Consider the following 115343-nt stretch of genomic DNA (forward strand, 5'->3'; position numbering starts at 1 on the left):
CAGCGACCCGATAAGCTAAGCGCAGGCGTTGGGTGCAGGGGCTTTCGCCGAAAAGCCCTTGCCGGTCGCGTTCGGCAATGCTGATATATTCCACTTCATTGATAAGCGACCGAACCTGCACAGTAATCATATAAATCAGCAACCAATATAATTGCAGGTATGTTTCTGCCGCAGAAACGAAAAAAGCGCCACAAGGGCGCTTTATTCTGAATTAGTGGTGGGTCGTGCGGGATTCGAACCTGCGACCAATTGATTAAAAGTCAACTGCTCTACCGACTGAGCTAACGACCCACGAATGTGGCATTTTTGCTTCTTAACAAACTGCGTTGAGTTTGTCTTACATTAGTGGTGGGTCGTGCGGGATTCGAACCTGCGACCAATTGATTAAAAGTCAACTGCTCTACCAACTGAGCTAACGACCCACTAATGTAATATTTTTACTTCTTTGCAAACCGCTACTCGGTTTGTACTAAACAGTGGTGGGTCGTGCGGGATTGACTCGTCTTCTAGACTCGCCCTCCGGGCAACGCTATGCGTTGTCGTCTCGCTTCGCTCGACTCGAACCTGCTGCAGGTTCTCATCAGTACGAATTAACTTTCCAACTATTCTGAAGCAGTGGTGGGTCGTGCGGGATTCGAACCTGCGACCAATTGATTAAAAGTCAACTGCTCTACCGACTGAGCTAACGACCCACTGTTTCTGCTTAAAACTCTCGTTGCTTTAACCGCTTACAAGTTGTCTGGGCAACGGCGGCATATATTACTGATATATGATCTGAGTGCAACCAATATCTTCCAATAGTTATCCAACTGCTTGTTCTTCACGCATTCAAGCCCGAAAAATGTGCAAATTAGCTATTTTCGGGCTGAATAACAAACTAGTGCGCAGCTAAACGTTTTTGAGCCAGTTTCGCTGATTCTGTATTCGGGTAGAGTTTTACTACCTGCTGGAAGACGGCTTTAGCTTTATCGCTGTCGCCTTTTTCCTGCATGATCACCCCAACCTTAAACATCGCATCAGAACTTTTCGGCGATTTAGGGTAATTCTTCACAACTACTGCGTAATAATATGTCGCGTCATCTTTTTTACCCTTGTTGTAATACAACTGGCCTAACCAATAATTGGCATTAGGCAGGTAATTAGATTTTGGATATTGCTTGATGAAAGCTTGGAAAGCAGAAATAGCTTGATCGTACTGTTTCTTTTCCAAAGCTAACGCAACTGCCGCATTGTAGTCAGTGTTTTCGTCACCAGTTTTTGCCGGAGCCGCTGCCTGTGCATCTGCTGCATTAGCATTGGCATCACCACCGCTGGCTGCTGCTGTTCCTGCTGCGGCGTTAGCAGCACCAGAGCCTTGGCTCATGCTGTCTAACTGCTGGAAAAGTTGCTTTTGGCGATCGGTAATTTGACTCAGCTGATATTGGCTCTCCTGGATTTGTCCCCGGAGTGTATCAATATCGTTCTGATTATCTGACAGTTGTTGCTGGATTTGATTTAAAAGCTGACCTTGACCGTTAGAAATACGTTCAAGTGAAGTGACTCGATCTTCTATCGAGCCTGAGCCGACATTACTGATTGGCGCTTGGGCAGTAGCGGCCCATGGGACCGCTACGCCAACCAGTAACGACAGACTCAACAGGTGATGTCTGAAGTTACTGTTCATGCGACTCTCTTAGTATACCAGTACGGCACGACGGTTTTTAGCGTAAGCCGCTTCGTCATGGCCCAGTACAGCTGGTTTTTCTTTACCGTAAGAAACGATAGAGATTTGGTCAGCAGAAACGCCTTTGCCTTGCAGGTACATTTTAACTGCGTTAGCACGACGCTCACCCAAAGCGATGTTGTATTCTGGCGTGCCACGTTCGTCGGCGTTACCTTCAACAGTCACTTTGTAAGATGGGTTGCTACGCAGGAATGCAGCGTGCGCATCCAGCATTTGAGCATATTCAGAAGACACATCGTACTTGTCCAGACCGAAGTAAACGATGTTGTTCTTTTGCAGCTCTTGCATCTGAAGACGCGCTTGCTCTTCAGAAGACATGTTGCCACTTTCTGCACCAGTGCTTGCGCCGATACCAGATTGGCCGTTGTCGGCGCTTTTGTGAGAACTACAAGCAGCGATTGCCATTACAGGCACAGCCAGCAGAAGCCCTTTCAGCACTTTGTTAAGTTGCATCTATTTGATCCTTTTATAATTTTGCCATACATAGTCATTCATGCATCACAGGTACGGCGACCAGGCAGGGAATGATACCTGTCCATCGGTAGCCGGAAGACGCGCTTTGAAACGCCCATCAATCGAGACCAAATCTAATACGGTTCCTAGCCCTTGAGAAGAGCTGTAGATCACCATAGTGCCATTCGGCGCGATACTAGGCGTTTCATCTAGGAACGTGTCCGTTAATACTTGAACGGCTCCCGTTTCCAGATCTTGTTTAGCGATGTGCTGGCTACCACCATTGGAACCGACCATAACCAGGGTTTTACCATCAGAGCTTACGTCTGAGTCCTGATTCTGGGAGCCTTCCCATGTTAGACGTTGCGGCGCACCGCCATTAATATTCACTTTATAAACCTGAGGGCGACCGCCCTGATCCGAGGTGAAAGCCAGGTTCTGGCTATCTGGGAACCAAGCAGGTTCAGTACTGTTACTACGGCCATTGGTCACTGGAGTAATTTGACCAGAAGCCAGATTCATTACATACAGATTCAGGCTGCCTGATTTAGACAAGGCCATTGCCAGTTTAGTACCATCTGGAGAAAACGCTGGTGCACCGTTGTGACGTGGGAAATCAGCAACTTGACGGATAGCACCGTTAGCAAGTGTCTGAATAACCAGCGCAGAACGACCACTTTCAAAGCTTACATAAGCCAGTTTGCTGCCATCTGGAGACCAGGCTGGAGACATCAGGGGCTCTGGTGAACGATGCACAACGAATTGGTTATAACCATCGTAATCCGACACGCGCAACTCATACGGGAATTTACCACCGTTGGTTTTGACAATGTAGGCAATACGAGTGCGGAACGCACCTTTAATACCGGTCAGTTTCTGGAATACTTCATCACTTGCGGTGTGAGCGGCGTAACGCAACCACTGTTTAGTGATTTTGTATTGGTTCTGCGCCAGTACACTTCCAGCGGCACCAGAAGTATCAACTAACTGATAAGAAACTAAGTAGCTGCCGTCAGCGCCAGGCTGAACCTGACCAACAACAACCGCATCAATCCCCAATGCAGTCCAGGCAGCCGGGGTTACCTCTGCAGCGCTGGTTGGCTGCTGCGGCATACGCGCTGGATCAATAGGGTTAAACTTACCACTGTTACGTAAGTCTGCAGCCACAATGCTGCCGATATCTTCAGGAGGTGTACCTGGACCTGCCCATTTAAATGGCACAACTGCGATTGGACGCGCAGTATCCACACCTTGAGTGATTTCGATACGAACTTCTGCATGCAACACAGATGCCCAAAGTATCAAAAGGCCAAACGCTACTCGAAATGCCTGTTTCATTGTATCTCCATTATCTGGACTAAGAGCCTGAACAAAATTTATAAAGCTTAGTTAGCAAGCGTATTAATAACCGGTATAACTATGAAATAACGTAGTATTTCTGCCGTACCACCCTTAAAACCCTTGTCGTTAACTGTGCAATTAATCCTATTGAACAGGCATCTATCTTCCCGCGATAAACTAGCAGAAGTTTAACAAACTGATGCACACAAAACTACAAACTCACCATATATACCATCGTAAAAGTCTCAAATATGACAATTATCGTCTGTTATTATGGCTTAAAGTCTAATGCTGCGTTTTTAAAGACCTCATACACATCTTGAGTAGGTGGTTTAGGTATTCTAGCCTGCCTTGCCGCCGCAACAGCTGCCTGGCAAAGCGCCGGATCACCACCTTCAGCTTTGATATCAATCAGCATGCCATCTGGCGCTAATTTTATACGCAGTGCGCAAGTTTTGCCTGCATAAGACTGCGCATCGTAAAACTTACTTTCAATAGCGGCCTTAACCTGTCCAACATAGTTAGCAATATCAGCACCTGACGCACCGCTCTTCTTATTGCTCCCCTTCCCTGCTGGCGCACCGCCACCACCTTTCGGTGCGTTTTTAGAAGACGCAAGGCCACCGAACAAATCATCAACGTCTGTTGCTTGCTTCGCTGCAGCAGCGGCTTTCTTCTTAGCCTCACCAGCTGCTTTCGCGGCAGCCGCTTTGGCTTCGCCAGCTGCCTTAGCAGCAGCGGCTTTGGCTTCTGCTTTAGCTTCAGCGGCAGCTTCGGCTTTGGCTGCGGCGGCAGCTTTAGCAGCTTCTGCCTTAGCCTCAGCTTTTGCTTGAGCAGCGGCCGCTTTTTTCTCAGCATCGGCAGCAGCTTTCTCTTTAGCTGCTTCCGCAGCCTCTGCGGCTTTTTGAGCCTCTGCTGCTGCTTTTTTAGCTTCAGCATCAGCTTGCTTCTTCGCGTCTGCCTGAGCTTGTTTCTTCGCGGCGGCAGCCGCAGCAGCAGCGGCTTCGGCTTCAGCTTGTTTCTTAGCTTCTGCCTGGGCTTTCTTCTGCGCGTCCGCTTGCTGTTTAGCGACTTTATCAGCCTCAGCTTTCGCTTTCGCTGCAGCGTCAGCGGCCTCTTTTTGCTGTTCTTTCACTTTAGCTGCCGCTGCGGCTGCTTCAGCGGCCTCAGCAGCTTGTTTTTGTTGCTCAGCAGCTTTTTTCTGCTGCTGTGCCGCTTTCTGTTGCTGCTCAGCCGCTTCCTTCTGCTCTTCAGCTTGCTTTTGCTCTTCAGCCTGTTTCTGTTGCTCAGCTGCTTGCTTTTGTTCTTCGGCCTGCTTTTGTTGTTCAGCCGCTTCTTTTTGCTGCTCTTCAGCCTGCTTTTTCTGCTCTGCGGCTTCTTTTTGTTGTTCGGCAGCTTCTTTCTGTTCTTCTGCCTGCTGCTCAGCTTTTTTCTGACGAGATTGCTGAGCCTGCTTTGAAGCTGATTCCTGTTGGCGATTGTACTGATCAACAATAGCGCCTGGATCAACCATCACAGCAGAGATATCGCTGCCACCGCCGCCGCCACTCATGCTGGTATCTTCTTGCGTCGAACCCCAGATCAATAGGGCTACCAAGATAATATGCAGAATGACCGAAACAATAACGGCGCGTTTGAGCTTATCGTTTTGTTCAGTTACCGTTGCCTTTACCAAAATAGATTTCCCAACACAAGATTGCTAAAAACCGGCATGTCCTGGCGATGAACCCAAGGTTAACTGAGTACCATCAAACCAAGACAAACCAGGCTTTAAATAAATGTCACTGACTTGTCAGATAGGTTGTGTCATCAGACCGACAGACTTAACACCCGCCTGATGCAGCATGTTCAATGCCTTAATAATTTCATTATAAGGCACTTCTTTTGCTCCACCGATCAGGAACACCGTTTTAGGGTTAGCCTGAAGAAGACTACCCGCTTCGGCGATCACCTGCTGTTCTGGCAGCTGTTCCATTCTTTCGCGGTTAACAACCATGGTGTATTGACCTACACCAGATACTTCAACGATCACCGGCGGGTTATCATCGGTCGACACCGTTTTAGAATCTGTCGCATCTGGAAGATCAACTTCCACGCTTTGAGTAATAATCGGAGCGGTTGCCATGAAGATCAGCAACAGCACCAATAATACGTCAAGCAATGGAACGATGTTTATCTCAGACTTTTGTTCGCGACGACGACGTCCTCGTACTCGAGCCATGCTGTCCTCCCTTAATTGCTGCTTTCGCGAGCGAAAGCCTGACGGTGCAGGATAGCAGTGAACTCTTCCATGAAGTTGTCGTAATTTTGCTCAAGTTTACTTACGCGCTGGTTAAGGCGGTTATAAGCCATAACAGCAGGAATTGCTGCAAATAAACCGATAGCAGTGGCGATCAGGGCTTCAGCGATACCAGGCGCAACCATTTGCAAGGTCGCCTGTTTGACCGAACCCAAACCAATGAAGGCATGCATAATTCCCCAAACAGTACCAAATAAGCCGATATATGGACTAATTGAACCAACGGTACCAAGGAAAGGAATATGGGTTTCTAGCGACTCAAGTTCGCGGTTAAACGAAATACGCATCGCACGGGTTGAGCCTTCAATCACCGACTCAGGCGCGTGGCTATTAGCACGATGCAAACGCGCAAACTCTTTAAAACCAGAGTGGAAGATCTGCTCAGCACCGGTCAAGCTTTCACGGCGCCCTTGGCTTTCTTGATACAGTCGGGAAAGCTCGATTCCAGACCAAAATTTATCTTCAAACGCTTCTGCTTCACGCGTAGCAGCATTCAGCACTTTCGTTCTCTGAATGATAACTGCCCAAGATGCGATAGAAAAGCACACCAAGATAAGCATGATCAGCTTAACCAAGATGCTGGCCTTTAAAAATAAATCAAAAATGTTCATGTCAGTCACTGCTTAAACTCCGCGACAATAGACTTAGGAAGCGCACGTGGCTTCATTAGGTGTGGATCTATGCATGCAATCAACACTTCTGCTGTACTCAGAAGGTTTCCCTGCGAATTTAAAATTCGCTGTGCAAAGGTAAGTGAAGCCCCGCGAATGTCTGTGATCTCACTTTGAACATCCAGCAAATCATCTAAACGCGCTGGAGCCAAGTATTCGACCGTCATACGGCGGACAGCAAAAGCGGCGTGTTCACCCAACAACTGCTGTTGGTGAACATTGTGTTCGCGCAACATCTCTGTGCGAGCCCTTTCAAAAAAGGCGACGTAACGAGCATGATAGACCACACCACCTGCATCCGTATCTTCAAAATAGACACGAACCGGCCATCGGAACAACGTATTACTCACTCTACATCCCGTAATGCAATTTGACGGCACTACTATACGCAAGAGATTTCAGCTTTGGAATGGGTTGCAAGTCTGGAATGAAAATAATTATGGGCCAGAACGGCCCATTGATGGAACTTTGTCAACTATCTGTAAATTACGTAAAAAAATAGACCAAGCCTGCGAATAAAATAACCATGGCAGGTAGCGGTGCAAACACCGCCTTCCAACGTGAACGTTGGGGGCGAAACCCAAATCCATGAATCAATCCACTGCATACAGCCCAAATCAATACTATGCCATGCCAAACGGCTAAATCACTCGTCTGCGAAGCAAATTTGGCCGGTTGCCAAAAGACACACCCAGCCAATAGTAATGACATAATTAGGGAAAGGACCCGCAATGGGCCCTTGTCCGTTACAGCATAGAATTTATCAGCTAGCAGAGTCATTATTTGCCGCTTTTGCTGCTTTGCTCGATTCTACGTTTTCTACCGCCAGCGCAGTGATAATACCAAATGCGCAAGCCAGAAGCGTTCCAAGTATCCAGGCAAAATACCACATGGTTTAAGCTCCAGTTATGTTAACTCGTTAATACAAAGAGTGTTTGTTGTCTTCGATAAAGTTTTTATCTATACGTCCAAACATCTTGTAGTAAGCCCAGCAGGTGTATAGCAATACAATTGGCACAAAAATACAGGCTACAACTGTCATTACACGCAACGTTAACAAGCTTGATGTTGCATCCCACATTGTCAGGCTGACATCTGGCGTAGTGCTTGAAGGCATAACAAATGGGAACATGGTGATCCCAAACGTCAAGATGACACAAGCGATAGTCAGCGAAGATGAGACAAAGGCCAGCGCGCCTCTATTGAGTTTAGAGAAAAGAATCGTCAATAAAGGTAAAACAACGCCCAGGGCAGGGAATGCCCACAGTACAGGTGCTTTATTGAAGTTCAACAGCCAAGCCCCCGCCTGATGAGCTACCGTTTTGCGCAAAGGGTTCGACTCAGCAGCAGGATCCAATGCTGATGTCAGGACATAACCATCGATTCCTTTAATCAGCCAAATACCTGCAACCAGGAAGCAGACCATCATGACTAATGCTGAAATCTGCGACGCAGCACGAGTACGCAGACGGAGCTCACCGGTAGTACGCATCTGCAGGTAAGTTGCGCCTTGGGTGATTAGCATGGTTAAACTGACAATCCCGGCCAACAAACCAAATGGGTTTAGCAACTGCAACAAGCTGCCGGTGTAATACAGGCGTAAATAATCATCAATATGGAAAGGAACACCTAACAACAAGTTACCGAACGCGACACCAAAGACCAGTGCCGGTACAAAACTGCCGATAAAAATGCCCCAGTCCCACATACCGCGCCAACGGCTGCTTTCTAACTTGGAACGGTAGTCAAATCCAATTGGGCGGAAGAATAGCGCACAGAGCACTAATATCATCGCGCCATAAAACCCGGAGAAGGCTGCCGCATAGACCATTGGCCAAGCGGCAAACAATGCTCCACCCGCGGTAATCAACCATACCTGGTTGCCGTCCCAGTGGGGAGCTATAGCGTTGATCATAATGCGGCGATCGGTGTCTGTTTTACCGATAATACGAGCGAGGATCCCTACGCCCATATCAAAACCATCGGTCACAGCGAAACCAATACACAGCACGCCAATCAGCACCCACCAAATGAATCTTAGAGACTCATAATCAAACAAGTTTTCACCAAACATATGTGGACTCCCTTTTACCGTGCTTGCTCAATGGGCGCAGAAGTTTGCTCAAAATGATAGCGGCCAGTTTTCAGGCTGCTAGGCCCCAAACGGGCAAATTTGAACATCAAGAACATTTCAGCGACAAGGAACAGGGTATAAAGGCCGCAAATCAGACTCATCGACAACAGAACATCCGTTGTGGTGAGTGATGAGTTAGCGACGGCGGTAGGCAAGATTTCACCAATTGCCCACGGTTGACGGCCATACTCGGCAACAAACCACCCTGCTTCCACTGCGATCCACGGTAATGGTAAGCCGTAAAGTGCAGCGCGCAGTAACCAACGCTTCTGGCCAATTTTACCTCGTAGAACAGAGATGAACGACAGTCCGATAATCACCAACATCAATATGCCGCAAGCGACCATGATACGGAAAGCGAAGTAAAGAGGCAGAACGCGAGGAATAGAATCCTTCGTCGCTTTTTGGATCTGGTCTTCAGTCGCATCAGTCACATTCTGCGTATAGCGTTTGAGCAACAAGCCGTATCCAAGATCTTTTTTGGTTTTCTCAAAATCGCTGCGGACGGCAGGATCAGTACTCCCAGCGCGCAACTCTTCTAATAATTGATAAGCTTTCATCCCATTGCGAATACGCACTTGGTGTTCTGCCATTAAATCGTTGATACCCGTGACAGGCGTATCGACTGAGCGAGTAGCAATGATCCCGAGCAAATAAGGGATTTTAATGGAGTAACTGTTCTCCATTTTGTCCTGATTTGGCAGGCCAATCAGTGTGAAGTCAGCAGGAGCGGGTTGGGTATGCCATTCGGCTTCAATCGCCGCAAGTTTGGTTTTCTGCACATCCCCCATTTCGTAGCCAGACTCATCACCTAATACGATCACTGATAATGTCGCCGCCAGGCCAAAACTTGCAGCAATGGCAAATGAACGCTTAGCAAATGCGGTATCACGACCTTTTAGCAGATAGTAAGAACTGATCCCTAGGATAAACATCGCCCCAGTGACATAACCGGCCGCCACGGTGTGAACAAATTTCACCTGAGCTACTGGATTAAGTACTAACTGAGAGAAACTCACCATCTCCATACGCATGGTTTCATAGTTGAAATCGGAAGCAATCGGGTTTTGCATCCAACCATTAGCAACGAGAATCCACAGTGCAGAAAGGTTTGACCCCAGTGCAACAAACCAAGTCACCGTCATATGTTGAACTTTGGACAGTCGATCCCAGCCAAAGAAGAACAAACCAACGAGCGTTGACTCAAGGAAGAATGCCATTAAACCTTCGATGGCCAATGGCGCACCGAAGATATCACCGACATAGTGAGAGAAATATGACCAGTTAGTACCGAATTGGAATTCCATAGTCAAACCGGTAGCAACCCCTAGCGCAAAGTTAACTGCAAATAACTTGCCCCAGAACTTAGTCATATCTTTATAGATTTGTTTGCCGGTAAGAACATATACCGTTTCCATAATTGCTAATAAAAACGCCATACCCAGCGTTAATGGAACAAATAGGAAATGGTACATGGCTGTTAAAGCAAACTGTAAACGCGACAGCTCAACGATATCAAACATCTTGACCCCTTGCTCCTCAGAGGAAGACTCGAAATTACAGTATATGGCGCTGGATTATCCTGTACGCCTCATGATTACTGCTGTGTATTACACTATTTTCTGGTGTGTAGTCCCCGGAAATTAAAGTAAATAACAAATGGCTAACATAAAGTATTTCATCCTGCTTTAAAGGCTACGCACCTATAAATAAGATGATAAGGCTTCCCCTTGCGGGAGATGGCCTGACAGTATGGTCGCCAGATTGCACCGCCTGATATTACGCTACTAATCTCAGACATCAAATAGCTTTTTCTTTTTGGCAAAGTACTTTCACACATCTAGATCAAATAATTAAGTTTTTATCAGCTTTAGCCAATATTGTTTTAAAGCAATTTTTCTATTTTATCTTTATATTCACTGAGATAGTGATCATTAAGAAAATTAAAATATCAATCTATGTCCACAATAGGTTTAATGTTGCCACATGGTTAAATAAGTGTGAATCGCATGGGAAATATAGTTATTATTAATTTAAACATCATTTTTATGATTTATTTTTAATTTTATATTTATTGATTTAGATCATTAAAATATCACTAACCTTTTAGAATAGACTACTTTTGAACATTAGGAAAAAAACTAGAGACATTATTTGTCGCTGCTCACAATAAATTATTGCTGTAAGAACGTAGCGTTTCCCCCCTGCCGCAGAGCCCCCTTTCTATGATGAAAAACAATCACCACCTCCCGAAGAGGGTGTTTAAAGCTGGCAATGAAAAAGGGCCATCCGAAGATGACCCTTTAGACAGCATAGAGCTAAAGACAATTAGCGAGGCAATACGGCTTTCACTGCGTCACCAATATCTGCCAGGCTACGTACAGTTTTCACGCCAGCAGCTTCAAGAGCAGCAAATTTATCGTCTGCAGTACCTTTACCGCCAGCAATGATCGCACCAGCGTGGCCCATACGCTTACCTTTAGGTGCAGTAACACCGGCAATGTAGCCTACTACTGGCTTAGTCACGTGCTCTTTGATGTAAGCAGCAGCTTCTTCTTCTGCGTTACCACCGATCTCACCGATCATGACGATAACTTCAGTCTGTGGATCTTCCTGGAACAGTTTCAGGATGTCGATGAAGTTAGAACCAGGGATTGGGTCACCACCGATACCAACACAAGTAGACTGACCAAAACCGCCGTCTGTGGTTTGCTTAACGGCTTCATAAGTCAGCGTACCTGAACGGGAAACGATCCCTACTTTACCTGGCTGATGAATGTGACCAGGCATGATACCGATCTTACATTCGCCTGGGGTGATGACACCTGGGCAGTTCGGGCCGATCATACGCGCGTCGGTTTGTTCCAGCTTAGCTTTGACCACCAGCATATCCAGCGTTGGGATACCTTCAGTGATACAGATAACCAGCTTAATGCCAGCATCCAGCGCTTCCAGGATAGAATCTTTGCAGAATGGCGCTGGTACGTAGATAACAGAAGCCGTTGCACCGGTTTTTTCTACCGCTTCACGCACAGTGTTAAATACTGGCAGGCCCAAATGCTCGGTGCCGCCTTTGCCTGGCGTGACACCGCCAACCATTTTCGTACCGTAAGCAATCGCTTGTTCAGAGTGGAAAGTCCCTTGGCTACCGGTGAAGCCTTGGCAAATGACTTTGGTATCTTTATTGATTAAAATCGACATTATTTACCCTCCACTGCAGCAACAACTTGCTGAGCCGCATTGGTCAGACTGGTTGCAGCAATGATGTTCAATCCACTATCTGCCAGTTTCTTGGCACCCAGCTCTGCATTGTTACCTTCCAGACGTACAACAACAGGTACGCTAACGCCAACTTCGCCCACTGCACCGATGATGCCGTCTGCAATCAGGTCACAGCGTACGATACCGCCGAAGATGTTAACGAATACCGCTTTGACTTTTTCGTCTGACAGGATAATTTTGAATGCTTCAGTTACACGTTCTTTGGTCGCGCCACCGCCAACGTCCAAGAAGTTAGCAGGTTCGCCGCCGTGCAATTTAACGATGTCCATCGTACCCATTGCCAGGCCAGCACCGTTAACCATGCAACCGATGTTGCCATCAAGCGCAACATAGTTCAGTTCCCATTGTGCCGCTTGAGATTCGCGCGCATCTTCCTGGCTCAGGTCACGCATTTCACGCAGCTCAGGCTGGCGGAACAATGCGTTACCATCGGCACCTAATTTGCCATCGAGGCAGATCAGATCACCCGTTTTGGTGATAACCAATGGGTTGATTTCGATCAGCGCCAGATCACGCTCAAGGAAGATGTTAGCCAGACCCATAAAGATCTTGGTGAATTGCGCAACTTGCTTACCTTGCAGGCCAAGCTTAAACGCCAATTCACGGCCTTGGTATGGCTGAGGACCCGTTAATGGATCCAGCGCAGTTTTGTGGATCAGGTGCGGAGTTTCTTCTGCAACCTTCTCAATTTCAACGCCGCCTTCGGTAGAAGCCATGAAGACTACACGACGTGAGCTACGGTCAACAACTGCGCCCAAATACAGCTCTTTATCGATATCAGTCGCCGCTTCAACCAGAATCTGGTTAACCGGTTGGCCATGTGCATCAGTCTGATAAGTTACCAGACGCTTACCTAACCAATTTTCAGCAAAAGTACGGATCTCTTCTTTGCTGTTAACAAGTTTTACACCACCAGCTTTACCACGGCCACCAGCGTGAACCTGGCATTTTACAACCCATGGGCCAGCACCGATTTTTGATGCAGCTTCTTCAGCTTCACGCGGCGTGGAACAAGCAAAACCAGAAGGTGCAGGAAGGCCGTAGCGCAGGAAAAGCTGCTTAGCCTGATACTCATGTAAATTCATGATGTTCTATCCATTCTATTTCAGTAGGTAGGTATCTTGCAGGGCACACCGCAGCGTACCCTGATTATGAATGCGAGTTAAAACAGAAAACTAGACGTCCAACAGCAAACGAGCTGGGTCTTCTAGCATTTCTTTAATAGTCACCAAGAAGCCAACAGATTCGCGACCATCAACCAGACGGTGATCGTAAGACAGCGCCAGATACATCATTGGCTGAATTACAACCTGTCCATTTACCGCCATTGGGCGATCTTTAATGGCATGCATGCCCAAGATTGCGCTTTGTGGTGGGTTGATGATTGGCGTAGACATCAGAGAACCGAATACACCACCGTTGGTAACGGTAAAGTTACCACCGGTCAGTTCTTCAACTTTCAGTTTGCCATCACGGCCTTTAACTGCCAGCTCTTTGATGTTCTTCTCAATATCCGCCATACCCAAGGTATCGACATCACGCAGAACTGGAGTGACTAAGCCACGTGGAGTAGAAACAGCGATGCTTACGTCGAAGTAGTTGTGGTAAACCACATCTTCGCCATCAATAGAGGCGTTAACTTCTGGGTAGCGTTTCAGCGCTTCAACAACCGCTTTCAGATAGAAGGACATAAAGCCCAGACGCACGCCATGACGCTTCTCGAAAGCATCGCCATATTGTTTGCGCAAGTCCATGATTGGCTTCATGTTGATTTCATTGAAAGTCGTCAACATAGCCGTGCTGTTTTTCGCTTCCAACAGACGCTCAGCAACACGCTTACGCAGACGAGTCATAGGAACACGTTTTTCAGTACGTGAACCCAGCGCTGGTGCAGCTTGCTCTTGAGGTGCTTGAGCTGCTGGCTTAGCATCTTTTGACTTAGCGATGTACTGCTCAACATCTTCACGGGTCAGACGGCCACCAACACCGCTGCCTTTGATTGCGCTAGCATCCAAAGAATGCTCGGCGATCAGGCGACGAATTGCTGGGCTCAGCGCATCATTGCTTTCTTCTTCCAGAGCTGCAGTGTGACGTTGTGCTGGAGTTGATTCTTGCTCAGCATTTTTCTCCTGGCTTGGTTTGCCAGTGCTGTTGCCTGGACGCAGACGCGCCAGAATCTGGCGAGAAGTCACTGTCGCGCCTTCTTCTTCCAGAATGCTGTCTAAGATCCCAGCTTCACTTGCTGGTACTTCCAGAACCACTTTATCGGTTTCGATTTCAACCAGAACTTCATCACGCTCAACGCTATCGCCCGGTTTTTTGTGCCAGGTTGCTACAGTCGCATCAGCAACGGATTCAGGGAGATCTGGAACCAGAATATCTACGCTACTCATTAATCAATCCTTATGTGCTTTCACTATGCAATGACTATACCCGTCTTAGTTGAAGTGACATCAGCGTAGTTGCCGCCTTGATGTCACTTCGGTTATTCAGGGCATATTGTGATAATTAGAGTTATTCAACATTCAGCGCGTCATTAACCAGATCTTGCTGTTGCTTCTGGTGAACGGACATGTAGCCTACCGCAGGCGAAGCTGAGGCTGGGCGACCGGCGTAACGTAAAGATGCACCGAAAGGTACGACTTCACGGAAGTTATGTTGACTGCAATACCAAGCGCCCTGATTGAGCGGCTCTTCCTGACACCAGACGAAGTCATGTACGTGGGCATATTGCTCAATCGCTGCCTGTACCGCTTTGTGAGGGAAAGGATAAAGCTGTTCGATACGGATGATGGCAACGTCTTTTTGGTCGTTTTTACGACGCTGTTCCAGCAAGTCATAATAAACTTTACCGGAGCACATCACGACGCGTTTAACCTGCTTAGGATCCAACTCATCGATTTCGCCAATCGCCGGCTGGAAGGTACCTTCCGCCAGTTCATCGAGCGTCGATACCGCCAGTGGGTGACGCAGTAACGATTTCGGTGACATCACCACTAACGGACGACGCATACCGCGCAACGCCTGACGACGTAACATGTGGTAGACCTGAGCCGGTGTTGATGGAATGCACACTTGCATGTTCTGCTCTGCACACAGTTGCAGGTAGCGCTCCAGACGCGCTGAGGAGTGCTCAGGGCCTTGGCCTTCATAACCGTGCGGCAACAGCATAACCAGACCGCACATACGGCCCCATTTCTGCTCGCCAGAACTGATGAATTGGTCGATAACAACCTGAGCACCGTTAGCGAAGTCACCGAACTGCGCTTCCCAAATGGTCAGCGTACGTGGTTCAGCAGTAGCGTAGCCGTATTCAAATGCCAAGACCGCTTCTTCAGAGAGTACGGAATCCCAAACGTTAAATTCGCCCTGACCATTGTGAATATTGGATAACGGCACATAGACCGATCCATTTTTCTGGTTGTGGATCACAGCATGACGATGGAAGAAGGTACCACGTCCCATATCTTCGCCAGACAGGCGAATAGGAATACCTTCGTCAACCAAGGAAGCATAGGCCAGGTTTTCAGCTGCACCCCAGTCAAACGCCTTCTTGCCTTCAGCCATATCCGCACGATCGGCATAAATTTTAGCGACGCGAGATTGCATTTCGATGGCTTCAGGTACGTAACAAACGCGGCGAGCCAAATCCTGCAAACGCTTAGGTTCCAGACGACTTGGATACTCTTCATCCCACTCATGGTTCAGATACGGTGACCATGCCAGAGTGTGAGTGTCATTTGGACGCCACTCATCAACCACACAATCCCCTGCATCCAATGCATCACGGTAAAGATTAACCATTTCGGTTGCATCTTCTGCCGTAGCAACTTTCTGCTCAGTCAGGATATCAGCGTAGATTTTACGTGGAGTAGGATGCTTTTTGATTTTGCTATACATCAACGGCTGAGTTGCACTTGGCTCATCAGCTTCGTTATGACCATGGCGGCGATAACACACCAAGTCGATCATTACGTCACGTTTGAAGGTATTGCGGAAATCCAACGCCAGGCGAGTCACGAAAGCAACGGCTTCCGGATCATCCGCATTAACGTGGAAAATCGGTGCCTGCACCATTTTCGCAATATCAGTACAATAATCCGTTGAACGGGCATCTTTCGGGTTAGACGTAGTGAAACCAACTTGGTTGTTGATAACAATACGCACGGTGCCGCCTACTTCATAGCCACGAGCCTGAGACATGTTCAGGGTTTCCTGAACGACGCCCTGACCGGTAATCGCCGCATCACCGTGAATAGTGATTGGCAGAACCATGTTGCTACGCGCTTCATCAAGACGGTCGCGACGAGCACGCACAGAACCGATAACAACCGGGCTGACGATTTCCAGATGCGATGGGTTGAACGCTAGTGCTAAGTGGACCATACCGCCCGCAGTTTCCACATCAGATGAGTAACCCATGTGATATTTCACATCGCCGGTACCCAAATGCTCTTTGTGTTTGCCTGAGAATTCGTCAAACAAGTCTTGCGGTTTTTTACCCAGAACGTTGATTAGCACGTTAAGGCGACCGCGGTGGGCCATACCCAACACAACTTCACGCGTACCATTCTTACCCGCGTGACGAATCATGTCTTTCAACATTGGCACTAACGCATCACCACCTTCGAGTGAGAAGCGTTTTGCCCCTGGGAATTTCGCGCCTAGGTAACGTTCCAAACCTTCAGCAGCGGTCAGCTCTTTAAGGAAAGTACGTTTTTCATCATTGCTAAATGCAGGACGTCCAACGACAGACTCGATGCGTTGTTGGATCCAACGCTTCTCGTCGGTGTTGGTGATGTGCATATATTCTGCACCCACTGAACCGCAATAAGTCTGTTTCAGCGCCGCATACAGCTCGCCGAGTTGCATGGTTTCTTTGCCGATAGCAAAAGAACCCACGTTGAAGGTTTCCTGGAAATCAGCTTCCGTCAGGTTATGGAAAGCAGGATCTAGATCAGGAACAGCATCCAGTTTCCATAATCCAAGAGGATCAAGATTCGCATTCTGATGACCACGGAAGCGGAAGGCGTTGATCAACTGCAGCACCTTGACTTGCTTGGCATCGGTTTGTGGATCGCTGATTGCGGTATTGTAACGCGAAGCATCTTTCGCCAGACGGCGGAAGTAGTCACGTGTTTGAGAATGGAGTTGCTCTGGTTTTACTCCTACCGCCGGAAGCTGTTTGAAAATTGAACGCCAGCTATCGTCAACGGAACTTGGATCGGTTAAGTAATCTTCATAGAGTTGCTCTATGTAAGACTGGTTCGCGCCCGCCAGATAGGAGGAATCCAGCCAGGCCTTCATTGCGCCGTTCTGCATCGTGATCCCTTAAGCTTTGAAGCTTTAGTTTTCGCCGTGGTTAATAAAATCACCGTAATACATCCGTAAAACGGTTTTCCATACAACAGTTCGCTCGACGTATTAACATTTGGCCATTCCCGAAACTAAACCCGTCATACTTGACGCTGCATCTGCGTTGGCTGCGCTCACTCACCCAAATCACTTACACAAGTAAGCTCATCAGGACTTTCTCACTTGCCGTCTTGATGCAACCCCAATTATTTAGGGTATTAACCATTCCTAAAACAACAAATTTCTAAAACAATAAATAGGTCATTTTGTCACAGTACTTAAGTTTCTTGAGCCTATTGCTCTATCAAGGAACCTCCAAAAACCAACGCACTTAAGGAGAGGTGAGAACATCCTGCCCTCAATGTACCTAACCAGGTACAAATCACAACGCTGCTGGCTTTTGGAGCCACCCTGTAAAAGGGTCATTCAACTTCCAGGTAATATTTTCAATTTCCGTTTATCAACTTCAACTGCCAGGTAAATTTTTCTACGTACCGATACTATATCGCAAAAGTTTGCATTATTGGTGTTAGTTTGTTGCAAATTTGTTGATTTGATCTCTATTACTTCAACGGGAACCTAAGTTCCCGTTGAAGTTGCTTATTTATCAATCAGGCATTACGTTGCAGCAGCATCGACTTAATGTGTCCAATTGCCTTAGTCGGGTTCAGCCCTTTAGGACAAACACTGACACAGTTCATGATGCTGTGGCAGCGGAATACGCTGAAAGCATCATCCAGATTATCCAGACGCGATTGGGTTTCAGTATCGCGAGTATCAATCAGGAAACGATAAGCCGCTAACAAACCTGCCGGCCCAATAAACTTATCTGGGTTCCACCAGAATGATGGGCAGGAGGTCGAGCAACATGCACAGAGAATACATTCGTACAATCCGTCCAGTTTCTCGCGCTCATCCGGCATCTGCAAGTGTTCACGAGCAGGAGGATTTTTCCCATCATTGAGCAGGTAAGGTTTGATCTTCTCGTATTGCTTGTAGAATTGTCCCATATCTACCACCAGGTCACGCACAACAGGCAAACCTGGCAGAGGACGGATAACAATCTTCTTATTACCATTACGCAAAGCAGAGACTGGCGTAACACAAGCCAGACCATTTTTACCGTTCATGTTAACGCCGTCAGATCCGCAAACACCTTCGCGGCAGGAGCGGCGGAAAGACAAGGTTGGATCTTGTTCTTTCAACTGAATCAGCGCGTCAAGCAACATCATGTCGCGCCCTTCTTGCGCTTCCAGTACATAGTCTTTCATGTATGGCGCGTCATCAACATCCGGGTTATAGCGATAAATCGAAAATTCGAGTTTCATAATCTGTCTCCGCTCTGCCCTAGTAAGTACGTGCTTTTGGCGGGAAGGCCGCACGAAGCTTAGGCTGCATGTTCACCTCACGGCGGGTCATACTTTCGGTTTCCGGCTGATACAGCGTATGGCATAACCATTGCGCATCATCACGATCCGGGAAGTCGAAACGGCTATGAGCGCCGCGGCTTTCAGTACGGTAGTTAGCTGAAACAGCAGTAGAGAAAGCAGTTTCCATCAAGTTATCCAACTCCAGGCACTCAATGCGCTGGGTGTTAAACTCGGTAGAGGTGTCATCCAAACGAGCATTTTTAAGACGTTCGCGAATAACTTTAAGCTCTGCCAGACCTTTTGCCATCGCATCACCTTCACGGAATACCGAGAAGTTGTGCTGCATACAGGTTTGCAGATCTTTACGGATTTGCACTGGATCTTCACCAGAACGGGTATTGTTCCAGCGGTTAACGCGCTCAAGCGATACATCAATGTCAGATTGGCTAGCCTCGCGGCTCGCACCTTGTTCATTGATAGATTCTTGCAAATGCAGACCTGCTGCACGACCGAATACTACCAGGTCAAGCAACGAGTTACCGCCCAAACGGTTGGCACCGTGAACCGATACGCAGGCAATTTCACCCACGGCGAACAGGCCCGGGATCACCACATCTTCGCCCTTCTCGTTCACACGCAATGCCTGACCCGTTACTTTGGTCGGAATACCGCCCATCATGTAGTGACAGGTTGGAATAACCGGGATAGGTTCTTTAATAGGGTCAACGTGAGCAAAGGTACGAGACAGCTCAAGGATACCAGGCAGGCGTGATTCAAGTACGTCTTTACCCAGATGGTCAAGTTTCAGCTTAGCATGCGGCCCCCACGGACCATCGCAGCCACGACCTTCACGGATTTCGATCATGATTGAACGAGCAACCACGTCACGACCGGCCAAGTCTTTAGCATTCGGCGCATAGCGCTCCATGAAACGCTCACCATCTTTATTGAGCAGGTAACCACCTTCACCACGGCAACCTTCGGTAACCAGAACACCGGCACCGGCGATACCCGTTGGGTGGAATTGCCACATTTCCATATCTTGCACCGGTACGCCAGCACGTAATGCCATGCCAACACCGTCGCCAGTATTAATGTGTGCGTTGGTAGTAGATTGATAAATACGGCCAGCACCACCGGTTGCCAATACTGTTGCTTTGGCTTTGAAATAGACCATTTCGCCTGTTTCAATACAGATAGCGGTACAACCAACAATCGCACCATCCTGATTTTTCACCAGATCGAGTGAATACCACTCAGAAAAAATCGTCGTGCCATTTTTCAGGTTTTGCTGATAAAGCGTGTGCAATAGCGCATGGCCGGTACGGTCAGCTGCAGCTGCAGTACGTGCCGCTTGTTCGCCACCGAAATTCTTCGATTGACCACCAAACGGACGCTGATAAATTTTGCCGTTATCAAGACGGGAGAAAGGTAATCCCATGTGCTCAAGCTCAAGAATCGCTTCCGGGCCAGTTTTACACATATATTCAATGGCATCTTGGTCACCGATATAGTCGGAACCTTTGACGGTGTCATACATATGCCATTCCCAATCATCGTCATGGGTGTTACCTAGCGCAACGGTAATACCGCCCTGCGCTGACACCGTATGAGATCGGGTTGGGAAAACTTTAGAAATCAGGGCACAAGATAAGCCTGACTGTGAAATTTGCAATGCTGCCCGCATACCTGCGCCACCTGCGCCGATTACAACAGCATCAAACTCTCTGACTGGCAGATTCATTTACGCTCCCCACACAACAATTGTTCCATAAAGTAGATAGACGACTAACACGACGACGACGGCCAATTGCAGCACCAGTCTTACAGCCACCGGTTTGACATAGTCAGTTAGCACCTGCCACAGGCCGATCCATGCGTGAATCAAAATCGACAGCAAAGTCAGCAAGGTGAATACTTTGGTAATGGAGGAGGAGAAGAAGTCATGCCAGACTTCAAAATTGATTTCCTGAGCCATAACAACAAAGCCGAGGATATAGAGGATATAAAGGGTGATAATGATTGCCGAAGCACGAACTAATAACCAATCGTGTACGCCATTACGTCCCAATGCCGATACATTGTTTACCATACAAACACTCCAGCCAGAATGGACAGCACAACGGTAAGAACAATCGCAACTTGTGCAGATAGTCTACCGGCAGCCAAACTCTCTTCGACATAGCCAAAATCCATCAGCAAATGGCGAATGCCACCGCAAACGTGATAAGCCAGAGCCGTCAGTATTCCCCAGAAAATGAACTTAACGAAAAAACTGTTCATAATCGAAGCAGCATGTGCAAATCCTTCCGGGGAGGAAAGAGAAATGCCAAGCAGCCAGAGGAGGATACCAACAGCAACGAAGGTAATTACGCCAGAGACACGGTGTAAGATGGACGCTATCGCAGTAACGGGAAACTGGATCGTTTTCAGATCTAGATTGACAGGTCTTTGTTTTTTCACGGGTTTGCCCACACAGCTCTTATTATTTTCCTTCCTCCGGCCTGGGCGGGGATCAGACAGCGTTATAGGTAAGGCCCTATAGGTCACGCTCTCAAACACCACATCCACTGTGCTTAAGGCGCGTTATAAGCTAACGCTGGGTGCTCCTACTTCAGGGTGTTCCGGAGACCTGCACGAATTATAGGGTGATCACATTCCTTTTACAATTGTCCTACAAACGCTTTGATCACATTTCTGCGAAACAGTGATTTAGCTCGCATTTCTGACATTAAAAACAAAATAAATTATGTGGTTTGACATTTGAACAACATTTCAATTACAAATATGACACTCATACTGGCGTATAATCATCTCTACTGAACGCACATGCCGTTTCGGTTTCGCAGAACGAACATCGTCGTCTTGCTGAACGCACATATAGTTCTATGTGAGCACTTCCCTGCTGGCGTAAGTTATGCAAAAGTAACTGCCGTGCATATCCTCATAGTTCTAGCGGGCTATAGTTTATCGTAAGTAGATGGTTTTACAGCAGGTAAATAAGCAACAAAATATAATGGTCTATCGGATCTTTAATCACGGTGAAACACCGCTTATCCGTCGAGATGTTGCCTTATAGACAGCATTTGGTTTGGCTCTTCGCATCTTTTTTAATCGATAGCACGAGTTCACACCGACACAATTAATAACGACGGTTTACTAAAAGTCGCGTGCGAGATTTCCGTAGTTAAAGATTTTTAAATGAGGCGCTAAGGAGACTGTAAAATGGCTGATAAGAAAGCGACACTTACCCTACAAGATCACGATGCAATTGAACTCGCCGTGCTATCTGGCACCCAAGGCCCAGATGTTATCGATGTGCGAGCTCTTGGATCAAAAGGCTTGTTCACCTTCGATCCTGGCTTTACTTCTACCGCATCCTGCGAATCCAAAATTACTTACATTGATGGCGACGAAGGCATATTACTGCACCGCGGTTTCCCTATCGATCAGCTAGCTCAAAACTCGAACTATCTGGAAGTCAGCTATCTGTTGCTCTACGGTGAAGCGCCAACCCAGGAACAATACGAAGAGTTCAAAACTACCGTTACCCGCCACAGCATGATCCATGAACAGATTACTCGTCTGTTCCACGGTTTCCGTCGTGACTCGCATCCAATGGCAGTACTGTGCGGCGTAACGGGTGCACTTGCAGCGTTCTATCACGATTCAATCGATGTTGAGAACGAACGTCACCGCGAGATTGCAGCTTATCGCCTGCTGTCTAAAATGCCGACCGTTGCAGCAATGTGTTACAAATATTCTATCGGCCAACCTTTTGTTTATCCGCAGAATAATCTCTCTTATGCGGGTAACTTCCTGCATATGATGTTCGCGACTCCTTGTGAAGAATACAAAGTAAATCCAGTGCTGGAAAAAGCTATGGACCGTATTCTGATCCTGCACGCTGACCACGAACAAAATGCCTCAACTTCAACCGTGCGTACTGCGGGCTCTTCGGGCGCGAATCCATTTGCCTGTATCGCGGCAGGGATCGCCTCACTGTGGGGACCTGCTCACGGTGGCGCAAACGAAGCCTGCCTGAAAATGCTCGAAGAGATTAATACTGTTGAGCACATCCCTGAGTTTATTCGTCGTGCTAAAGATAAAAATGACTCGTTCCGCCTCATGGGCTTTGGTCACCGTGTTTACAAAAACTACGACCCACGCGCCACCGTGATGCGCGAAACCTGTCATGAAGTGCTCGAAGAATTGAATATGAAAGACGACCTGTTGGAAGTGGCGATGGAGCTTGAACACATTGCGCTGAACGACCCGTACTTCATTGAACGTAAACTCTACCCTAACGTTGATTTCTATTCAGGTATCATCCTGAAAGCAATGGGTATTCCGTCTTCCATGTTCACTGTTATCTTTGCGATGGCACGTACCATTGGCTGGATTGCTCACTGGAACGAAATGCACCAAGACGGCATCAAAATCGCTCGTCCACGCCAGCTTTACACTGGCTATGACAAACGTGATTTCAAATCTGACGTTAAGAAAAGATAAGAAATTTATCGTTTTCTTAGAAAAGCACCTTCGGGTGCTTTTCTGCATTTAGGAGATGAATCTTGCTGTTAAAAACATAACTTTACGGCTAAAAGCTTTGTTAAAAGAAATAGAGCTAAAGTTAGATTTGACAGCCGGGACAATAAAAAAATGGCCGGGATGACTGCATCGTTTTCACGACTACTTGCCCACACCGCTCACAATTTTTCCCTTCACGAGCAAAAACCTTAAAGCGAAATAGCGCGCCATGATGATAGTTCTCATCAACCTGGCCACGCGTAGCATACGAAAGACGAGCAATGCTTAAACAGGCGTCGGATAACGCATCAAGCTGGGTCTCATCGAGGTTTTGCGGCTTATGATGAGGTAATAATCGTGCCTGCCAAAGTATTTCCGCCCGCAGATAATTACCCAATCCAGCGAGAAACCCTTGGTCGAGTAACATTGCGCCTAATTGGCGGCGGCAAAACCCCTCAGAAAGTAGACGCGCCTTCACCTGCTCAATCTGCAAACTGCTATCAAGCACATCAGGCCCAATGCGCTGCAAGAACGGATGCTGGCTTATTTCTTGTGTGGGCCAGATTTCAATATCAGATGCGCTGTAGAGCAGAATTGCACTGTCTGTCGTTGCTAGCTTAACTCGTAGCGAACGCTTAGTATCTTCCAGACTCTCGCCTTGATGTTGTACGCGCCATACGCCATACAATTGATTATGCGTGTATAGCGTCAAGCCATTGGAGAAGTGAGTTAACAGCGCCTTGCCACGCGTTTCAATCGCGGTAACACGATGGCCTATCAGAGTGGATTGATAAGGGACTAAATGCGCAAAGGCAAACCAGACATCAGTTAAAGGTTTGTTCAATACCGCTTGTTCTAATAAATCCGCAGCACGGCGAATCTCAGGGCCTTCAGGCATAAGTCTAGCTCCCTTTAGTTAATGATAACCCTTCCCTATATTAAAAATAAAAATAGAGAAATACCGTTCTAAAACCCGATATTCCCCTATTTTCGTCATGCTTAGCTAGCTTGAACGTTGATGCCTTTCTCAGCGAAGGTAGCCCGTAAACTGCGGGCGAAGGCTAAAGCATGTTCACCATCACCATGTAAGCAAACGGTATCTGCCTGTACTGGAACCGCAATACCATCACGGCTGATCACTTGCTTTTGCAATATCATGCTCAGCGTCTGATCTAGCGCCTGCTGGTCTGTTTCAATCAACGCATCAGGCTGACTACGTGATACCAGATTGCCATTGCTTTGATAGCGTCTGTCGGCAAACACTTCTTGCCGGGTTGTCAGCCCCAATCGCTCACCAGCACGAATTAACTCACTTCCAGCTAATCCGACCAAACGTAACGAAGGATCAACCGCTTTCACCGCACGAGCAATGGCATCAGCCAACTCAGGTTCAACCGCAGCTTGGTTATAGAGCATGCCATGAGGCTTGACATGCACCATTTTTCCACCTTCGGCATGAGTAATAGCAGTCAGTGCACCAAGTTGATATACCACTTGTGCATAGATGGTTTCTGCTGGCAATTGCATTGCTGTGCGACCGAAATTTTCCCGATCGGGGAAACTAGGGTGTGCGCCAATCGCCACGCCGAACTCCAACGCCCAACGTACAGATTGGCGCATGGTTTGTGCGTCTCCCGCATGAAAACCACAGGCAATATTGGCAGAACTAACTAATTGCAGTAACTCGCGGTCATTGCCACAGCCTTCGCCTAAATCGGCATTCAGATCAACTATCATGCAATCCCCACTTAATTTGTTCGATAGCGCGTTTTTGCTCTATAAGCGCCAACTGTGCTTCTTCAACCGTACATTTCACAAAATGCACCGGTTCACCAAGACGAATCTGCGCCAGATTATAGAGATCGGCTTCGATAACGCAGGCTATCTTCGGATAGCCACCTGTCGTCTGCGCATCAGCCATCAGCACAATGGGTTGGCCGTTATGCGGCACCTGAACCACGCCGGGAACTAAGCCATGCGATAACATCTCTCGCGGCGTTTCACGCTCTAATACATGACCATGCAGTCGGTAACCCATGCGATTACTTTGTGGACTTAGCTGCCAGGCTGTGCGCCAAAATGCCTCACGAGCCGCTAGACTGAACTCTTGATATTCTGGACCTGCTAATGCGCGGATGCGGTTACCAAACAGCAGTTGCTTCACACCTGCCGTTTTCTTTGGCATGTTACGCGGTTCACCAATAGGTAACTCATCGCCGTCTTTAATCTGCCGCCCGAGGAAACCACCAAAACCGGCTTTCATATCGGTACTACGAGAATTCAAGACCAAAGGCACATCGATACCACCTGATACGGCAAGATAGCTACGCATACCACGCATTGGCATCTTCATTTTCAGCGTTTGCCCAGCCCGAACCGAGTAACGCCAGCCGGTCCACAGCACTTTCCCGTCTAGTTCTGCATGACAACCTGCCCCTGTTAATGCAATCCAGCCCGGTTGCGTGAATTCGCAACTAAACTGACCGAGCGTAATCTCCAGCCCAGCGGCATTTTCATCATTACCCACTAATAAATTCGCAATGCTGAGTGCCGGTGCATCAAGCGCACCGCTCGCGCTCACCCCAAGCTGACGATAACCACGTCGACCAAGATCTTGAATCAACGTGAACATCCCTGCGCGTAAAACTTTCAACATACGCCCTCCTTCTGAGGAATAAAGCGCAGCGTATCGCCAGGACGTAGCAGCGTTGGCAAGCGTTGTTTCGGGTCAAACATCGGTGTGGTGGTGTGGCCGATCAACTGCCAGCCGCCGGGGGTAATCAACGGATAAATCCCCGTTTGGCTGCCGCCAATACCGACAGAACCAGCAGGCACAGAAAGACGCGGTTCAGAATGTCTTGGCGTCGCTAAAATATCAGGCATGCCGCCAAGATAGGGGAATCCTGGCTGAAAACCGAGGAAATACACCACATAAGTGGCTCCCGAGTGACATTCAACAACCTGGCGTGGCGTCATACCGGTGTGTTGTGCGACAAACTCAAGATCTGGGCCGCCTTGCCCCCCGTAAACCACCGGTATTGTAATCTCACGAGACTCCGGCTCAAATGCCTGGCTTTCCTCCCACCAGCGCTGTAAGCGTTCAATCGCATCAACGGCCGTTTTCTGAGCATCGGTGAAAAGAATGGTCAGGTTATTCATGCCAGGAATAACTTCACTGATATCCGGGAAATCTGCCAAGCGTTGCGCTAATCCCCAAATACGTTGCTGACTAGATAAAGATACGGGTGGCTCAAGCTCTAAAACTACAGCACTTTCACCTAATAAATAACATCGTGCTCGTTGCACTCAACCCTCCTGAGGGCGGGAAAACTCACCGTAAAGTCGTTTCATTTATCCCCCAAATAATTGGCGTTGCATCAAAGCGGCAACAGGCACATCCCGATGAGCTTACTACGGTCAAGTGATTCGAGTAAGTTACCGCAGCCAGCGCAGAAACAACGTCAAGTATGACGGGTATATGATGATTAGTTATGCGTGAAAGCCTAGCTTCATGTCAACACATCCACGCCCTTAGTCCCACTTTCTAGCGCTTTGCTAAAATTCCCCCGATAGATATCAACTGCTACTATAAATAAAACTTGCCTGTTTTTACGCCGCAAGCACTAAGGAATGGAAGTCACCTATGCTGTTAATTTGTCGGATATTTAAGGAAATTTTGTGAAGAAAACCTTGGGCGTTTTTTTTCCTCTTTACACCACCACACTCTTAATGCTGCTGGGTTCTGGCCTGTTAACGACCTATGTTTCTTTGCGTTTAAGTGCGATCCACGTTACCGGCGCCACCATTGGTGCGATTATCGCCGCCAACTATATTGGGCTGGTGATCGGTGGTAAGGTTGGCCATTTTCTGATTGCACGAGTGGGTCATATTCGCGCTTATGTTTCCTGCTCCGGCATTATTACCGCGGCAGTACTGGGCCACGGCCTGACTGAGATGATCCCTGTTTGGGTCGTTTTACGTATGATTATCGGGCTGTGCATGATGTGCCAATACATGGTGCTGGAAAGCTGGCTCAACGATCAATCGGAGACCAAACAGCGTGGCCTGGTATTCGGCTTTTACATGGCAGCCACCTATCTGGGCATGTCATTAGGACAAGTGGTACTGATCCTGCAAGATGGTTTAGGTATGAGTACGCTGCTGATTATCGCGTTATGTTTTTCCCTCTGCCTGGTCCCGATTGCACTCACCACGCGTACAAAAGTCGGCCATATGTCTCCAGCGCCGATGGAGTTGAAATACTTCATCAACGCCATTCCTAAAGTGTTAGCCATTACACTGGTGATTGGTATGGTCGTCGGCTCTTTTTATGGCATGGCACCTATCTATTCTAGTCAACAGGCCTTCACCACTCAGCAAACCGGTCTGTTTATGGCGCTGGCGATCTTTGCCGGTCTGGTGGCGCAATTCCCGCTAAGTTGGCTATCGGATCGCTATAACCGTAACAAACTCATGCGCATCAATGCGTTGCTATTAACGATTACCGCGCTGCCGCTGGCATTGCTGACACATAGCGCCTTTCCATTAGTATTAGGACTCGGCTTTGTGGTCAGCATGACGCAATTTACGCTCTATCCGCTGGTCGTGGCGCTGGCGAACGATATGATCGAGCCAGAACGTCGAGTTTCGCTTTCTGCCTGCCTTTTAATGGCATTCGGCGTCGGAGCCTGTATTGGCCCGTTAGCCGTCGGCGCATTAATGGAGCCGCTGGGCGGGAATATCCTCTATGCCTTCTTTGCACTTTGCGGCGTAGGTATTGTGGCGTTGAGCCGTACTGCGGCGAAAGAGCAAGCGACGGTCATGGCCGACGATGCACCGTTACCACACATTGTGATGCCAGACAGTTTGAGCAGTTCTCCGCTCTCCCCGGCGTTAAATCCAACGTTTGATGAGCAATTAATTCAAGACACCATGCCAGCTCCAGAAAGTGCTAACGATGAATCTGTGGTGCAGCCGGAACAGGAAGATGCGGAGTTAGATTTCAGCGTGCAAGGCGCAGACCCGTTAGTCGATACCGGGTTACAGAAAGCCTTCACCTTGATGGAAGAGAGAATGCCGCAGGAAGATATTCCTGCGGCAGAGGAAAAACGCAATTCTGCTTAAGCAGGATTATCGATATCAATAAAAGTAACATCAAAACCGTGCTCGGCGGCCAGCCATTCGCCGAGCGCTTTCACACCGTAGCGCTCGGTGGCATGATGCCCGGCAGCGAAGAAGTGCAGCCCCATCTCACGGGCAATATGAATAGTTTGTTCGGACACTTCACCACTGATAAACGCATCCACGCCAAAATCCGCCGCTTGCTGAATAAAACCCTGCCCACCGCCAGAACACCAGGCTACACGACGGATTTCAGCCGGACCGCCTTGCGCGCTATGTAGTACTTTGCGCCCTAAACGTGCTTCAATTAATGCGGCAAAAGCGTCGGGTGCGACAGACTCAGCCAGCTCGCCATAAGGCACCAGCGGCATCACTTCCCCCTGAACCTGAATACCGAATAACGTCGCCAATTGCGCGTTATTCCCCAACTGCGGATGAGCATCCAACGGTAAATGGTAGCCATATAGATTGATGTCATTAAGCAGCAAGGTTTTCAGGCGATTGCGTTTCATCCCGCGTACCACCGCCGGTTCGTTTTTCCAGAAGTAACCGTGATGAACCACAATGGCATCGGCCTGCTGCTCAACTGCGGCATCCAATAATGCCTGGCTGGCGGTCACACCAGTCACAATACGTTGTACTTGTGCGCGACCTTCAACCTGCAAACCATTCGGGGCGTAATCGTGGAAAGCGTTGACATCCAGACATTGGTTTATCAAGGTTTCGAGTTGGATGTTGTTCATTATGATTCTCACATTAATGCCAAATTTAGAGGGGTTCTTAATTTTTAGAATGCAAGCTTATCATCTCTGGCTATTTGCAACAGAGTCAATGACACCTCCTTCTGCAAGCTCAATACCGAATAAAGAGTAATCACAAGAATAAAAACACCTCTTTTTTCACTTAAAATTTGCATGCACATGCATTTATGTCTTTAATGTAATGATATGACATTACATGGAGGGTTAATTCGTTGAGCTGTAAAAACAATATTTTCCGGTCTTGAATTATTCACTTCAGTTTACTTGACGAAAGATAAAATCGAGGATAATTAATTGAAATATAATAAGTTAATTTACATCACAGGCTTACTATTTTGCTGCCTAACTTCCCCTATTGTTGCAACAGCCGCAGAGCAAGATTTTCGAGAAAAATGCCTGTCCTATGAAGGACCTGATATTGGAAACCAATATCCCGTTATCTCCAGCCATGCATACTTTGTACCCAAAAACAGCAAAATGCCTCTAAAAATCAGGGACAGAAACACGGGGGAATTACTAAAAAATCAAGAAATTAAATCAGATCTTTGTTTACTAAAGATCATATTAGGGCCGGGTGCACCGGGCGATAAAAACATGCCATCAACATCGACTGGTATTGGCGTGGAAATATGGCTCCCAGTGCCCGATGAATGGAATCAACGCTATATAGGCGTTGGACAGGATGGATTTGCCGGAGGAATAGAAGTCAAAGCTGCTGATATCGTGAGCGAATTTGGCAGTTCAGCATTGCGGGCCGCAAAGGATGGCTATGTCAGCGCAGCCTATGATGCTGGCCATGCATTTAAAGATGGCTCTAATGGTAGCTTCGGCTTACGAACCGACGGCTCAGTCAACTGGCCCTTGCTACAAGATTGGGCTTACCGTGGACTACATGGAATGACATTAGCAGCAAAGCAGGCTGCCCAAGATTTTTATGGTAAAAAACCGAAGTTTTCCTACTGGAACGGAGGATCTACAGGTGGCAGAGAGGGATTGATGCTAGCTCAGCGTTATCCAGCAGATTATAACGGTATTATTAGTGCTTATCCTGCTATTAATTGGCCAAGTTTTGCTACTGGTATTATGTGGCCACAGATTGTCATGCAACAAGAGCTAGGGCATCCAATCGAAGCAGATAAACTGGATCTTGTAACACAGCGAGCTATCAGGGCCTGTGATACAACGCTCACAGGACAACACGAAGGCTATCTCAGTGATATACACGGATGTAATTACAATCCATTAAAAGATAAAGATATTTTATGCGAAAGTATCACTAATACGACTAAATCCTGCTTAAGCCAGAAAGAAGCTCTCGCGGTCAATAAAATATGGTTTGGTCCCACAATGGATGGTAACTATATTGATCCAGCAAAGAATAATGGCGTGGAAAAATCACTTTCACTTGGCCACCTCTGGTACGGTTACAACCGTGGCGCAATATTATTCAACTCTCCGGTCAGTTATGGTGTTGGGCCAGCAGGTATAACTCCTTTCACAATTGGGGCCCATTGGCTGTCTATCGTGACGCAAGATCCGTCATTGGCGGATAACACATTCGTAAATGAGAAAAATCCCTCACGAGATGGCTGGAAAAAACTCCCTTACTCAGGGGAGTATTCATATGCCAGCATATTTATTCGCTCACTGCAGCAATTTGGCTCGATGAATGGTACTGACAGCGCTGATTTACGGGAATTTTCTGCATTAGGAGGGAAAATTATCCATTGGCACGGTCTAGCTGATAATCAGATCCCAGTTGGAGGCTCAATTAATTACTATGAACGAATTCTTTCTTCTTCTGGTGGTCTTGAGCAAACACGACGATTTTATCGGTTCTATCTCGCTCCTGGCCTAGGGCATGGTCGTACTGGTGCCGCAGGATTGAATCCGCCGACTCCGGGAGGCAATTCCAATGATGGCTTTGGCATCAATTATGCTCTGATCCCTGCACTAGAAAAATGGGTCGAGAAAGGTGTTGCACCTGAGAGTCTGACCATGCCACTTCAGCCCGGCGAAACATCAAGCCGCTCGTGGTGCCTCTACCCTCAACATCTGAAAATGATACAAGGGGGAGAGCGAAGCCAACGCAAATTTGAATGTGTTAAAGATGCGACTTGGTAAGTAATGGCTGTTCCCCGACATATCACGCCTGGGAACAGCCATTACCGGTTCTCTTTACGAGAGAGTTGGGTGTATGCAAATGGGGAAGCAAGAAGACAAATAATCCCTACTCAAGTAGTTAATTTTTCTATCTGAATAAGGGTATTGATAAAAACAGCATGCTCTTCGTCAGTCAGGTTAACAAGCAGGTTATTATCATATTCTGCTACTAGGTCATAAGCCTTTTTAAACGTGTCTTCCATGGCATCCAGGCGTTTCACTAGGAACGCTCGTTTGTCATTTGCATGTGGTAGCTTTTCAACCCATCCACGTGCGACTAACCGCTCAACCGTCCGGCCCAGGGCCGTTCGATCTGTCTGTGAATGTTCAATTAGAACGCTCATCGGAATAGCATCATTAAAACTATGGATAATGCGCAGTACCCGCCATTCAGGCAGCGTCAATCCAATGAGAGTAAGTTTATTGTCCAAACACCGTTCCCTATGCCTGACAATATTGGTCATAAGGTAAATACCACCTGTTGGCAGCTCAAGTTTTTTATCTTTTAACATTATGTAAGCCGTCGTTTATGCAGGAAAAATACTATATTTCAGTCCCAAAATTTTATTGATATATCGAGATGTTATCCACTGTCGTCACGATTGTGCTACTCCACCGTCTGCCAGAGTATGGCAGACAGAGGTATGATTATTTATTATTTACTCAGAAAAGCCATATTCGCGCCATTTTCGCAGCACTTTTTCTTGCAGTTCTGGCGGATAGGAATGTTTAAACGAAGCAGTTCCAGCTCGCATTTCATTACGGAACTGTTCAGGAAATAGGCAATTAATAATCATATTACCGCCCTTTCCGGCAGAAAGATTTTCTGCGTCAAGATAAGGAACCATCGGGAAGCCCGGTATATTCGGGTAAGCGATAAAATCATGCTGCGGATGCGCCCGCGTTGCTAGTGCCCATACAACCTCATCTATATTCGTGATATCAATATCATTACCGATCAGAAGCAACTTGGGCACAAGATAACCTGCATGGGTACTGTAGTAAATTTCAGCAATATGATCGGCAAAACTACGTGCATCGGTATTAAGTAACGCCAGTTTCTCAGTATCAACAGAAAGTACTGTCCAGCATGTTGCTGCCTCATAAGAGCACCAAGCCATATCTACAGGCATACCCGCTTCTTGCATATCCTCGAGAATTTGTGCCGAAATCATTGTTCCCCAGATAGTGTGGTTTTCTTCTGGTGGTAATCCGGCAACACAAATCGGCAATATCGGGTTATTACGAAATGTAATAGCCTTTACATGGAACATCGGGAGATATTTACCTTCAGTATGCTGATAACCATGGTACTCCCCCATAGGGCCTTCCAATGCTGTTTCATCAAGACTTATTTCACCTTCAATAACAATTTCTGCATTGGCTGGTACCCACAAATCACAGGTTTCTGCCTTTACGACATCTATGGGAGTTCCCAATAAAGCTCCTACGTAACCCGGTTCGCTAATATATGCTGGCAATGGCATGCCTGCTACCGCAACCGCTGCTGGAGGAGCACCTAATACGAATGCCCAAGGGGTTGCTTTGCCCTCTTTACGCCACATATCGCGGATCATACCAATATGCTGGGTCGATATTGCAGGACCAGTCAGTTTGTTATGATCCACCATCATCATACGTCCGATACTCCAACTATCCCACTTCCCATCAGGAGATCTAACAATGTGGAAACCATAGGTTCCGATATAGCGCCCCCCATCTTTTTCATGCAACAAAGGAACGGGAAAACGAGTTAAATCAATATCATTTTCTTTCCAAATATTTTCCTTCACAGGCCCCGATCTAACTTTGCAAGCATCAAGTGGTTCCTTTTTCATTGCTAAACGAATAACACTAAGAATCTCTTTCGGTGTTGTTTCCGGTCTTAAACCAAAGTGCAGTGCGAGTCGACTATATGCATATTTTTTATTATTGAGCATACCTGCTGGTGCACCCAGCACACACGCGCCAGGCAACGCCCCTTTAATATTTTTAAACAGTGGTGCTGAAAGTCGTTCTTCATATACACGGCGGACTATAGCCGCTATTTCTAGATTGGCATCAACTTCAGTATTTACGTCGACCAAATCTTGGCGGTGGCGTAACTCATTTAGAAATGTTCTCAGATCCAGCGCACTTTCTAGTAAGTTCATTATATTGCTCCTTTCGGTGAGTATTGAATTTAGCGCCCAGCCCTGAACCGTGCCTAAGCTCGGGCTCAACATATTTGATTGGCACCAAACTCCAGTTCTAAAAAGAATTCAGGGAAACTGATACCTTCATAAAGCCTAGTGCTAATACAATGCGTAGAGACATTATAGACACACAAATATGCATGCGCACACATATTATTAATCAAAATAAAAACCATCAACAATATCGTAAAATACCGAATAAATAGAGAGAGTTATAGAAAGACGATATCTTGAAGAGCTAATGATAAGCTCTGAAATTCAGTTGGACCGAAACTTACGCTAAGCACCTAAAATCAGTAAAATAGCTACGCCACAATCTAAGGTATTACTACAGGCAACCACAAAGACCTGCTGCCTGCTCTAATTATTAGCTAAGGCCAAATCGATATTTTCGTTTAGCGCAATATCCCTATCTATTTGCAGCAGCGTCACTTTTAGCACACTACTTTGCTCTGTTAATGTTTTAACTCAGTTTCATCCATCTGACTGTGCACGGTTTTTTGCTGCTTCAAAAGCCGCTAACGTTTCTTTACGTGCAATAGCGTGATCGATAATAGGTGCGGGGTAGTGTAGCACGCGACGCTGCTTATCAGCCCAACGATGCGGCTGATGAATATCTTTATCCGGCACCTCCGCCAATTCGGGCAACCAATGTTTGATAAAGCGTCCTTGTTTATCAAAACGCTCGCCCTGCGTGGTCGGATTAAAAATACGGAAATAAGGTGCCGCATCGGTACCGGTTGACGCGCCCCACTGCCAACCGCCGTTATTTGCCGCCAAGTCACCATCAAGTAATTGCGACATAAAATAACGCTCCCCTAAACGCCAATCGATCAATAAATCCTTCACCAAAAAACTGGCGACGATCATCCGCAGGCGGTTATGCATCCAACCGGTACTATTAAGCTGGCGCATCGCGGCATCGACAATCGGGTAGCCGGTTTGCCCCTGCTGCCAGGCGAGCAATTCATCGGGCGCATCACGCCAACGAACGCCATCGGTCCAGGCAACAAAAGGTTGGTGTTTACATAAATCAGGCCAGGCGACCAACAGGTGACGATAGAACTCTCGCCACACCAGCTCGTTTAACCAGCCAAACGCACCACTATCGGGACGTTCCAACACCTGAGGATGTTCCGTACGCAGGCGATTAAAACACTGACGTGGCGAGAGAACGCCAATAGCCAGATAAGGCGATAAAGAACTGGTGCCATCAACTGCCGGTAAATCACGCTGCAGCAAATAATCCTCCGCTTGTTCACGACAAAAACTACGCAGGCGCTGACGAGCAGCCTCTTCACCAACAGGGAAAGCCGGATCAATCGTTTGCTGGGGATAATCAAAAGGGGCTAACGCACACAGAGAAATATCCTGCGACGATTGACGCGATTCAGGTGCGGGTAAAGAACGGCTATCCGTCTCAGTCAAACGTTGTAAAAACGCCCGACGAAACGGCGTATACACTTTATACATGCTGCCTTCGCCGGTGGTAACTGAGCCAGGAGGCAGTAATAAACTGTCGTCAAAACGGTGGCAAATAACTGAAGCACTTACTGCTTTATCGAAGGCCTTGTCACGTGCAATTTCATTAATTTCATATTGATTATTATAAAAAATGTCATCGACTGATTGCTGCTCGCAAAAAGCCTGTAGCCAACTCACGCTAGCATCAAAGTCGTCACATTGATGGTAATACAGCGCAATACCACGCTGTGCCAAACCTTGCTGCAACGCCTGCAAATGTTGATAAATAAACGCCGCCTGACGTGGTGCCATGGCGTGTTTTTTCCACTGCTCCGGCGTGGCAATAAATACGGCAATCACCCGCGCATTGGGGTCTTCACAGGCGGCATGTAATGCGCGGTTATCGGTAAGCCGTAAATCGTTGCGAAACCAGACTAAATGGGTGGACATGCCACACTCCCTTGTTTGTTCGTTCATTAAATGTGAGCTATCTGTGAGGTTCAATATCCGTAACGCAAGCACAGCGCCTCAGGATATGGCTCGAAATAACGCTGCTGCGCAAGGTAATCATCGGGATATTCTGACAGGTAATGTTTTAATAACGTCACCGGAGCCAATAAGGGCTGCACACCTTGGCGATAGCGATCAATAAGCTGGGTTAATTCCTGACGCTGCAAGGAATTCAACTGTGGGCGGAAATAGCCCTGAACGTGCATCAGAACGTTGGTGTGATTACGTCTCGTCGCTTTATGACTCATCAACGTCATCAGTTGACGACGATATTCAATAAAATAGCTATCGAGCGATGGCCACTTATCTATTCCTGCAACAAAACGACCTAATTCACGATAAAGCGGCTGGGAATGGGAGAGTAACGACAATTTGTAACGACTATGAAATGCGATCAACTTGCCGCGGCTTAATCCACTTTTACGCAGCATATTGAGTTCATACAGCGCAAAAACACGCTCAACGAAATTCTCACGCAACACAGGATCGTTTAAGCGGCCATCCTCTTCGACGGGTAGCCATGGATATTGCTTCATCAATTCAGCGGTAAAAATACCGACGCCTATTTTTTGCGCATCTTTACCATTAGCGCTGTACACCCGAACTCGCTCCATTCCGCAGCTCGGTGACTTAGCACACACAATATAGCCGCAAAGATGATCAAGGGATTGCACCCGCTTTACCGCGTAATCTTGCATGGCGGAAGTTAGATCAATATCTGGATCATTACTGAAACGTATATCGACCCGTTCACCCTGTTTCACCAGTCGTAAAGCTGGGCGCGGGGTTGACAGGCCAACGGCCATTTCGGGGCAGATAGGCTCAAAACTAACATAAGGGGCTAATTGTTCCACTGCGAAAGCAAAGCGCTTATGACCACCATCAAAGCGGACATTATCTCCCAGCAGACAAGCACTGATACCGATTGGGATGGATTCACTCATGGACGGCTCCCTGTAAAGAATCGGGTATGAAGTTAACGAGCAAGCATAGTTTAAATATCATTTATGCATCGATTAACTTATACAATAACTCAATCTTGTACAGTTTCCAGAATTTATACCAATAAAAAAACCCCCGGCTTCTCAACCAGGGGTTTTTAAATTCATTACAGAACATCAAGAAACGGCAGAACAAGCCGTTTTATTATTAGTAGAACGATTGTCCTGACAGTTCAGCTTGCGTTAACCATACCGGCTTATCGCTTGTTTTGGCCCAAATGCGGTGTAAATAACTATAAAAACGCGCGCGATCCTGACGTAACAACATCACTGGCAGCGCCAACAGGCCGGCAAGGATCACAAAACTACGACGCAGTGTGATACGTAATACAGAATAGTGAAGATCATCAGACATAGCATTTCTCCTAAAGAGGCCAGTCTGGCAGTCCACTAAAGCGCGACATGCTGACTGGGGAAATTAATCGGTTGGTTATTTGTACAAAATATTATCTTAAGTTGTGTAATTTTACTACTCATCTGACCACTTAAAATGTAAAAAAAGCACAAACTTATCCCCGCACATGTAATTAAGTTACAAGCAAGTTAACAAAAAAACATTTCAGCGTTAAAAATGCCGCTGATAAACCAACCATTTTTATACTTTTTTTACACCCTTCCCCCGCATTTATTCAGGATCTTTCCCTATCCATTCCTATACTTTGCACAACATAAAAAAACACCTGTGGAGGTGGAATGTGAGTCTTGGGGTGATCGGCGGTGCATTACTGGTTCTGTTATTACTGGGCTATTTAGTCTATGCCCTGCTTAATGCGGAGGAGTTTTAAATGGCGGCTTCAGGCTTTCTACTCATTGCCAGCTTTATGCTGGTTTTATTGCTGCTCTCCAAGCCGTTGGGCAATTTTATTGCGCAACTGATTGAAGGGCAGCCTTCTGGGATTTTATTACGTTTTGAAAACGGGATACTACGCACAGCAGGCAGCTCCGAAAGTGAAATGAACTGGTGGCAATATGCGCTAGCTATCATGGTGTTCAATATTTTGGGCATCATTATTTTGATGGTGATGTTGATGGCGCAGGGCTCTCTACCAATGAACCCACAACATTTCGCCGGACTTTCGTGGGATTTGTCATTCAATACCGCAGTCAGCTTTGTCAGTAATACCGACTGGCAGGCCTACAGTGGCGAAAACTCACTGAGCTACCTGAGCCAGATGGTCGGTTTGACTGTGCAAAACTTCTTGTCAGCATCTACCGGGATCGCCGTTGCTTTTGCGCTAATTCGTGCATTTGCTCGCCCTTCTGGCCGCACTATCGGTAATGCGTGGACAGATTTACTGCGTATCACACTGTACCTGCTGGTGCCGTTGTCATTACTGCTCGGTTTATATTTCGCCAGCCAAGGCGTTATCCAAAACTTTGACGCTTATCAACACGCCACCACTCTCGAAGGCTTGCAACAAACCTTACCAATGGGTCCAGTTGCTTCACAGGAATCAATAAAATTATTGGGCACTAACGGCGGCGGCTTCTTCGGTGCTAACTCCGCGCACCCGTTTGAGAACCCAACGGCGATGACCAATATGGTACAGATGCTGGCGATCTTCTTGATCCCATGTGCACTGTGCTTCGCTTTTGGTCGCGTGGTCGGTGATAACCGTCAAGGTAACGCGCTGGTATGGGCAATGTCGCTGATCTTCGTGGTGTCAGTTGTCGTGGTGATGTATGCCGAGTTGCAAGGCAACCCGCACTTCACTCAGCTTGGCGCTAACAGCAATATCAATATGGAAGGTAAAGAGAGCCGCTTCGGCATTCTGGCCTCAAGTATGTATGCCGTTGTGACAACAGCTGCATCTTGCGGCGCAGTTAACGCCATGCATGACTCGTTCACCGCACTAGGCGGCTTAGTTCCAATGTGGCTGATGCAAATCGGTGAAGTGGTATTCGGCGGCGTAGGTTCTGGTTTGTACGGCATGCTGCTGTTCGTTCTGCTGACTGTATTTATCGCCGGTTTGATGATTGGTCGTACGCCTGAGTATCTCGGTAAAAAGATCGACGTTTACGACATGAAAATGACCGCTCTGGCGATCTTAGTCACACCAACGCTGGTTCTGTTGGGTACGGCCTTAGCACTAGTGACCGATGCAGGTAAAGCAGGTATCGCAAACCCTGGCGCTCACGGCTTTAGTGAAGTGTTGTATGCCGTCTCTTCTGCGGCAAACAACAATGGTAGCGCCTTCGGTGGCTTAAGCGTCAATACACCGTTCTACAACGTACTGTTGGCAGTATGTATGTTCTTCGGCCGCTTCGGGGTCATTATTCCGGTATTGGCAATCGCAGGTTCACTGGTAGCGAAAAAACGCCAGAAAGCCAGCAGCGGCACCTTACCAACATCTGGCCCGCTGTTTATCGGCCTGCTAGTAGGTACGGTACTGCTGGTCGGCGCACTGACATTCGTTCCTGCTCTGGCCCTCGGCCCGGTAGCAGAACATTTACAGGTGTGGTCAGCAAAATAACGCTGCGTAATCCGTTGAACTGATGATGAACAGAGAGATTAAGAACATGACTCGCAAGCAACGTGCGCTGTTTGAACCACAATTAATACGCACCGCCCTGCTCGACTCGGTGAAAAAACTGGATCCGCGCGTCCAGTGGCGTAACCCAGTAATGTTTGTGGTGTATTTAGGCAGTCTACTCACCACCTTTATCTGGCTGGCTATTCTTTTCAAACAAAACGACGGCAGCGCCGCTTTTACCGGCAGTGTGTCGCTGTGGCTGTGGTTTACCGTGCTGTTTGCCAACTTTGCTGAAGCCTTGGCAGAAGGGCGCAGCAAGGCCCAGGCACAAAGTTTGAAAGGCGTACAGAAAACCAGCTGGGCGAAGAAAATTTACGAAGCCCGTCCAGATTCACCGGTCATCAAAGTGGCTGCTGACAGCTTACGTAAAGGTGACATGGTGCTGATCGAAGCCGGTGATACCGTGCCTTGTGACGGTGAAGTATTAGTCGGCGGCGCATCAGTAGATGAAAGCGCGATCACGGGTGAATCTGCACCGGTGATTCGTGAATCTGGCGGTGACTTCTCTTCTGTCACCGGGGGGACTCGCGTACTGTCAGACTGGCTGGTTGTGCAGTGTTCTGCAAACCCAGGTGATACCTTCCTAGATCGCATGATCGCCATGGTTGAAGGTGCTAAGCGTCGTAAAACACCAAACGAAGTAGCGTTGACCATTTTGTTAGTCGCGCTGACCCTAGTGTTCGTCCTGGCGACGGCAACACTGTATCCATTTTCACTCTTTAGCGTAGAAGCAAGCCACGCGGGGATGACCGTAACTGTTACTGCGCTGGTCGCCCTGCTGGTCTGCTTGATCCCAACAACTATCGGTGGGCTGTTGTCAGCTATCGGTGTAGCCGGGATGAGCCGCATGTTGGAAGCTAACGTCATTGCCACCAGCGGTCGTGCCGTTGAAGCGGCCGGTGACGTCGATGTTTTGCTACTGGATAAAACCGGGACCATTACACTGGGTAACCGTCAGGCTTCACAGTTCCTGCCTGCGCCACAAGTGACAGAGCAAGAGCTGGCTGATGCGGCACAACTTTCGTCGCTAGCGGATGAAACCCCTGAAGGTCGCAGTATTGTCGTACTGGCAAAACAACTGTTTAACCTGCGCGAACGCGATATCCACTCGCTGAATGCCACCTTTGTGCCTTTCTCTGCACAAACCCGCATGAGCGGCGTGAACATTGGCGAACGTAGCATCCGTAAAGGAGCAGTAGACGCGATTCGCCGCCATGTTGAATCTAACAATGGTACCTTCCCAGCGGCAGTTGAAGGTCTGGTAGAAGGTGTAGCGCGCAAAGGCGGAACCCCGTTGGTAGTGGCCGAAGGTGCACGCGTATTGGGCGTGGTTGAGCTGAAAGATATCGTTAAAGGCGGGATCAAAGAGCGTTTCTCTGAACTGCGCAAAATGGGTATCAAAACCGTGATGATCACCGGTGACAACCGGTTGACCGCCGCGGCGATTGCCGCCGAAGCTGGCGTGGATGATTTCCTGTCAGAAGCGACACCGGAAGCGAAACTGGCTCTGATTCGTCAATATCAATCTGAAGGTCGATTGGTCGCGATGACCGGCGATGGCACTAACGACGCCCCTGCCCTGGCGCAGGCTGACGTTGCAGTAGCCATGAACTCTGGTACTCAGGCCGCGAAAGAAGCGGGTAACATGGTCGATTTGGATTCCAACCCGACCAAACTGATTGAAGTCGTCCACATCGGTAAACAGATGTTGATGACGCGTGGCTCGCTGACCACCTTCAGTATCGCGAACGACGTTGCTAAGTACTTTGCGATTATTCCAGCGGCCTTTGCGACAACCTATCCGCAACTGAACTCGCTGAACGTTATGGGTCTGCATTCACCTTCATCGGCGATTATGTCGGCGGTTATTTTCAATGCCTTGGTGATTGTGTTCCTCATCCCGCTGGCACTGCGCGGCGTGAGCTATAAGCCAATGAGCGCCGCCTCGCTGTTGCGTCGCAACCTGTGGATTTATGGCGTAGGTGGTTTGCTAGTACCTTTCGTGGGTATCAAGCTGATCGATATGATCCTGACCGTTTTACATTTAAGCTGATTTACTGAGGACGATGACTATGTCTGCAACACAAACAGGGTCTGCAGCACCTAATGAATCTGCAACACGTATCAGCTATGTTCGCCCAGCGATAGTTCTGACTATCGTATTAACACTGGTAACAGGCGTCATTTATCCGTCAGTCACCACCGGTATCTCTGCTGCCTTGTTCAGCCATCAGGCGGCGGGATCGTTGATTACTGACGGAGACAAAGTGATTGGCTCGTCACTAATTGGCCAGAACTTTACCCATAACAACTACTTCTGGGGACGTCTGTCAGCCACATCGGATTCACCTTATAATCCGTTGTCATCAGGCGGTAGCAACCTGGCAGCCAGCAACCCAGCGCTGGATAAAATTGTCGCTGACCGCGTAGCCGCCCTGCGTGCTGCCGATCCACAAAGCAGCCCACAGGTGCCGGTTGAGTTGGTCACCGCATCAGGCAGCGGCTTGGATCCACAAATTTCCGTGGATGCGGCAAAATGGCAGACACCGCGCGTCGCCACCGCACGCGGCTTGTCGGTGGATCAGGTGAACAAGTTGATTGATGAAAACACCTCATCACCGATTATCGGTTTCGCAGGGCCAGCTGTCGTCAACGTGTTGGAGTTGAACCACGCATTGGATAAGCTATCCGCCAAATAATACGAGCGCTATTTTTGCTCTTAAAGACTTCTGCCTAGTAAGCAGATAGATTCGGACGCAGCATGATGCATCTTTGACAATGAACCTGCATTCATTGCTTAGAGGTGCAGCATGTTGCGCCCGTTTTTGGCTTTGCCCTCCCCGAGTTTGAGAATTCGATTGTTTTGAGAATGCGACTGTTTTGAGGATGCAATGATGGAAGAAGAAGCGCAAAGGCCCGACCCTGACAGTTTGTTGGCAATAGCCAATGAAAAACCGCGCGGACAATTGAAAGTCTTTTTCGGGGCGTGCGCTGGCGTCGGAAAAACTTACGCCATGTTGCAAGAAGCGCAGCGCTTGCGCGCCACTGGTTTGGATGTGTTAGTCGGCGTAGTAGAAACGCACAAACGCCAAGAAACCGAAGCGTTATTACCGGGGCTGACTTTACTCGCACCAAAACGCATTAACCATCGTGGCCGTTTAGTGTATGAATTTGACCTTGATGCCGCCTTAGCGCGCCGCCCTGCCCTCATCTTGATGGATGAACTGGCACACAGCAACGCGGCGGGCTCACGCCATCCGAAACGTTGGCAAGATATCGACGAGCTGCTCGATGCAGGAATCGACGTTTTCACTACCGTCAACGTACAGCACTTAGAAAGTCTGAATGACGTTGTTAGCGGCATTACCGGTATTATCATTCGTGAAACCGTACCAGACCGCTTATTCGATGATGCGACCGAAGTGGTGCTGGTCGATTTACCGCCTGACTCGCTGCGCCAACGCCTGAAAGAGGGCAAAGTTTATATTCCAGGTCAGGCAGAACGGGCAATTGAGCATTTCTTCCGCAAAGGTAATTTAATCGCCCTGCGCGAACTCTCTTTGCGCCGTACCGCCGATCGTGTTGACGATCAGATGCGCGAATATCGCGATCATCAAGGCGTACATCGTGTCTGGCACACCCGCGATGCGCTGTTGCTGTGTATTGGTCACAGCAATGGTAATGAAAAACTAGTACGCGTTGCCTCGCGTATCGCCGCCCGATTAGGCTGCGTCTGGCACGCCGTTTATGTTGAAACCCCACGCCTGCACCGTCTGCCAGAAGGCCAGCGTCGGGCTATTTTGCGCTCCCTGAAATTAGCACAAGAGCTAGGTGCAGAAACCGCGACGCTGTCAGATCCACAAGAAGATCAGGCAATTTTACGCTATGCCCGTGAGCATCGGCTCGGCAAAGTAGTGATGGGGCGCCGTAAAGAGAAACGCTGGACGCCGGGCGGCAGCTTTGCCGACAGGCTGGCACGCATTGGACCAGACCTGGATTTAATGATTATCGGTCTGGAAGATGCGCCGCAAACCCCTACGCGCAAAGAGCACGATGCCCGCACCTTTGCCGAAAAATTCCGTCGCCAGCTGCAAGGCTGCGCCGTTGCGGTGGCGCTGTGCGCACTGATCACCCTGTTCTCCCAATGGCTGCTGCCAGGTTTTGATCAAGCGAACCTGGTGATGGTCTACTTGCTCGGCGTAGTGATTGTTGCGCTATTTTATGGCCGCTGGCCTTCAGCATTAGCGGCTGTGATTAACGTTGCCAGTTTTGATCTGTTCTTCGTCCAACCGCGCGGCACGCTGGCGGTGACCGATGCGCAATATCTGGTGACATTTGGCGTGATGCTGATTGTCGGTATCTTGATTGGTAATTTAACCGCAGGCGTTCGTTATCAAGCGAGGATTGCCCGTCACCGTGAAAAACGTGCGCAACATCTGTATGAAATGTCGAAAGGATTGAGCAAAGCACTTACGCCGGAAGCCGTGGCGCAAACCAGCTGCCACTTTATCTCTTCCAGCCTGAATGCCAAAACGGCAATCCTGTTGCCACAAGAAGATGGCAGTTTGCTTCAGGCGACCGGTGAAGACGCCGCCAGCATTGCCGTGGACGATGCTATCGCTCGCTGGAGTTTTGATAAGCAGATGCCGGCAGGTGCCGGTACCGATACGCTACCCGGCGTGTTATATCAATTATTACCGCTGGTTGCCTCTGGAAAATCATTAGGTTTATTGGCCGTCGAACCGACTAATTTCCGCCAACTCTTAGTGCCAGAACAGCAACGGCTGATCCAGACTTTCACCGTGCTGATCGCCAACGCCCTTGAGCGTTTACATCTTGCCAGCAGCGCAGAAAGCGCCCGTTTGGATGCCGAACGCGAACAGCTACGTAACTCTCTACTCTCTGCCCTCTCACACGATTTACGCACCCCGCTGACCGTGCTATTTGGACAGGCAGAAATTTTGACGTTAGATCTTGCTGCCGAAGGCTCAAAACATGGCATGCAGGCGAATCAAATTCGTCAGCAGGTATTAAGCACCACCCGACTGGTCAATAACCTGTTAGATATGGCGCGTATTCAGTCCGGCGGTTTTAACTTACGTAAAGAGTGGCAATCGGTGGAAGAGATCATCGGTAGCGCACTACGCATGATGGAAGCCCTGCTCAGCACGCACAATATCGTGGTCGATTTGCCCGAAGAGATGCTGCTGGTTAATTGTGATGCCAGCTTAATTGAACGCGTGTTAATCAACTTGCTGGAGAATGCGCATAAATATGCGGGAGCCAGCGCCACCATCACTTTACGCGCACGTGCAAAAGAACATTGGTTGGAAATAGATGTGACCGATAGCGGTCCTGGAATTATCAACGGTGCGGAAAAAACCATCTTCGATAAGTTCTCTCGCGGCAATAAAGAGTCGGCTATTCCGGGGGTCGGTTTAGGTTTGGCCATTTGTCGGGCAATTATTGAGGTTCACGAAGGACAGATCTGGGCTGAGAATGTGGTTCAAGGTGGCGCACGCTTTTGCTTCCTGCTACCTTTGGAGAACCCACCCGCTATTGAAAAAGAAGACGAGGATCTGTGAGCACTTCCCCTCCCCATATTCTTATCGTTGAAGATGAAAAAGAGATCAGGCGCTTTGTGAGAACGGCGCTTGAGGCCGAGGGCATCAAAGTGTTCGAGAGTGAAACGCTGCAGCGGGGGCTGATTGAAGCAGGCACCCGTAAGCCAGACCTGATCATTCTTGACCTTGGTCTACCAGACGGTGACGGCCTGAACTATATTCGGGATTTGCGCCATTGGAGCTCAATCCCGATTATTGTGCTGTCTGCCAGAACCGGCGAAGAAGATAAAATTGCGGCTCTAGATGCCGGTGCCGATGATTTTCTTACCAAGCCGTTTGGTATTGGCGAACTGATGGCACGCGTGCGCGTCGCATTACGTCGACATGCGTCGAGTAATCAAGAAACCCCATTGATTACCTTTTCCGATGTCAGTGTTGATTTAATTAACCGTCAGGTGAAACGCAACGGCGAAGATTTGCATCTTACGCCGATTGAGTTTCGCCTGTTAGCCGCGCTGCTGGCTAACAGCGGCAAAGTGATCACCCAACGTCAATTGCTCAGCCAAGTCTGGGGCCCGAACTACGTCGAACACAGCCACTATCTGCGCATCTACATGGGCCATTTACGCCAAAAGATGGAAGTCGACGCCACTCGGCCACGTCACCTGCTGACTGAAACCGGCGTGGGTTATCGGTTTATGCCTTAAGATAAAGTGGGTTTCGTTATAACAAATACAACGTTTGACCACCCTTAACATTGTGTGGTCGACGATAATGTTTATAGCATTTCAACTATATTTAATGCCCCTTCAGAAAAACATGCTTCGTGATTTCCAATATCTGAAATTAGTGTATTAAGTGCTGCCCGTTCCAATTTTAAAATCTTATAATTGACTCACCCTAAAATATCCTTATTTTTATAATGCCTACTTGGGTTATAAAAAAGGATGAATACCATGACATGGGAATACAGTCAAAGCACGGGGGAGTTAAAACATAATGGTCAACTTTTTAAACGAGGATATAGTGGGCATGGTTCGGGAGTAAATAATCCCGAAATGGAGTCAGTAAGTAGACAAGGCCCAATTCCCAGAGGACATTACCGCATCAGTGGAGCACATGATACGATCACTCCAGTCACTATCATTCTTGAGCCTATTCTTGGAACTAATACTTACGGGAGAGATCAGTTCAGGATCCATGGAGGAAGAAGGGATGGTTCACAAACAGCATCAGAAGGTTGCATCATTATAGACGGGGTAAATAATCGTCAACAAATACTCAATAGTGGTGACACTATTCTGGTAGTCAGATAATGAAAATTCTCATCTCTATTTTTTTATTCCTTACTTTTCCAATCTTAGCCGCAACGCCAATAACTTCCGGGAAGTTAACTCAACAAATAAAAGAACGTGGTGCCAAAATAGTTATTGCTGATTTATATAAAGGCGACGAGTCTCAATGGTCATATGTGATAAATAAAATTGGTCAAGGTGAACAAGATTGGTTACAAGTCGCCGCACTGCTAGCACCGGCTAGTGATGCCGATTCTGCTGAATCTCTGGCGACTGCTGCTGCAACGGCCATCCCACACAATCCTTCTGGTGTGCTGGCTATTTTGCAGACCGGGGTCTTGCCACTAAGCCCCGAAAATGTTTGCAGTCTACCTTTCTATAGCATCACTGAGCCAGATTTTAATAAGTACGTCGTTGACTCTATTCAGGCACTTTATAAAGTGTCCAAGAGTAAAGTCTGCATTGATATAATGGTTAATACCATCGGGCAATCAAACGGATTTGTGGAGGATAATTAGTGGCTATTCCAGTTTATATGTTTATGCAAGATGATGGTGGAAACCTTATCAAAGGTGGCGTAGATATTCATGGGCGTGAATACAGCGTGGAAGTATTTGGCCTCCATCATAGTATCCATACCCCCACAGATAATGCTAATGGCAAACTTACTGCTAACAGGCAACACTTACCATTTTTGATTGAAAAGGAAGTCGATTCCTCATCACCTTATCTCTACAAAGCATTAGGAACGGGGAAAATTTTGAAGCAAATAGAGTTGAAATATTATCGAATCAGTAATGCAGGTCAGGAAGTCGAATATTTTAATACCCTACTTGAAAATGCGAGAATAGTTAATCTAATGCCTGTAATGTTAGATATAAAAAATCCGCAAAAGGAAAAATTTAATCACATGGAGGTTGTTGAGATCAGATACGAGAAAATAACCTGGCATTATCTCGACGGTAACATCAAGTACACAGACGAGTGGAAGACTCGCGCTTAAACGCTTAAATTGGATATAATTCATAGCAGACTTGGCAGCTACTAATACATATAACCAGTAACTGCCAGATCTGAGAAATGATATTTACTAAGAGTTAAGATTCGTTATCCTGTTTATCTTCATCTGTGCCCTCTCCTCTATCGCGGACTTTACCCCTTTTAAGCAGCATCATGAAATCCTTGAAAGGGGCGCGCAGCGGGGCAAACTGTGGATGTTTGATATTCTCAATATAGGTCTCGGAGAACAGCTTAAGCCCAACGGCAAAAGAGATATTTTTCTCGCGACCAAACAGATCGTCACGGTTAGCCAGTTTCTCAACGATACCCAAAATCTCATCGTGGTTTTCAGTTTCAAAAGTCAGCGTATCCTTCTCTAATGGCTGACCTTTTTTGTCTGTTAATGGCTCAACAGTAATGCGGTAACGATAACCTGCCATAATACTTACTCCTGTGAAGTGTTAGCTGCTGATGAAGTTTGTGGTGCTGCTGACTGCGCGGCTAGCTCCGCGTCAATGGCCGCAAATTCTGCTTCAATACTTTCGACTGCTTTCAATAATGTGGCGTTAACGCGTTCAACCTGTTGTTGGCTAAGATCACCACGCATCATATTGCCGCGTAATACGCTTTTTAAGCGGTGCATTGTATCGGCGATCCCTTCCGCCAAATTACCTTCACGTTTACGTGTTGCCTGCGCCAAACGAGCAAAAATCATATCGACTGCTGATTGATGTTGAGCCAATTCAGCCTCACCGGCAGAGGTAATTTGATAGCTTTTGCGTCCATTACCAGTAGCAACGGCTTCAAGAAAATCCTGCTCTTCGAGCAACGTTAACGTGGGATAAATCACGCCTGGGCTTGGCACATAAAGGCCGGAAGAGGCTTCTTCAATCGCTTTAATCAATTCATAACCATGGCTAGGTTTCTTAGCGACTAACGCGAGTAATACGCGGCGTAAATCGCCGTGCTCAAACAAACGGTGCAATTTATCACGACCGTGGCCGCCGCGATGTCCATCACCACGACTGCCACGTTCATGGCGCTCTCCCATTTGGTGATGGCGTCCACCACGATGCATTCTGTGATGATGGCCATGTTCATGATGTTCGTCATCAAATGGGCCGTGACCACGCTGCCCGTGGCTGCGAGAACGCAGATTGGTTAATTTTATAAACATAGATGTTGTCCTTTTAGATATATCGATTTATTTAGATATATCTAAAATAGACAAGGTGAAAAGTGTTGGCAAGAAAAAGATCGATTTAGATATATCTTTTTTTCACGCTAAATTGCAGGCATAAAAAAAGCGCTGTGTTAACAGCGCTTTATTATTTTAATAAGCGTTTTTAAGCAGAGGCTCTAGGCGATCATTTAGCGCCAGACAGAACCTTACTCACGATCTCTACCGCTTCTTTCTCGATTTTTTCGCGATGCTCAGCCCCAAGGAAGCTCTCACAGTAGATCTTGTAGGCTTCTTCGGTTCCTGATGGACGAGCGGCAAACCAGCCGTTTTTAGTCATCACTTTCAGGCCGCCGATCGACGCGCCGTTGCCCGGTGCATTAGTCAAACGTGCAGTGATCGGGTCGCCGGCTAGAGTATCAGCGGTGACTTGTTCAGGAGACAACTTAGACAATGCCGCTTTCTGCGCATGCGTTGCCGGAGCCTGAATGCGGTTGTAGCTTGGTGCACCAAAGCGTGCTGCCAGTTCATCGTAATGCTCTTGCGGGTTTTTACCCGTTACTGCGGTAATTTCTGCCGCCAGCAAGCACATGATGATACCGTCTTTGTCAGTTGACCAAGGCGTGCCATCAAAGCGCAGGAAGGATGCCCCCGCGCTCTCTTCTCCGCCAAAACCAAAGCTGCCATCGAACAAACCATCAACAAACCATTTGAAACCAACCGGCACTTCCACCAGCTTACGGCCCAAATCCTCTACCACACGGTCAATCATCGCGCTAGAAACCAGCGTTTTACCTACCGCAACATCTTTGCCCCATTGCGGGCGATGTTGGAACAGATATTGGATAGCCACCGCTAAATAGTGGTTCGGGTTCATCAAACCTTTCGGAGTAACAATACCGTGGCGGTCATAATCTGGGTCATTAGCGAAAGCTAAATCGAACTTATCACGCAGTGCCAACAGGCCCGCCATCGCAGATTCTGATGAGCAGTCCATACGGATAACGCCATCGTGGTCCAGATGCATAAAGCGGAAAGTTTGATCGAGCGAATCGTTAACCAGCGTTAAATCGAGTTTGTAGTACTCGGCAATACGCTGCCAGTAAGCAATACCTGAACCACCCAGCGGATCAACGCCGAGCTTCAAGCCTGCTTTCTGAATCGCTTTCATATCGACGATTTCGCCCAGGCTTTCAATATAAGGCTGAACTAAATCTTGTTCGATCAGATAACCGCTTTCCCACGCTTTATCCAGCGACTGACGCGCGACACCTTCTAGCTTGGCAGCGAGTAACGCATTAGCACGTTTTTCGATAACGCCGGTCAGGTCAGTATCAGCGGGTCCACCGTTGGTCGGATTATATTTAATCCCCCCATCTTCCGGCGGATTGTGTGATGGCGTAATCACGATGCCATCAGCTAATGCGCCACCTTGACGGTTATGCGTCAGGATCGCATGAGAAACAGCCGGCGTCGGTGTAAAACCATTGTCCTGCTGCACAATGACATTGACGCCATTGGCAGTCAGTACTTCCACCACAGAAATAAACGCAGGCTCAGACAGCGCATGCGTGTCTTTACCTACGTAGCAAGGCCCGGTTGTGCCCTGCTCTTTGCGCACTTCAGCAATCGCCTGAGCAATGGCTAAAATGTGGTTCTCATTGAAGCTGTGACGCCCGGCGCTACCACGGTGACCAGATGTCCCGAATTTAACGGCATGCGCGGTATTACTTGGGTCGGGTTGCAGCACATAATATTGCGATGTCAGCTGTGCAATATTGATCAAATCGCTTTGCTGGGCGGGTTGCCCTGCACGAGGATGATTAGCCACTGGCACTTCTCCTGAACCCCGTTCAACCACAGCTCACGACTCTGCGTAAGCTGTAGGCGTGAACAGGCATTTGATGAAATGAAATTAAATGGTTCCGCAAACTTTATCGGTCAATTCAACAGGGAACTGCATCGATTGCATGATGTGTTCGATCATGCTGCGTTTGCGACCTGTGTTGGTATTGGTAATCACCCAATATGGCGTACCTGGAACATGTTTAGGTTTGGTGTGAATACCGTTTTGCAGCAGTGTTTGTTGATCGCCAGCAAAATAGGTGCGTGTGCGGCCATGCAAAGACTCGGTCGCCACAGCAAATTCTTTAGGATTAAGGCAATACAAGGTCGACAGAACTAACATAAAACGGTTTACCGCTTTGGTTTGCTCTGCATAATCATCAGACAGCATTAATTCACGAAGAGCTCGAACGCGGTCGCGCTGGGTATTCGCCGCGCTCACCGGTTTTAGCTGTGTGTCAGTGCTGACAACTGGCGCAGATGACTGCACCTCTTGACCAGCAGAAAATTTCAACATGCGGCGCAGAATGTCTGATGCGCTTTCACCGATATGCTGCGTATGGCTGGCAATATAACGATAAAGTTCTTCGTCAACCTCAATAGTTTTCATCTTTATCCAGTACTGTTTCTACGTAATTCATTCAAAGGATTATACAAAGTAAAACGCACAAGCGAACAGATGAATTGCCTTAACAGCATAAAAAGCAGATTAACCCTACTTTGCCGTCTTAGGCTTTATCCTCGCGTGCGTATTACCTAATCCCATTCAGGCTATGACAGAAATTTTTCCGCAACTCATGATAACCTAATGAGATTGTTTACCTATATATAAATGTCTGGGTGAAGTTCACCATGAAATTACATTTTCGTCTGCAAAAAAATGAGTCTCCAACGCCTTCTACACTGCCAATTGTGCTGATCCATGGTCTTTTTGGCACACTCGACAACTTAGGCGTTCTCGCACGTGATTTGAAACAGCATCATGACGTGTTGCAAGTTGACCTGCGCAATCATGGACATTCAGAACGTTCAACCGACATGTCGTATGCTGCCATGGCGCAAGATCTTTTGGAAACAATGGATACCGCTGGCATCGATAAAGCCTTAGTCATGGGACACTCGATGGGCGGCAAGGCAGCAATGGCACTAACAGCTCTCGCGCCAGATCGGGTTGAAAAATTGGTCGTCATTGATATCGCGCCGGTGGCATATGCTGAACGCCGACATGATAATATTTTCAGCGCAATAAACGCAGTGACCGACGCCGGTATCCGCGATCGCCAATCGGCAGCAGCTTGTATGCGCGACATTATTCCGGAAGAAGGCGTGATTCAGTTTCTATTAAAATCCTTCCAGCAAGGCGAATGGTTATTCAATGTGCCGGTGTTGATGGCTGAATACAGCAATATTATCGGCTGGAAAGAACTGCCCGCCTGGCCACATCCGGCGCTGTTTATTCGCGGGGGATTATCGCCTTATGTGCAAGAGCAATATCGTGATGCCATTGCCAGCCAGTTCCCAGCTTCACGAGCCCATGTTGTCGCAGGCGCCAGTCATTGGGTACATGCAGAAAAACCAGAGGCGGTTTTACGTGCGATTCATCGCTTCATTGATGTCGATTAAACGTACAGCCATTGTTCTCATCGCTTCACTGTGGTTTGAACGCTCAAAAAAGCGGCTAAACATAACAACTTAGCTTGATATCAGCGCAGTTAGACGTTGTGAACGCCAGTGCGGCTAGGGTATGATTGCGCGCTGTAATTTTGCCGCCCCGACGGCTCTTTTGGTATGGGGCGCAGAAGCTAAATTGGTTTAGGGTTTATACCAACGTCATGCCAAGAAGCGGTTAAGCGAAAGCTACCTCGCATCTTGAAAATCGACCGGTATATCAGCCCGAAATGTGTTAACCATCTAATCAACAGTCAGCATGCTGCCTTTTGATATAACTTCCCTAGTTGTACCGCTTACCTATGGCAAAAGAACAACTGGACCGCACGACGATTGATCTGTTTGCTGAGGATCGCCGTCCGGGGCGTCCAAAAACGAATCCGCTTTCCCGTGATGAACAGCTCAGGATTAACAAGCGCAATCAGCTCCGCCGTGACAAAGTTAACGGTTTGCGACGCGTAGAGCTAAAAATTAATGCTGAAGCTGTTGATACACTGAACAAGTTGGCAGAACAGCGAAATATCAGTCGTAGTGAACTTATCGAAGAGTTGCTATTAGCACATCTTAGCGATTTGCATGACTAATTGTTCCACCCGAAAGAGCACACAAAGGCGATAACACTTCCCTTTATTGCCCGATAAAATGCCCTCTTATTAATCGGTGGAATGCGGGCATGTTATCTCCTTGGTGAGTTTGCTATCATCCTCCGCATGTGCCCCTGAAAAAGTAAATGACTTTGCCAGGAACTAATTAAGAACAAGAGGTTGGGTAAACTTATGGCCGTAGTAGGTATCTTCTTTGGGTCCGATACAGGTAACACTGAAAACATCGCTAAAATGATCCAGAAACAATTAGGCAAAGATGTAGTGGAAGTTCACGACATCGCTAAAAGCACTAAGGAAGATCTGGAGAAGTTTGATATTTTGCTGATTGGTATACCGACTTGGTATTACGGTGAAGCGCAGTGTGACTGGGATGACTTCTTCCCTACACTCGAAGAAATTGATTTCGAAGGTAAATTGGTCGCGTTATTTGGCTGTGGCGACCAGGAAGACTATGCGGAATACTTCTGTGATGCGATGGGCACAGTGCGCGATATTATCGAGCCACGCGGCGCCGTCATCGTTGGCCACTGGCCAACCGAAGGTTATCACTATGAAGCCTCAAAAGGTTTGGCCGATGATACTCACTTCATTGGATTAGCTATCGATGAAGACCGCCAGCCAGAATTAACCAACGAACGTGTTGAAGCTTGGGTGAAACAAATCACCGAAGAGTTAAGTTTATCTGAAATTATCGGCTGATAAGCACAGCATAAACTGATTTACCCCTTAACATTTAAGGGGTAAAAACTATTACTGCAATTAACAATTTAACAGCAACAAAATTGTGACTTTTCCACGTATCAAGGTACACTTAGTACATCTGTTTTATCGAGTAAGTCAGTTCGGCCACCAGCATGTCTGACGTAAACGATCGTTTTTAACAGCCCACCGTTTTGCTATAGCTCGACAATCCTATAACAAAACGTTAATTTTTGTGCCAACCGATGCCAAAGGCTTTTGCCTCAACTTGATTAGCATAGTGACAGGACTGAATCCGCATGACTGACAACAACACCGCACTGAAGAAAGCCGGCCTAAAAGTCACGCTTCCACGACTGAAAATTCTGGAAGTGCTGCAAGCTCCAGCTGGTCACCACGTCAGCGCGGAAGATCTTTATAAAGAACTTATTGATATGGGCGAAGAAATTGGCCTGGCAACGGTTTACCGCGTGCTGAACCAATTCGACGACGCTGGTATCGTGACTCGCCACAATTTCGAAGGTGGTAAGTCTGTATTTGAATTGACCCAGCAACATCATCACGATCACTTGATCTGCTTAGATTGTGGCCGCGTTATTGAGTTCAGAGACGAGTATATTGAAGCTCGCCAACGCGAAATTGCCAAGAAACATGGAATTAAGCTGACTAACCATAGTCTTTATCTCTACGGTCACTGTGAACTTGGCGATTGCCGCGAAGACGACACATTGCACGGTGAAGGCTAAATAAGATTTAAGGCAAAGTGAGAAAGAAAGTACTCGCCTAATTCTTAACAGATTAACCGCTGAAAAGCGGTTTTTTTATGCCCGTTATTTATTCGTTATTGCCCGCAAAAAAACACAGGCCCGAAATTCGAGGCCTGCGTTTGTGATGATTGAAGCTAAGACCTTCGTTTATTGGATGATGTCCACTCGCTCCTCGCGGCTAAAACGCTTGCCGTCGGCGCTGGCCGAACGCACCCAAACTTCTCCCAGCACCTGAGGACGAACGTTATCGTCATAATGCTGCCACTGTTTACCTGCATCTTGCGAATACTCAATCGCTAAACCTGGCAAAGCAATATTAGCAACCAACTGTTTATCAACAATACGTGCTCCTGGTACTGGCAAACGGTAACCAATCTCCGCTTTATCCATTTTCGGCAATTCACGCTGCCCCATTAAGTTGGCGAAACGCATCCAATCAGTAGCCAACGCCTGGGTATTAACAAAGTGGGTTTTACCGCCAGAGAAGTTTCTGCCTGCTTGGTAATCCAGCTCCCATTCAGCACGGTGCCATGCGCGTTCAGCCAATGGCAACATACGTGGATAAATCATATATTCCATCTGCTGGTCGGTACGCACTGTCTCGCTCCAGGATTGTCCAGAAAGCCCGAAAGCCCCCGGCCAAGGTTTATCGCTCTTGGCTTCAAAAGCGTTACCATCACGATCGACCGATGTTTCCGCATTTTGCGGCAGGTTATCAGGGGCGAAGCTAAAGACTTTCGCTTCGTCGCTAAAGCGCGTTCCCCAGTAGTAACCACGCTCTTGCGGGTTCACTTCGTAAGGGTGATCGAAGTAGACATAATCTGGATTGGAGATAGTGACTTCATAGCCTTTATTGGCCCAGTCATTGACGCTATCGAAACCGCCCCAGTACAGCGCATCCCAGAAGTTCACTCCAACGCGCTTAGTGGCAAATGCCTTAGAGTCTTTTGCATCTTTCAGACCATCTTGCCAGGCCTGCATCTTCTCAATGCCGTGATCGTTGACCATTTTGCTCACTTCGATAGCAAAATGGCTGGCAAGGTGCTCAACATCTTCAACCTTACCGGATGTCACTAGCGCCTGACAAACTTGCGATTTCGCCCACGGCTTATCTTGCTTGCTTAGGTCAATGATTCCTTTACCCGCTTCTGGATTACCATGACTGTCTTGGAAACCTGCGCCCAGATAAATGTTTTTTGCTTCGTCACCGCCAAAATGCCAAGTTTTCAGCGGCTGCCCTGCTTCTTTATGCATCGCAGCAATTTCACCAATCACTTTATTCACAAAGCGTTTGGAGGAATCTAAACAAGGGTTCAAATAGCTATGGCGATCGTAAAACTGTACTGAGGTGGTAGTAGAATCATCGGTTGGGTCTAACAGGCGGAATTCGTTAGCTTCTTGCTCTTTGCCTGCGCTATGCAATTTGCGATAACGCGCCTCCATCGACATCACCGCGGCACGGGCATGTGCCGGGACATCGATTTCAGGGATCACTTCGACTTCTCGCGCCTGCGCGTATTTCACAATCTCGATGTAATCCGCTTTGGTGAAGTAGCCACTGCCATCGTTATTGCTGCTCGGGCCTGAACCTAATTGCGGCAGTAGGCATGTCGATTCGGTCAAATCATGACAACGCTGGCTACCCACTTCGGTCAACTCTGGCAGACCAGGAATTTCAATACGCCAGCCTTCGTCATCACTTAAATGGAAATGGAATTTATTTAATTTATAGGCCGACATTTGATCAATTAAACGCAGCACCGCCTGCTTACTATGGAAGTTACGTCCCACATCAAGGAACATACCGCGATACTCAAAGCGCGGGGCATCTTTTGCATCCAACTGGGCGATAGTTTTCGTGCCATCAGCCGGGATCAGCGACAAAATCGATTGCAAGCCATAGAAAACCCCCGCCCGATCAAATCCGCTGACTGTCGCCTCTTTATCAGTAATGTTCAACTGGTAAGCGCCTGGTTTTGCCATCACGCCGTCAAATTTCTGCTTATCCACCGCCGTCTTGATAGGATAACCCTTGGTATTTTCGGCAATCCCCAGCAAGGCAAAGCGTTGACTCACTGCATCGGCCGCTGCTTTATTCAACGCATCAAGATGTAAAGCAACACCTTGGCTCAGGTTAACGTCTTGTGGATGGATATTGACCTCAAGTGGCGTTGGGATAATGTGTCCACGCAGACTGCTCGCTGGCATCACCACCAGCGCTTCATTCTTGGTAAAACGCGTCGACGGCGTCATCAGAATGTTATTATCAGCATCCGTACGTTTCCATTGTTCGCCCTTGAATGGGGTAATAAACTGGTGCAAATTTTCGGTGTCGGTATTGGCTAACACTTTTGGCTGAGCGTTGCCCGACGTCGCATACCAACGTGGCATTAAGTCGGTTTCAAACAGTTGCCAATATTCGCCAATAATCGGCAAGGTGACCGACTGATTAGCTGGAAATCCTTTAAATTTATCGGTGGGTTCTAGCTTATGCAGATCGCCGGTGATCGGCGTAATATGGAATTGATCGTTATCGACTTGCAAGATACGGCGAATACTATGGAAATAGATTGCCCAATCAGAACCGGTGATCTCATCACCGCTATTCGCCAGGGTAATAGTAGCGGTATTACAGGCCGCCCAATCAGCGCCTAATACTGCACAATCTTTGCCATGCTCCCCTGCCCGATTATCCACGACTTTATAATTCACCTTGAGCTGGCTTAATTTATCCACTAATCCTTGGTCAGCCAGACTGCTTTGCATGCCGCCGATAATGCCAGCCATTGCCACTACTGTTGCTTTTAACGTAGATATTTTCATCTGCAACCTCGTCCTTAATTCGTAGTTTTCTGTGTATTGTTGGCTTTAATTTCCTGCCATATTTTGCCGCAATCTTCGGCATAAACTTGTCCATCGCCGGTCTGACGGGCGGTCAAACAGCGTTGATAATCTAAAACACGCACCGTTTCCTGTTGGGCAAATTGTTGGTGTGCCCTTTCTTGTTTGAGCACGTCAAGCACCGCCTGACACGCAGCGAGTTTATCGGTAGAACCTTCCGCCGTATTAATGCAGGCGCTATATGCCTGGCGTAATTTGGTCTGTTGTTGAGAAGACTGCTGCTCAGAGGATTGCACGCAACCTGCCAGTAGGAGGCTGATACCAATCAAAACGCATTGCTTTTTCATTTCCCTATCCTTAGAAAATAGTGAATGGAGCGATAACCATGAATTTCACATCTTTTTCATCCTGGAAGATATTGCCGTATCCTCCTCCCCAGCTCGGAATATCAGAATGGTTGTCGTATTGGGTGTAATGAAGTTTGAACAAGGTGCCTTTAGCGCGACCTTCTTGAATGGTATACAACGCATCCAGACTCCAGGCGCTTTCTTTCAGGCGCTGGTTCTGGTCATAGATTGGATTAGTACTCGGTTTCGCACCCCAGGCGTATACGTAAGAGCCACCGATAGCAAAACCAGGAAGATCCCATTTACTCAAGTCATATAAGACGCCAGCGTAAAGCGCTTTTTCGCCATTAGCATTAAAGTCCGAGCGGTTATCCCACCACACATCTAAGCGCCCGTTAGAAGATGAATATGTTGGCGTCATACGCTGTAGGAAATAGCCCTGATTGCCTTCGGCTTTGACATAGGTTCCTTCCAAACGCCAGTCAAACTGCCCGGTGGTATAGCCAAAGGTCAGTGCCTGCAACCAGGCGAGACCATCGTAAATACTGTTAGGGTCATTTTTATCGTGGACGCGATCCTGGGTACCATAGAATTGGTAACTGGTAGTCAGCGGATTGCCCAGCACACTCATTTTGTATGAAGATTTAGCAAAATATTGGTCAACGTAATTTCTGGCCTGGCCATAAGCGGCCTCTAGTACCCAATCATTTTTAAAATCGTATTTTGCGCCGACGGAATGCAGGTAAGAAACGCCAGTTTTACGGTCTGCCCGGCGGAAATTATCCATCTGCGTATGCCAAGGTGATTTATATTTATCAGCCCACATATAAGACAGACTTAACTCTCCAGCATCACCAAAATCGTAGCGATAACCGGTTTCTACACCTCGATAAGTACCGGGTAATAAACTCCAATGTGGTGCCAATAAAGTTTGCCCGGAAGGCTGAATATAACCGCCACGCGCCCACCAATTGCCATATTTAAACTTGGCAGCCGCTTTATATAGGCTAACTCCGCTCTTATCCCCGAAATAATCTTCGTCATAGGCGCGATTTTTTGAAGAGAAAGCAATTTCGTTCGGGTGACCGCTATCGTGAGCATCTGCAATTTCTATTGCGGAAAAAGCAGCAATATCAAATCCCAACATATCCCATGCATAACCAGATGAAAAATCGAGATTTAGGTTGGCTGTCGCATGGGAAAGGTTAGTCATGTATTTATTGTAATCAGGGTTATCAAGCACCTTTATGCTGCCATCAGGCTGCTTTTGCTTAATCGTTTTATTGACGTCTTTACGATCGCGTTCACGCTGCCAGTAATAAATCCCTCCTTTTAGCGCCGAATCATCAATAAATCCTTCAGCATGAGCCGCCGAAGTAAACAACAGAGTAGAACCGAGAAGTGTGCCAGCCAGAGAATATAAAACAAATATTGGGAAGTTCCCTTCCCGCAAATCGCAACGCGCCATCATCATAAAATTCCTTTTATATTTCAGTAAAATAACGCTTTCCTTCGCCATCCAATACGAAATCGTGATCCTATATAGATCGGCGAGTAGTATTTTTTTCTATCAGTAAGGTTATTTTTTGCGTCGCGAATTATCAATGCAATTCATTGTCAAATGTTTCAATATATGACAAAAATCACATAAACATGACAATAAGATGATTGTGGGATAAAAATAACATAAAAAATAACGTTAATTTATTTGTTATAAAACAATAAAATAAATTTCCACCATGATACTGAGACTCTCTCTTTATTTTCTATAGATAGAGTCCAACCTGGCAGCGATAAAAAATAGAGTAATTATTTCTCTAAGAGAAATAACTTAATGAGAGGCGTAAAAAAACGCAGACAAGCTGCGTTTAATTAGAGAATATTTTCTAACCGAGCGATTCAACGCAGTTTCTAACTGCATTGAATCGCTTTAAAAAATATTAGAAAGCAGGTTTATTTTCCCAGGTATCACGTAAACCGACGGTGCGGTTAAATACCAACTGAGAAGTGCTAGAGTAAGTACTATCGGCGCAGAAATAACCTTCACGCTCAAACTGCAGGCTAACGCCAGCTTGTGCATTTGCCAGGCTCGGCTCAACATAACCTTTCGCAATCACTAAGGATTCAGGGTTAATTGTGCTGAGGAAATCTTCAGCCTGCGCAGGGTTAGCAACGCTGAACAAACGGTCATACAAGCGGAACTCTGCAGGTTTGCCTTCAGTTGCTGACACCCAGTGAATCACGCCCTTCACCTTACGGCCATCGGCAGGATCTTTACTCAGAGTATCGATATCATAGCTACAGAAGATCGTCGCGACATTCCCTTCAGCATCTTTTTCGATACGTTCAGCTTTGATCACATAAGCATTACGCAGACGAACTTCTTTGCCCAGTACCAAACGCTTGTATTGCTTATTGGCCTCTTCGCGGAAATCAGCCTGATCGATAAAGATCTCGCGAGTGAACGGCACTTCGCGGCTCCCCATCTCTGGTTTGCTCGGATGATTTGGCATCGTCACCAGTTGGATATCATCACCAGTAAAGTTCTCAATGATTACTTTAACCGGGTTGATAACCGCCATCGCACGCGGTGCATTCTCGTTAAGATCATCACGGATACAAGATTCCAGCGCAGCCATTTCAACGTTGTTATCTTGTTTCGTCACGCCGATACGGCGACAGAACTCACGAATAGACGCCGCGGTATAACCACGACGACGCAGGCCAGAAACGGTTGGCATGCGCGGGTCATCCCACCCTTCTACGATTTTCTCGCTGACTAACTGGCTTAACTTACGCTTAGACATAATGGCGTATTCAAGATTCAGACGAGAGAATTCGTACTGGCGTGGATGACATTCAATGCTGATGTTGTCCAGTACCCAGTCATACAAGCGGCGGTTATCCTGGAACTCCAGAGTACACAGCGAGTGGGTAATGCCTTCCAACGCATCAGAAATGCAGTGAGTAAAATCGTACATCGGATAGATGCACCATTTGTTCCCGGTCTGATGGTGTTCAGCAAATTTAATGCGATAGATAACCGGGTCACGCATCACAAAGAATGGCGAGGCCATATCAATTTTGGCACGCAGACAGGCAGCGCCTTCAGCGAATTCACCGTTACGCATTTTGGCAAACAATGCCAGGTTCTCTTCCGGCGTGCGATCGCGGTACGGGCTATTAGTGCCCGGCGCGGTTAAGTTGCCGCGGTATTCACGGATCTGTTCAGGAGACAACTCATCCACATAAGCCAGACCTTTTTCAATCAATTCAACCGCATATTGGTGCAATTGATCAAAATAGTCAGAAGAGTAGTGAATATCACCGCTCCACTCAAAACCAAGCCATTTTACGTCTTGCTGAATAGACTCAACAAATTCGATATCTTCTTTTGCCGGATTAGTATCGTCAAAGCGCAGGTTACACTGGCCTTGATAGTCTTGAGCGATACCAAAATTCAGGCAGATAGATTTTGCATGGCCGATATGTAAATAACCATTTGGCTCTGGCGGGAAGCGCGTCTGTACGCTGCTGTGTTTCCCTGAGGCCAGGTCTTCGTCAATAATCTGACGGATAAAATTGGTTGGGCGGGCTTCTGCCTCACTCATTGTTAATTCCTCTACGCGAACGAATGCTCTCTACAGATAACCTCTTATGTTCCAACAAGCCTCGCTTTGACACAACTATTAACTGATAGAAAATGGCGTTTGCGTGAAATCAGTAAACGATAATTAAAAAAAACGGGAAGAGATTGCTCTCTTCCCGCCGTTATTTTCAAAATTAAACGCTATCAGGCAAGATAAAGCTTATTTGCTTTGAATCTCGAACAACTGAGTTTGCCCGGCAACGACAGAACCGCTGGCAAGAATAGTCAGGCCAGAATAGTCTTCAATGTTGCTAACCACCACTGGGCTAATCATCGAACGCGCATTGGCGTTGAGATATTCCAGATCCAGTTCCAAAATCGGTTGTCCAGCCGTTACCACTGCGCCCTCTTCAACCAGACGAGTGAAGCCTTGTCCGTTGAGTGCCACAGTGTCGATCCCCATGTGTACGACCACTTCGGCACCTGAATCCGTTTCCAGACAGAAAGCATGATTGGTGTTGAAGATTTTAACCACGGTACCGCTGGCCGGTGACACCACCGTTTTATCGGTTGGGCGGATAGCAAGGCCATCGCCTACGGCTTTGCTCGCAAAGGCTTCATCCGGAACAGCCGCCAAATCTACGACATCTCCCGTTACTGGAGAAACCAAAGTTTCTAGTACGGTTTTCGGGCTATTTGGTACCGCCTGTGGTTTTGCATCTGGAACCGCTGCAGCCGCGTTGCTGCTCGCTGCCGGAATCGGACCCGCAGTCATCGCGGTACGCATTGCACCGGCAATAATCTCAGCACGAGTTCCGACGATGATTTGTACACTCTGTTTATTCAAGCGAATCACACCTGATGCGCCCAAGCGTTTAGCCAAAGCATCATTCACCAAGGCAGAGTCTTTCACATTCAGACGTAACCGGGTAATACAAGCATCAATCCCAGTCAGGTTTTCAGAACCGCCAATTGAGCCGATATAACGACGTGCTAATTGGACAGTTTCATCTTCTTTGTTGCCATTAGAGGGTTGTACATCAACGTCATAACCATCGGTTTCATCACCAGCAACTGCCAATTCACGCCCTGGGGTCATCAGGTTGAATTTAGTGATAGTGAAACGGAACACCACATAGTAAATCACGAAGAATACGATGCCCTGTGGGATCAACATATACCAGTGAGTTGCTAACGGGTTACGCGTAGATAACACGAGGTCGACTAAACCGGCGCTGAAACCAAAGCCCGCAATCCAATGCATGCTGGCAGCAATAAACACTGACAAACCGGTCAGAAGCGCATGGATAAAGTACAGGACTGGTGCAACGAACATGAAGGAGAATTCCAACGGTTCGGTGATACCAGTAAAGAAGGAAGCAAAGGCTGCCGCCAACATGATACTGCCGACTTTGGCGCGGTTTTCCGGGCGAGCACATTGATAAATAGCCAATGCTGCACCTGGCAAACCAAACATCATAACCGGGAAGAAGCCAGCTTGGTAACGACCGGTGATACCAACAACAGCTTTGCCTGCGTTGATAGATTCTTGGCCGCCGAGGAAGTTAGGAATGTCATTAATGCCAGCCACATCAAACCAGAATACTGAGTTCAATGCATGGTGCAGGCCAACAGGGATAAGCAAGCGGTTGAAGAACGCATAAATACCTGCGCCAACAGAGCCCATTTGCTGAATATATTCACCGAAAGAAACCAGACCGTTGAAGATAACCGGCCAGACGTACATCATCACGAAGGCAATGACGATCATCACAAAAGAGGTCAGAATCGGTACCAAACGGCGGCCGCTAAAGAACGACAGCGCTTTTGGCAATTCAACCTTACTGAAGCGGTTATAGAGTTCAGCAGAGATAATACCGGTCAGGATACCAACGAACTGGTTGTTAATCTTACCGAAAGCGGCAGGAACCTGGTCAACAGGGATTTTCTGAATCATTGCCACGGCAGCTGGCGAACACAGCGTGGTTAATACCAGAAACCCAACAAAGCCGGTCAGCGCTGCGGCACCGTCTTTGTCTTTCGACATGCCGTAAGCTACACCGATAGCAAACAATACCGACATGTTATCGATAATTGCCGAACCGGATTTAATAAACAGCGCGGCTAATGCGTTGCTGCTACCCCAGCCAGTCGGGTCAATCCAGTACCCAACCCCCATTAAGATTGCTGCTGCCGGTAGTGTTGCAACCGGCACCATCAAGGCCCGGCCTATCTTTTGCAAATAACTGAGCATTTTCACTTCCCCCATTCGCCCCGAGACGAATCACCAAGTAATTTAATTAGTATGTTTATTGCCGTTATTTTACCAATCCAAACTCATTCACAGCTTGTGGTGCTGGTTGTCGTTGCGAAGTGTAAAAAAATTATTTCGCCTCGCAAATTAAAACCTCATTTTTTGTGATATTTATCACCAAAAATCGTGTTTAACAACCCTTTTAGCTAGTCATCACTCCAAACTTATTTTATTATTAAAAAAATCTAGACGGCATTGTGCCTTAATCTAAACCTCAATGCTGGTTTACGCTTAGCACTGGACTATACACAAGACAGTATATTCAATTTCCAACAATTTAAGAGGTATGCCATGAGACTTATCCCCCTAAATACTACCGTTGAAGTTGGCAAATGGGCTGCACGTCATATTGTTGAACGTATCAACGCGTTTAAACCAACTAAAGAACGCCCTTTTGTTCTCGGTCTACCTACCGGCGGGACGCCTCTTGAAGCTTACAAACACTTGGTTGCCATGCACAAATCAGGCCAAGTTAGTTTCAAAAATGTGGTAACCTTCAATATGGATGAATATGTTGGTCTGCCGCAGGAACACCCAGAAAGCTACCATACTTTTATGCATCGTAATTTCTTTGACCATGTCGATATTCCGCGTGAAAACATCAACCTACTGAATGGAAACGCGCCGGACATTACAGAAGAGTGTCGTCAATACGAAGAGAAAATTAAGTCTTACGGGAAAATTAACCTGTTTATGGGCGGCGTTGGCAACGATGGCCATATTGCCTTTAACGAACCGGCATCTTCTTTGGCATCACGTACTCGTATCAAAACGTTGACTCAAGAAACCCGTATCGCTAATTCACGTTTCTTTGATAACGATGTTACACAAGTGCCAAAATATGCACTGACCGTCGGTGTCGGCACACTGCTCGATGCAGAAGAAGTAATGATTCTGGTCACAGGCCATGCCAAAGCACAGGCGCTGGCTGCCGCAGTAGAAGGCAATATTAACCATATGTGGACAATTAGCTGTCTGCAATTGCACGCCAAAGCGGTTGTTGTTTGTGATGAACCATCTACCATGGAACTTAAAGTAAAAACTGTTAAGTATTTCCGTGAGTTAGAAACAGAAAATATGAAAAATCTTTAATCTGTAACCTTACACTAGGGGGCCAAGATGTATGCATTGATTCAGGGTCGGATCTTTACCGGCCACGACGTTCTGGATAATCACGCGGTTATTATTGCCGATGGCAAAATTGAGCGCGTTTGTCCTTTAAACGAATTACCGGCAGGGATAGAAACTCGAGATCTTAAAGGCGCCATCCTTGCCCCCGGCTTTATCGATCTTCAGCTCAACGGCTGCGGCGGTGTACAGTTTAACGACTCATTGGAAGCTATCTCTATCGAAACACTGGAGATCATGCAAAAAACCAATGAAAAATACGGTTGTACCAGTTTCTTACCAACGTTAATTACCTGTAGCGATGAATACATGAAGCACGGCGTTAACGTCATGCGCAGCTATTTAGCCAAATATCCTAATCAAGCATTGGGTCTGCATTTAGAAGGGCCTTATCTTAATATATTGAAAAAAGGCACACACAACCCAGCCTTTGTGCGTAAACCAGATGCTGCAATGATTGATTATTTGTGTGCGAATGCTGATGTAATAACGCAACTAACGCTGGCACCAGAAGAGGTTGAGGATAAATTTATCCGCCAATTGTGTGCCGCCGGGATTGTCGTATCAGCAGGCCACTCCAATGCCAGCTACGAGCAAGCCCGCGATGGCTTTGCCGCCGGCGTAAGCTTTGCCACCCACCTTTACAACGCCATGCCAGCTATTACTGGTCGTCAGGCTGGTTTAGTTGGCGCTATTTTTGACACTCCGGATGTTTATACTGGCGTCATTGCCGACGGGCTGCACGTTGCATGGGCGAATATTCGTAACGCTAAAAAACTCAAAGGCGACAAGTTAGTTCTTGTCACTGATGCAACTGCCGCGGCAGGTTCAAATATTGAAGAGTTCATTTTTGCCGGTAAAACAATATACTATCGGGATGGACTCTGTGTAGATGATGCCGGTACGTTGAGTGGTTCAGCATTAACCATGATCGAAGCGGTACAAAACAGCGTTGAACATGTAGGAATACCTCTGGATGAGGCATTGCGTATGGCGACTTTATACGCCGCACGCGCCATCGGCGTTGATAGCACATTAGGTACCATCACCGCTGGTAAAGTCGCTAATCTGACGGCTTTCACCCATGACTATAAGATAACGAAAACTATCGTTAATGGTGACGAAGTTTAATTGAGCGAGTAATTTATTGATGACCACTGGCGGGCAGGCACAAATCGGTAACGTTGACTTAGTTAAGCAGTTAAACGGGGCGGCCGTTTATAGCCTGATTGACCAACAAGGGCCTATATCACGCATTCAAGTTGCAGAACTAAGCCATCTTGCACCTGCCAGTGTCACTAAAATCACCCGTCAATTACTCGAACGAGGCTTAATAAAAGAAGTCGATCAACAAGCCTCGACTGGCGGTAGACGCGCAATCTCGATTATTACCGAAACTCGCCCTTTTCATACCATTGCTGTCCGCCTTGGTCGCCACGATGCGACGATCACGCTCTATGATCTCAGTGCCAAAGCGCTAGCGGAACAACATTATCCCTTGCCACAACGCACCCAAGAAACGCTGGAAAGCGCGTTGATTGCAGCTATTACCGACTTTATCGAACAGAATCAGCGCAAACTGCGTGAACTGATTGCTATCTCTGTAATTTTACCAGGGTTGGTTGACCCAAATAACGGCATCGTGCGTTACATGCCGCATATTAGCGTTGGTAACTGGAAATTAGTCGAGATCCTGCAAACCAAATTCAATGTCACCAGTTTTGTCGGTCACGATATCCGCAGCCTGGCGCTGGCTGAGCACTATTTCGGTGCAACCCGTGATTGTCAGGACTCTATTTTGGTTCGTTTGCACCGCGGGACCGGCGCAGGAATCTTAGTTAACGGCAAAATATTCCTCGGCAGCAACGGTAACGTAGGTGAAATCGGCCATATTCAGGTCGATCCGCTAGGTGAGTTGTGCCACTGCGGAAATTTTGGCTGTTTAGAAACAATCGCCGCTAATGCCGCGATTGAAAATCGTGTGCGCAGCCTGCTCACGCAGGGTTATCCAAGCCGTTTGAGCGTCGATGACTGCTCGATTTCAGCTATTTGTAAAGCCGCCAACCGTGGCGATCAACTCGCCTGTGAAGTTATTGAATACGTTGGCCGGCATTTAGGTAAAAGCATTGCGATTACCATCAACCTGTTTAACCCGCAGAAAGTTGTGATAGCCGGTGAGATTACCGAAGCTGAAAAAATATTATTACCAGCACTGCAGCGCTGTATTAATACTCAGGTCCTCAAAGATTTTCGCCGCAACTTACCTATTGTCACATCAGAACTTAATCATCGTTCAGCAATTGGCGCATTTGCTTTGGTAAAACGCGCTATGTTAAACGGCGTGCTATTGCAGCGACTGATGGAAAACTAAGCGCCTGATGGGCAGCCTTACTATAACGAGTAACCGAACTGATGATGATTAAAAACGTAATCTGCGATATCGATGGTGTGCTATTGCACGATAATACCGCCGTGCCTGGCGCTGATAAATTTTTAGCCCGCATTCAGGAAAAGGGTATGCCACTGGTCATTCTGACCAATTACCCTTCGCAAACCGCACAAGACTTGGCAAATCGCTTTAGCGCAGCGGGTCTTGATGTGCCGGAAAGCGCCTTCTTCACCTCGGCGATGGCAACAGCAGATTTTCTTAAGCGCCAGGAAGGTAAGAAAGCCTATGTCATCGGCGAAGGCGCGTTAATTCATGAACTGTATAAAGCAGGCTTTACCATCACCGATATCAATCCTGACTTTGTTATCGTTGGCGAAACCCGTTCATACAACTGGGAAATGATGCACAAAGCGGCTTATTTTGTGGCTAATGGCGCACGATTTATCGCGACTAACCCAGATAGCCACGCCCGCGGGTTCTCCCCTGCCTGTGGTGCACTTTGCGCACCAATCGAAAAAATCACCGGACGTAAGCCCTTCTTCGTCGGTAAGCCAAGTCCGTGGATCATTCGCTCAGCACTGAACAAAATGCAGGGTCACTCAGAAGAGACGGTAATTGTCGGTGATAACCTGCGTACCGATATTCTGGCCGGTTTTCAGGCGGGTTTGGAAACCATCTTGGTACTATCAGGTGTTTCCAATCTGGATGATGTCGAAGCGATGCCGTTCCGCCCTAGTTATATTTATCCTTCTGTTGCTGACATCGATATTATTTAGACGTTATCTAAGACTCAAGCTGATCTGGCATAGGATTTACGCCAGTTCGGCAGGGGCTTTCGCCGAAAGTCCCTGCACTGTATGTTTATAAGGACGCACCTGCGCTTAGCTTATCGGGTCGCGATGCGACTTCTCATATTATCTACTTCGGCCAGACGGAGCTCCCTACTCGGCCCAACCTAAATCGACCATCCCAGGTCAATTTACTCTGGTCTCATTCGCTCGCTTGGCCAATAAGATGCGCTATTGAAGGTCGCGGGATTTAAGATCAACGGCTAGATCAAAATACTTCATATTATTCCCCCATCCCGCGATGCCCGAGCCTCGTAATCATTAACACAGCCTGGTTGCCGAGCTCAATTATCTCATTTACCACTTCAACAATTTTCTGCGGCTTATTTTGTCTCAATCTTTACCATTATCGCCAAAATTGCATATTTGATAATTTTAATGATAAAAAACTGGTGATTCGTTAAAGATCGGAGTGAGTCAACAGACTATTTTTCTTCTAAAGGCTAAAATGCTTGCATTGAATAGAGGTTATGACGCATTTTCTTTAGCAGAGAGAAAAAGCTGTCGGATAAAAATGATAATCCTTCAAAGCTGACTGCCTATCTCGTCATCACAACAACATTACCGCCTGAGAAAAGTCGTTAGGGAGAGTTATATGTGTTCTATTTTTGGTGTACTTGATATTAAAACCGACGCGGTTGAATTGCGTAAAAAAGCCCTTGAGCTATCACGTCTGATGCGCCACCGTGGCCCAGACTGGTCTGGCATTTTTGCTAATGACAAAGCCATTCTTTGCCACGAACGCTTGTCTATTGTCGGTGTTAATGCAGGTGCACAGCCGCTGTATAACGAAGCACAAACCCATGTTCTGGCGGTAAACGGTGAAATCTATAACCACCAAGCCCTGCGTGAAGAGCTTGGCGATCGTTACACATTCCAAACTGCCTCTGACTGTGAAGTGATCCTCGCGCTTTATCAGGAAAAAGGCATTGAGTTCCTTGATGAACTACAAGGGATGTTTGCCTTCATTCTGTATGACACAGAAAAAGATGCCTACCTGATTGGTCGTGACCATTTAGGGATTATTCCTCTGTATATGGGCCATGATGAACACGGTAACCTGTACGTCGCCTCAGAGATGAAATCATTAGTGCCAGTGTGCCGTACCGTGAAAGAGTTCCCTGCGGGCAGCTACTTGTGGAGCAAAGATGGTGAGATCCGCGAATACTATCATCGCGACTGGTTCGATTTTAAAAACGTCAAAGATAACGTCACCGATGCAGCTGCTCTACGCGACGCATTAGAAGAGTCAGTTAAAAGCCATCTGATGTCTGATGTTCCTTACGGCGTACTGCTGTCTGGCGGCCTGGATTCTTCTGTTATTTCAGCGATTACCAAAAAATATGCCGGTCGCCGTATTGAAGATAAAGATCAAAGCGAAGCTTGGTGGCCGCAGTTGCACTCATTTGCCGTTGGTTTACAAGGATCGCCTGATTTACGTGCTGCTCAGGAAGTTGCTGACCACCTTGGTACTGTGCACCATGAAATTCACTTCACCGTACAAGAAGGTCTCGATGCTATCCGTGACGTGATTTATCACATTGAAACCTACGACGTGACCACGATTCGTGCATCAACACCAATGTATCTGATGTCACGTAAAATCAAAGCGATGGGTATCAAGATGGTGTTGTCTGGCGAAGGTGCCGACGAAGTATTGGGCGGTTACCTGTACTTCCACAAAGCACCAAACGCACAGGAATTCCACGAAGAGACTGTACGTAAGCTGTTAGCTCTGCATATGTTTGACTGTGCTCGTGCTAACAAAGCAATGTCAGCTTGGGGTGTTGAGGCTCGTGTACCTTTCCTGGATAAAAAATTCCTTGATGTAGCAATGCGCCTTAACCCGAAAGACAAAATGTGCGGCAACGGCAAAATGGAAAAACACATTCTGCGTGAATGTTTTGAATCCTACTTGCCGAAAAGCGTGGCGTGGCGCCAAAAAGAGCAATTCTCTGACGGCGTAGGTTACAGCTGGATTGATACATTAAAAGAAGTGGCCGCGGCGCAAATTACCGACCAACAGCTTGAAACTGCGCATTTCCGCTTCCCGTACAATACACCAACTTCTAAAGAAGGTTATTTGTATCGCACCATCTTTGAAGAGCTGTTCCCAGTACCAAGCGCAGCAGAATGTGTACCAGGCGGCCCTTCAGTTGCCTGTTCTTCTGCCAAAGCAATTGAGTGGGATGAGTCCTTTAAAACCATGAACGACCCATCTGGGCGTGCTGTTGGCGTTCACCAAGCAGCTTATTAATCATCAGCGTTATCGACATTGTTTTATGAACTGACAATGTTTTATGAATCAACGGGCCTATCCAGGCCCGTTTTTTTTCGTCCTAACGTGATAAAAACGCCCTATTTTGTTGTTTTTATCATCACAGTGGTTATAAGCCAGTCAAACAAACGTTATCTGCGCTTTTTCCTCAAAAAACTTGTTGACGCAAAACGACGGTATACGCATAATGCGCCCCGCAACGCCGAGAAGGTCGAGCGAAAAAAAAGAGGCTACGTAGCTCAGCTGGTTAGAGCACATCACTCATAATGATGGGGTCACAGGTTCAAATCCCGTCGTAGCCACCATAACTTTTTTTTCTGTTTGCGGGAGTGGCGAAATTGGTAGACGCACTAGATTTAGGTTCTAGCGCCGCAAGGTGTGCGAGTTCAAGTCTCGCCTCCCGCACCATTTAATCTCGGCTTGCACGGATGGGGTATCGCCAAGCGGTAAGGCACTGGTTTTTGATACCAGCATTCCCAGGTTCGAATCCTGGTACCCCAGCCATATTTTTTAAAGTGTTGTGAACAATCTAATTTATTGGGGTATCGCCAAGCGGTAAGGCACTGGTTTTTGATACCAGCATCCCCTGGTTCGAATCCAGGTACCCCAGCCATCTTCGCCTTGGTATAGCAAGCAAATCTACTGACGGTAGATTGAGAGAAACTTGCAATAGCGAACAAAACAAGTAAGAATTTGGCTACGTAGCTCAGCTGGTTAGAGCACATCACTCATAATGATGGGGTCACAGGTTCAAATCCCGTCGTAGCCACCATAATTCAGTACAATTGGGGTGTCGCCAAGCGGTAAGGCTCTGGTTTCTGATACCAGCATACCCAGGTTCGAATCCTGGCACCCCAGCCAAATTTAGAAAGGCTCGCTTCGGCGAGCCTTTTCTATTTACTGTTTTAAATACTTTTTGTTGCTATCAATCCCCTATCTTTCCTACTGACTGACTCATCCCCAAAATGCTATGAGGCATGTAAACAGGCCAGAAGCGTTCCGACCTGTTTACTTAATCTCTTATATACCTAATGCGTACTTCAGCGCCTTTACTTTGAGACCGCCAGCCCGCTGCGCTGCCATGAGCGCCACATTACGCAAGGCCCGTACCGGTGCCAAATCGTTACTGAACGCGGTATAGAAGAGATCCATTCCGCTCTGCATCATCATATTGTCCAGACGGCGACGACGCTGGTAGCGTTGTAGTACTTTTTCGCTCCACCACGTTTCTTGGCGATCGCGTGATTGCGTTAGTACATCTAATAGCGCCTCAATATCTCGATAGCCCAGATTAACGCCCTGCCCAGCCAGCGGATTTATGGTATGTGCAGCATCGCCAACCAAAACCAGCCCCGGCAAGACATAACGTTGAGCATGACGGCGCACTAAGGGGAAAGCTCCCGCGGATAGCGCTTTAATTGCCCCAAGACGCGCAGGGAAAGCCTGAGTCACCTCCTGAGTCAGCTGCTTCATATTAAGTGACTGTAAGTAGCGAATACGCTGTGGACTGTCATACCAAACGAGCGAGGCGTTGTTACCGAATAATGGTAAGAAAGCGCGAGGTCCAGATGGGAAAAACTGTTGCCAGGTGGCATCTTGACCGCCGACCTCAGTTTCAACCGAAATCAACATACAGCTCTGGCGATACTGCCAGCCATCAACACCAATACCAGAAAGCTGGCGAACCAAAGAATTGGCGCCGTCAGCGGCAATAACCAGCCTGGTTTGCAGTTGCTCGCCTGTTGTCAATTGTACTGACCAGCTATCATCGTCCCGCTTCGATAGATGCTGTAAACGTGACGGGCAATAACAATGTATCTTATCTTGCTGCTCAACTTGCTGCCACAACGCTAATTGTAATACGCGGTTTTCAACCATATGCCCAAGTTCGGGCAAGCCAAGCGCCGCCGCATCAAAGATCACTTCCGATCCGGGCTTTTCCCACGTTTCCAATCGGCGATAAGGCGTTGACCGCATTTGCTCAACGCCCTGCCAGGCACCGAGTTGTTTTAATAAACGTACCGAGGCACAACCAATCGCGGAAATACGTAAATCAGCGGCAGACTCGGCATCAAAAACCGCGGGGGCTTCATGCTCGATCATTGCCACATTAAAACCACGTAGCGCTAGACCAAGCGCTGCTGCCGCACCAACCATGCCGCCGCCGACAACGACAGCATCAAAAGCGTTATCTGAAGGGTTCATTTATTTCTTCTTTTTTCATGTCGATTTTAGCGAAGTGTACCGGATTTTTGCGTTCTCTTCAGGTCGCAAGCAATTTCCCGCTGCTAGTCACCGCCGCACTGAACGATTACAATAGCCACACTGAACTGCGTCGCCCAGCTTCCCACGTGTTTATCCCGTTTTGACTGGGCATCGTTAGCCGCTTTTCTAACGAATTGAGCCATAGAAAATAATGACTAAGAAACTGCATATTAAAACCTGGGGCTGTCAGATGAATGAATATGATTCATCAAAAATGGCCGATCTGCTCGATAGCACCCACGGATATAAATTAACTGATAATCCTGAAGAAGCTGATGTACTGCTGCTCAACACCTGCTCTATTCGTGAGAAGGCCCAGGAAAAAGTGTTCAGTCTGCTAGGACACTGGAAGCTGCTAAAACGCAAAAACCCAGATATCATCATCGGCGTAGGTGGCTGTGTTGCCTCTCAGGAAGGCGAATTAATTCGCGAACGTGCTCACTACGTTGATCTGGTGTTTGGCCCGCAAACATTGCATCGCCTGCCCGAAATGATTAATCACGTACGCGGCACTAAAAGCCCTATCGTCGATGTCAGCTTCCCAGAAATTGAGAAATTCGACCGTCTGCCAGAGCCGCGAGCCGATGGCCCGACCGCTTTTGTTTCGATTATGGAAGGCTGTAATAAATACTGTAGCTTCTGCGTCGTCCCTTACACCCGTGGTGAAGAAGTCAGCCGACCGAGCGATGACGTATTATTTGAAATCGCTCAATTAGCAGCGCAAGGCGTACGTGAAGTGAATCTGCTCGGGCAGAACGTGAATGCCTATCGAGGTTCGAATTTCGACGGCAGCATTTGCAGTTTCGCTGAACTGTTACGTCTGGTCGCCACCATTGATGGCATTGACAGAATTCGCTTCACCACCAGCCATCCAATTGAATTTACTGATGATATCATTGACGTTTATCGTGATACGCCAGAGCTGGTCGATTTCTTGCATTTGCCGATTCAAAGTGGCTCAGACCGCGTTCTGACGATGATGAAACGCCCACATACCGCATTAGAGTACAAAGCGATTATCCGCAAACTGCGTGCCGTGCGCCCAAATATCAATATCAGCGGTGATTTTATTGTCGGCTTCCCAGGAGAAACCCAGGAAGATTTCGAATTGACCATGAAGCTGGTTGCTGATGTTAATTACGATGTGAGCTACAGCTTCATCTACTCACCGCGTCCGGGAACACCGGCGGCCGATATGGTCGATGATGTCAGCGACGAAGAGAAAAAACAGCGCCTGTATCTGTTACAAGAGCGTCTTTTACAACAATCAGTACGCTTTAGTCGCGCCATGCTCGGTACCGTACAGCGTGTGCTGGTTGAAGGAACATCGCGCAAAAGTATTATGGAACTAAGCGGACGCACTGAAAATAACCGTGTGGTCAACTTTGAAGGCACACCGGATATGATCGGGAAATTTGTCGATGTCGAAATAACCGATGTTTACACTAATTCTCTGCGCGGCGTTGTCATTCGTACCGAAGAACAAATGGCCTTACGTTTACATGAGTCTCCACAAGCGATCATGGCTCGTACGCGTAAAGAAAATGAAATTGGCGTTGCTATCTACCAGCCATAATTCACCGCAATTTCATTTCTCAGACAGGGCGCTGCGGCGCCCTGTTTCATTACATAGCAGCCAAGCCTCAGCAAAATTTATTTTTGTTCTCATGCCGCTTAAGCTTTAATTTTACGAGATAGGCCGCATATCTTTGCAGAAAGTAGACATCAAATGCGCTGTAGCAGGACGTTTTCGCCAAGCCGATATATGATTATCCTTATGCGGTGTCATCATTTTGTCATGAAATACACGGAAAAATATCAAGCACATCAACAGGTCCAGAGTGGCCCAGAGGAATAGTTTGAACGTTGTAACACAAGAGATTTTGCTGGAGCCCGAAGACAATCAGCGCCTGCTGAGTCTATGTGGGCCGTTTGACGACAATATCAAACAACTGGAGCGCCGGTTAGGCATCGAGATCAACCGTCGTGATAACGCCTTTAAACTGGTAGGCAAAAGCCTGTGCGTGTCTGCCGCAGCCGATATTCTTCGCGATTTATACGTCGATACCGCACCAATGCATGGTGAGACACAGGATATCGACCCAGAAAAAATTCATCTGGCAATCAAAGAGAGCCGGGTATTGGAACAAACGGCAGAGAGTGTGCCTGATTACGGCAAAGCGGTTATTATCAAAACCAAACGTGGCATGATAAAACCCCGCACACCGAATCAAGCTCAGTACATCGCCAATATACTTGACCATGATATTACCTTTGGCATTGGCCCTGCTGGTACAGGTAAAACTTATCTGGCCGTTGCCGCCGCGGTCGATGCATTAGAGCGTCAAGAAGTACGCCGCATTCTGCTAACTCGCCCCGCGGTTGAAGCCGGCGAAAAGCTTGGTTTCCTGCCAGGCGATCTCAGCCAGAAGGTTGACCCTTATCTCCGTCCGTTATATGACGCATTGTTTGAAATGCTCGGTTTCGAGAAGGTAGAAAAGCTGATTGAACGTAACGTCATTGAAGTGGCGCCGCTGGCTTATATGCGCGGTCGCACGCTCAATGATGCTTTTATCATCCTCGATGAGAGTCAAAATACTTCGATTGAGCAGATGAAAATGTTCCTGACACGTATTGGCTTTAACTCGAAGGCAGTCATCACCGGTGATGTCACACAAATTGACTTGCCACGTCACCAAAAGTCCGGCCTACGCCACGCTATTGAAGTGCTCTCCTCTGTTGAGGAGCTGAGCTTTAACTTCTTCCATAGTGAAGATGTGGTGCGTCACCCCGTCGTGGCACGTATCGTCGTGGCCTATGAGGCATGGGAAGAACAAGACCAAAAACGTAAAGATGCTATCGCTGAACAGCGTAAGCAAGAATCACAGCACGCGAATTCACAACATTCGCCAACACAGAGTAATCAATGAGTCAGGTTATCCTAGATTTACAGCTCGCCAGTGAAGAAACCAGCGGGTTACCAACGGAGCAGGACTTCCGTTTGTGGTTAGAAGCCGTACTGCCAAAATTCCAGGAAGAGGCAGAAGTCACCGTACGTATCGTTGACGAGGCCGAAAGCCAAACGCTAAACCATACTTACCGCGGTAAAGATAAATCGACCAATGTTCTCTCGTTCCCCTTTGAAGCACCTCCGGGAATGGAACTGCCACTGCTGGGTGATTTGATTATCTGCCGCCAAGTGGTTGAACGTGAAGCCGTTGAGCAAAAAAAGCCATTACTGGCACATTGGGCGCACATGGTTATTCACGGTAGCTTGCATTTGCTAGGGTATGACCACATTATCGATGAAGAAGCTGAAGAAATGGAGTCGATTGAGACTGAAATAATGCAAGAGCTTGGCTATGCCGACCCTTATATCTTTATTGAAGACTCAAGTGACGACGACCACTGAGATTAGTTGAAACACAACAGATCGCGTTTTTAAAGCAGGGAGGAGAATTATTCCTCCCTATTATCAGCGCTTTCGGTTTATGCTAATCACCGATCCCTTAATAAGAGTAAAAAAAACCAGACCGCCATGAGCGACGACCATCCACAAAATAGCGATACCCCCAGTCCGAAAAAGGGCTTCTTTTCTCTCATTCTCAACCAGTTGTTCCATGGTGAGCCTAAAAACCGTGGTGACTTGGTTGAATTGATCCGTGATTCAGAGCAAAACGACCTAATCGACCCAGATACCCGAGACATGCTGGAAGGCGTGATGGATATTGCCGAGCAGCGCGTTCGCGATATCATGATCCCTCGTTCGCAAATGATTACGCTTAAACGTAATCAGCCGCTGGAAGAGTGCCTCGATGTAATTATTGGCTCTGCTCACTCCCGCTTCCCGGTAATCAGCGAGGACAAGGACCATATTGAAGGCATATTGATGGCAAAAGATCTGCTGCCATTTATGCAATCGCAATCAGAGCCTTTCAGCATTGATAAAGTGTTGAGAACTGCGGTGGTAGTCCCAGAGAGCAAGCGTGTTGACCGTATGCTCAAAGAATTCCGCTCACAACGCTATCATATGGCGATTGTCGTCGATGAATTCGGTGGCGTTTCTGGTCTGGTCACCATCGAAGACATACTGGAGCTAATCGTTGGCGAAATTGAAGACGAGTACGATGATGAAGAAGATCTCGATATCCGTCAGTTAAGCCGCCATGCTTACACCGTTCGCGCGTTGGCCCCAATCGAAGATTTTAATAAAACCTTCCAAACCAACTTTAGCGATGATGAAGTCGATACGATCGGCGGATTGGTGATGCAGTCCTTTGGTCATTTGCCTGCACGTGGTGAAAGTATCGAAATAGACGGTTACCTATTCAAAGTTGCGATGGCAGACAGCCGCCGTATTATCCAGGTTCATGTCAAAATACCTGACAACGCGCCGCAACCGACACTGGAAGAATAAATTTTTCATGGCCCTAGCCTCACTCTATTCCCGCCAGCGGGTTCGTGCTCTTCTGGCGCTGCTATTTGGTGCCTGCGGCACCTTATCATTTTCCCCTTATGACTTTTGGCCAGCCGCCATTGTTTCATTGTTTGGTTTGTTGGCTGTCACACTCGATCGTCGTCCAGGGCAATCCGCCCTGCTCGGTTTCGTATGGGGAATGGGATTATTTGGCAGCGGCGTAAACTGGGTCTATGTCAGTATTGCGACCTTTGGCGGTATGCCAACAGCCGTTAACATCTTCCTCGTCGTGCTGCTGGCCGCTTACCTGTCGCTTTACACCATGCTATTCGCTGGATTACTCAGCAAACTGTGGCCAAAAACCACATGGTGGCGACTCGCGTTGGCTGCGCCAGCATTATGGCAAGTGACCGAGTTTCTGCGTGGCTGGGTGCTCACTGGCTTCCCATGGTTACAATTTGGTTATAGCCAGATTAACGGCCCGTTGAAAGGCTTGGCACCCTTGGTCGGTGTCGACAGTATTACCTTTATCTTAATGTCACTCAGTGGCCTGCTCGTCTATGCATTGCATCAACGTCGCAAAACTCCTGCGGTTGTTGCTTTGGCGATGTTGCTGCTGCCTTGGCCCCTGCGCCAGATTCAATGGTTTACGCCATTGCCGGATAAAACGGTCAATATCGCGATGGTTCAGGGCAATATCCCACAGTCAATGAAGTGGGATCCTAAAGCGCTGATCAGCACATTGCAGGCTTATTTGGATGAAACCCGGCCATACATGGGCAAGGCTGATATCGTAATATGGCCTGAATCAGCGATTCCAGATATCGAATCCGACCAACAGGGTTTTCTTACCATGATGGATGACCTGATGCGCTCGCATAATTCGCATTTGGTTACCGGCATTGTTGATTTCCAGCGTGATGAGCAAGGTTCACATACCTACAACAGTGTGATCGTGCTCGGTGAAAAACAGCCTTATCGCTATCGCGATACTGACCGTTATGACAAACATCACCTGGTACCTTTCGGCGAATTTGTTCCTTTGGCTGACCTACTTAGACCACTGGCACCATTCTTCGACTTGCCAATGTCCTCTTTCAGCCGTGGAAACTATATCCAGCCGCAGCTAAAAGTTGGCAATATCAATCTGACGACCGCTATTTGCTATGAAATTGTGCTCGGTGAGCAAGTTCGCGAGAACTTCCATCCGAATACTGATTTCCTACTTACTGTTTCGAATGACGCTTGGTTTGGTCACTCGATTGGTCCGTGGCAGCATTTCCAGATGGCACGCATGCGCGCGTTAGAACTCGGCAGACCATTGCTGCGTAGCACTAATAATGGTGTTACCGCTGCCGTTGATGCCGATGGCAATATCATCGCCGAGATCCCGCAATTTACCCGCCAGGTACTCGATGTAAAAGTGACGCCGACACAAGGTATTACGCCTTATGCTCGTTTGGGTGAATGGCCAGTATGGATAGCCAGCCTTGTACTTGCCGTTGCTGCGTTCTTATTGAACCGGCGTAAACGTCAATAAGATGTAATTAAAACACCCAGTTAAAACATCTACTTAAGGGCGCCCCGGCGCCTTTTCCTTTTGCAGTACCCCCACGTTTTTCTGCACCAATATGCATCACTCCTGTCACACTGTAATTGTCGAATAAAACCGATTATTTGCTATTTAGCCTCTAAAGCGCCCTTCTGGCACACATATTGCAACATCTCATTGAAAAGTATCTTATTTATATATCTTTAATGACCCAATGTATCATTTTGGAACATTATGATTAATTTATAGTCACCAAAATAGTGCAACCTAGTTATCATGCATTTATTTGGTGCGGCATTAGTCTCAAAAAAGAAATATAAATAATACATTCCAGTTGCACTCAGTTATCTTTTTGTAAGAGTGTGATAACAATTTTCACAAGATGTCTGAAACGATCCTCTTTGCAACAATTAACTTAATGACTGTTGCTACGTATCAGCATCGAAAAATACAACCTAATAGCAAATAAACAGCAAAGGAGTTAGACCATGCAAATGCGCAAATTGGCGTTATCGGTACTGCTGGCCAGCGTGGCAGTAAGTAGCCTAGCCCATGCGGAAGACCTGAGCGGTACTCTGAAAAAGATCAAAGACAATGGCGTTATCGTCGTCGGTCACCGCGAGTCTTCCGTACCTTTTTCTTATTACAATAATGAGCAAAAACCGGTTGGCTATTCTCAAGACTTCTCTAATGCCATTGTTGCTGCCGTTAAGAAAAAGTTAGATGCGCCAAATCTGCAGGTAAAACTTCTGCCTGTAACCTCACAAAACCGTATCCCTCTGTTGCAAAACGGCACTTACGATTTTGAGTGCGGCTCTACCACCAACAACCTTGAGCGCCAAAAACAAGCCGCGTTCTCAGATACCATCTTTGTCATCGGTACCCGTTTACTGGTGAAAAAAGGGTCTGACATTAAAGACTTTGACGATTTGAAAGGTAAAACCGTCGTTGTCACTTCAGGTACTACCTCTGAAATTCTGCTGAACAAGATGAATGATGAGAAAAAAATGAACATGCGCATTATCAGTGCTAAGGATCACAGCGACTCCTTCCGTACTCTTGAAACAGGCCGCGCTGTTGCCTTCATGATGGATGATGCATTGTTGGCTGGCGAACGTGCTAAAGCTAAACAACCTGATGACTGGGTTATTGTAGGCACACCACAGTCTAAAGAAGCTTACGGTTGTATGATGCGCAATGACGATCCTCAGTTCAAAAAACTGGTGGACGAAACTATTGCAAATATCGAAACCTCTGGCGAAGCTGCGAAATGGTTTGATACCTGGTTCAAACAACCTATTCCACCGAAAAACCTTAACCTGAACTTCGAATTGTCTGACGATATGAAAGCATTGTTTACCGCACCGAACGACAAAGCTCTGTAGTTTGTAATAGCTCTGTCTGTAGTTTGCAATGGCTTTGTATAGTGAGAACTGGCTCGAAAATGTTCGCACTATTGCACCAAAAATCAGAATAAGGACAGGTCAGTCTGTCTGGTGATGATGGTCTAGCATACCCAACGAATTTCAGGATGCAGGTAATCAAACCTCCTGCAATTTGAAGTACTGAGGGTAAATACGGGGGAGAAAATTCACTTCCCCGTATTATTTTAGCGACACCCACCTTCTCACTACAGGTAACGTCATCATCTATAGGGTAATTTATTGCCCAGTAAACGGAGTTGGTTATGTCAATAGATTGGAACTGGGGCATCTTCTTACAACAAGCCCCGTTTGGAAATACCACTTATTTAGGGTGGATTTGGTCTGGTTTTCAAGTCACCGTGGGTCTATCTCTCTGCGCTTGGGTAATCGCCTTCTTTGTCGGATCGCTATTTGGCATATTACGCACCGTGCCGAATCGCTTTCTTTCCGCTCTCGGAACCTGTTACGTCGAGTTATTCCGTAATGTTCCGCTGATCGTGCAATTCTTCATCTGGTATCTGGTCGTCCCTGAGCTATTGCCTGAAAAAATCGGCATGTGGTTTAAAGCCGACCTGAATCCAAATGTACAGTTTTTCTTGTCATCCATGGTTTGCTTAGGCCTGTTTACCGCTGCTCGCGTATGTGAACAAGTACGTGCTGCTATTCAATCATTACCGCGTGGGCAACGTGCTGCGGGGTTGGCTGTTGGGCTAACCTTGCCACAAACTTATCGTTATGTTCTGTTGCCTAACGCCTTTCGCGTGATTGTTCCCCCAATCACTTCCGAAATGCTGAACCTGGTAAAAAACTCGGCGATTGCATCCACTATCGGTTTGGTCGACATGGCCGCACAGGCCGGCAAGTTGTTAGATTACTCGGCCCATGCCTATGAATCTTTTGCGGCAATTACCTTAGCGTATGTGCTGATAAACGGTGTGATTATGCTGATCATGCAGCAGGTTGAGCGTAAAATCCGCCTGCCAGGCAATATGGGGAGTAAATAATTAATGTATCAATTTGACTGGAGTTCCATTGGCCCCAGCCTGCCCTTTTTGCTGGACGGAATGCTAATCACCCTTAAAATTACGCTGATTGCTATCGTCTTCGGCATTTTGTGGGGAACCATATTGGCGGTCATGCGCCTATCCTCATTCAAGCCGATTAGCTGGTTTGCCAAGATTTACGTCAACCTGTTCCGTGCCGTTCCTTTAGTCATGGTATTGCTCTGGTTCTATCTTGTTGTACCAGGCTTTTTGCAGAAGGTATTGGGCGTATCACCAAAAACTGATATCCGTTTATTGTCGGCAATGGTGGCCTTCGCTATGTTTGAAGCGGCCTACTATTCAGAGATTATCCGCGCCGGTATCCAAAGTATCGCTCGTGGGCAATCCTCTGCTGCACTCGCGCTAGGTATGACGCACTGGCAATCAATGAAATTGATTATTTTGCCGCAAGCGTTCCGCGCCATGGTTCCCTTACTGCTGACGCAAGCAATCGTATTATTCCAGGATACGTCGCTGGTTTACGTGTTAAGTCTGGCGGACTTCTTCCGCACGGCAACCAACATCGGCGAACGTGACGGTACTCAGGTAGAAATGATCCTGTTTGCCGGTTTTGTTTATTTTGTCATCAGCCTTTCAGCCTCCTTGCTGGTGAGTTATTTGAAGAAAAGGACCGTTTCATGATTTCACTGAAAAATGTCTCTAAATGGTATGGTCACTTCCAGGTGCTGACCGATTGCAGCACTGAAGTTAAGAAAGGTGAAGTTGTGGTGGTGTGCGGGCCTTCCGGCTCAGGCAAATCAACACTGATCAAAACCGTCAATGGCTTAGAGCCCATTCAGAAAGGCGGAATTGAAGTTAACGGTATTGCAGTCAATGATAAGAAGACCAATCTGGCGCAACTGCGTTCCAAAGTCGGGATGGTATTCCAACACTTTGAACTGTTCCCACACCTGTCGATCGTCGACAACCTGACGCTGGCACAGGTTAAGGTTCTTAAACGCGATAAAGCAGCCGCTAAAGAGAAAGGGTTGAAACTGCTGGAGCGCGTTGGCTTAGCCGCTCACGCCAACAAGTTCCCAGGACAGCTTTCCGGTGGCCAACAACAGCGTGTAGCGATTGCCCGTGCGCTGTGCATGGACCCTATCGCCATGTTGTTTGATGAGCCAACTTCAGCGTTGGACCCAGAAATGATTAACGAAGTACTAGACGTCATGGTTGAACTGGCTAACGAAGGCATGACCATGATGGTGGTAACTCATGAAATGGGCTTCGCACGTAAAGTCGCTAACCGAGTCATCTTTATGGATGAAGGAAAAATTGTTGAGGATCGTAATAAAGACGATTTCTTCAACAACCCTGAATCAGAGCGTGCTCGCGACTTCCTGGCCAAAATCCTGCATTAATCTTACGTCGATTAATCGTGATGGTCTGAAAAACTAGAGCGTCTAAAAAACCAGAGCGCCTGAATAACATCTTCAGGCGCTATTTTTACAGATTAATGACTCGTTATTATGGCTCAAACGCCTGTCGTGAAAACGCATCGTTACCGCATTCAGGGCACTTAGTCAGGACTTCTGGCGTATAAATAGCCAGTTGAAAATGACATTTTTCACACACCATATTGCCTAACCCAACCACTTCACCGCTATGATAAACACCGTGATGGCTGACATCCTTGAGCACCTCTTTCCATTCCAATTGGGTTTTATCTGTAATATCTGCCAACTGCTGCCACAGGCTTTCTTTGATAACCCGTAAAAATATGCTGTCCGACCCATCGTCCTGATGTGGTGTTGCAGGTTTTACTGATGCAGCTGGAGCTTCATCCGTTTGCACCTGATGCCGGGGTTTAGCATGGCTAAGATCATATATACGTGCAAACTCACGAAGATCCCGGCGGGCGGCATGAGTCAACTGAGCAATTTCACTCTGCGTCAGTTGGTTTTCTTCTTGTAGGTGACTTTTAGCCTCATGGACTAACACATCAATATCACGTTCACCGCCGCGCAAGCGTTCAGTTAATGACGCCATCAGCTTGCGATAATTCTCAGTTTTCACACTCATCATTTTCCCTCAATCAATATGGGCTTCCAAACCACGGGGTTGATGTTCGACGCACACTCCTCACCTTTAGCGTAGACCTAAAATGGCAGCATGTTTTGGACAATACCGTTATCTGCCAGTCAGAATAGGAAGATCCCTCAAAATAAAAGAGTAAATGACCGTTAACCCGTCGCTTGGTGTTGTTGCCCTTACCGCTTATCAGCTATGCTATGCGGATCTTTTTTATGAAAAGTTTTTATTACAGACTTTTGATTAACGATTTTTGATTAACGGAAACCGAGCTACAAGCGTAGCCATTTTCACTCACAGGACTACCTTCCGCCATGCAAGAGCAATATCGCCCAGAAGACATAGAGTCACAGGTTCAACTTCACTGGCAAGAGAAGCAAACCTTCAAAGTTACCGAACAGCCTGGCAAGGAGAAGTATTATTGCCTCTCTATGCTGCCTTACCCATCGGGTCGCCTACATATGGGCCATGTTCGTAACTACACTATCGGCGACGTTATTTCCCGTTATCAACGCATGCTCGGTAAGAACGTTCTGCAACCTATCGGTTGGGATGCATTCGGTCTACCGGCGGAAGGCGCTGCGGTCAAAAACAATACTGCCCCAGCACCTTGGACCTACGAAAACATTGAATATATGAAGAACCAGCTTAAATTGCTGGGCTTCGGCTACGACTGGGATCGTGAATTAGCGACCTGCCAGCCAGAATACTATCGCTGGGAACAATGGTTCTTCACCAAACTGTACGAAAAAGGTCTGGTTTATAAGAAGACATCAGCGGTGAACTGGTGTCCACACGACCAAACCGTATTAGCTAACGAACAAGTTATCGAAGGCTGCTGCTGGCGTTGTGATACCAAAGTAGAACGTAAAGAGATTCCACAGTGGTTTATTAAAATTACCGCTTATGCCGATCAGTTGCTTAATGACCTCGACACGCTGGAAAGCTGGCCTGAGCAGGTTAAAACCATGCAGCGCAACTGGATTGGTCGCTCTGAAGGCGTTGAAATTACGTTCGACGTTGAAAATAGCGCGGAGAAACTGACCGTTTATACCACGCGTCCAGATACCTTCATGGGCGCGACCTATGTCGCGGTCGCTGCGGGTCACCCTCTGTCGCTGCAAGCGGCAAAAACGAACCCAGAGCTGGCTGATTTCATTGAAGAGTGCCGCAATACCAAAGTTGCCGAAGCAGAAATGGCAACCATGGAGAAAAAAGGTGTTGCAACCGGGACTTATGCAATACATCCACTGACCGGCGAAAAAGTCGCGATCTGGGTAGCGAACTTTGTATTGATGGAATACGGCACAGGCGCTGTGATGGCGGTTCCAGGACACGACCTGCGTGACTGGGAATTCGCGACCAAATATAACCTGCCAATCAAAGCAGTTGTGCTGGACAGCGAAGGCAATGAGCCAGACTTGTCTGAGCAGGCGATGACTGAAAAAGGCACCCTGTTCAATTCTGGTGAATTCAGCGGCCTGGCGCACGAACAAGGTTTCAATGCTATTGCTGATAAGCTGGTTAGCATGGGCGTTGGCGAGCGCAAAGTTAACTATCGTCTGCGTGACTGGGGCGTTTCCCGTCAGCGTTACTGGGGTGCACCAATCCCAATGGTCACGCTGGAAGATGGTACAGTTGTACCAACACCAGAAGACCAACTGCCGGTTATTTTGCCGGAAGATGTGGTAATGGATGGCATTACCAGCCCAATCAAAGCAGATCCAGAGTGGGCAAAAACTACGGTAAACGGCGTTCCTGGCCTGCGTGAAACCGATACTTTCGATACCTTCATGGAATCGTCTTGGTACTACGCACGTTATACCTGCCCACAATACGATCAAGGTATGTTGGACCCAGCCGCAGCGAACTACTGGCTGCCGGTCGATCAATATGTTGGTGGTATTGAACACGCGATCATGCACCTGATGTATTTCCGCTTCTTCCATAAGCTGATGCGTGATGCTGGCCTGGTTAACTCCGATGAACCCGCTAAGCGTCTGCTGTGTCAAGGCATGGTGTTGGCTGATGCATTCTATTACACCGGTAACAGCGGCGAGCGCGTGTGGGTATCACCAGTCGATGCCACCGTTGAGCGTGACGAGAAAGGCCGTATCGTTAAAGCCACCGATCCACAAGGTCGTGAACTGGTTTACGCCGGCATGAGCAAGATGTCCAAGTCGAAAAACAACGGCATCGACCCGCAGGTTATGGTAGAAAAATACGGCGCAGATACCGTTCGTCTGTTCATGATGTTTGCTTCACCGGCAGAAATGACGCTGGAATGGCAAGAATCTGGCGTTGAAGGGGCGAACCGCTTCCTGAAACGTGTCTGGAAACTGGTCTTTGAGCACAGTCAAAAAGGCGCAGTTTCTGCCCTGGATATTGCTTCTCTGGACAATGCCCAGAAAGACCTGCGCCGCGACCTGCACAAAACCATCGCTAAAGTTACCGATGATATTGGACGTCGTCAGACCTTCAACACCGCAATTGCTGCCGTGATGGAGTTAATGAACAAACTGGGCCGCGCACCACAAGACTCCGAACAGGATCGTGCGCTGTTGCAAGAAGCCTTGCTGGCGGTTGTTCGTATGCTTTATCCGTTTACGCCGCACGTTTGCTTCAGCCTGTGGAATACGCTGGGCGGCGAAGGCGATGTAGACACAGCACCTTGGCCACAAGCTGACGAAAAAGCGATGGTTGAAGAGTCTAAATTGGTCGTTGTGCAAGTAAACGGTAAAGTTCGCGCTAAAATTACCGTTGATGCAGATGCTACCGAAGAGCAAGTGCGTGAACTCGCGGCACAGGAACATATGGTCGCCAAATATCTGGATGGGGTTACTGTTCGCAAAGTAATCTATGTTCCGGGCAAACTGCTTAACCTGGTAGTAGGTTGAGTCAAGGAGGAGTTGTGCAACATCGTATTTTGATGCTGTTACTGGGCGTTGCCGTCCTTGTGACCTCAGGCTGTGGCTTCCATCTTCGCGGTGCGACTAACGTACCAGAAGAGCTACGGACTATTGTTCTGGATAGCTATGATCCTTATGGGCCGTTAACACGAGAAATACGTACTCAGTTAAGACTGAGTAATGTACAGATCGTGGAAGAAAGCACGCTGAAAGGTAAAAAAATCCCATCTCTGCGTATCGTTGGACAGACGCAGAGCCAGGTGACTGCCTCGATCTTCCAAGACGGTAAAACCGCAGAGTACGAGATGTCTATGACCGTCAATGCGCAGGTATTATTACCGGGCAAAGATCTCTATCCGCTGCATGTCACCGTGTTCCGTTCGTTCTTTGATAACCCGTTAACGGCGTTAGCTAAAGACTCAGAGCAAGACATGATTTTGCAAGAGATGCGGCAACAGGCAGCACAACAGCTGATTCGTAAACTTCTGACGGTACATGCTGCCGAAGAGAAGAAAGAAGCGCTTGGGATAACTAAGCCTGTTATCGAAGGTAAGCCTGAAGTGATTACCACCGGTAAAAGCGTTTCGGTCAGTTCCTCTGCACAATGATTCGACTTTATCCTGAACAACTCGCCGCGCAGCTCCGAGAGGGGCTGCGCGCTTGTTATTTATTGTGTGGTAACGACCCGCTCTTGTTGCAAGAGAGCCAGGATCATATCCGCCAAGCTGCACAATCAGCAGACTTTGTAGAACACTTCACCTTTACACTTGATACGCATACCGATTGGGATGCGATCTTCAGCAGTTGCCAGGCCCTAAGCCTGTTCGCCAGCCGGCAAACGTTATTGTTAGTCTTGCCAGACAACGGGCCAAGTGCCCCTATCGCCGAGCAGTTGCTCAAGCTGATTGGGTTATTGCATGACGATATATTATTAATTATTCGCGGTGCAAAACTCTCTAAGGCCCAGGAAAATGGGGCATGGTTCAAAGCATTAAGCGACCGCACGACTTTTGTCAGTTGCCAAACACCCGAGCAAGCGCAACTGCCTCGCTGGGTAGCCAAACGAGCTACTTCGCTTTCTCTGCAACTAGACGATGCCGCTAATCAACTGCTTTGTTATTGCTACGAAGGCAACCTGCTCGCACTTTCACAAGCATTAGAACGCTTGGCTCTGCTTTATCCCGATGGCAAATTAACGCTTCCTCGGGTAGAACAAGCCGTCAATGATGCGGCACACTTCACACCTTACCATTGGTTGGATGCCCTTCTTGCAGGCAAGAGCAAACGCGCATTGCATATTCTTACTCAGCTACAACAAGAAGATAATGAACCGGTTATTTTACTGCGTACGGTGCAGCGCGAATTACTGATGTTATTAACATTGAAACGCAAAATGGATAACGTGGCACTACGCACGCTTTTTGACCAACAAAGAGTGTGGCAAAACCGTCGTACCATCGTCACTCAAGCACTACAACGTCTCTCATTGTCCCAATTGCATCAGGCAGTGAAATTATTGACTCAGATGGAAATCCGACTCAAACAAGATTACGGGCAATCGGTCTGGCCAGAGCTGGAGATGCTATCAATGCTGCTTTGCGGAAAGCCTGTGCCAGCGGCGTTTATCGATGAGGGTTCACGTTTATGAGCACTAGCGCGATATCTTTAGGGTCACAAGATCAAACACCGCCACAACCTCATGAATTACTAGCATTATTTGGCGGCACTTTTGATCCCATTCATTACGGCCACCTACGCCCGGTAGAGCAACTTGCCAATGAGATCCATCTCGATAAAGTGGTGCTAATCCCTAATAATGTTCCACCACATCGCCCGCAACCCGAAGCCAGCTCGGCGCAACGCTTGGCGATGTTACAATTAGCGATTGAAGGTAATCCTTTGTTTTCAATAGACCAACGCGAGTTACGTCGCGATACACCGTCGTACACTATTGAAACACTTGAAACGTTACGTAAAGAATATGGTCACGCTGTACCTTTGGCGTTTATTATTGGCCAGGATTCATTACTTTCCCTGCATAAGTGGCACCGATGGGAAGCATTGCTGAATTTCTGTCACTTGGTGGTCATGGGACGCCCAGGTTATGCACAGGAACTCGAAACACCGGCCCTACAACGTTGGCTAGATGCGCATAAAGTGGATGATGCAGGGTTATTAAGACAACAACCGCAGGGATTTATCTATTTGGCTAATACGCCATTGTTGGATATTTCCGCGACGCAGATCCGTCAGCGACGCCATGCCGGTGATGATTGTGCAAATTTTCTTCCCTCTTCCGTTGAGCGCTATATCGAATCACAGGGTTTGTACCGTCGTTAAGCAACGCGTGTTATACTTCGCCGCTTAATTTCGGCTCCGGCAGGCATGAATTTATAAAGAAATATAATTTATTGATTTTAAATAAATTATTTCACTGCACTGCTATGAGCTACAATAGACAATCTGTGATTGCTATTGCGTCGATCACCGCCTTGCGTTTAAAGGGCTGGTTTTCGTCTACGCCATCATAATTCAACATCCCTAGGGGGAATCTTTGCAAGGTAAAGCGCTCCAAGATTTTGTTATCGATAAAGTCGATGATTTAAAAGCACAAGATATCATCGCCATTGATGTGGCGGGTAAATCAAGTATCACTGATTGCATGATTATCTGTACCGGTACTTCCAGCCGTCACGTTATTTCTATCGCCGGCCATTTAGTCGAAGAAGTCAAAGCGGCAGGCTTAGATGCGATGGGTGTTAAGGGCATTAACGAAGCTGACTGGGTAGTTGTAGATCTCGGTGAAGTGATCGTGCATGTCATGCAAGAAGAAAGCCGTCAGCTGTACGAATTAGAGAAACTTTGGGGTTAATCGGTGAAACTGCAACTTGTCGCCGTTGGCACGAAAATGCCCGATTGGGTGCAGACTGGCTTCACAGATTATTTGCGCCGTTTCCCTAAAGATATGCCTTTTGAACTGACCGAAGTACCTGCAGGGAAGCGCGGGAAAAACGCTGATATTAAACGTATTCTTGAAAAAGAAGGCGAGCTGATGTTAGCCGCGGTCGGTAAAGGCAATCGAATCGTCACCTTGGATATTCCCGGTACGCCTTGGGAAACACCACAATTGGCGCAACAATTGGAACGCTGGAAACAGGATGGCAGAGATGTCAGCCTGTTAATCGGTGGTCCAGAAGGATTAGCACCGGCATGTAAAGCCGCGGCGGAACAGAGTTGGTCGCTCTCCCCGCTAACGCTGCCCCACCCTTTAGTCAGGGTGTTGGTCGCTGAAAGCCTTTACCGCGCCTGGAGTATCACGACCAATCATCCGTACCACCGAGAATAATCGGCAGGTCTTTACAAGCAGCAAAGTTAACTAAGTAGTGGGATGAAAATAGATCGTAACCCTTTTCGCGACTATACGGCTGAATCAGCCCTCTTTGTGCGCCGTGCACTGGTGGCGTTCACTGGTATTGTGCTACTTAGTAGTATACTTGTTTACAATTTGTACAATTTACAGGTTGTACGTTTTGATGATTATCAGACCCGTTCCAATGATAACCGCATAAAACTGGTTCCTATCGCACCTAGTCGCGGCATTATTTACGATAGAAATGGCACCCCACTGGCCCTTAATCGTACAATTTATCAGCTCGAAGTCGTGCCGGAGAAAGTCGATAATCTCAAGGCCACCCTTGAAGCCCTAACTCCGATCGCCGAACTCACACCAGATGATATAGATAACTTTTATAAAGAACGTAAACGGTCACGCCGTTTTACTTCTATTGCTATCAAAACCGGTTTGAGTGAAGTCCAGGTTGCGCGTTTTGCCGTTAACCAATTTAATTTCCCCGGCGTTGAAGTTAAAGGCTATCAACGTCGCTATTACCCTTATGGTTCAGCGCTGACACATGCGATAGGTTATGTTTCAAAAATTAACGATCGCGATGTTGAACGCCTCGATAAAGACGGTATTCTTGCCAACTATGCCGCGACCCATGATATTGGCAAGCTTGGGATTGAACGCTATTACGAGAGCACGCTGCACGGTAAAACCGGTTATGAAGAAGTCGAAGTTAATAACCGCGGCCGAGTGATTCGCCAATTGCATGAAGAGCCACCGCAGGCCGGTAAAGATATCTACCTGACGCTTGATTTACCCCTGCAGACTTACATTGAAAAGCTATTGGTCGGTAGCCGTGCTGCCGTCGTTGTGAGCGATCCGCGTGACGGAAGTATTCGTGCCATCGTCTCCAATCCGAGCTACGACCCGAATCTTTTTGTCGATGGTATTTCTAGCAAAGACTATAGCGGGTTACTTAATGACCCAGATAGGCCGCTAATTAATCGCGCAACGCAAGGTATTTATCCTCCGGCATCGACGGTAAAACCTTATGTCGCTGTTTCTGCGCTAACGGCCGGGGTGATAAACAGAAACACCTCGTTGTTCGACCCAGGTTGGTGGCAGCTTCCAGGATCAGAAAAGCGCTATCGTGACTGGAAACATTGGGGACACGGTCGCTTAAATGTAACCAAATCGCTAGAAGAATCGGCAGATACCTTCTTCTATCAGGTTGCCTATGATATGGGCATCGATAGATTGTCCGAATGGATGGGTAAATTTGGCTACGGAGAATATACCGGCATTGACTTGTCTGAAGAGCGTAACGGCAATATGCCGAATCGCGACTGGAAGTTTAAACGCTTCAAAAAACCTTGGTATCAAGGCGACACCATTCCAGTAGGAATCGGACAAGGATATTGGACAGCAACCCCCATCCAAATGATGAAGGCACTGACAACGCTGATTAATGATGGAACGGTAAAAACGCCACATTTGTTGCTCAATACCACAGTGCAAGGGCAGAAAGTTCCCTATGTTCAAGAAGATAAAACACAGATTGGCGATGTTCATTCCGGTTATTGGGAAATAGCCAAAGACGGTATGTATGGTGTTGCCAATCGGCCAAATGGTACGGCAAGAAAAAGCTTTGTTAATACGCCTTATAAGGCGGCAGCGAAATCAGGTACGGCGCAGGTTTACGGGCTAAAAGCTAACGAAACCTATAATGCCCATAAGATTGCAGAACACTTGCGTGACCATAAATTAATGACCGCATTTGCGCCTTATGACAACCCAACGGTGGCGGTAGCCGTGATTTTGGAAAATGGTGGCGCAGGCCCAGCTGTCGGCACCATAACCCGACAAATTCTTGACCATATTTTACTGGGTGACAATACGACAGATTTACCAGCTGACGCACCTGCGCCACCTGGAACCGAAGGTGATTAATCAATAATGACTGAACAACAAAAACGGTCGCTGTGGTCCAAAATGCACATCGACTTTACGCTCTTACTGATTGTTTTAGCCCTGTTAGCCTACAGCGCTTTCGTCATGTGGAGCGCCAGTGGTCAAGACGTCGGTATGATGGAGCGCAAGATTGGCCAAATCGTCGGCGGTCTGGTGATGATGCTGGTCATGGCCCAAATCCCGCCTCGCGTCTATGAAAGCTGGGCGCCGTATTTGTATGTTTTTTGCGTTTTCCTTTTAGTCTTGGTCGATGCTTTCGGCCAGGTAAGTAAAGGCGCACAGCGCTGGCTTGACTTAGGTGTGGTGCGTTTTCAACCGTCAGAAATCGCCAAAATCGCCGTGCCGCTGATGGTTGCCCGTTTTATTAACCGCGATATTTGCCCTCCATCACTAAAAAACACCGCAATAGCGTTAGTACTGATCTTTGTACCTACCCTATTAGTTGCCGCTCAGCCGGATTTAGGTACCGCTATCTTGATCGCCGCATCAGGTATCTTCGTGCTCTTCCTTTCGGGTATGAGCTGGAAGCTGATTGCTTGCGCCGCTGTGCTGGTTGCTGGATTTATTCCGGTGCTGTGGTTTTTCCTGATGCACGATTATCAACGCGACCGCGTGATGATGTTACTTAACCCGGAAAGCGATCCACTCGGTGCTGGCTACCATATAATTCAGTCTAAAATCGCCATTGGTTCTGGCGGCTTCTCAGGTAAAGGCTGGTTGCACGGAACACAATCACAGCTAGAATTTTTACCTGAAAGACATACCGACTTTATTTTCGCTGTTCTGGCCGAAGAACTTGGGCTAGTCGGTGTTTTAGTACTACTTGGACTTTATCTGTGCCTGATTACTCGCGGACTGGTGATTGCAGCGAAAGCACAAACCACATTCGGACGCGTTATGGCCGGTGGATTAATGCTGATATTCTTCGTCTATGTCTTTGTTAATATAGGCATGGTTAGTGGTATTGTCCCGGTAGTTGGAGTACCTTTGCCGCTGGTCAGTTATGGGGGCTCGGCACTCATTGTTCTTATGGCAGGGTTCGGTATCGTCATGTCGATCCATACCCATCGAAAAATGTTATCAAAAAATTTATAGGGGTGGGCAATGCGTAAGGAATGGATTGGAGCCGTTATCGCTGGGCTGTTGCTAAGTGCTTGTAGCACAGATACAACGCAGCCACAGCAGGCACCACCGCAGGCCTATAATGGCCCGGTCGTGGAGATCGGTGGGGCAGATCCGCGCTACGAACCTTTTAATCCTAATATCAATCAGGATTACACAGCAAATGGTAATAATTACAAAATAATCAAAGATGCATCCAACTTTACCCAAACCGGTTTGGCAAGTTGGTACGGTCATGAAGATGGCTCCAATGCAACCGCCAGTGGCGAAGAGTTTGATCCTAGCGCATTAACGGCGGCTCACCCTACTCTGCCTATTCCTAGCTATGTGCGCGTCACTAACGTTGCCAATGGCCGTATGTTGGTCGTGCGAGTCAACGATCGTGGTCCTTTCACCTCGGGGCGCATTATCGATCTATCGAAAGCCGCTTACGATCGTCTGAATCTGACCAACAGCACCAGAGTGAAAATTGACTTTATCAGTGTTGCGCCAGACGGCACCTTATCTGGACCCGGTACTATCGGCACCACGGTGGCTAAACAATCTTATGCACTGCCTTCACGCCCAGATTTAGGCTCTAGCGCAATGGGTACGCCAATGCAGAGCGAACCACCAGCAACCGATGCGCCAGTCAGGGCTATCAGTAATAGCACCTTGAGCGATCCTAATGCTGCACCGGTAGATGAATCTGCAACCACGACGGCAAGTTCTGGCGGCGGTGGCTTCTTGCAGGCACCAAAACCACTGCCAGCAGGCGTACTGGAAAGCAGTACACCACCGCCTGTGGCTGCACCGGCAGAACCGATGTCCGAACCGGTATCAGCGCCAGTTTCCCGACCAACACCTAAACCTGCTGCCGTACATGCAGAGCCAGAGGCCGTCGCTGAAACACATCACGCAGCAACAACCGCGAGTGGCGGTGGATATATGGTGCAAGTGGGGGCTTTAAGCAACCAGCAAAATGCGCATATTTGGCAAAAAAGCCTAAGCCAAAAATTCTCTGTCCCAGGTAAAGTACAGACTAACGGCAATATGTACCGCGTACAGTTAGGACCATTTAGCAGCCGTCAGCAAGCCGCCGCCGTGCAACAACGTCTAAGCAGTGAAGCTAGCCAGCAATCCTTTATTATTGGGTCTGGCGCTAAGTAACAGCTAATGACGCCCTGCTCGTAAGTCTATAAACTGAACAGAACTTAGGTTGTGTTCAGTTTTTTGCTTTTTGCACCAGCTGAATGGCATAAAGTCTAAAAACTGGATCGAATAGAACCTATCTGTAAAAATAAGTAAACGCCAGCAAGCACCCGTATTGGAAGATGTCTGTATGTAACTGTTCTGATATAGTGTGCCATGTTTTTCACTTACCTATACGGATGTTGTCATTTCGCTCATGAAACTTCTTACTTCCTCTCATTTAGTCAAAAAACTCGCATTTGGCACATTCATTACTCTGGGTTTAGCCTCTTCAGCTTATGCTGATGATATTAATCTGAAGACCATGATCCCTGGCGTTCCACAAATTGACGCTGAAGCCTACGTCCTGATCGACTACAACTCAGGTAAAGTATTGGCCGAAATGAACGCCGATACGCGCCGTGATCCTGCAAGCCTGACAAAAATGATGACCAGTTATGTTATTGGTCAAGCAATCAAAGCCGGGAAAATCTCTCCTACGGATATGGTTACTGTCGGTAAAGATGCATGGGCAACCGGCAACCCGGTATTTAAAGGCTCGTCGCTGATGTTCTTGAAACCCGGCGACCGCGTGGCTGTCTCTGAGTTAAATCGTGGCATTATCCTGCAATCTGGTAACGACGCCTGCGTCGCGATGGCAGACTACGTGGCTGGAAGTCAGGATGCTTTTGTTAGCCTGATGAATAATTACGTTAATGCGCTGGGCCTGAAAAATACCCATTTCGGCACAGTACACGGACTCGATGCCGCTGGCCAATACAGCTCAGCACGCGATATGGCTTTGATTGGCCAAGCGTTGATTCGCGATGTGCCAGAAGAGTACGCGACCTACAGAGAAAAAGAATTTACCTTCAATAATATTCGCCAAATGAACCGTAACGGTTTGTTGTGGGACTCCAGCCTTCAGGTTGACGGTATTAAAACCGGTCACACAGATGCGGCAGGTTATAACTTAGTTGCCTCGGCAACCGAAGGCCAAATGCGCCTGATCTCAGCGGTACTTGGCGGTCATACCTATAAAGGCCGTGAAGTTGAAAGTAAAAAACTGCTGACCTGGGGCTTCCGTTTCTTTGAAAGTGTTTCACCATTAAAAGCAGGCAAAGAATTCTCTTCTGAGCCAGTGTGGTTTGGTGATACCGACCGTGTAGCGCTGGGTGTTGATAAAGATGCTTATCTGACCATCCCTCGCGGACGCATGAAGGATCTGAAAGCCAGCTATATTCTGAACAACACAGAACTGCACGCACCGCTGCAGAAAAATCAGGTTGTCGGTACGATCAACTTCCAGCTTGATGGCAAAACCATCGACCAACGCCCATTAGTGGTATTGAATGAAGTGAAAGAAGGCGGCTTCTTTGGTCGCATCGTTGACTACATCAAACTGATGTTCCACCACTGGTTCGGCTGATTTCAGTCTTGAATTACTGAAATACTCCCCCATATATATGCTATACCGATTTAACTCCCGCTGGCTCGCCGCGGGAGTTATACTTTATAGAATCTAAGAATTTTATCGCTGAAACGTTTTTAAGAACTGGAAACAGCCCGTTGTTGAAAAACAATGTTGAAAACTCAGTAAGCGGAAACAACGCTGGAGCACATAAATGAAAACCAAACTGAACGAACTGCTCGAATTCCCTTGTTCCTTTACTTATAAAGTAATGGGTCTGGCGCAGCCCGAGTTGGTTGACCAGGTTGTTGAAGTGGTACAACGCCACGCGCCGGGTGACTATAATCCGCAGGTGAAACCAAGCAGCAAAGGTAATTATCACTCAATTTCAATCACCATCAATGCTACCCATATTGATCAGGTTGAGACGCTCTATGAAGAGCTCGGCAATATTGAAATTGTGCGCATGGTTCTGTAACCACGACTCCAAAGCCCCACGACATGGCGTATCATAGCGCCATGTTATTCTGACCTCTCTTGTCGATATGCGATAACTTACCGTGCAGAAAGATAAATCCGTGGACCGAATTGTAATTCGCCAGCTAGGCCTACAGCCCTACGAGCCCGTGTCACAGGCGATGCACTATTTTACCGATAACCGCACTGATGAAACGCCGGATGAAATCTGGTTAGTACAGCATCATCAAGTCTTCACCCAAGGCCAGGCGGGCAAAGCTGAACACCTTCTGGTTCCCGGCGATATTCCGGTCATTCAAAGCGATCGCGGCGGCCAAGTGACCTATCATGGTCCAGGTCAGCAAGTTATGTACGTTATGGTTGACCTCAAACGAAAAAAAATCGGCGTACGCCAATTGGTCACAGCCATTGAGCAGACGGTCGTCGATACCTTAGCGCACTTAGGCATTGAAGGTTATCCGCGCGCCGATGCGCCAGGGGTGTATGTTGACGGGCGGAAAATCTGTTCGCTAGGTTTGCGCATCCGCAAAGGCCGTTCATTACACGGTTTAGCGCTCAATGTAGATATGGATCTACAGCCCTTCCTGCGCATTAATCCCTGTGGCTATGCCGGTCTGGAAATGACGCAAGTCAGCCGCGAGAAAGCAGGTCTTAATATCGATGATGTTGTGCCGGTGTTAATTGCGGCTTTCAACAAACAGCTCGCATACACCCAGACAGATGAACAACCTTGGCTCATAAGCGATTATCAAGCCGGTATACATAGCTGAACGTTGGCTTACGCAAAATAATTACAAAAAATTAACAATGCCTTATGCTAACGATGTATCAATGCATGAGAAAAAATAATTTATAAATTTCAGTCTGGTAAGGTACATATAGCCGCCATAATGCGGAAAATTATCACGGCTAAATAAAACATTGTTTGTCATATAAATGCGACTTGGACAGACAGGGGCTGAATGACAGCCCATATCAATGTTATAATCGCGCATTATTTTTATTTTTGATGAAGCAGCCTGTTCATTGAATATCCTGAAATCTCCGTAAGCGAGATCAACCTGGAATCTGCAAGATTATGAGTAAACCGATTCAAATGGAACGCGGCGTCAAATACCGTGATGCTGATAAAATGGCGTTAATCCCGGTGAAAACCGTGGTAACCGACCGGCAGGAAATGCTACGTAAGCCGGCCTGGATGAAAATAAAGCTCCCTGCTGACTCGACTCGTATTCAAGGCATCAAAGCCGCCATGCGCAAGAATGGTTTACACTCGGTATGTGAAGAGGCTTCTTGCCCTAACCTGTCCGAATGCTTTAACCACGGAACCGCAACCTTTATGATCCTCGGCGCAATCTGTACTCGCCGCTGTCCATTCTGTGACGTTGCCCACGGCCGTCCAGTTGCACCCGACGTTAATGAACCACAAAAGCTGGCCCAAACTATTGCTGATATGGGGCTGCGTTATGTGGTGATTACCTCGGTTGACCGTGATGACTTGCGTGATGGTGGTGCTCAGCACTTTGCTGATTGTATTACTGCTATTCGTGAAAAGAATCCGACCATCAAAATTGAAACATTGGTTCCAGATTTCCGTGGCCGCATGGATCGCGCATTAGAAATCCTCAATGCATCACCACCTGACGTGTTTAACCACAATCTTGAAAACGTACCACGTGTTTATCGCCAGGTTCGCCCGGGCGCAAACTATGAGTGGTCACTGACTCTGTTGCAGCGCTTTAAAGAAGCGCATCCTGAAATCCCAACTAAATCGGGATTAATGGTAGGTTTGGGCGAAACCAATGCAGAAATCATTGAAGTCATGCGTGATTTACGTCGACATGGCGTCACGATGCTGACGCTAGGACAATACCTGCAACCTAGTCGCCACCACCTTCCGGTGCAGCGCTATGTCAGCCCTGAAGAGTTTGAAGAGATGAAAGAAGAAGCACTGGCAATGGGCTTTACTCATGCCGCCTGTGGGCCTTTCGTTCGTTCTTCTTACCATGCAGATTTGCAAGCCAAAGGGATTGAAGTTAAATAATCCTCGGTACCGAGTGCAGGTTGCTCGGTACTAACGTAACAATGAAAGTCCGTTACATTATTTTACTTATTAATACCTGAAAAACACAAAAAACGGCTGCTCTTACGAGCATCCGTTTTTTTATGCAGCACGTAGAATATAATCGCAGCGCTCATGCCATAGCCGAGCGCCCAAAAAGACTTAGTCTTTCTTCTCTACACGCTCAGCTGGCTGTGCGTCAGTTTTGACAGCAGGCGTTGGTTCGTCGTTCATTGCTTTCTTGAAGCCACGCAACGCAGCACCTAAGTCGCCACCGAGTGAACGAAGTTTGCTGGTACCGAAAAGCAGTACGATCAGCACGCCAACCACTAACAGTTTGGTAATACTTAGACCTTCCATACACACCTTCTTTTTACTGATTGCTGATAAACAGCAGAGTCAACTCACCGCTATTTACGGCCCAAGACGATATTTATATCTTAGTACTTATTAACGGACAGTGATGAGCATTATACAAACGGGAAATGTAACAAAATTGATTTTCGAACGATCAACGTTGCACGCATTCTAAACATATTCGGATATTATGCGCCTGAAATTCGATGCATTAAAGCACAACACCAAGCCTGATGAAAAGTGAGCCATAATTGACGCATTCGATACCGGAGGCGAAAAAAGGAAAGCCGAGCCATCATCAATGTGTTGACGACCCGACGTCTATTTTTAACTAAATGAAGCGGCTCAAGAAAGCTTTGAAACGTGGATGTTGAGGATTGACCAACACGTCGCTAGCCTGCCCTTGTTCAATCACATGTCCACCGTCCATAAATACCACTCGATCGGCAGCTTCTCGGGCAAAGCCGATCTCATGGGTAACCACAATCATCGTTAATCCCTGCTCAGCCAAACTACGCATTGTTGCCAGCACCTCACCGACCAATTCAGGATCGAGTGCTGAGGTAGGTTCATCAAACAACATCAGCTTGGGGCGAATCGCTAAAGCTCGAGCAATGGCAACCCGTTGCTGCTGACCACCGGACAGATGGCGCGGATACGCATCGGCTTTATCACGTAACCCCACCTTTTCTAACAGCTCGTAGGCATATTGTATCGCTTGCTGGCGGCTCTCTTTATGTACACCGATCGGCGCTTCAATAATATTTTGCAGCACCGTCATATGTGGATAAAGATTAAACTGCTGGAATACCATGCCAATATCGCGGCGCTGCCTAGCCACCGCTCGCTCAGGTAATTTATGCAGCCGCTCACCGCGTAATTCGTAGCCGATTTGTTCGCCACCGACCATAATCATGCCACGATCAATATCTTCCAGATGATTGATACAACGCAAAAAAGTTGATTTTCCTGAGCCAGATGGCCCAAGGATCACCACCACTTCGCTAGGTTTGACGTCTAAATCAATCCCCTTGAGCACGTCATTATCGCCATAGCTTTTATGCACATTGCGCGCCACGACCAGCGATGCAGGTTCGTTTATTTGGGCATCAGTTTGCGCGAAATTCATTGCATGCCCTTAGCGGAGTTATCACCCGCGTTGCTGATAGATAATGCTTTATCATTGCTTATTGGTGTGCGTTTTTTCGCTAACGATACTGAACGGCGCGTTCCGCGGGAGTAATAACGCTCAATCATTGATTGCCCTACATTAAGCACTGAGGTGATTAACAAATACCAAATCACAGCCACGATCAGCATCGGTACCACTTCAAACGTACGATTATAAATGGTCTGCACCGAATACAATAAATCACCCATGGCAATAACACTGACCAAAGATGTCGCTTTTATCATGCTGATTAACTGGTTGCCCGTTGGGGGAATAATCGAACGCATCGCCTGAGGAATAATAATCCGACGCAACGCTCTCCCACGGCTCATCCCAAATGCCTGTGCAGTTTCGCTTTGTCCACCTTCAACCGATAACAAACCAGCACGGATGATTTCGGCCATATAAGCGGCCTCATTGAGTGCCAGCCCGGCAATAGCCGCCGTCAACGGCGTAATCAAATCATTAGTATTCCAGCTTGCAAAGGTTGGCCCAACAAACGGCAGGCCAAGTGAAATATGCGGGAATAACGTCGACATGTTGTACCAAAAAAGCAGTTGTACCAGCAGCGGCGTACCGCGAAAAAACCAGATATACAGCCCAGATAAGCCACGCAATAATGTGTTGTTCGATAATCTACCGACTGCCAGCAGCAGGCCAAGTAATCCGCCTAATATCATTGAGACAACGGTTAATCCCAGCGTCACACCTAACCCGCGGATAACCGACGCTTCGGTAAACCACTGACTGACGACATGCCATTCAAAATTGGAGTTTCCGGCAGCACCAACAACAATATCAGCAGCAATAATCAATACCACAAGCCAAGCTAACCAGCGCCCATAACTTCGCGGTGCATGAGCAAATTCAACGCTGCGTCTGGCATCATGCGTATAGTCATCCTGATTTGCGGGTTTTGAACTATACGTTTTCATGATCATTTAACCTTAGCCAGATTCAGCCCCGGTGCCGGCAACATATTGCCCTCAAGATGCCACTTTTTCATAATGGCCGCATAAGTACCGTTATCAAATAGCTTTTGGAAACCCGCCAGAAGCGCCGTACCTATAGCGGAGTTTTTCTCCACCACAACGCCTTGGAAAATATCGCCAAAACCGTTCGCTTGCCCTGTCCCCGCAATTTCCAATTGGCCATGCGTCTGGTTAACGAAATAAACCAGCGGGGCCTGAGAGGAGAAAAATGCATCCGAACGGTTAGAACGTACCGCCAAAATAGACGTCGGCTGATCGCTGAAAGCTTGCACCGTCACAGCCGGTTTACCTTCTTTCACACAGCTATCAGACTGCTTATGGATCACTTGCTCAGCTGAGCCACCAGACATCACGGCAATACGCAGACCGCAGGTATCGCTCAAGGCGTTAATCTTTGCCGGATTACCGTGCTGTACAGCAAAAACCACATACTCTTTCACGAAATCAATAAAGTCGTTCTTAGCTTCACGATCGGGATAATCACCAATCGGACCAATTGCCATTTGAAAACGTCCGGCGGAGAGCCCCGTTAAAATACTGGACATGGTGCCTACTGAAACATGTTCAATTTTGACGCCAAGCACTTGGCCCAACGCCAATGCCAGATCGGCACTCGCGCCCTCTAATGTGTTAGTGCCGGTCGCAATATCATAAGGAGGAAATGATCCGTTATTGGCAGAAACTAACACACCAGATTGTTGAATTTCCGCAGGAAGTTTGGCATGTAAAGCCGGGTCCATAGGCAAAACGGGAATAGCATTATTTTCAGCAGCAAAGGCATTAACACACAGCAATGCAGCACTGATAGCAAGGGCACAACGCAATGGCTTTAACATTGTTCTATTTCCTCTGTATACGACGTTGGTCTTGATAATGGATGTTGTGAATTTTTTATTGTTAACACCTTCCATGATGTGCTGACGCCTTGTTATTTTTGCGGCATCTTAAGCGCCGCTTATTTTGCGCACCATGGCGAGGTGCGCTTGATAATGCAAAACCCGGACCCGTATTTTTTAATAAATGACTTAACGTAATTGTGGTGTATCGAAACAGCGGTTTTGTAATACCGGCAAAATCTTGCGGGCATGATTAAGACGTTCGCGATCTAGTGTGGTAAAGACTAAAGCAGGGGCTTCGGCAGCACGTGCAATTGCGACACCGAGGGGATCAACCACCATACTATTGCCGATATTGCGCTCACCACATTCCCCTACCGCGACAACATAGCTGGTATTTTCCAGCGCCCGTGCGGTCACTAACACTTCCCAATGCATCTCTTTTAACGGCCCTTTAACCCAGGCGGCCGGTAGCGCCAATACCTCGGCACCATCTAATACTAAACGGCGGGCTAGTTCAGGAAAACGTACGTCATAGCAGGTCATTAACCCAACTTTAAAGCCCGCAATCTCAATTAACGGCGGCACTTCAGTCCCTGGCGTAACGTTCTTTGATTCTTGAGTGGCAAAAGCGTCATAAAGATGCAGTTTGCGATATTGAGAAATAATCTGGCCATCACGAATCGCAATCAACACGTTCCACACTCGGCCATTAGAATCAGGAGCCGGCATATGTATGCACATCATGGTGGTTAGCTGTGAACCAACGCTGGCCGCCAATAACTGGCTAACGAATGGCCCATCTAAAGGTTGCGCCGCTTTCAACACTAAATCTGGGTCGGTAATATCACGCGCGAGAACGCCCTCTGGCAGTACCAGGAGATCGGCTTTGGCCGAGACTGACTTCTCCATCAACGATACGCAGGTTTCAGCATTGGCCTGCCATTCACGAGCAACAGCAAACTGGCCTAAAGCAACTTTCATATTTTTTACCTCTTATTTACTCGCGTAATGAGGGAAGAGATCGGAAGCGATCAAACGACGGGCAGTTAACTTCTGCACGAAGAGTTCGTTTGCAAAGTCGTCAATCATCTTTTCATTCGCGGCATAGCCGTTATCGTTCCAACTCCTTGGTAAATCCACCACCGTGCGGCGCAGATCGTCGAGCAGCCATGGCGTGGTATCGGCATATTTAATCCGCTTATCCATCCACACCTGATAAGAACGCTCGATAACCTCACTAAGTGCCGCGGGTAGCCAAGGATGTTGTTCTACTAATGCTGGTTTGAGCGCCAGCATATGCATGCCAGGCACGTAACCAACGCGATTAAAATAGTCTACCTCGGCCTGACGAAAATCGGGCTGTAACTGACGAAAACCGGAACCTGGCTCGAAGAAACCGTTCGGCATGAAGGGGGTAAAGACCGCATCCAACCAACCTTCCTGCAATAACTCCATCATCGGACGTTCGTCAGGGCAAATTTCAATACGCCCTTCACGGCCAAAGCCACCCAGCCGGTCAACAATAGGATGCGCGGCCGTCAAACGACCCACATACCAATTAGCATCGTCGATCCCCACGCCTTCCAAAGACAACAGCGCACGAGTCCAGGTATTGCCTGAATCCTGCCATCCCGTTAAGCCAATGCGTTTACCTGCCAGTTGAGAAAGTGAGGTTAACGGGCTGTCATGCCGGGTAATAATGCAACGCTGGCGAAAACCACGCATTAGAAAGTGTGGCAGCACCCAAAGATCATTTTCGCCACGTGCACGGCCCAGCGCATAACGGCTAAAAGAGATCTCCGCCGCATCGTAAATATCACTAGTCGCTAAATCATCAACTAAAGTACCAACGCGATCGATTTCCAGCGTAAAGCCTTCCGGTTTGATATCCCCTAGCGCGAGTGGCGTAATGTAATCCCAATCTCGCACGCCTAGTTTGATAGTCAACGCCACGATTCTTCCCCTTAATGTCTACAAAATAACGGTTTATAAAACGCTTAATCCAGGAGGCTGATCGCGACGTGGTCTTATGGCAGTTTTTATTATCACGTCTTTATAGCGAACACTTTATCGCCTGCCATTGGTTAAGTTTGATACTAATATCTTGAAATAATATGTACAATACAAACTTTGTTATTGAACAAAGTTTATGTCAGAGGAAAATCTTATGGAAAAAATGCTTGAGGCACAGTGGCTTGCAGGACATCTTCAAGATCGCTCAATACGCGGCATTGCTATCGAAACCGCAGCACTAATTCGCTCAGGCATTTTAGAAATAGGCATGCATCTGCCCGCAGTACGCGATCTCGCGCAAGAATTAGGCGTTAGCCCAGCAACGGTATCTGCCGCCTGGGGATTATTAAGACGACAAAAAGTAATTGCCGGACGCGGGCGCAATGGCGTGTGGGTATGTGGCGATACACTCTCGCCTCGCCCCGCGCGTTTTGAAAAGATTGGCAACTTTGGCAAACATATCATTGCCGATTTGACGACTTCCTCACCCGATCCACTGTTATTGCCTGCTCTACGTGAAGCCATGATCCATGGCATCAGCGCAGAAAACCTTAATAGCTATCAGCGCGAAGGGATTGCTAACTCGTTATTGCATGCCGTTAAGCCAGACTGGCCTTATGATGCAGCCGCCTTTATGGCCACCGATGGTGGCTTTGATGCCATCAACCTGACGCTGCAAACCTTGATTTTGCAAGGATCCGTGGTCGCAATAGAAGATCCTACCGCCACCCGCCTGTTGGATATTCTCGATAATTTGAGTGCGCAGGTAATCGCTGTAAAATGTGATGAATTCGGCCCACTCCCCGACGCTTTACAGCTGGCGTTAAATAAAAATCCTGCCGCTTTTATCTATCAACCGCGTACCCATTCGCACTGTGGGCACAGCGTCAGCCCGCAGCGCCTTGAAGAAATGGCCAATATCCTCAGCCAGCACGGGCAAACCTTAATTATTGAGGATGATGGTATCGGCCAACTATCTCACGCGGCGCCCATCAGTTTAGGCGGCCATTTCCCGGACAGAACTGTTCATGTGCGCTCTTATTCCAAAGCTTATGGACCAGATTTACGTTTAGCGGTGGTATCAAGCTCGCAAGATTTGCTTAAACAGATAAAGTCATTCCGTCATTTTGGCGCAGGCTGGTCAAGCCGCATTCTGCAACACGCGCTTGCCTATCTCATCAACGATGAATCTACACAGCAATCTATTGCTCATGCGCGGAAAGTTTATGCGCAGCGACGTAAGTCTTTAGCTGATGCGCTATTGATGCGCGGGGTGAATGTTCCTGAGCGTGATGGATTGTGTATGTGGATCACCGTGCCATCAGAACAATTCGCGCTGGTGACGTTAGCGGCACGGGGAATTGCCGTCTTACCAGGCGAACGCGGGAGCAATTCACCTGGCCAATCGATTCGGGTTAGTACCTGCCAGCTGAAACCAGAGTATGTTGATATCGTGGCTGATGCTATTGTGCTGGCAATGGGATAAACCTTTATTATCCGATTAATCTATCGACTACAGCAGGCTTTTTATCAAATACTTAGGCGACTCTTCGTATCCTGCGCGCGCATAAAACTGATGGGCGCGCACACGACGACTATGACTATGTACTTCCATGCGATCGCAACCGCGCGATATAGCGAGCTTTCCGCCTCATCAACCAATAACTGACCAATGCCTCCTCCACGGCTAGTGCCGCTGACGCATAAATAGCTGATGCGACAAAAATCACCGGCTAGCGGCAACTGTGGAATAAAATGCAACGAAATGAAACCGAGCACTTCACCATGCTGTTCGGCCACCAGTAAACGACTATCAGGATTAGCCTGCATTCGGTTTATTTGACTGCTAATGTGAAGGTCAGTGGTTGGATAATCTAAATCTGCAAATAATAAAACCAAAGCTGCGGCATCTTCCAATTTGGCATCACGAATCAACATTACTTTTTCCTTGCGTTATTTTCCTGGTGAGAAATAAATGCGACTACAAATTTCTAAGCCTGTTTGATAACATCTATATGCTGCATGGAGATGACATTCCTCCCAAACCGCCTTTACCGGCTGATGATGTCTACGCAATCTCGTTGAGAGGTTCGTAGCATGACGCCGGAACCTTTCTGATTATTAACCCAATAACCATACTAAGAGCCTATCCCAGTAGGCGTTATTGATGCAGGCATGTTGGACACGGACAGCGCACAGAAGCCGGAGCGTACACGCATTTAGAGTATCGCCAAGGTTCAACATAGCAAACTAAATAGCCCTAATGGGATAGGCTCTAAGAATTGAAAGGTCTATATGTTTAGCACATTACTTGCAGTTTTCATTGGCGGTGGCGTTGGTAGCGTTGCACGCTGGTACATCGGCCTGAAAATGAACGGCATGACCCCGCTTTTTCCAGCGGGTACATTAACCGTCAACCTGGTCGGCTCGTTTATTATCGGGCTTTGTATTGCTATTTTCAGCCGTATGACCCAACTCGACCCACTGTGGCGCGTGATACTTACCACTGGTTTTTGTGGCGGCCTCACGACCTTTTCAACCTTCTCAATGGAAGTGGTCACCATGCTGCAAGATGGCCGAATGGCGGCAGCAGGACTGAATATTTTGTTGAATCTGGTCGGTTCTATCGCCATGACGCTGATTGCCGTCATGTTGGTAAGCTGGTATAGCAGCCACTAACTCCCCCTAAACTCCTTCTGCTAACGGAGGAGTTTTCTATTTTCTGTCGATATCACGTCTCTTAATGTTTTCTTAACCTACTGCGATGATACTCGTATTAATTTACGTTCAATTAATACTGATTAATCCAGAGAACCGAATGAACATGATATCCAAACTCACGTCTGAATGTCTGGCTGTGTTGCTGTGTGCGCTGATCGTTATAAGCTTTGTTTTTACTTATTTTTACTAAGATATTTACGCCAAAAACCCCGCTAATTCCTATTATTATCAATCAATTAAAATCCAACATTAACCTAATAGTGTCAACATTAGGTTAATTAGTACTTCAAATATTTACCTCCTTTGTAACATTACCTATAATGAGAACGAGCATTCACTCTCACAATAAAGCTCTGCTAGTTCGACATCGCTTACATCTAAATAATCAGAGGCATTATGCAGTTTCTAAATAGCACTCGGGATGAACGCTTTAACGCCCGTCGCGACCAAATTATTGCCGCTTGCAGGATCTGTTTTCGTAAACATGGGTTTCATGGCGCAGGTATGGCTGAGATTGCCAAACTGTCCAAACTCAGCGTTGGGCAAATCTACCGCTACTTTGTGAATAAAGATGCCATTATCGAAGAGATTGTCCGTCGAATTGTGGATGGAAAGATCCAAAGGATGACGCTAGATCGCTATGACTTCAAACAGTTAGCGTTCCATCTTTCCCGAAGAACCAGAGGGGAATACTTCCCTAATGAGCAAGATGTCTCCTCTTCTTCAGAGAGCCTTGAACAAACCGAAATGGATCAGGCTCTGATGCAAGAGGTTGCGGCAGAAGCCACTCGCAATACTGTGGTGGCAAAAATCCTGCACGATGCCGAGATCAAACTTTTCCAGCAGGCAAAGAAAATTTTGTCTGTGCGCTACCCGCAACTATCAGATGTCGAACTGACCGCCCGTATTGAGTTGATAGCCGTACTCAGTGAAGGCACATCTTTCCGACTCGTCATGCAAAAGCGTGCTGACCCAGAGATTCTTAATAATATTTATAACCAGTGTTTCGACGCAGTATTTCCTCCATTAAACACCAGTAAATGAGTTGAAAAACATGACGAAAAGTCCACAAGATAAGCGCCTGAGCTACGCATTAGTTCTCGGTTCACTCGCCGCACTCGGGCCTTTGTGTATTGATCTTTACCTGCCCGCCCTGCCTGAAATGGCGAAAGAATTACATACCTCAACAGCCACCAGTCAATTAAGTCTGACCGCAGGTCTGCTTGGTTTAGGATTTGGTCAGATTATTTTTGGCCCTTTGAGTGATAGCCTGGGACGGATGCGACCTTTGCTATTCTCGCTGGTTATTTTGTTACTGGCATCGCTGGGGTGTGCATTTGCACAAAATATCGATCAGTTGATTGTTGCCCGCTTAATTCAGGGGCTAGCGGGTGCAGGTGGTGCGGTAATCTCACGCGCTATCGCTCGCGATATGTATACCGGCCATGCGCTGACCAAATTTTTCGCCTTACTCATGCTAGTCAACGGATTGGCCCCTATTGTTGCCCCTGTGCTCGGCGGTGGATTATTAACTATCGTCAGTTGGCGAGGAATTTTTGCCACCTTGGCCATTATCGCTGTGCTGCTGTTCTTGTTTTCGGCCGGAAAATTACAAGAGACCTTGCCAGAAGAACGCCGCCTGCAAGGTGGCGCCAAAACGATGGTCATATCACTTTGGACATTACTGCATCACCGTCAATTTATGGGGCTATGTTTGACACAAGGCTTTGTAATGGCAGGTATGTTTGCTTATATCGGCGCATCTCCTTTTGTATTGCAGCAGATTTACCATCTCAGTGCGCAAGAGTTTAGCTTCTGCTTTGCGGTTAACGGTATTGGTCTGGTGATCGCCGCTCAGATATCTAGCCGCCTCAGCGCGCTTTGGGGAGAGATGGCGATGGTAAAAGTCGGCTTGGGTATTGCAGCTGTTGCCTGCGTTATTCTAGTCATTGTCGCCACACTGCAAGCACCACTCTTCACCGTGCTGATCCCATTGTTCTTCTCGGTATTTGCTATCGGTATTATCAGCCCTAATTCTGCATCATTGGCAATGCAAAGCCAGGGGAAAAGCGCGGGTAGCGCCTCGGCATTACTCGGCGTAGCAATGTTTGCTCTCGGTGCGATCAGCGTGCCTATTACAGGAATTGGCGGCACATCAGCCTTATCGATGGGGTTAACGATTATGGGATGCTATGCGCTGGCCATCATTATGTTCGCCACTTTAGTTCGCCGCACACCAAAGCCGGTACAGTAAGCCCGTCATGCTTCAAGCTACAGGGCATATTTTCAATAACGGCGATAAAAAACAGGCATAAAAAAACCCGCATCTGCGGGTTTTTCGAAATCGGCTAAAGTTAGATAGCGATGACGTTAGCAGCCGAAGGGCCTTTGGCACCATTGGTGATTTCGAACTCTACACGCTGGCCTTCTGCGAGGGTTTTGAAACCGTTGCTAGAAATAGCGGAGAAATGCACGAAAACATCTTTGCTGCCATCTTCAGGGGTAATGAAGCCAAAACCTTTAGACTCATTGAACCACTTAACGCTACCTTTAATCTTAGACATCGAACTTACCTTTAACGTGAATGTTAAACACAAAATGTGTGTCAATCACAGTACAGCAGCGGATTTCAGTTTTGTCCAGAAATCCGCTATCAATAAGCGACAAATCTCTCAATCTATGTCATTCAGCCAACTTTACTCCTGCATTAACGCCATTTTCCCCACGAGAATACAGCTGACTATCGCAGGGAAATGCCATCAGAAGAATGAATCGTCGTCATCATCACTGCCGTAGCTGTCAGATCCGAAGCCATCGTCAGAACCAAAGCTGTTAGACCCAAACAGGCCGCCGTTATCGTTTTGATATGATGCATCCTGGAAATTAGAGTCGTTGTTATAACGAGGGTTATCCCAAGAATTATCACCACTCAACAAAGGATCGTTGTTAGGGTCAAAATTAGTTTGTGGCTCTTCAATAATGTTGACGATCTCTTCTGGACGGCTCTGGTGGAACATGCCGGTCAGCATATCGGCTAATACCACACCACCAGCAACACCCGCCGCGGTTTTCAACGCGCCACCGAGGAAGCCAGAACCAAATGGCGCGGCCTGAGCTGGTTGCTGCTGCGGAGCGTATTGTTGTTGTGCATATTGCTGTGGCTGAGCGGCCTGTTGCTGCGGTGCAGCCCCCCAACCATTGGTGCCAGGAATCGGCGAGCTACCAGAGGATGGCTGGCTAGTTTGAGTATTGCTGCTGCCACCACCAAACAAACCGGCCAGGAATCCCGTGCTTTGAGGACGAGCATTCTGCGCTTGAGTTTGTAGCTGAGTCACTTGCTCTTGCAACGCCTGAACTTGCGCATTAAGGCGCTTGAGGGCCGCTTCCTGAATAATCATCGCCTGCGTCATATAATAAGGCGCAGCAGGTTGCTTACTGATGTAAGACTGGATAACGCGTTCAGCCTCGGCGTCACGCGGTGCTGTGTTGGATTCAGCCTGTTGCAGACGGCTAAATAGCCCTTCAATTAAACGTTGTTCTTCAGATTGCATGGCTTCACCTTTATCGCTGTTTGTTACTGCCCCGCCGATGGACGAGGAAAGTCTATTACACACATTAATACAATTAGGATCCGTGATGAATGAACGGAGTGTCAACAAATATGATTGGCGTAAAGTTACGAGAAGAAATGCGGGATGAAGTAAAGAAAACTAACGCAGGGATGCCCCTTTCGTAGCGAAGCACGAAAGGGGCATCCCTGTAGCCGTCGAGCTTATTTTTTAGCTGACCATGAGAAAATAAAATCGCGATCCGGAAGCGAAGTATAAGTGCGTACCAATTCGTGGTAGGTCTTCGTTGGATCAAGATCTTTAAACTGCTGCGGATAAATAAATTTCGCCAAATACTCCATTCCTACAATATTGTAAGGATGGTTATAGAACTGGTGATATACCGCATAAACACGTTGATCCATCACAGCAGGAACCTGAGCAACGCCATTGCGATGCGTCAGTTTATTGGCCAATTTATCGACCTCAGCCTGCGTGGCGTTGTAGCCAAATGGCATCATTTCATTTTTGCCGGTGCCAGGATGCTTCGAACCCGTGAAGATATATACGTCCGGTTTCATAGCAATCACTTTCTCTAATGAGACTTCACCCGCCGCGCCCGGCAATAAGGCACTGCCGATATTTTTTGCGCCAACTGCCTGGATTAATTTCCCCCACCCGGCATTGCCATGAGTAAAGCAGCAAGAGTCGGAACGGCCAGCCAGCGGTTCAATAAACACATTAGGGCGCGTCTTAATCGAAGCAATTACTTGTTGCAGATGTTGGTAATGCGCCTGATAGAACTGGGTATAGGCACGGGCGTTATCTTCTTGATTTAACACCTTTCCAAGCAACTCGATACTTGGCGTGGTATCTATAGCCGGATCTAGCTCATAATCAACAAACAACACCGGAATATGCAACGCCTGCATTTTATCCAGCACACCAGCCTGAGCCAGTGCTGGTTTAGCGCGCAGTTGGGCAATCATCAAATCCGGTTTTTTAGCGATAACCGTTTCAAGGTCAACCTGACCTTTATCGTTAAATCCCATATCCAAAATAGACGCTGATTCTGGCCATTTGCTTTTCAGCATGTCCCAAGTGCCGCTATCGCTATTTTTTAACAGATTATTCCAGGCTACAACGTGCTTGAAAGGATCGGCTTTATCTAATACAGCCAGACCGAGAATATCGCGACCGTCCTGCAAAATAATGCGCTGCGGCGCTTGGTTGAAGGTAATTTTCTGACCAGAAAGGTCAGTAACAGTTAAGGGATAGGTTGTAGCACAAGCGGCAAAAGAGGTCGCCATCATGCCAGCAACAAGAAGTGTACGCCCTGATTTATTCAACATAATGGTTACCTGACAATATGATTTCTAATGTAAATGATTATGATAAGTATTATCACGTCAAGGCTGAATCATAAACAGGGGCAACAGGCTGAGGCAAACCCTTTAGGCTGTCTAAATCAGATTAAAATATCTCTAAATATGAATGATGTGACGTGTTACGTGAGGAAGTGAAAGTAAAAGACAGCCCTGAAACGAAAATCAGGGCTATCAGGGTAAATATCAGAAATGGCCGATCTTGTTCATCAAGAACTCGCTAATCAGTGCCCGATGAAAAGCACGCTGCGCTTTATCAGCTGCCGCACTGTGTCCACCTTGAGTGTTCTCATAAAAATAGACTTCCTCAATGCCCAATTTCTGCATTCTGGCCGCCATTTTACGCGCATGGACCGGCCCAACCCGGTCATCGCTGGTCGCGGTAGTAAACAGCACCGGCGGATAATTCACCGCAGAGTCGATATTATGATAAGGAGAAAAATGCTGAATAAACTCCCACTGCTGCGGGTCCTGCGGGTCGCCATATTCTGCAATCCAGGATGCCCCTGCTGAAATTTGCGTATAGCGATACATATCCAGCAAGGCGACTTCGCAAACAATCGCCCCAAATAACTGCGGATAACGCGTCAGCATGTTGCCAACTAACAGGCCGCCATTGCTTCCGCCTTCTGCCGCTAAATGGGCTGGCGAAGTTAATTTACTGGCAATTAACCCCCGTGCCACGGCTGCAAAGTCTTCATAGGCGCGTAAGCGGTGCTGCTTGAGTGCAGCCTGATGCCAACGCGGGCCATATTCACCACCACCACGAATATTAGCAATAACAAACGCCCCGCCACGCGCTAACCAGGTTCGGCCGGTAATCCCCAGATAATAAGGCGTCAATGAAACCTCAAAACCACCGTAGCCATATAACAGCGTCGGCGTCGTTCCATCTTTTGGCAGCGTTTTACTAGAGATAACAAAATAAGGCACCTGCGTACCGTCATCTGACTCGGCAAAATGCTGCTCAACCAGATAACCATCGGCATCAAAATGACTAGGATCTTGTTTGAGGATCTCTGCAGCAGAAGAAGTATTGTTTTTATCCAGCAAGCCTAAATAGAGCGTGGTTGGTTGTAGGAATCCAGTCACGGTCATGAAATAGTCGTTGGTATTCTCATCAATACCCGATGCCTGGATTGTGCTCAGTGCAGGCGCACTCCCTAACGGCTCACGTAGCCATTCACCTGGCTGTGGTGTGAGCACTTCCAGATGATTAGCCACATCCTGCATTATGCTCAAGATAAGGTAATCGCGTGTCGAGGAATAGTCGGTTAACGCTGTATTGGCTTCTGGCGCAAACAGCAAGGTGAATTGGCGATCGCCTGCCATAAAAGCATTAAAATCTATCGCCAACAAACTTCCTTGACGGTAGTGCTGCTCCGCAACAGTCCAGTCGCTAGACAGCTCCAGCAGCAGCCACTGTTTCCAGGTACTAAATTTGGCATCATCGGGTATTTCCAGCTTGAGCAGACCACGTTCAGGGTCAAGCTGGAAAGTTTCATGCCGATAGAAATCTATCACTCGTTCAACAAAATTACGCGGATAGCCCGGTTCACTATCGTGGTAAGCAATGACCATCATGTCATCGATGTCAGCGCTAAATACCGTCTTAGCTTCTTCAAGAGGCGTAGCGCGCTGCCAGATTTTAGCGATACGTGGGTAGCTGGAGGTGGTCAGTGAGTCTGGGCCAAAGTCTGTCGCCACAAACAGATGGTCTTGATCAATCCATGACACCCGGCTTTTGGCCGAAGGCAGCGAGAACCCCTGTTCGACAAAACTCAGGGATTGCAGATCAAACTCACGAATAGCCGAGGCATCACCACCGTCCGGCGAGAAGTGCAACAGACAGCGCTGGTAATCTGGTTTGAGCGGTTGCATGCCGTGATAAACCCACTCTTTCTCTTCCGCCTTATTTAACGCATCGATATCTAGCACGGTTTCCCACTCGGGTTTATCCAAACGATAAGAGTCCAATGTGGTGCGACGCAACAGGCCGCGCGGATTTTTTTCATCCTGCCAGAAGTTATATAACAGTGGGCCGCACTTCATGACTGTCGGAATTTGCGAGTCGGTATTCAAACACTTAAAGACATCATCCCGCAGCAAAGAGAATGCTTCACTCTCGCTAAACTGCTGCAACGTGGTTTTGTTTTGCTGCTCCACCCATTGCAATGCCGTAGGCTCGTTGATTCCTTCCAGCCAAATAAAATCGTCTTGATCCGGTGATAAGGGTGTCGACATAAATTGTGCTCCTGCAATTGGGTTGATTAACGGCGCGAACGAGGACATCAAGCTGCTTTATGCAGCATGGGGTTTTGTTGAAAAAACCATCATAACAAAAATAGCAATTCAGCTACTTTGTTCATAATGGCAGCGGTGCGGAAAAATTAGCAAGGCCCGGTTCGCACCGAGCCTAATATGATTAACGTGCTGTTGGATAACGTTTAGATCACGACTTCAAATCGATACGTACCACATCATCCGGCTCTGTGGCTTCTTTATCACGAGTCGATGCTTGCTTCACTGAAACATACAGCACCTGACCATCAGGAGACAACGCCAGGCTATTTGGATAAACCGGCAGCTTGATTGTTTTCAGCACTTTATAGGTTTTAGCATCGATGACACTGACTTCACCCGCCTGGCGGTGAGTAACATACACTTCCTCGCGCTGCGGATTGAATAAGATGCCCAATGATTCAGGCACATCAATGCGGTGCAAAACATTGCCATCACGAGTATCCACTACTAACACTTGCGCTTGCTTGGAGTCGGTAATAAATGCACGGTGCGTTGCGGTATCCAGACTGATATTTAAGAAGAAATGTTCTTTATCAGCATCGAGTTTTTTGCGGGTCAGGACTTTATTGGTTGCGGTATCAATAGTCACCAACTCACCTTCGGCATTCGTCACATAAAGGCGTTTAGCCGCAGAATCCAGCGCCAAACCAGTGCCGTACTTGCCAGTATCTTTAATAGTATCGCGCAACGTCAAATCTTTGCCGTTAACAACCCAGACCACGCTAGCCTCACCTAAACCGGTGACATAAACCGTGTCCGTAGCAGTATCCGCTACCACTTCTCTTGGTGATAAGGGTTTAACGGTTTCGCTACGCTTACGTTCGTCAAGCACCAACCGGCCTTTCACTTCATCAGTTTTAGCATCAATTGCCGTTAGCGCATTGTTAGTCGTATTGGTGAAATAAAGCACACCAGTTTGTGAGTTGATCGTGGCGCCAAAAGGTTTGGCATCATTATGAATGATCTGTGTGATGTTCAGCGTTTGCGGGTCCAGGCGATACACAATGCCGCCCTTATCCAGGCTACGGCTTTGCGAGGTAGCAACATAGAGCGAATTATCCCCTTGGCTATAGACCAATTCATAAGCGCCTTTACCCACAGGTTTGCGCAGCACATCAGTTTGGGTTTCAGCGTGCAGGTTGGTAGAAAGCAGCCATGTTGTAACCAATAACAAAGGGATAGCACGACGCTTGCTAAATTGACGCCCTTTAGTCATCACGATCTCCATAAACATTCTCCATTAGTCAACAATGTGAGCCATCACAGGCTAAGATACTTCTCGCAATCTTAAAAACTCACGCATAACCCCCTCAAAGAGTCTGAGTTTATTACGCTATGCGCGCCAAGCTTGAGAATAGTAATCATTATTATTATCAAATGGCAGCTTTTTCTTAGCCATTACGTCTGATGTAAAAGCTCAACAGCAAAATAAATCGGCAAAAAAGTACCGCCAGTTGCGGTATTTCGACTCGAATGGGATAAGAGAAAAGTAATAAAGGGACGAGTCAGAATTTCTGACTCGTCAGGAAACACGAGGGAATAAATTACGATTTAGCGCCTGGGCACTGTTCAGAAAGCGTGGTCAGATTTTCGGCTTCATGCTGGAAACTAATCTTATTAGTCGTGCCATTCTGATTGATTTTTAACACGAAGATACTGTCAAAATCACTACCCGGCCAGGCCGGTACAGTGTCAGGATCCGCGCCTTCGGTTTTCATAATATTTTTTACCAACTTATCCAGGTTTTTGTGTTCCCAAGAAACAAAGACCAAAGAATTACGATAAGTATCGCTTAACAACGCCTTCTGTACGCCTGAAACATCATCAGCATGGAACTGAATATTAATTGGCATAGAGAGTCGAATCGCGGTTGGAGTAATGGTCGTCAACGGTCTGAGCGAGCTCCCCAACTTGTCCTCTTTCGGCCCCGCAGCAAAGATGGCATCAGGTTTGCCATAACGGGTGAGCAAAACATCTGGCAAGGCCAGCGCCCGGTTAAGCCCTTTGCAAGTTAGTTGTCCGCTGTTGTTCGCTGGTTTCTCACCGTGACGAACGAAAACAATCGTTTCTTCAGCTTGCGCCGTAGAAATACTCGCCATTGTCGCAGCCAGAACCAACGCGATGCCGCCTAATTTGATCAACGATTTCAAAGTCCACTCCTCGTTTGAATAATATGTACCGCCAATAACATTAACCACAAATCCTAAGCATCTTCCCTGCTGATGTAGCCAAAATTTACACAAAGCACAACAGGTTTCCCAGTAACAAATGTCTCTCTTTTCAGAAAGAACGTAAGCAAAAATACACGCTGATTATGCAGATAAAATATGTAGATAAAGTGATACTTTGTATGGGGAAGTAAGAAAGGGAATGTTAATGGCGAACACTATCAAAAAGACAATTTATCAATCAAAGAATAAATAAGTCAAACTGATGGTTATTAATCAAAAGATGAACGTAAAGAAATGAGTGAATGTATCAATTACTTTAATTTCCCAGCCCGCTACCGCGGGTTGGGAAATTTAAAAAAGGAATTACTTATCGATTTCAGAAATAACCTTCACATTTGTTTGGGCAATTTCTCTATGTTTACCCCAAGCGTCCTTGTACTTGATTAAGCCTGTATCTTTATCCACTTTAGGCTTGCCTTCACTGACGATCGTGCGACCATCATTGGTCTGGATAGCATAGTTGCTCGAGCACCCCACCAATAAAGCAGAAAGTATGACAGCTGAAGCTAAAAGATAACCTTTTTTCATAACCCACTCCTTTTTGTTTATCCTATCTAATTCTTAGCACACAAATAGTATTGGGCAAGTTTATCGCGATAAATATGTATTCTGGGCTGTTCCACCCCAACAAGCAGCAGTAACAGTATCAAACAGTCCCACACTAAGAAACATCTCATACGATACAAACGCATCAGCGAGAAAAGAACTAATCAATTGATTTATATGAATTTACTATTAATTCAACTTAAGATAATTCTTGCATTAAATTTGCAAAACCATTCAAATATTTTTCTTTGATAGTTAATAACTATCACAACAAAGACGCATCTTCGGTTTAAACGATTTTTTATTTAAAAATTTAACTTATATACTCCACAGTTACTAAGGATTAGTCATGACGCGTAACTTTTTGTTAACGGTCAGTGGAACATTTAATATGGATAATAATATGCCTAGGCTAGTTATATGGAGTGAGTGTCAATATACGCAACTCGCCGTTAGGGCATTAGCGTCAAATTTCGCATTTATCAGCCAAATCTACACATTGCCTCGCGAAGAACATCAGATAAAGCTAACCACATCTGATTATTTTATGGTGGGCCCCACCAGCGGTGGCTTCTCAAAATGCTACGAGTTTCTATTAAAGAACCAAGATAATATTGATTATGATAGAGTTATGATCATTGGTTCTGGTCTTGATATGTTAGTAATGAGTATTCTTTTCAAGAAAAGCTTCAAATTTTTTTTCAAAAAAGATGGCCTACAAGACCTAGTCGAATTCTTAAAGAGATTCATTTTATTAAACTATAATGATGGAC

101 protein-coding genes, 9 tRNA genes, 1 other RNA gene, 1 pseudogene and 1 riboswitch (1 of these 113 running past the window's edge) are annotated in these 115343 nt (G+C 47.3%); of the genes and pseudogenes, 54 read left to right on the forward strand and 58 right to left on the reverse strand.

The window, feature by feature from the left end:
* Positions 1-215: 215 nt before the first annotated feature.
* From ACL9RG_RS14015 to sdhC, 23 genes are all read right to left on the reverse strand, one after another.
* Positions 216-291, reverse strand: a tRNA-Lys gene (locus ACL9RG_RS14015).
* A 55-nt stretch (positions 292-346) separates the two neighbouring features.
* Positions 347-422: transfer RNA gene (locus tag ACL9RG_RS14020), tRNA-Lys, on the reverse strand.
* 55 nt (positions 423-477) lie between these two features.
* Positions 478-601: non-coding RNA, RtT sRNA (locus tag ACL9RG_RS14025), on the reverse strand.
* A 15-nt stretch (positions 602-616) separates the two neighbouring features.
* Positions 617-692, reverse strand: a tRNA-Lys gene (locus ACL9RG_RS14030).
* A gap of 185 nt (positions 693-877) precedes the next feature.
* Positions 878-1663, reverse strand: a complete 786-nt coding sequence (gene cpoB, locus ACL9RG_RS14035; protein WP_422793244.1) for a cell division protein CpoB — start codon at positions 1661-1663, stop codon at positions 878-880.
* 9 nt (positions 1664-1672) lie between these two features.
* Positions 1673-2176, reverse strand: a complete 504-nt coding sequence (pal, locus tag ACL9RG_RS14040; protein ID WP_422793245.1) for a peptidoglycan-associated lipoprotein Pal — start codon at positions 2174-2176, stop codon at positions 1673-1675.
* A gap of 45 nt (positions 2177-2221) precedes the next feature.
* On the reverse strand, positions 2222-3514 hold the full coding sequence (gene tolB, locus ACL9RG_RS14045) for a Tol-Pal system beta propeller repeat protein TolB (RefSeq protein ID WP_422793246.1): 1293 nt from the start codon (positions 3512-3514) through the stop codon (positions 2222-2224).
* A gap of 274 nt (positions 3515-3788) precedes the next feature.
* On the reverse strand, positions 3789-5192 hold the full coding sequence (gene tolA / locus ACL9RG_RS14050) for a cell envelope integrity protein TolA (RefSeq protein ID WP_422793247.1): 1404 nt from the start codon (positions 5190-5192) through the stop codon (positions 3789-3791).
* A gap of 117 nt (positions 5193-5309) precedes the next feature.
* The gene (gene tolR, locus ACL9RG_RS14055) at positions 5310-5738 is read right to left on the reverse strand and encodes a colicin uptake protein TolR (RefSeq protein ID WP_422793248.1); all 429 of its coding nucleotides are present in this window, start codon (positions 5736-5738) and stop codon (positions 5310-5312) included.
* An 11-nt stretch (positions 5739-5749) separates the two neighbouring features.
* Positions 5750-6436 carry a Tol-Pal system protein TolQ gene (gene tolQ, locus ACL9RG_RS14060; RefSeq protein ID WP_422793249.1) on the reverse strand — a complete coding sequence of 229 codons (687 nt, stop codon included), beginning with the start codon at positions 6434-6436 and terminating at the stop codon, positions 5750-5752.
* Positions 6433-6837: a tol-pal system-associated acyl-CoA thioesterase gene (ybgC, locus tag ACL9RG_RS14065; protein ID WP_422793250.1), complete on the reverse strand. Its 405-nt coding sequence runs from the start codon at positions 6835-6837 to the stop codon at positions 6433-6435. Before ybgC ends, tolQ begins: the two co-directional genes overlap by 4 nt.
* Before the next feature lie 136 nt (positions 6838-6973).
* A complete protein-coding gene (gene ybgE, locus ACL9RG_RS14070) occupies positions 6974-7267 on the reverse strand; it encodes a cyd operon protein YbgE (RefSeq protein ID WP_422793251.1) in 294 nt (97 codons plus the stop codon).
* Positions 7251-7379, reverse strand: a complete 129-nt coding sequence (cydX, locus tag ACL9RG_RS14075) for a cytochrome bd-I oxidase subunit CydX (protein ID WP_422793252.1) — start codon at positions 7377-7379, stop codon at positions 7251-7253. The genes ybgE and cydX overlap by 17 nt, the downstream gene beginning before the upstream one ends.
* A gap of 27 nt (positions 7380-7406) precedes the next feature.
* On the reverse strand, positions 7407-8546 hold the full coding sequence (gene cydB, locus ACL9RG_RS14080) for a cytochrome d ubiquinol oxidase subunit II (protein ID WP_422793418.1): 1140 nt from the start codon (positions 8544-8546) through the stop codon (positions 7407-7409).
* Between the two features lie 29 nt (positions 8547-8575).
* Positions 8576-10144, reverse strand: coding sequence for a cytochrome ubiquinol oxidase subunit I (gene cydA, locus ACL9RG_RS14085; RefSeq protein WP_422793253.1), 1569 nt, complete (start codon positions 10142-10144; stop codon positions 8576-8578).
* An 805-nt stretch (positions 10145-10949) separates the two neighbouring features.
* Positions 10950-11822, reverse strand: a complete 873-nt coding sequence (gene sucD / locus ACL9RG_RS14090; protein ID WP_422793254.1) for a succinate--CoA ligase subunit alpha — start codon at positions 11820-11822, stop codon at positions 10950-10952.
* Positions 11822-12988, reverse strand: coding sequence for an ADP-forming succinate--CoA ligase subunit beta (gene sucC / locus ACL9RG_RS14095; RefSeq protein WP_422793255.1), 1167 nt, complete (start codon positions 12986-12988; stop codon positions 11822-11824). Before sucC ends, sucD begins: the two co-directional genes overlap by 1 nt.
* Positions 12989-13078: 90 nt before the next feature.
* Positions 13079-14296 (reverse strand): 2-oxoglutarate dehydrogenase complex dihydrolipoyllysine-residue succinyltransferase, encoded by a 1218-nt coding sequence (gene odhB / locus ACL9RG_RS14100; RefSeq protein ID WP_422793256.1) that lies wholly within the window; start codon positions 14294-14296, stop codon positions 13079-13081.
* A gap of 121 nt (positions 14297-14417) precedes the next feature.
* Positions 14418-17225 carry a 2-oxoglutarate dehydrogenase E1 component gene (gene sucA / locus ACL9RG_RS14105; RefSeq protein WP_422793257.1) on the reverse strand — a complete coding sequence of 936 codons (2808 nt, stop codon included), beginning with the start codon at positions 17223-17225 and terminating at the stop codon, positions 14418-14420.
* Positions 17226-17869: 644 nt separating this feature from the next.
* A complete protein-coding gene (locus tag ACL9RG_RS14110; protein WP_422793258.1) occupies positions 17870-18586 on the reverse strand; it encodes a succinate dehydrogenase iron-sulfur subunit in 717 nt (238 codons plus the stop codon).
* 19 nt (positions 18587-18605) lie between these two features.
* Positions 18606-20372 carry a succinate dehydrogenase flavoprotein subunit gene (gene sdhA, locus ACL9RG_RS14115; protein WP_422793259.1) on the reverse strand — a complete coding sequence of 589 codons (1767 nt, stop codon included), beginning with the start codon at positions 20370-20372 and terminating at the stop codon, positions 18606-18608.
* Complete coding sequence (gene sdhD / locus ACL9RG_RS14120) at positions 20373-20720, reverse strand: succinate dehydrogenase membrane anchor subunit (protein WP_422793260.1); 348 nt, start codon at positions 20718-20720, stop codon at positions 20373-20375.
* Positions 20714-21103, reverse strand: a complete 390-nt coding sequence (gene sdhC / locus ACL9RG_RS14125) for a succinate dehydrogenase cytochrome b556 subunit (RefSeq protein WP_422793261.1) — start codon at positions 21101-21103, stop codon at positions 20714-20716. Before sdhC ends, sdhD begins: the two co-directional genes overlap by 7 nt.
* 750 nt (positions 21104-21853) lie before the next feature.
* Here sdhC and ACL9RG_RS14130 point away from each other — a divergent pair.
* A complete protein-coding gene (locus ACL9RG_RS14130) occupies positions 21854-23140 on the forward strand; it encodes a citrate synthase (protein WP_422793262.1) in 1287 nt (428 codons plus the stop codon).
* Positions 23141-23261: 121 nt separating this feature from the next.
* On the opposite strand, the gene nei is transcribed toward ACL9RG_RS14130, so the two are convergent.
* The 4 genes from nei to pxpB form a co-directional block, all read right to left on the reverse strand.
* Positions 23262-24056: an endonuclease VIII gene (gene nei, locus ACL9RG_RS14135; protein ID WP_422793263.1), complete on the reverse strand. Its 795-nt coding sequence runs from the start codon at positions 24054-24056 to the stop codon at positions 23262-23264.
* A 101-nt stretch (positions 24057-24157) separates the two neighbouring features.
* The gene (pxpA, locus tag ACL9RG_RS14140; RefSeq protein ID WP_422793264.1) at positions 24158-24895 is read right to left on the reverse strand and encodes a 5-oxoprolinase subunit PxpA; all 738 of its coding nucleotides are present in this window, start codon (positions 24893-24895) and stop codon (positions 24158-24160) included.
* A complete protein-coding gene (gene pxpC, locus ACL9RG_RS14145; RefSeq protein ID WP_422793265.1) occupies positions 24885-25814 on the reverse strand; it encodes a 5-oxoprolinase subunit PxpC in 930 nt (309 codons plus the stop codon). Before pxpC ends, pxpA begins: the two co-directional genes overlap by 11 nt.
* The gene (pxpB, locus tag ACL9RG_RS14150; RefSeq protein ID WP_422793266.1) at positions 25808-26464 is read right to left on the reverse strand and encodes a 5-oxoprolinase subunit PxpB; all 657 of its coding nucleotides are present in this window, start codon (positions 26462-26464) and stop codon (positions 25808-25810) included. Before pxpB ends, pxpC begins: the two co-directional genes overlap by 7 nt.
* Before the next feature lie 372 nt (positions 26465-26836).
* Here pxpB and ACL9RG_RS14155 point away from each other — a divergent pair, with 372 nt between their 5' ends.
* A complete protein-coding gene (locus ACL9RG_RS14155) occupies positions 26837-28282 on the forward strand; it encodes an MFS transporter (RefSeq protein WP_422793267.1) in 1446 nt (481 codons plus the stop codon).
* On the opposite strand, the gene ACL9RG_RS14160 is transcribed toward ACL9RG_RS14155, so the two are convergent.
* On the reverse strand, positions 28279-29022 hold the full coding sequence (locus ACL9RG_RS14160) for a type 2 GTP cyclohydrolase I (RefSeq protein ID WP_422793268.1): 744 nt from the start codon (positions 29020-29022) through the stop codon (positions 28279-28281). The genes ACL9RG_RS14155 and ACL9RG_RS14160 overlap by 4 nt on opposite strands.
* 312 nt (positions 29023-29334) lie before the next feature.
* Here ACL9RG_RS14160 and ACL9RG_RS14165 point away from each other — a divergent pair, with 312 nt between their 5' ends.
* Positions 29335-31164: a tannase/feruloyl esterase family alpha/beta hydrolase gene (locus ACL9RG_RS14165; protein ID WP_422793269.1), complete on the forward strand. Its 1830-nt coding sequence runs from the start codon at positions 29335-29337 to the stop codon at positions 31162-31164.
* A gap of 110 nt (positions 31165-31274) precedes the next feature.
* Here the strand turns inward: ACL9RG_RS14165 and ACL9RG_RS14170 are convergent, their stop codons facing one another.
* The 5 genes from ACL9RG_RS14170 to ACL9RG_RS14190 all read right to left on the reverse strand — a co-directional run bounded on the left by ACL9RG_RS14170 (position 31275) and on the right by ACL9RG_RS14190 (position 36728).
* Positions 31275-31715, reverse strand: a complete 441-nt coding sequence (locus ACL9RG_RS14170) for a MarR family winged helix-turn-helix transcriptional regulator (RefSeq protein WP_422793270.1) — start codon at positions 31713-31715, stop codon at positions 31275-31277.
* Positions 31716-31862: 147 nt separating this feature from the next.
* Complete coding sequence (locus ACL9RG_RS14175) at positions 31863-33356, reverse strand: UbiD family decarboxylase (protein WP_422793271.1); 1494 nt, start codon at positions 33354-33356, stop codon at positions 31863-31865.
* A 516-nt stretch (positions 33357-33872) separates the two neighbouring features.
* Complete coding sequence (gene phrB / locus ACL9RG_RS14180; RefSeq protein ID WP_422793272.1) at positions 33873-35312, reverse strand: deoxyribodipyrimidine photo-lyase; 1440 nt, start codon at positions 35310-35312, stop codon at positions 33873-33875.
* Between the two features lie 50 nt (positions 35313-35362).
* Positions 35363-36316, reverse strand: a complete 954-nt coding sequence (locus ACL9RG_RS14185; protein WP_422793273.1) for a YbgA family protein — start codon at positions 36314-36316, stop codon at positions 35363-35365.
* Positions 36317-36521: 205 nt separating this feature from the next.
* Complete coding sequence (locus ACL9RG_RS14190) at positions 36522-36728, reverse strand: YbfA family protein (protein ID WP_422793274.1); 207 nt, start codon at positions 36726-36728, stop codon at positions 36522-36524.
* A gap of 340 nt (positions 36729-37068) precedes the next feature.
* Between ACL9RG_RS14190 and ACL9RG_RS14195 the strand changes: the two genes are divergently transcribed.
* The 9 genes from ACL9RG_RS14195 to ACL9RG_RS14235 all read left to right on the forward strand — a co-directional run bounded on the left by ACL9RG_RS14195 (position 37069) and on the right by ACL9RG_RS14235 (position 46769).
* The gene (locus ACL9RG_RS14195) at positions 37069-37158 is read left to right on the forward strand and encodes a K(+)-transporting ATPase subunit F (RefSeq protein ID WP_422793275.1); all 90 of its coding nucleotides are present in this window, start codon (positions 37069-37071) and stop codon (positions 37156-37158) included.
* Positions 37159-38847, forward strand: a complete 1689-nt coding sequence (gene kdpA, locus ACL9RG_RS14200; RefSeq protein WP_422793276.1) for a potassium-transporting ATPase subunit KdpA — start codon at positions 37159-37161, stop codon at positions 38845-38847.
* Positions 38848-38893: 46 nt separating this feature from the next.
* On the forward strand, positions 38894-40960 hold the full coding sequence (gene kdpB, locus ACL9RG_RS14205; RefSeq protein ID WP_422793277.1) for a potassium-transporting ATPase subunit KdpB: 2067 nt from the start codon (positions 38894-38896) through the stop codon (positions 40958-40960).
* Positions 40961-41030: 70 nt separating this feature from the next.
* A complete protein-coding gene (kdpC, locus tag ACL9RG_RS14210; RefSeq protein ID WP_422793419.1) occupies positions 41031-41606 on the forward strand; it encodes a potassium-transporting ATPase subunit KdpC in 576 nt (191 codons plus the stop codon).
* Between the two features lie 192 nt (positions 41607-41798).
* Positions 41799-44492 carry a two-component system sensor histidine kinase KdpD gene (gene kdpD, locus ACL9RG_RS14215; protein ID WP_422793278.1) on the forward strand — a complete coding sequence of 898 codons (2694 nt, stop codon included), beginning with the start codon at positions 41799-41801 and terminating at the stop codon, positions 44490-44492.
* On the forward strand, positions 44489-45178 hold the full coding sequence (gene kdpE, locus ACL9RG_RS14220; protein ID WP_422793279.1) for a two-component system response regulator KdpE: 690 nt from the start codon (positions 44489-44491) through the stop codon (positions 45176-45178). Before kdpD ends, kdpE begins: the two co-directional genes overlap by 4 nt.
* Before the next feature lie 249 nt (positions 45179-45427).
* Complete coding sequence (locus ACL9RG_RS14225; protein WP_422793280.1) at positions 45428-45787, forward strand: tlde1 domain-containing protein; 360 nt, start codon at positions 45428-45430, stop codon at positions 45785-45787.
* Positions 45787-46284, forward strand: coding sequence for a hypothetical protein (locus tag ACL9RG_RS14230; RefSeq protein ID WP_422793281.1), 498 nt, complete (start codon positions 45787-45789; stop codon positions 46282-46284). The genes ACL9RG_RS14225 and ACL9RG_RS14230 overlap by 1 nt, the downstream gene beginning before the upstream one ends.
* The gene (locus ACL9RG_RS14235) at positions 46284-46769 is read left to right on the forward strand and encodes an Hcp family type VI secretion system effector (protein ID WP_422793282.1); all 486 of its coding nucleotides are present in this window, start codon (positions 46284-46286) and stop codon (positions 46767-46769) included. Before ACL9RG_RS14230 ends, ACL9RG_RS14235 begins: the two co-directional genes overlap by 1 nt.
* 94 nt (positions 46770-46863) lie before the next feature.
* On the opposite strand, the gene ACL9RG_RS14240 is transcribed toward ACL9RG_RS14235, so the two are convergent.
* The 4 genes from ACL9RG_RS14240 to seqA form a co-directional block, all read right to left on the reverse strand.
* Positions 46864-47205, reverse strand: coding sequence for a DUF3861 domain-containing protein (locus ACL9RG_RS14240; RefSeq protein ID WP_422793283.1), 342 nt, complete (start codon positions 47203-47205; stop codon positions 46864-46866).
* Positions 47206-47210: 5 nt separating this feature from the next.
* On the reverse strand, positions 47211-47942 hold the full coding sequence (locus tag ACL9RG_RS14245; RefSeq protein ID WP_422793284.1) for a PadR family transcriptional regulator: 732 nt from the start codon (positions 47940-47942) through the stop codon (positions 47211-47213).
* A gap of 190 nt (positions 47943-48132) precedes the next feature.
* Entirely contained in the window at positions 48133-49776 is a 1644-nt protein-coding gene (gene pgm, locus ACL9RG_RS14250) for a phosphoglucomutase (alpha-D-glucose-1,6-bisphosphate-dependent) (RefSeq protein ID WP_422793285.1), read from the reverse strand.
* An 84-nt stretch (positions 49777-49860) separates the two neighbouring features.
* Positions 49861-50400 carry a replication initiation negative regulator SeqA gene (gene seqA / locus ACL9RG_RS14255; protein WP_422793286.1) on the reverse strand — a complete coding sequence of 180 codons (540 nt, stop codon included), beginning with the start codon at positions 50398-50400 and terminating at the stop codon, positions 49861-49863.
* A gap of 242 nt (positions 50401-50642) precedes the next feature.
* On the opposite strand from seqA, the gene ybfF reads away from it, so the two are divergent.
* The 4 genes from ybfF to fur all read left to right on the forward strand — a co-directional run bounded on the left by ybfF (position 50643) and on the right by fur (position 53508).
* The gene (gene ybfF / locus ACL9RG_RS14260) at positions 50643-51413 is read left to right on the forward strand and encodes an esterase (RefSeq protein ID WP_422793287.1); all 771 of its coding nucleotides are present in this window, start codon (positions 50643-50645) and stop codon (positions 51411-51413) included.
* Positions 51414-51760: 347 nt separating this feature from the next.
* Positions 51761-52042: a LexA regulated protein gene (gene ybfE, locus ACL9RG_RS14265; protein ID WP_422793288.1), complete on the forward strand. Its 282-nt coding sequence runs from the start codon at positions 51761-51763 to the stop codon at positions 52040-52042.
* A gap of 192 nt (positions 52043-52234) precedes the next feature.
* Positions 52235-52762, forward strand: coding sequence for a flavodoxin FldA (gene fldA / locus ACL9RG_RS14270; protein ID WP_422793289.1), 528 nt, complete (start codon positions 52235-52237; stop codon positions 52760-52762).
* A gap of 299 nt (positions 52763-53061) precedes the next feature.
* Positions 53062-53508 (forward strand): ferric iron uptake transcriptional regulator, encoded by a 447-nt coding sequence (gene fur / locus ACL9RG_RS14275; protein WP_422793290.1) that lies wholly within the window; start codon positions 53062-53064, stop codon positions 53506-53508.
* Between the two features lie 168 nt (positions 53509-53676).
* On the opposite strand, the gene ACL9RG_RS14280 is transcribed toward fur, so the two are convergent.
* From ACL9RG_RS14280 to nagE, 5 genes are all read right to left on the reverse strand, one after another.
* On the reverse strand, positions 53677-56316 hold the full coding sequence (locus tag ACL9RG_RS14280) for a family 20 glycosylhydrolase (protein ID WP_422793420.1): 2640 nt from the start codon (positions 56314-56316) through the stop codon (positions 53677-53679).
* A gap of 50 nt (positions 56317-56366) precedes the next feature.
* A complete protein-coding gene (gene chiQ, locus ACL9RG_RS14285; RefSeq protein ID WP_422793291.1) occupies positions 56367-56717 on the reverse strand; it encodes a ChiQ/YbfN family lipoprotein in 351 nt (116 codons plus the stop codon).
* Positions 56718-56727: 10 nt separating this feature from the next.
* Positions 56728-58185 (reverse strand): chitoporin ChiP, encoded by a 1458-nt coding sequence (chiP, locus tag ACL9RG_RS14290; RefSeq protein ID WP_422793421.1) that lies wholly within the window; start codon positions 58183-58185, stop codon positions 56728-56730.
* Positions 58186-58657: 472 nt separating this feature from the next.
* A complete protein-coding gene (gene glnS / locus ACL9RG_RS14295; protein WP_422793292.1) occupies positions 58658-60328 on the reverse strand; it encodes a glutamine--tRNA ligase in 1671 nt (556 codons plus the stop codon).
* Positions 60329-60526: 198 nt separating this feature from the next.
* A complete protein-coding gene (gene nagE / locus ACL9RG_RS14300) occupies positions 60527-62566 on the reverse strand; it encodes an N-acetylglucosamine-specific PTS transporter subunit IIBC (RefSeq protein ID WP_422793293.1) in 2040 nt (679 codons plus the stop codon).
* A gap of 345 nt (positions 62567-62911) precedes the next feature.
* Between nagE and nagB the strand changes: the two genes are divergently transcribed.
* The 11 genes from nagB (at position 62912) to ACL9RG_RS14355 (ending at position 70124) form a co-directional block, all read left to right on the forward strand.
* On the forward strand, positions 62912-63712 hold the full coding sequence (gene nagB / locus ACL9RG_RS14305) for a glucosamine-6-phosphate deaminase (protein WP_422793294.1): 801 nt from the start codon (positions 62912-62914) through the stop codon (positions 63710-63712).
* Positions 63713-63739: 27 nt separating this feature from the next.
* A complete protein-coding gene (gene nagA, locus ACL9RG_RS14310) occupies positions 63740-64879 on the forward strand; it encodes an N-acetylglucosamine-6-phosphate deacetylase (RefSeq protein ID WP_422793295.1) in 1140 nt (379 codons plus the stop codon).
* Between the two features lie 19 nt (positions 64880-64898).
* Positions 64899-66119: a DNA-binding transcriptional regulator NagC gene (gene nagC, locus ACL9RG_RS14315; protein ID WP_422793296.1), complete on the forward strand. Its 1221-nt coding sequence runs from the start codon at positions 64899-64901 to the stop codon at positions 66117-66119.
* A 41-nt stretch (positions 66120-66160) separates the two neighbouring features.
* On the forward strand, positions 66161-66913 hold the full coding sequence (locus ACL9RG_RS14320; RefSeq protein WP_422793297.1) for an HAD-IIA family hydrolase: 753 nt from the start codon (positions 66161-66163) through the stop codon (positions 66911-66913).
* Between the two features lie 667 nt (positions 66914-67580).
* The gene (gene asnB / locus ACL9RG_RS14325) at positions 67581-69242 is read left to right on the forward strand and encodes an asparagine synthase B (RefSeq protein WP_422793298.1); all 1662 of its coding nucleotides are present in this window, start codon (positions 67581-67583) and stop codon (positions 69240-69242) included.
* A 249-nt stretch (positions 69243-69491) separates the two neighbouring features.
* Positions 69492-69568: transfer RNA gene (locus tag ACL9RG_RS14330), tRNA-Met, on the forward strand.
* Positions 69569-69586: 18 nt separating this feature from the next.
* A tRNA-Leu gene (locus ACL9RG_RS14335) sits at positions 69587-69671 on the forward strand.
* A gap of 21 nt (positions 69672-69692) precedes the next feature.
* Positions 69693-69767, forward strand: a tRNA-Gln gene (locus tag ACL9RG_RS14340).
* A 34-nt stretch (positions 69768-69801) separates the two neighbouring features.
* Positions 69802-69876 (forward strand) — tRNA-Gln (locus ACL9RG_RS14345).
* 82 nt (positions 69877-69958) lie between these two features.
* Positions 69959-70035, forward strand: a tRNA-Met gene (locus tag ACL9RG_RS14350).
* A gap of 14 nt (positions 70036-70049) precedes the next feature.
* Positions 70050-70124, forward strand: a tRNA-Gln gene (locus ACL9RG_RS14355).
* Positions 70125-70283: 159 nt separating this feature from the next.
* Here ACL9RG_RS14355 and ubiF read toward each other — a convergent pair.
* Positions 70284-71468 carry a 3-demethoxyubiquinol 3-hydroxylase gene (ubiF, locus tag ACL9RG_RS14360; RefSeq protein ID WP_422793299.1) on the reverse strand — a complete coding sequence of 395 codons (1185 nt, stop codon included), beginning with the start codon at positions 71466-71468 and terminating at the stop codon, positions 70284-70286.
* A gap of 211 nt (positions 71469-71679) precedes the next feature.
* Between ubiF and miaB the strand changes: the two genes are divergently transcribed.
* The 9 genes from miaB (at position 71680) to ACL9RG_RS14405 (ending at position 81328) form a co-directional block, all read left to right on the forward strand.
* The gene (gene miaB / locus ACL9RG_RS14365) at positions 71680-73104 is read left to right on the forward strand and encodes a tRNA (N6-isopentenyl adenosine(37)-C2)-methylthiotransferase MiaB (RefSeq protein WP_422793300.1); all 1425 of its coding nucleotides are present in this window, start codon (positions 71680-71682) and stop codon (positions 73102-73104) included.
* A gap of 265 nt (positions 73105-73369) precedes the next feature.
* A complete protein-coding gene (locus ACL9RG_RS14370; RefSeq protein WP_422793301.1) occupies positions 73370-74458 on the forward strand; it encodes a PhoH family protein in 1089 nt (362 codons plus the stop codon).
* Positions 74455-74940 carry an rRNA maturation RNase YbeY gene (ybeY, locus tag ACL9RG_RS14375; protein WP_422793302.1) on the forward strand — a complete coding sequence of 162 codons (486 nt, stop codon included), beginning with the start codon at positions 74455-74457 and terminating at the stop codon, positions 74938-74940. The genes ACL9RG_RS14370 and ybeY overlap by 4 nt, the downstream gene beginning before the upstream one ends.
* A 126-nt stretch (positions 74941-75066) precedes the next feature.
* Positions 75067-75945, forward strand: a complete 879-nt coding sequence (corC, locus tag ACL9RG_RS14380; protein WP_422793303.1) for a CNNM family magnesium/cobalt transport protein CorC — start codon at positions 75067-75069, stop codon at positions 75943-75945.
* 7 nt (positions 75946-75952) lie between these two features.
* A complete protein-coding gene (gene lnt, locus ACL9RG_RS14385) occupies positions 75953-77485 on the forward strand; it encodes an apolipoprotein N-acyltransferase (protein ID WP_422793304.1) in 1533 nt (510 codons plus the stop codon).
* Positions 77486-77985: 500 nt separating this feature from the next.
* Positions 77986-78882, forward strand: coding sequence for an amino acid ABC transporter substrate-binding protein (locus ACL9RG_RS14390; protein ID WP_422793305.1), 897 nt, complete (start codon positions 77986-77988; stop codon positions 78880-78882).
* 302 nt (positions 78883-79184) lie between these two features.
* Entirely contained in the window at positions 79185-79925 is a 741-nt protein-coding gene (locus tag ACL9RG_RS14395; RefSeq protein WP_422793306.1) for an amino acid ABC transporter permease, read from the forward strand.
* Between the two features lie 3 nt (positions 79926-79928).
* A complete protein-coding gene (gene gltK, locus ACL9RG_RS14400; protein WP_422793307.1) occupies positions 79929-80606 on the forward strand; it encodes a glutamate/aspartate ABC transporter permease GltK in 678 nt (225 codons plus the stop codon).
* A complete protein-coding gene (locus ACL9RG_RS14405) occupies positions 80603-81328 on the forward strand; it encodes an amino acid ABC transporter ATP-binding protein (protein WP_422793308.1) in 726 nt (241 codons plus the stop codon). The genes gltK and ACL9RG_RS14405 overlap by 4 nt, the downstream gene beginning before the upstream one ends.
* 106 nt (positions 81329-81434) lie before the next feature.
* On the opposite strand, the gene ACL9RG_RS14410 is transcribed toward ACL9RG_RS14405, so the two are convergent.
* Entirely contained in the window at positions 81435-81989 is a 555-nt protein-coding gene (locus ACL9RG_RS14410) for a zinc ribbon-containing protein (RefSeq protein WP_422793422.1), read from the reverse strand.
* A 323-nt stretch (positions 81990-82312) separates the two neighbouring features.
* Here ACL9RG_RS14410 and leuS point away from each other — a divergent pair, with 323 nt between their 5' ends.
* The 13 genes from leuS to lipA all read left to right on the forward strand — a co-directional run bounded on the left by leuS (position 82313) and on the right by lipA (position 96445).
* Positions 82313-84895 carry a leucine--tRNA ligase gene (gene leuS / locus ACL9RG_RS14415; protein ID WP_422793309.1) on the forward strand — a complete coding sequence of 861 codons (2583 nt, stop codon included), beginning with the start codon at positions 82313-82315 and terminating at the stop codon, positions 84893-84895.
* A gap of 14 nt (positions 84896-84909) precedes the next feature.
* The gene (gene lptE, locus ACL9RG_RS14420; protein ID WP_422793310.1) at positions 84910-85515 is read left to right on the forward strand and encodes an LPS assembly lipoprotein LptE; all 606 of its coding nucleotides are present in this window, start codon (positions 84910-84912) and stop codon (positions 85513-85515) included.
* Complete coding sequence (holA, locus tag ACL9RG_RS14425) at positions 85512-86555, forward strand: DNA polymerase III subunit delta (protein WP_422793311.1); 1044 nt, start codon at positions 85512-85514, stop codon at positions 86553-86555. Before lptE ends, holA begins: the two co-directional genes overlap by 4 nt.
* Positions 86552-87247, forward strand: coding sequence for a nicotinate-nucleotide adenylyltransferase (gene nadD, locus ACL9RG_RS14430; RefSeq protein ID WP_422793312.1), 696 nt, complete (start codon positions 86552-86554; stop codon positions 87245-87247). The genes holA and nadD overlap by 4 nt, the downstream gene beginning before the upstream one ends.
* A 214-nt stretch (positions 87248-87461) precedes the next feature.
* Positions 87462-87779: a ribosome silencing factor gene (gene rsfS / locus ACL9RG_RS14435; RefSeq protein WP_422793313.1), complete on the forward strand. Its 318-nt coding sequence runs from the start codon at positions 87462-87464 to the stop codon at positions 87777-87779.
* Positions 87780-87782: 3 nt separating this feature from the next.
* Positions 87783-88253 (forward strand): 23S rRNA (pseudouridine(1915)-N(3))-methyltransferase RlmH, encoded by a 471-nt coding sequence (gene rlmH / locus ACL9RG_RS14440; protein ID WP_422793314.1) that lies wholly within the window; start codon positions 87783-87785, stop codon positions 88251-88253.
* 42 nt (positions 88254-88295) lie between these two features.
* The gene (gene mrdA / locus ACL9RG_RS14445) at positions 88296-90200 is read left to right on the forward strand and encodes a peptidoglycan DD-transpeptidase MrdA (protein WP_422793315.1); all 1905 of its coding nucleotides are present in this window, start codon (positions 88296-88298) and stop codon (positions 90198-90200) included.
* A 6-nt stretch (positions 90201-90206) separates the two neighbouring features.
* Positions 90207-91316, forward strand: a complete 1110-nt coding sequence (gene mrdB, locus ACL9RG_RS14450) for a peptidoglycan glycosyltransferase MrdB (protein WP_422793316.1) — start codon at positions 90207-90209, stop codon at positions 91314-91316.
* Positions 91317-91325: 9 nt separating this feature from the next.
* On the forward strand, positions 91326-92492 hold the full coding sequence (gene rlpA / locus ACL9RG_RS14455; RefSeq protein WP_422793317.1) for an endolytic peptidoglycan transglycosylase RlpA: 1167 nt from the start codon (positions 91326-91328) through the stop codon (positions 92490-92492).
* Positions 92493-92730: 238 nt separating this feature from the next.
* A complete protein-coding gene (dacA, locus tag ACL9RG_RS14460; RefSeq protein ID WP_422793318.1) occupies positions 92731-93942 on the forward strand; it encodes a D-alanyl-D-alanine carboxypeptidase DacA in 1212 nt (403 codons plus the stop codon).
* Between the two features lie 196 nt (positions 93943-94138).
* Entirely contained in the window at positions 94139-94402 is a 264-nt protein-coding gene (gene ybeD, locus ACL9RG_RS14465; protein WP_422793319.1) for a DUF493 family protein YbeD, read from the forward strand.
* A gap of 100 nt (positions 94403-94502) precedes the next feature.
* Positions 94503-95171 (forward strand): lipoyl(octanoyl) transferase LipB, encoded by a 669-nt coding sequence (gene lipB / locus ACL9RG_RS14470; RefSeq protein WP_422793320.1) that lies wholly within the window; start codon positions 94503-94505, stop codon positions 95169-95171.
* Positions 95172-95479: 308 nt separating this feature from the next.
* Positions 95480-96445, forward strand: coding sequence for a lipoyl synthase (gene lipA / locus ACL9RG_RS14475; RefSeq protein ID WP_422793321.1), 966 nt, complete (start codon positions 95480-95482; stop codon positions 96443-96445).
* Between the two features lie 180 nt (positions 96446-96625).
* Here the strand turns inward: lipA and tatA are convergent, their stop codons facing one another.
* The 6 genes from tatA to ACL9RG_RS14505 form a co-directional block, all read right to left on the reverse strand.
* Positions 96626-96823, reverse strand: a complete 198-nt coding sequence (tatA, locus tag ACL9RG_RS14480; RefSeq protein ID WP_422793322.1) for a Sec-independent protein translocase subunit TatA — start codon at positions 96821-96823, stop codon at positions 96626-96628.
* 328 nt (positions 96824-97151) lie between these two features.
* Positions 97152-97949, reverse strand: a complete 798-nt coding sequence (locus ACL9RG_RS14485; protein ID WP_422793323.1) for an amino acid ABC transporter ATP-binding protein — start codon at positions 97947-97949, stop codon at positions 97152-97154.
* A complete protein-coding gene (locus ACL9RG_RS14490; RefSeq protein WP_422793324.1) occupies positions 97946-98932 on the reverse strand; it encodes an amino acid ABC transporter permease in 987 nt (328 codons plus the stop codon). Before ACL9RG_RS14490 ends, ACL9RG_RS14485 begins: the two co-directional genes overlap by 4 nt.
* On the reverse strand, positions 98929-99819 hold the full coding sequence (locus tag ACL9RG_RS14495) for an ABC transporter substrate-binding protein (protein WP_422793325.1): 891 nt from the start codon (positions 99817-99819) through the stop codon (positions 98929-98931). The genes ACL9RG_RS14490 and ACL9RG_RS14495 overlap by 4 nt, the downstream gene beginning before the upstream one ends.
* A 189-nt stretch (positions 99820-100008) precedes the next feature.
* Positions 100009-100803 (reverse strand): deaminated glutathione amidase, encoded by a 795-nt coding sequence (locus ACL9RG_RS14500; protein WP_422793326.1) that lies wholly within the window; start codon positions 100801-100803, stop codon positions 100009-100011.
* A 12-nt stretch (positions 100804-100815) separates the two neighbouring features.
* Positions 100816-101775: a nitrate ABC transporter substrate-binding protein gene (locus ACL9RG_RS14505; protein ID WP_422793327.1), complete on the reverse strand. Its 960-nt coding sequence runs from the start codon at positions 101773-101775 to the stop codon at positions 100816-100818.
* A 214-nt stretch (positions 101776-101989) separates the two neighbouring features.
* Between ACL9RG_RS14505 and ACL9RG_RS14510 the strand changes: the two genes are divergently transcribed.
* Positions 101990-103321, forward strand: coding sequence for an aminotransferase class I/II-fold pyridoxal phosphate-dependent enzyme (locus tag ACL9RG_RS14510; protein ID WP_422793328.1), 1332 nt, complete (start codon positions 101990-101992; stop codon positions 103319-103321).
* Positions 103322-103348: 27 nt separating this feature from the next.
* Here ACL9RG_RS14510 and ACL9RG_RS14515 read toward each other — a convergent pair.
* Positions 103349-103773, reverse strand: a pseudogene (locus tag ACL9RG_RS14515) (GNAT family N-acetyltransferase).
* A gap of 77 nt (positions 103774-103850) precedes the next feature.
* Positions 103851-103913, forward strand: a riboswitch (Fluoride riboswitch).
* A 217-nt stretch (positions 103914-104130) separates the two neighbouring features.
* On the opposite strand from ACL9RG_RS14515, the gene crcB reads away from it, so the two are divergent.
* The 3 genes from crcB to ACL9RG_RS14530 all read left to right on the forward strand — a co-directional run bounded on the left by crcB (position 104131) and on the right by ACL9RG_RS14530 (position 106810).
* Positions 104131-104514, forward strand: a complete 384-nt coding sequence (gene crcB / locus ACL9RG_RS14520; RefSeq protein WP_422793329.1) for a fluoride efflux transporter CrcB — start codon at positions 104131-104133, stop codon at positions 104512-104514.
* A gap of 438 nt (positions 104515-104952) precedes the next feature.
* Positions 104953-105600 carry a TetR/AcrR family transcriptional regulator gene (locus ACL9RG_RS14525; RefSeq protein ID WP_422793330.1) on the forward strand — a complete coding sequence of 216 codons (648 nt, stop codon included), beginning with the start codon at positions 104953-104955 and terminating at the stop codon, positions 105598-105600.
* 10 nt (positions 105601-105610) lie between these two features.
* Positions 105611-106810, forward strand: a complete 1200-nt coding sequence (locus tag ACL9RG_RS14530) for a multidrug effflux MFS transporter (protein WP_422793331.1) — start codon at positions 105611-105613, stop codon at positions 106808-106810.
* Between the two features lie 100 nt (positions 106811-106910).
* On the opposite strand, the gene cspE is transcribed toward ACL9RG_RS14530, so the two are convergent.
* The 7 genes from cspE to ACL9RG_RS14565 form a co-directional block, all read right to left on the reverse strand.
* Positions 106911-107120: a transcription antiterminator/RNA stability regulator CspE gene (gene cspE / locus ACL9RG_RS14535; protein WP_009636912.1), complete on the reverse strand. Its 210-nt coding sequence runs from the start codon at positions 107118-107120 to the stop codon at positions 106911-106913.
* A 195-nt stretch (positions 107121-107315) separates the two neighbouring features.
* Complete coding sequence (locus ACL9RG_RS14540; protein ID WP_422793332.1) at positions 107316-108107, reverse strand: DUF2076 domain-containing protein; 792 nt, start codon at positions 108105-108107, stop codon at positions 107316-107318.
* Between the two features lie 221 nt (positions 108108-108328).
* Positions 108329-109456, reverse strand: a complete 1128-nt coding sequence (locus tag ACL9RG_RS14545) for an ABC transporter substrate-binding protein (RefSeq protein WP_422793333.1) — start codon at positions 109454-109456, stop codon at positions 108329-108331.
* Positions 109457-109675: 219 nt separating this feature from the next.
* The gene (locus ACL9RG_RS14550; RefSeq protein WP_422793334.1) at positions 109676-111733 is read right to left on the reverse strand and encodes a prolyl oligopeptidase family serine peptidase; all 2058 of its coding nucleotides are present in this window, start codon (positions 111731-111733) and stop codon (positions 109676-109678) included.
* Positions 111734-111941: 208 nt separating this feature from the next.
* Positions 111942-113021 (reverse strand): YncE family protein, encoded by a 1080-nt coding sequence (locus ACL9RG_RS14555; protein ID WP_422793335.1) that lies wholly within the window; start codon positions 113019-113021, stop codon positions 111942-111944.
* A 316-nt stretch (positions 113022-113337) separates the two neighbouring features.
* Positions 113338-113892 (reverse strand): histidine phosphatase family protein, encoded by a 555-nt coding sequence (locus ACL9RG_RS14560; RefSeq protein ID WP_422793423.1) that lies wholly within the window; start codon positions 113890-113892, stop codon positions 113338-113340.
* 435 nt (positions 113893-114327) lie between these two features.
* Positions 114328-114552: a YgdI/YgdR family lipoprotein gene (locus ACL9RG_RS14565; protein ID WP_422793336.1), complete on the reverse strand. Its 225-nt coding sequence runs from the start codon at positions 114550-114552 to the stop codon at positions 114328-114330.
* A gap of 367 nt (positions 114553-114919) precedes the next feature.
* Here ACL9RG_RS14565 and ACL9RG_RS14570 point away from each other — a divergent pair, with 367 nt between their 5' ends.
* A protein-coding gene (locus ACL9RG_RS14570; RefSeq protein WP_422793337.1) for a LuxR C-terminal-related transcriptional regulator crosses the window boundary here: on the forward strand, positions 114920-115343 show its 5' portion. 260 nt of this gene lie beyond the right edge of the window; the window shows 424 of its 684 coding nt (coding positions 1-424); the start codon lies at positions 114920-114922; the stop codon falls past the right edge of the window.

The organism is Rouxiella sp. Mn2063 (assembly GCF_049319665.1).
Classification (GTDB): domain Bacteria; phylum Pseudomonadota; class Gammaproteobacteria; order Enterobacterales; family Enterobacteriaceae; genus JBMOUD01.

Excerpts from the sequence above, each read along its gene's own strand:
- tatA (WP_422793322.1), bottom strand. The coding sequence starts at position 96,823 with ATGGAAGGTCTAAGTATTACCAAACTGTTAGTGGTTGGCGTGCTGATC.
- ACL9RG_RS14495 (WP_422793325.1), bottom strand. The coding sequence starts at position 99,819 with ATGTTAAAGCCATTGCGTTGTGCCCTTGCTATCAGTGCTGCATTGCTG.
- ACL9RG_RS14190 (WP_422793274.1), bottom strand. The coding sequence starts at position 36,728 with ATGTCTGATGATCTTCACTATTCTGTATTACGTATCACACTGCGTCGT.
- ACL9RG_RS14390 (WP_422793305.1), top strand. The coding sequence starts at position 77,986 with ATGCAAATGCGCAAATTGGCGTTATCGGTACTGCTGGCCAGCGTGGCA.
- sdhD (WP_422793260.1), bottom strand. The coding sequence starts at position 20,720 with ATGGTAAACAATGTATCGGCATTGGGACGTAATGGCGTACACGATTGG.
- ACL9RG_RS14110 (WP_422793258.1), bottom strand. The coding sequence starts at position 18,586 with ATGAAACTCGAATTTTCGATTTATCGCTATAACCCGGATGTTGATGAC.
- lnt (WP_422793304.1), top strand. The coding sequence starts at position 75,953 with ATGGCCCTAGCCTCACTCTATTCCCGCCAGCGGGTTCGTGCTCTTCTG.
- ACL9RG_RS14545 (WP_422793333.1), bottom strand. The coding sequence starts at position 109,456 with ATGTTGAATAAATCAGGGCGTACACTTCTTGTTGCTGGCATGATGGCG.
- sucD (WP_422793254.1), bottom strand. The coding sequence starts at position 11,822 with ATGTCGATTTTAATCAATAAAGATACCAAAGTCATTTGCCAAGGCTTC.
- ybgE (WP_422793251.1), bottom strand. The coding sequence starts at position 7,267 with ATGACTCTGCTAGCTGATAAATTCTATGCTGTAACGGACAAGGGCCCA.
- lipA (WP_422793321.1), top strand. The coding sequence starts at position 95,480 with ATGAGTAAACCGATTCAAATGGAACGCGGCGTCAAATACCGTGATGCT.
- sucA (WP_422793257.1), bottom strand. The coding sequence starts at position 17,225 with ATGCAGAACGGCGCAATGAAGGCCTGGCTGGATTCCTCCTATCTGGCG.
- ybfE (WP_422793288.1), top strand. The coding sequence starts at position 51,761 with ATGGCAAAAGAACAACTGGACCGCACGACGATTGATCTGTTTGCTGAG.
- pxpA (WP_422793264.1), bottom strand. The coding sequence starts at position 24,895 with ATGATAGTTGATCTGAATGCCGATTTAGGCGAAGGCTGTGGCAATGAC.
- tolR (WP_422793248.1), bottom strand. The coding sequence starts at position 5,738 with ATGGCTCGAGTACGAGGACGTCGTCGTCGCGAACAAAAGTCTGAGATA.
- pal (WP_422793245.1), bottom strand. The coding sequence starts at position 2,176 with ATGCAACTTAACAAAGTGCTGAAAGGGCTTCTGCTGGCTGTGCCTGTA.
- ACL9RG_RS14530 (WP_422793331.1), top strand. The coding sequence starts at position 105,611 with ATGACGAAAAGTCCACAAGATAAGCGCCTGAGCTACGCATTAGTTCTC.
- ACL9RG_RS14510 (WP_422793328.1), top strand. The coding sequence starts at position 101,990 with ATGGAAAAAATGCTTGAGGCACAGTGGCTTGCAGGACATCTTCAAGAT.
- sucC (WP_422793255.1), bottom strand. The coding sequence starts at position 12,988 with ATGAATTTACATGAGTATCAGGCTAAGCAGCTTTTCCTGCGCTACGGC.
- ACL9RG_RS14565 (WP_422793336.1), bottom strand. The coding sequence starts at position 114,552 with ATGAAAAAAGGTTATCTTTTAGCTTCAGCTGTCATACTTTCTGCTTTA.
- mrdB (WP_422793316.1), top strand. The coding sequence starts at position 90,207 with ATGACTGAACAACAAAAACGGTCGCTGTGGTCCAAAATGCACATCGAC.
- chiP (WP_422793421.1), bottom strand. The coding sequence starts at position 58,185 with ATGGCGCGTTGCGATTTGCGGGAAGGGAACTTCCCAATATTTGTTTTA.
- tolB (WP_422793246.1), bottom strand. The coding sequence starts at position 3,514 with ATGAAACAGGCATTTCGAGTAGCGTTTGGCCTTTTGATACTTTGGGCA.
- ACL9RG_RS14410 (WP_422793422.1), bottom strand. The coding sequence starts at position 81,989 with ATGAGTGTGAAAACTGAGAATTATCGCAAGCTGATGGCGTCATTAACT.
- nadD (WP_422793312.1), top strand. The coding sequence starts at position 86,552 with ATGAGCACTAGCGCGATATCTTTAGGGTCACAAGATCAAACACCGCCA.
- ACL9RG_RS14185 (WP_422793273.1), bottom strand. The coding sequence starts at position 36,316 with ATGAGTGAATCCATCCCAATCGGTATCAGTGCTTGTCTGCTGGGAGAT.
- rlpA (WP_422793317.1), top strand. The coding sequence starts at position 91,326 with ATGCGTAAGGAATGGATTGGAGCCGTTATCGCTGGGCTGTTGCTAAGT.
- ACL9RG_RS14245 (WP_422793284.1), bottom strand. The coding sequence starts at position 47,942 with ATGTTTATAAAATTAACCAATCTGCGTTCTCGCAGCCACGGGCAGCGT.
- odhB (WP_422793256.1), bottom strand. The coding sequence starts at position 14,296 with ATGAGTAGCGTAGATATTCTGGTTCCAGATCTCCCTGAATCCGTTGCT.
- cspE (WP_009636912.1), bottom strand. The coding sequence starts at position 107,120 with ATGTCTAAGATTAAAGGTAGCGTTAAGTGGTTCAATGAGTCTAAAGGT.
- nagB (WP_422793294.1), top strand. The coding sequence starts at position 62,912 with ATGAGACTTATCCCCCTAAATACTACCGTTGAAGTTGGCAAATGGGCT.
- ACL9RG_RS14500 (WP_422793326.1), bottom strand. The coding sequence starts at position 100,803 with ATGAAAGTTGCTTTAGGCCAGTTTGCTGTTGCTCGTGAATGGCAGGCC.
- ACL9RG_RS14550 (WP_422793334.1), bottom strand. The coding sequence starts at position 111,733 with ATGTCGACACCCTTATCACCGGATCAAGACGATTTTATTTGGCTGGAA.
- ACL9RG_RS14225 (WP_422793280.1), top strand. The coding sequence starts at position 45,428 with ATGACATGGGAATACAGTCAAAGCACGGGGGAGTTAAAACATAATGGT.
- cydA (WP_422793253.1), bottom strand. The coding sequence starts at position 10,144 with ATGTTTGATATCGTTGAGCTGTCGCGTTTACAGTTTGCTTTAACAGCC.
- kdpD (WP_422793278.1), top strand. The coding sequence starts at position 41,799 with ATGATGGAAGAAGAAGCGCAAAGGCCCGACCCTGACAGTTTGTTGGCA.
- ACL9RG_RS14485 (WP_422793323.1), bottom strand. The coding sequence starts at position 97,949 with ATGAATTTCGCGCAAACTGATGCCCAAATAAACGAACCTGCATCGCTG.
- asnB (WP_422793298.1), top strand. The coding sequence starts at position 67,581 with ATGTGTTCTATTTTTGGTGTACTTGATATTAAAACCGACGCGGTTGAA.
- fur (WP_422793290.1), top strand. The coding sequence starts at position 53,062 with ATGACTGACAACAACACCGCACTGAAGAAAGCCGGCCTAAAAGTCACG.
- ACL9RG_RS14405 (WP_422793308.1), top strand. The coding sequence starts at position 80,603 with ATGATTTCACTGAAAAATGTCTCTAAATGGTATGGTCACTTCCAGGTG.
- ACL9RG_RS14560 (WP_422793423.1), bottom strand. The coding sequence starts at position 113,892 with ATGGCGAGTATTTCTACGGCGCAAGCTGAAGAAACGATTGTTTTCGTT.
- leuS (WP_422793309.1), top strand. The coding sequence starts at position 82,313 with ATGCAAGAGCAATATCGCCCAGAAGACATAGAGTCACAGGTTCAACTT.
- ACL9RG_RS14240 (WP_422793283.1), bottom strand. The coding sequence starts at position 47,205 with ATGGCAGGTTATCGTTACCGCATTACTGTTGAGCCATTAACAGACAAA.
- ACL9RG_RS14175 (WP_422793271.1), bottom strand. The coding sequence starts at position 33,356 with ATGAACTTACTAGAAAGTGCGCTGGATCTGAGAACATTTCTAAATGAG.
- ybeY (WP_422793302.1), top strand. The coding sequence starts at position 74,455 with ATGAGTCAGGTTATCCTAGATTTACAGCTCGCCAGTGAAGAAACCAGC.
- cydX (WP_422793252.1), bottom strand. The coding sequence starts at position 7,379 with ATGTGGTATTTTGCCTGGATACTTGGAACGCTTCTGGCTTGCGCATTT.
- phrB (WP_422793272.1), bottom strand. The coding sequence starts at position 35,312 with ATGTCCACCCATTTAGTCTGGTTTCGCAACGATTTACGGCTTACCGAT.
- glnS (WP_422793292.1), bottom strand. The coding sequence starts at position 60,328 with ATGAGTGAGGCAGAAGCCCGCCCAACCAATTTTATCCGTCAGATTATT.
- ACL9RG_RS14230 (WP_422793281.1), top strand. The coding sequence starts at position 45,787 with ATGAAAATTCTCATCTCTATTTTTTTATTCCTTACTTTTCCAATCTTA.
- cpoB (WP_422793244.1), bottom strand. The coding sequence starts at position 1,663 with ATGAACAGTAACTTCAGACATCACCTGTTGAGTCTGTCGTTACTGGTT.
- ACL9RG_RS14525 (WP_422793330.1), top strand. The coding sequence starts at position 104,953 with ATGCAGTTTCTAAATAGCACTCGGGATGAACGCTTTAACGCCCGTCGC.
- sdhA (WP_422793259.1), bottom strand. The coding sequence starts at position 20,372 with ATGAATCTGCCAGTCAGAGAGTTTGATGCTGTTGTAATCGGCGCAGGT.
- ACL9RG_RS14130 (WP_422793262.1), top strand. The coding sequence starts at position 21,854 with ATGGCTGATAAGAAAGCGACACTTACCCTACAAGATCACGATGCAATT.
- ACL9RG_RS14160 (WP_422793268.1), bottom strand. The coding sequence starts at position 29,022 with ATGAACAACATCCAACTCGAAACCTTGATAAACCAATGTCTGGATGTC.
- holA (WP_422793311.1), top strand. The coding sequence starts at position 85,512 with ATGATTCGACTTTATCCTGAACAACTCGCCGCGCAGCTCCGAGAGGGG.
- pxpC (WP_422793265.1), bottom strand. The coding sequence starts at position 25,814 with ATGTTGAAAGTTTTACGCGCAGGGATGTTCACGTTGATTCAAGATCTT.
- ACL9RG_RS14555 (WP_422793335.1), bottom strand. The coding sequence starts at position 113,021 with ATGGAGATCGTGATGACTAAAGGGCGTCAATTTAGCAAGCGTCGTGCT.
- ACL9RG_RS14540 (WP_422793332.1), bottom strand. The coding sequence starts at position 108,107 with ATGCAATCTGAAGAACAACGTTTAATTGAAGGGCTATTTAGCCGTCTG.
- crcB (WP_422793329.1), top strand. The coding sequence starts at position 104,131 with ATGTTTAGCACATTACTTGCAGTTTTCATTGGCGGTGGCGTTGGTAGC.
- fldA (WP_422793289.1), top strand. The coding sequence starts at position 52,235 with ATGGCCGTAGTAGGTATCTTCTTTGGGTCCGATACAGGTAACACTGAA.
- dacA (WP_422793318.1), top strand. The coding sequence starts at position 92,731 with ATGAAACTTCTTACTTCCTCTCATTTAGTCAAAAAACTCGCATTTGGC.
- kdpB (WP_422793277.1), top strand. The coding sequence starts at position 38,894 with ATGACTCGCAAGCAACGTGCGCTGTTTGAACCACAATTAATACGCACC.
- ybfF (WP_422793287.1), top strand. The coding sequence starts at position 50,643 with ATGAAATTACATTTTCGTCTGCAAAAAAATGAGTCTCCAACGCCTTCT.
- ACL9RG_RS14490 (WP_422793324.1), bottom strand. The coding sequence starts at position 98,932 with ATGATCATGAAAACGTATAGTTCAAAACCCGCAAATCAGGATGACTAT.
- mrdA (WP_422793315.1), top strand. The coding sequence starts at position 88,296 with ATGAAAATAGATCGTAACCCTTTTCGCGACTATACGGCTGAATCAGCC.
- ybeD (WP_422793319.1), top strand. The coding sequence starts at position 94,139 with ATGAAAACCAAACTGAACGAACTGCTCGAATTCCCTTGTTCCTTTACT.
- kdpA (WP_422793276.1), top strand. The coding sequence starts at position 37,159 with ATGGCGGCTTCAGGCTTTCTACTCATTGCCAGCTTTATGCTGGTTTTA.
- chiQ (WP_422793291.1), bottom strand. The coding sequence starts at position 56,717 with ATGAAAAAGCAATGCGTTTTGATTGGTATCAGCCTCCTACTGGCAGGT.
- ACL9RG_RS14170 (WP_422793270.1), bottom strand. The coding sequence starts at position 31,715 with ATGTTAAAAGATAAAAAACTTGAGCTGCCAACAGGTGGTATTTACCTT.
- seqA (WP_422793286.1), bottom strand. The coding sequence starts at position 50,400 with ATGAAAACTATTGAGGTTGACGAAGAACTTTATCGTTATATTGCCAGC.
- miaB (WP_422793300.1), top strand. The coding sequence starts at position 71,680 with ATGACTAAGAAACTGCATATTAAAACCTGGGGCTGTCAGATGAATGAA.
- ACL9RG_RS14395 (WP_422793306.1), top strand. The coding sequence starts at position 79,185 with ATGTCAATAGATTGGAACTGGGGCATCTTCTTACAACAAGCCCCGTTT.
- corC (WP_422793303.1), top strand. The coding sequence starts at position 75,067 with ATGAGCGACGACCATCCACAAAATAGCGATACCCCCAGTCCGAAAAAG.
- gltK (WP_422793307.1), top strand. The coding sequence starts at position 79,929 with ATGTATCAATTTGACTGGAGTTCCATTGGCCCCAGCCTGCCCTTTTTG.
- nagA (WP_422793295.1), top strand. The coding sequence starts at position 63,740 with ATGTATGCATTGATTCAGGGTCGGATCTTTACCGGCCACGACGTTCTG.
- ubiF (WP_422793299.1), bottom strand. The coding sequence starts at position 71,468 with ATGAACCCTTCAGATAACGCTTTTGATGCTGTCGTTGTCGGCGGCGGC.
- nagC (WP_422793296.1), top strand. The coding sequence starts at position 64,899 with ATGACCACTGGCGGGCAGGCACAAATCGGTAACGTTGACTTAGTTAAG.
- nei (WP_422793263.1), bottom strand. The coding sequence starts at position 24,056 with ATGCCTGAAGGCCCTGAGATTCGCCGTGCTGCGGATTTATTAGAACAA.
- ACL9RG_RS14280 (WP_422793420.1), bottom strand. The coding sequence starts at position 56,316 with ATGGCTGGCATTATCGGCGGCATGCAAAGCAGTCTGGCTGACCAAGGA.
- ACL9RG_RS14320 (WP_422793297.1), top strand. The coding sequence starts at position 66,161 with ATGATGATTAAAAACGTAATCTGCGATATCGATGGTGTGCTATTGCAC.